Below are 115,343 nucleotides of genomic sequence, written 5' to 3' on the forward strand. Positions count from 1 at the left end.
GCTATGGTCTTTTCGGCGCGGCCGAAGCGCTCAGCGACGCCCAGATCCGCCACCAGATCGATACCAACCTCGTCGCGCCCATTTTGATCACGAAGGCGGCATTGCCGTATCTGCGGGCGCAGGGCGGCGGACGGATCATCGCGGTGTCAAGCTATGGCGGTCAGGCGACCCATCCCGGCGCATCGCTTTATCATGCCAGCAAATGGGGGCTGGAAGGCTTCTTCGACGCGCTGGCGCAGGAGGTGGCGGCGTTCGATATCGGTGTGACGATTGTCGAGCCCGGTGGCGCGCGCACTGGCTTCCGCAGTGCCGCCGGAGCGGGGCTTCCCGATGATATCGCCGACTATGCGAAATCGCCGGCCGGCATGGTCCGCAAGGTGCTTGAAAATCCCGGTCACGAACCTGCGGGCGATCCCGACGCCATGTCGGCAGCGATCATCGCTTCGGCGGATCAGAACCCCGCGCCGCTGCGTCTTGTCCTGGGCGACGATGCCCGTGGCTTTATCGAAAAGGCCCTGAAAGCCCGGCTTGCGGCGCTTGATGCCTGAGAGCGGCGATGACGGTCCGCTGTTGCGGACCGTCATCGTGTTCCTGAACGAGCCGCCTGTCATGCCCCGGCGCCGGGGATTGCGGGCCTGAGGTTCGGGTAAAGGCGCCCGGAGAACAGAAGCCACAGCGTCATCAGCGTCAGGCCGCCGACAAGGATATTGGCCATGATGAACATGGCGATGGCGATGACAGAGACGGCGCCGTTGTCGCCATGGGCCATCAGCTCCAGCGGCGCGACGGCAATCGAGGTTGCACCGAAGGTAAAGCCCCAGAAGCCCGCGACCGGACCACTTTCGCGAAACCATCCGGCAAGGCGCGCCAGGATCGCCAGCTGCAGGATGCCATAACCGATCATCGCGTGAACGAGAATGTCGGGCGCGCCACCGGAGACCGCGATATAGGCCACCGCGCCAACGGGCGCAGGTGCGAGATGGATGCCGAGTGTCGGGCGGATCGCCTTTGCCGTCGTCGGCGCGGTCAGAAGCCGGTGCAGGATAACCGATTCCATCGCCAGCCAGGCAAAGAAACCCGATCCGAAGGCAAACTGGCCCCAGTCCGGATAGCCAAGCGCGGAGGCAACGGTTGCGGTGACAAAACTGCCGGCCACAGTGGGAAGATAGAGCACGGCCGTATTCTGTGCCGGGTCGCGCTCGCCCTTCCACAATTCGCCGGTCCGCCAGACGCCGAAGATCGCGGTCATGGCAAATCCGCAAAGATAGACGACGGCTGCCGCAGCATAGGAATAGGGCAGGAGGCCGCCGGCAATCAGCATGGTCGCCACCCCGGTCAGGCCGATATAGCAGCACATGATCGGATGGGAGGCTTCCTGCCGGAAGGCCGTCAGGCTGGTCAGGATCTTGGTGCCGTAAAGCAGCATCAGGGCGGCCCACACGGCAGCGCCGAGCGCGAAGATGGCCTCGGATATGAAGCCGGGAAGCGGAAAGATCCGCTCGGCGACCCGCCAGGCATTGGCGAGCCCGCCAAGGCCCAGAACCATGCCGAAGAATGAGGCCGGCGTTGCAGCTGCCAGCCGGGCGAACCATCCGCCCGGGGCGATGGCCGGCGGCGCCGATGTCGTCGTGACGGTCGAGGGCATGTCGGTTTCCTTCCTTGAAACGGTCCCGCCCGGGCAAAAGACCACGGTCGCAAAGCGGGCAATCGGTACATCTTGCGCGATCGAATGTATTGCCGGCCGCCTTCAGCGCGGCATCTGACCGGCAGTGCCAGTTATCGCAGCGCCGGCGCACGCCATATTGGACAATATCGCCATTGCCTGGCTCATTGGGGTTTGGGTGGCGCTCTGGTGACGTTGTCCCCGCCTTGTGCTGGCGATAAAGTAGACAAAGGTTTGTCTGGCAATGAAAGGCCACCCGGCCGGTAAGTTGGTGCGGCTGAACGGGAGATCGGTAGACCCAGGTATTGCATTGCCGAGGGATGTTTCACTGGTCTGTTTCCGACCTGGCTGCGGCCAGCGACGTCCTTCAACGGCGATCCTTCCGGAGGATGAAGCTCCCTGACATAGTCTCGGGTGAGCGCCAGAAGATGATAGCTTTCCCCGCATGCGGAGCGCTCTATGACCGACTTCGACACGAGGCCGCGTACAGCTTCGTCGAAATGATCTTCTCCGAGTGTTGGTGCGGCCCGGCGCATATCCGCAAGAGAAAACGTCTCCGGCAGGCTTGAGATTGCCGACAACAACGCGTGTTCATCCGCCGTGAGCCGGGCGAAGCTGCGCTGCAGCGAGGCTCTCATGCTCTGCTGATAGGCTGGAGCGGTGCGCCGCCCGTGCCGCAGGATCGCAAGCGGCCGCTCAATCCGTTGCAACAGGTCGTCCAAGCCGAGTTCCGCAGCCCGGCCGGCCGCCAGCTCAAGCGCTAGTGGCAATCCGTCCAGGCTTCTGACGATTTCGGTCACCTGTCTGAGACAGGAGCTGCCCGGCGTAGGACGATTGGGTAGGCTACAGCCTGCGCGGTTGAGAAACAGCTGCACGGCCGGACTTGCGGCAATCTCCTCGGCATTGGCGGAACGTCCGGGCAATGGCAACGGACGAAGCCTCAGAACGATTTCGCCGGCGATGCGCAAGGGTTCGCGGCTAGTTACGAGGAGTGTGGTGGGCGGGTTTTCCGCAAGCATCGTCTCGGCAAGACGCGCGACTTGGTCGATCACCTGTTCGCAATTGTCGAGCACCAGCAGCAGGCGAGATCCCCGAGTGAGAGGGTGTTGTTCGAGAACGGCGTGAACGCGCTCTGCAACATGATGTGTATCGTCGGGCTCTGCAAGATCGATCATGACAGCGTCCGCACCAGCAGCCGAGTAACGCCGAGCGAAGGCCTGAGCAACAACCGTTTTGCCAACGCCGCCCGGGCCAACAAGACTGATCAGGCCGTGACCGGAGAGCACCTCCAAATCGGCCAGCGTGTCATCGCGTCCGTGCAGGATGGGGACAGATTTCAGATCGGCAGCATCATGCGCAAGGGGGCTGGGCTGCGTCTCCGTTTCGGCAACGAAGGCATAGCCCCGCCCGGGGATGGCCCGTACAAAAGGGCAGGTTGCAGTAGCTCCGAGTGCTTTTCTAAGCGCCACCATATGAACCCTGAGTACCCCTTCAGACACGATGGTGTCCGGCCAGACGGTGGCAATCAGGTCAGCCTTGCCGATTAACTCTCCGGGTCGCGCGGCGAGCGTCGAGAGGATGTCGAAGGCGCGTGAACCAATCTTGATGGGCTGGTCGTCGCGCGAAAGCTGCCGCGCAGGAATATTGAGCTCGAAATTGGCGAAGCGGATCTTCTCCATGTGCAGCGTCATGTTCGCCCCGTCCCAGATAGAGCCTATGAAAGATGGAAGGCGGAGGAACCTGCCGGCGATGTCGTTGGTTCCGGTCGCTCGAATAAACTTAACAAAATGATGGGGGCGGGAAAGATATATATACGTATAGGGCAGATATACGCGGGTATGCGGCAGTATTGCTATTTACACTATCCCTTAGGATAGTTTTTCCGGTGTGGAATAGCCAGTAAAGCTGAACCCCCGGATATATGCTTTGGAACAGGACACCCAAGTGGCCTGCAGCTGCAGCCAGTTTTAGAACGGAGAATTTCCATGGATCGCTTTCACGACCGCACCGCGCTGGTTACCGGTGCTTCAAAGGGCATCGGACGGGCCATAGCCATACGTCTGGCATCCGAAGGTGCGCATGTTGCTGTCAACTTCAACGAAGATGAAGACGGCGCAGGTCGGGTTGTCGAACAGATAATTGCGTGTGGCGGGAATGCATTTCCCGTTCAAGCTGATGTTGGTGCGCCGGGTGACATCGAAGCCATGTTTACGGTCATAGCAGAAAAGTTGGGGCGGCTTGATGTTCTAGTCAACAATGCCGGCATATACCGTTCTAGGCCTATCGAAGAGCTGGATGCGGCCGAATTCGATCGTCATTTCCACACTAATGTACTCGGCGGCATGATGGCGGTGCAGGCGGCGATGCCACTGCTGAATGCTGGGTCTGCCATCCTCTTCATAAGCTCTACCGCCAGTACCCAGGCGCCCGCGCTCGGTTCGGTTTACTCTGCCACAAAAGGAGCCGTAACCAGCGTAATCAAATCACTGGCAAAGGAGCTGGCGCCGTCCGGTATCCGTGTCAATGGTGTAAGCCCAGGTTTCGTTCGTACCGAGGGTGTGGCGTTAGCCGGCATGATCGGAACGGAATTCGAACAGCAGATCGTGGCAGCCACGCCGCTGGCCCGTGCAGGACGTCCGGAGGACATTGCTGCCGCTGCTGCATTCCTGACCTCCTACGAGGCAGACTTCATCACCGGTGAGGTGCTGGTGGTCTCCGGCGGACAAGCGATGTAGATGTTAATGTTAGCTGCACCATAAATAGCACATTTATGCGCGCTATATGATTGTTTTTATTGGATTCCAGTACGGCTTATTTTTTAGACATTATCCGATTCACTGAATGAAAGCATCTGATTCACCAAGTTCGGCTCTTCGCAGCTTTCTGGTAGAGCGATCACCGATTTGGCCACTCGCGTACAACGCTCTTCAGCTCCGAGATAGGAAAAGCGGTTTCATCCAGATTGACGATGGCGCGCGATAGGTCCTGTCGCTCGTAAAGCCACACCCATCCAAACAGGATCAGCAATCGGAGGAATTCCCGAATCCGCCATCAGTTTTTGACCTCGACGTGTAAGATGCCAAACAGTCTGCCGATTGTCCGTCATCGAATGATTATGGACAGAATGGGGTTTGGATTTCAGGAGGCTCTGGCTCGTCTGACTTGTTGATCTAAGCTGCGTTTGCGTGGTGTTGCAAGCGTCAGTTCTGGATTGTCTGTGGCACCGTCCTCTTTCGCTGTTTCAGGATTTGGCCACCTCTGCCGAAATAGACATCAGTTGGGGTGAGGTTGCCGAGGCCCCGTGGTATCGGCGGTTGTTGCAATGGTCGATGATTGCACTGATCTGAGCTTCCAGGTCTTCGGGGAAGAAGGAATTTTCGAGCAGGATCCGGTTTTTCAGTGTCTGGTGCCAGCGCTCGATCTTGTCCCGTCTCAACGCCTTTGAGACAGATCAGGCTCAACGGATAAGGGAGGGTTTTGGCCATCATAGCGTACGCAAAGACAAGGTGATAAAGGATATCCGCTGGGCCATCCGCAAATTCTATTCCGCTGAGGAGAAGATCAGCATCGTGCTGGAAGGCCAGCGCGGCGAAGACAGTATCGCCGTGCTCTGCCGGCAAGGACTCTTATATTCTCTATGAAACGGAAGATGGCGAATGGCATCGGGAATATGCCGAAGGCGTCGACAGGCCGGAGACGATTGTCGTGGATGACGAGAAACGGGACAAGCGATGAGCCTTAGGCCTCGCATGCACCTCAAAAGCCGCCGGAGACTGGAACCGGCGGCTTTTGCTTTCGTGGAACCATCATCGGGTTTTCGGCGGAACGAGTTCAGCAAATGTGATTGTGCCTAGGACATCTGGAACACTGAGTTTTATGCGGCGCCTTGGCGACAGCATCGGGTCGGGCAGGAAGGGCTCGAGGTCCAGGGGCTCCGGTAGCGTTGCGATCCCATCACGGACAGCAATGGCGGTTTCATCCTTGGCCATGGATTTTACTCCTCTTGAGATGGTTGCTCGCAGCCTCAGGAAAGGCGGTTCTGGGTGGCGCAGGCCCGCCGCCAGCCGGACGGCGTATAGCCGGTGTGCCGGCGGAAGATGCGCGAAAGATGCGCCTGGTCGGCAAGTCCACAATCAAGCGCAATTTCCGAAAGCGGGGCATCCGTCAGCGCGATCCGCCGCTTCGCCAGCTCCACGCGTCGGGCGATGACATAGGCATGCGGCGAAACGCCAAAGCTGACCTTGAAGGCGGCCGAGAAATAGCTCACGCTCAGCCGAAGCTGTCCGGCAAGATCAAGCAAGGCGATCGAACCGTCGATATTCTCCTCGATATAGCGCTTGATCTTGGAAACCTGCCATGGCGCAAGCCCACCCTTGGCGATGGCCCGGTTCGCGGATGCCGGAGCTGGCGGCGCGCCGCTGCCAGCCATCATCTGCTGTGCCTGGCTGAGGCAGGCGAGCGCCTTGCCACTGTCGCTGCCGATCAGCAGGAGCGCCTGCATGACGATATGCGAGACGTCGGCGGGCGCCTCTTTGCCGGAGGTCGTTACATGGTTGGCGGGCATTGGCAATGTGGCTTCGGTCATTCTCGGCTCCTTGGAAGCAATCCATCGGGATGTTCGATGCCGTCATTGTTGACTGAAGCCAGTACCGTCGGAATCACACTCTAATGTCGAAAAGCAAGACATGGGTGTGACGACGCCATACCTGCGTATAGGTATCGGGATCGCAGTGCCCCAAAACATCAAAGCCGCCGTGCCATCGGGTGTGGCAGGCGGCTGACAATGTCATGAAAAAAGGCCGGACGGACGCGGAGGTGGACACGCCCGCCCGGCAAGGGCTCCATCAGGCGTTGGTGGAGCGAAGGATCTCGAACAGGAACCAGACGCGCTTTTCTGTCTCGTCGATCCAGTTCTCCAGAAGGCTTGCGGTTGCCACGTCATTGTGCTCGTCGCACACGCCATGAAGGGCGCGCATGCGGGCCGCGAGATCGGCATTGTCGGAGCGCAGCTCCGCCAGCATTTCATGCGGATGGACGAATTCGGCGTCGTTGTCGGCAATGCGCTGTCGGGCGGCGATGGCCCCGATCGATGTCAGCGTCAGCCCGCCGAGCTTGCGGACGCGTTCTGCCAGCGGATCGGTCATCGCCAGCAGCTCGTCGGACTGGTCGTCAAGCATCAGATGCCAATCGCGAAAGCTTGCGCCGGACATGTGCCAGTGAAAATTCTTGGTCTTCATGAAGAGCGCGAAGATATCGGCAAGAAGCGCATTGGCGCCGCCGCTGATATCCCTCGTTGCGTCTGCACCGAGGCCGGATGGCGTGTGGAGCGAGGCACCGCGGCTTGCATGGGTATGGGTCATTGTCGTTTTCCTTGTTGAAGACGGTTACTCAAATCGTCCGCTCGCCGGTGGATCGCTGGCCGGAAAGCTCTCCCGCAACGTTTCGTCGAGGATGTCATCGGCTGAAGCGTTGCGTTCATCGCGTTCGACCTTGCCGGCACTCTGCTGACGTTCGCCGGTGAGATGGTCCGGCTTCGGACCTGACGGGATCATGTGAAGGCTCCGATTGAGGCTGGAATTTGGTATCCCCTCGCCCTCATGCCCCGTCAGCAGCGCCGCGACCATGAGCAGGGGTGGGAACAGAAAGCAGAAACGATGCAGGAAATGGTAGGCGAGCGCCGCCCCGACGCAGCCGATGGCAAAGCACAAGAGTGCCCGCATCAAGGGCGCAAGCTTCGGCAGAACCGCCCTGGCGGAAGCCTCGCCTCCCCAGAGCAGGTCGGAAAGGTCGATCATGATCTGGGTTGTGGTCCCGGTCAGCAGCGTCGTCGGTGGCAGATCGGTCATGTGCACACGATGAAGCGCATTCTGGATCGCCATCGCCACGACAAGCACCATGCCGAGCAGGATCTCGCCAATGCTGCCGGAATAGTGCGCCGGAAGATCAAAGGCCAGCGCCGCGGCAATAACGAACAGCACCAATTGAAGGACAAGGAAAACCGGGATCACCGGATAGCGGCTCAGCTGCAGCCACCGACCTGCCCGCCGCACGACCATGACGGTGAGGCAGAAGACCGGTAGTGCCAGAAGCTTGGCGACCACACCGCCTGTTCCGGTTGCGATCGTGGCGCCGAGGGTCACGAAGTTGCCTGTCACATGCGCGGTAAACAGGCCGCCCAGCGCGATGAACCCCATCGTATCGACATAGCCGCCGTTAAAACTCAGTATCGATGCAAGCGCTGCCCGCGACATGTCGGTACTCCGTCCGGGATAAGGCCACGGCGGGCGCCCCGCCATGGCACAAACCGTTTCAGCCCTGGATAAAGGCCAGAATATCGGGATTGATCACCTCGGCATGGGTGGTCAGCATGCCGTGCGGGAAGCCCGGATAGATCTTCAGCTGCGAGCCGGACACCAGTTTCGCCTGCAGCTCGGAAGCGTCCTTGTAGGGCACGATCTGATCGTCATCGCCCTGCAGGATCAACGTCGGCACGGTGATCGCCTTGAGATCGTCCGTCTGGTCGGTTTCCGAAAACGCCTTGATACCGTCGTAATGGGCCTTGGCGCTGCCGTTCATGCCCTGCCGCCACCAGTTGGTGATCACGCCTTGATAGACCTTCGCATCGGGACGGTTGAAACCGTAGAATGGGCCGGAGGCGACATCAAGGAAGAACTGCGCCCGGTTCGCCGCAAGCTGCGCACGGAAGTCATCGAAGACAGCAATCGGCGTGCCGCCGGGATTGCTGTCGGACTTGACCATGATCGGCGGCACTGCGGCAACCATGACGAGGCCGGCAACGCGCCCCTGAGGCTGGCCGAAACGGGCAACGTATGCAAGCGCCTCGCCGCCACCGGTGGAATGGCCGATATGGACTGCATTCTTGAGGTCAAGCGCGGCAGTGACAGCTGCGGCATCGGCGGCATAATGCGCCATGTCGTGCCCGTCGCTCACCTGCGCCGAACGGCCGTGGCCACGGCGGTCATGGGCGACAACGCGAAAGCCCTTGTTGACGAAGAACATCATCTGGGCGTCCCAGTCATCGCTGGAAAGCGGCCAGCCATGGTGGAACATGATCGGCTGGGCATCTTTCGGACCCCAGTCCTTGTAGAAAATCTCGACGCCATCCTCGGTGGTGATAAAGTTCTCGGCCATCTGGCTCGCTCCTTCAGGTTGATTTTCGGGCTCATCCGCCATCGCGATTGACGGAAGCACAGCAAAGAAAGATGCGGATGCCCCGCCAATCAGCGCTTGCCGGCGTGTGAGGGAAATCAGGTCGTTCACGTTCGTCTCCTTCAGATATCGACAAGCCCTTGCGGTTGTTCTGACGGAGACGAAACTAGCGATGAGGGAGACATGCCGATTGTCAAAACATCAGGCGGTTTGAACGATCGTGCGGTGGAGTTTGGCTGGCAGATGCGAACTTGCCCCGAGCGCCGGCGCTTCGGCTACCGCCGGATCCATTTCATGCTGGATCGGCAAAGGATCGTCATGAACCTGAAGAAACTCCGGCGGCTTTACCGGGAAGAGAAGCTGACCGTGCGCAAGCGCGGCAGCCGCGAGAGGGCATTGAGAACAAGGCGACCATTGGGCTTGCCCTCACGCCCCATCGAGCGCTGGAGCCCGGATTTCATCAGTGATGCCTTCATAGATGGCCGCCGCTTCCAGGTGTCGTAAATGGCTTCACCCGCGAATGCTTGTGTCTCGTCGCGGACACATCGCTGTCTGGCGTTCGCCTTGCCCGGGAGCTGGACACCTTCATCGACAGGCGAGGCAAGCCAAGGACTACTGTTTCCGATAACGGCACGGAGATGACCAGTATGGCGATCCTCAAATGATGCCAGGAGACCCATATTGAATGGCACTATATCGCTCCCGGCAGGTCGATGCAGAACGGCTTTATCGAAAGCTTCATGTGTAGACGGCCCCGCGGGCGCAAGTGCTTTAATTGTGATGTCCATCGGTGGTGAGTTTATGTATTCGGCCTGTTCATGCAGCCCTTGCATGACTGCGGGCCCTGATGGTGTGCGCCGATCAGCGAGACGCTGTTCTCGTCGCTCGCCAAAGCGCGCGCTGCCATCTCAATTTGGAAGGAGGATTACAACGCAAACAGGCCGCTTTCATCGCTGGGCAATATCATCACCAACGAGCTCGCAATGAAAATGGCACTGGAGAAACAGGCCGCTTGAGGCCAGATTGGAAACCCGATAATCTCCGGAAAATGGAAGAAAATCGGGCCTCAGGTCAACAATCCTCTACACATGCCACCCGTCCGGCGAAGCCGATGCTTCACATCGGAACCAAAACCCAACTTTTTGTGACTTTCATTGGGGGCGTTTACAGTTAACGCTCTGCCCAATAACTCTTAACAACACTGAACTCGTCCGATAGGTGGCTTGCGGTCACTCTTTCTGCATCCAGATGCAAAAGGAGTTTTCGATGATCGCATCTTTGTACAGCAACGACGATCACGTCGTTCCCGGTTGTGCCAGCCGATTTGCGCCCCCGACCGGACTCGCCGACTGGCAGTGCAAGAAAGTCATACGCTTCGTCGCCGGCAATTACGAGCGTTCCCTGCGGGTCTCCGATCTCGCCAGCGTTGCGCGACTGAGCGCCAGCCAATTTTCTAAATCATTCCGCGTGAGTTTCGGCATCTCGCCTTACGACTATGTTCTCAGGATACGCATCGAGGCTGCCAAGGATCTGCTTTGCTGCTCCGACGAGCCCCTCAGCCAGATCGCCTACGGCTGTGGGCTCTATGATCAGGCCCATCTTTCCCGGCTTTTCAAGAGATATGTCGGCACATCCCCGCAGCGTTGGCGGCGTTTTGTGAAGTCTGAGGAACGATGCGGCACAATCAGACGGAGCGGTGCCGCGACCCTGGTGAGGTCGCAGACAGTCAGCCGATTGAACTAGGGTGAGCAACTATAGATGGCCGACCGGCAAATGAGGAAGAACGTCATCAACAACCTCGGTCTCCGGCCGGTCTGCACCCTGGACATCTTCCGCCCGCCAGCGGCCATCCGCCGTCTGGTATAATATATGCGCGTTGCTTCCGCTGGAACGCTGACGTTCTGCCGCGTGCCGCGCGGCATCGAGGGCCAGGGCATGGCTTGGAAATGGTTCCGACCACACATCATCCAGATGATAGGCGTAACCGCCATCGTGGAACCCGACATGGTAGACAACCTTCATTGCTGATATCCTTTTTCAGGGCGAAGTAACCCACCGGCCCATCGTGACCTCGACCGCTTCAGGCCTGCTAACATGCAGATATTCAAGCGTTTTGAGACCCGCAAATATTGTATGATGTTGCGGTGCCGGATATCCGCGAAGAGGCGTCGATGCCAGGAGCTGTCGGTTCCGCGCTAGGCCGCAGAGGTGGCCTGTACTTTTCCAGCAAGCGGAATGGCGATATCGAAGATCGCCCCGCCGGTGTCGCTGTTGCGTGCAGACAGCGAACCACCGTGCGCTTCGGCGATCGTTTTGCAGATTGCCAGACCGACGCCCATGCCATCCTTCTTGGTGGTGAAGAATGGGTTGAACAGCTTGGCGAGATTATCGTCTGAAATGCCGGGGCCATTGTCCGAGATCGTGATGATGGCAAGTCGGTCAGAGGTCTCGTGCGCGCGAACGGCAATTTCCATCTGTCGTTCCGTGGCGGGGCGCTCACGCATGGCCTGGATGGCGTTCGTTATCAGGTTCGTCAGTAGCTGCTGCATCTCCAGACGGTCGGCCTGGATGAAGATCGAGGGCTCAGCAAGCCGGAATGCGACTCGCACGCGTGCGGTCAGCAACTCACGTTCCATAAGATCAAGCACTTCTGAAATCAGCGTCTTGACCTCAAGAGCTCCTACGCTTCGCTTTTCGCCACGCAGCAATTCACGCGTCTTCTGAATGATCTTGCTGGCCCTGAGGCTGTGCTGAACCGCACGCTCGGCGGCTTTCGTCGCCGACTGTATATCGGGCGGGCTTGCAGCAAGCCAGCGCATGCAGGCCTGTGCGCTCATCACGGCTGCCCCGATAGGTTGGTTCACCTCATGGGCAATGGAAGCAGATATGGCCCCGACTGTTGCAATCCGTCCGGCGCGAGCCAGCTCCCCTTGCGCCAGAAGCATCGCTTCGCGGGCATGTTCGCGCTCCGTGATGTCAACAATAGCGCAAGCAACTCGCTCGAGCGCATTCGACGGCAGCGCCAGTACGATATGGACCAGCCGCTCTCCTCCATTTCGGTCGATGAGCGCCGTCTCGGTTTCGAGTTGCGATGCACCAGCCGAAAGTGCGGCAAGCATCTTAACCGGCAATTCGCTTTCGGGCGGAAGAAATACGCTGATCGGTCCCAAAACCTCGCTCGCTCGTTCACATCCGAGCAGCTGAAGCGTTGCGCGGTTCGCATCGGCGAGAAGGATGAGATCGCCGAAGCTTTCTGGATTTTGCGGTCCGCATTTAGGTGAGGTCGCGCCGCGGTGTTGGCTCGGTTCCTTTGCCTCGTTGATCACCAAATCGGCGAGCTGTGAGAGGTCAATTTCGCACAAGGCGATGTGATTCTGTTCGAAGATGGAGCGGTACCGTGCCTCGCTCTTTGATAGGTCGGAAAGCGCACGTCGTCTGGCGCTGGCGTCGAAGGCGACGAGACTAATCCCACCCATGAGCGTTACATAGAAGCCTACGGCCACAAGCCCGCTCATATTGGCGAGCGTTTGAGAGATGATCGGCGAGAAAGCGCCACCAAGAATGCCGCCGATGTTGAAAGCAACAGACGTTCCGGTGTAGCGCACACGGGCAGGAAAGAGGCCTGGCAGCCAAGCGCCGAGTGGACCATTGACGACGCCCATGACGGTAAGAGAAAAGGCGAGCAGCATGAATATCGTCACCAGAGAGCCGCTGCCAAGCATGGGCGCAAGCACTATTCCGGTGACGATCGTGCCGTAGCAGCCGAACATCAGTACGCGTTCGGCATCCTGCCGGTCGGACCACCAGCTTGCCAGGATGATCGCCACTGCCATGAAGCCGATCGCGGCCAGCTCAATCATCAGGAAGGTTGAGCGTTCGTAGCCGAGTACGCCCGTGCCGTAGCCGAGCATGAATGCAGTGACCGTATAGTAGAGCGAAAAGCAGGCAATCACCCCAAGGGCACCGATGATGACTTCACGCCACTGGTTCTTGAACACCTCGAGAAGGGGAACCGATGCCGGACTTTCATCCGCCATGGCCTCGGAGTATTCGCGTGTTTCTACCAGATTAAAGCGAACCCAAAGCCCGAGCCAGACTAGTGGAGCGCTTGCAATGAATGGAATACGCCATCCCCAATCGGCAAAATCTTCGGGTGTCAGGCAAAGCGTTAGGATTAAGAACAGTCCATTGGCCAGCACAAACCCAACAGGCGCGCCAAGCGGCGCGAACATCGCATAGCGCGTTTTCCAGCCTGGCGGGGCGTTTTCAAAAGCGATGAGCGCCGCGCCGGTCCATTCGCCGCCGAGCGCCAGGCCCTGACCGAACCGCAACAGGCACAGCAGCAGTGGAGCGAGCCATCCAGCCACGGCATAGGTGGGGAGGAAGCCGATTGCGGCGCTACAAATGCCCATGAGCAGCAGTGAGATGACCAGTGTGGTCTTGCGGCCGACACGATCGCCGAAATGCCCGAACAGCGTGCCGCCAAGGGGGCGGGCGATGAAGGCAATGCCGAAGCTTGCGTAGGCGCCGAGAAGTTCTGCCGAGGAGACGCCTGAGGGAAAGAAGATCGGTCCGAAGATCAGGCTTGCGGCCGTTGCGTAGATGTAGAAATCGTAGAACTCGACCGAGGTCCCGATCAGGCTCGAGAGCAGGATGCGTCTGGTCATCCGGTCTTTGGTGAAGGTCTTGGCTTGGTTCAGATTGGGCAATGCATCGGCCGTGCAGCAGAGGATCCAGACACGACCTTATAGGTCGGGCGACATGAGACGACAGTTTGCCCGCCCCGATGGCCCATGTCATCTGAACTCATGGATAGGTACACGCGTGGAAGCGGTCATGCGAAGCTTTCATCGAATCGTATGACATGCCCGCGCGATCGCCGGCACCAGTGAGCAAAGAGAAACTTTCATGTCACCTCTGGCAGGCGGTAGCCCAAGCGGCAGCACACATGCGCTCTCAGGCAAGACCGACAGCAAGCCGATGGTTGTTGTTGTCGACGACGACGAGGGCTTGCGCACAAGCCTTATTGATGTATTGCGCTCCGTAGGCGTCGAAGCAGTGGGATACGGCTCAACTGCTCCCCTGCTTGACGGTTCCTTGCCGGCGCAAGCGGCCTGTATCATCCTGGATATCCGGCTGCCAGGGATAAGCGGGCTTGATTTTCAGGACAAGCTGCAGGCGAGCGGCATCCACCTCCCCATCATCTTTATGACCGGATTCGGCGATGTTCCGATGAGTGTGCGCGCGATGAAGGCAGGGGCGCTGGACTTCTTGACCAAGCCGTTCCGCGATCAGGAGATCATCGATGCCGTCTCGCTTGCGATCGAGCGAGATACCGAACGGCGTCAGCAGCTCGCCCAACGGCGTAACCTAGAGATGCTTGTCGCGACGTTGACGCCGCGAGAGAGTGAAGTGATGGGACATGTCATTGCGGGTCTTCTGAACAAGCAGATCGCGTTTGAGCTCGGATTGAGCGAAATCACCGTGAAGATTCATCGCGGCAATCTGATGAGGAAAATGAAGTGCAACTCGGTGGCCGAGCTTGTTCTCAAGACCGAGCCGCTACGCCAGATCTAGAAGCATTAGCCCACTGCATACCATCGTATGACTACCGCTCGACGTGAGCGACGCTATTTTCTTTTTGGAACCGTCTGAAGAGAGAGGAGCCTTGCTTGCTGTCGGTTGATAGGAAAACAGTCGCTATAGTGGATGATGACGACGACCTGCTGGAGGCGACGGCATTCTTCCTAGAATCGATGGGCTATGACGTGGTTTCCTTCGCATCCGGCGAGGCGTTTCTCGCTGCAGGCGGCGCCCATCGCGTCGAACTGCTGCTTAGTGACATCAACATGCCGGGCATGTCTGGGCTCGAGCTCCAGGATATCGTCAGGCACCGTTTTCCCAAGATCAAAGTCATCATGATGACAGCGCTTCGAGATGAGGCTCTCAAAGAGAAGGCTCTGGCCAACGGTGCTCGTGATCTGCTGCAGAAACCGATCCTCGCCGACGACCTGGTAAATTCAATCGAGAAGGCGTGAGCTACGCATTGGCGTCGATGCCATCCCGCCGCGCCATATAAAAGGGAGCCTCCCTCCTGAACGAGCGGAAAGGCTCCCTTTTATGCACGAGGAAGCTTTTGCTTCTTTGCGGCTTGTCCTTGTCCTCAGCGCCTAACGGCGGCGGCTGAAGCGAGGCGGTCAACGGCGTCATCCGTAGTCCAGATCGCGTTGGCGAACCATCGGAAATTGATCAGCGCGGCCAAGTAAGCGTCACCCTCTGGCAGTTTGCTGCCCGCGGTGGCGTCCCGCACCACTGCCACTTCGAAGCCCTTCTCGACGAGGTCACGCAGATGGGATTCGACGCAGAAATTGGCCGCCATGCCCGCCAGGATAACCTGATCGACCTTCTTCTTGCGAAGCTGGAATACGACATCATTGGTCTGCGGACCGGCGATTTTGTGGGGCGAGCAGACGATGGTCCTCTGGTCCTCGATCAGCGACTTGTATTCTGGCATCCAGTCGGCGCCCGATCCATCGAAGCCCTCCAGCGAAAGCGGATCCTTGCGGTCGAACATCCTGAGTTTGTGCATCAGGGATTCACCAGTGGCTGCAAAGTCCCAGCGGTGGTCGAAGGGATAGTAGTAGTGGGGCGAGATGACAACTGGAATGCCTGCGCTCTTTGCCGCTTCCATCAACCTGCCGATGTTCTGCACAGTGTTGTGCTCGCGAATGCTCTCGCCGAATGGTCCCCAGGCGGCTCCATTAGGGGAGAGGAAATCGATCTGAGGATCAGTGATCAAAAGTGCGGCGCGCGAAAGATCGAGGTCGACATCGATCTTCGGCAATGCCGGCTCGGCGGGATCGGCATATACAGCGATATTGTTGAAGGTCATCGGAGTGCTCCTTGATTGTAACACTTCAAACCTAGCTCTCTACCTCAATGCTGCCTTGTAATATCCGGCGTTTGCAATCAGCTACATGCCAAAATGAATGGGCCGATCGAACAATCTGCGTGGTCAGTCTTCTGCGATTTTGACACCCCGGGCACGCCCTCGGGAGCGTCCGCGCCCAATATCATTCGAAGAGACAAACTCATGAGACCGCAGTCCCTACCCCCCTCCCGGACATTCCACATTGGCGGTGAGCGAGAGGTTGTCCGTCTCGGCTTTGGCGCGATGCGCCTCACCGGGCGAGGTGTCTGGGGCGAGCCGGCTGATCGTTCAGCAGCGCTTGCTCTGCTGGAGAACCTGCCTAATTTGGGTATTAATTTCATCGACACCGCCGATGCCTATGGGCCGGATGTCTCCGAGCTTCTCATTCGTGAGGCGCTTCACCTCTACCGATCCGACAACGAACTTCGACCGCTAACGGTTGCTACCAAGGCGGGTCTCGTGCGAACTGGTCCTGGTCAGTGGCACCCGGTTGGTCGGCCCGAGTATCTTATCCAGTCGGCCTATCGCAGCGCAGCCAAGCTCGGTGTCGAGCAGATCGATTTATGGCAGTTGCACCGCATTGACACCATGGTGCCAAGCGATGAACAGTTCGATACGATCCGGCAGTTGATCAGCGCTGGCATCGTGCGTCACGCCGGGCTGTGTCAGGTTTCAATCCTCGACATCGAGACTGCTCGGGAATTTTTCCCCGTCGCGACGGTACAGAACCGCTACAGCCTTGCCGATCGTAGCAGCGAAGATGTTCTTTGCTACTGCGAGGAGAATGGTATTGGTTTCATTCCCTGGTTTCCGCTGGCAGGTGAACTCGCCGCCCTTGGATCGCCGCTTTCGGCGATCGCTGAGGCTCATGCTGCGACACCGGCTCAAATTGCGCTAGCCTGGCTTCTGATGCGCAGCCCCGTGATGCTCCCTGTACCCGGGACGTCAAGCATAGCCCATGCGCGGGAGAATGCAGCCGCTGCGGCGATCATCCTCACGCAGGAGGAGTTCCTTGCGCTGGACGTCCTAAACCGGGGCGGCGCAAGTCAGGATTGAGTCCAACCGCGACGTCCCAATTTGCGTTGGCGCACAAGGGAAAAGGCGCAGGTGTTTTACCTGCGCCTTCTATAGGTTGACCAGTTTCAGCCCTGCTGACTAACTAGCTAGGTGGAGTTCGTCGTCAAGCGCGCTGACGCGGGCGTTGCCGAGGTAAAGTCCGGAGAGCCTTTCCAACGCGGTAGGCGCTATTCGACCCAGCGCGTCATTACGGATCACGAGCGTCGCCTTGTCGCGTCCGCCGAGCAGGCCACGCGGCTCTTCCAGCGCGCGGATATCGTAGCGATGATGCAGATATTGTGGATGCCACAGAGGAATGATCAGCCACTCACGACGGGCATAGGCGTCCTCGAAACGATCGAAGCAATCTGCTTCTGTTCCTGTTTCGAAGTGATAGCCTGCCTGCCCGAGACCGTAGGCCTCGACAATCGCTTTTGAAAAGCGGCTGATGCCGGCGCCTGGGTTTATCCCCTGAATCAGTCTGTCCATCCGCGAAAGCGCGAGCGGTCTCAAGAGATCAGCAACGCCGGCAATCTCCCGCGGCACGTAGTCGGGCACGCCCCAAATGCAATAAGGCTCATATAGCACCGTGATTTTCGTCACATCGGCTTCGATCGGTGAGAGATAGACGTCGTGGCTGGCGGGAAGCCAGGCAGAAACCAGAATATCGATTTCCGCGCGGCCAAGCCTCTTGAACATCTCTTCGTGCGGACCCGTGTCGCTTTCGATGACGTGACCATTTTCCTTTAGGATGCGTTCAACTTCGTGGGCACTGGCGTCGTGAAAGGAAAGATCGATGTGCCCGACTTTCAGTGGTATCGGCATTTCACTCTTCCGTCTTATTCAAGATAACCGGGCCGCCGTCTATGGCGATGCGGAAGAGCTTGTAGGGTTTGACTCGAAGGTCTTCGCCATTGTTGAAGCCGGCCTGGCGGTTCAGCTGATTTGCAGTAAAGTAGAGATAGCCGTCGGCGGCGACGGAGAGCGTGTCCGGCCACTGGATTTCATCCGATTGGCTGATCGTCGACCATGACCCGTCTTCCAACACGCGGATGGAATGATTTTCGTAGTCGCCACCGTAAACCCTCCCATCATCATCAGATTCCAGCCCATCGGAAGCGCCCTTGAGACCTAGGTCTCGAACCTTACCAGACAGCGTCTCTTCGGCGACATTTTCGTCATTAAGTGCTGCGGTGGGAACCGAAAAAAGGTGCCGGCTGGTGAGTGGGCTGAAATAGAGTGTCTTGCCATCGGGAGATATAGCAATGCCATCGCTGGCGATATGGACAGGCGCCGACGGGCCATCGGGTGGCGTGTTTTCAAGCGGTATACCGTCGATCTTCGCCACGAAGCCAGGTTCCGGTGCGGTCGATGCGTCTCCATTCAATCTGCGCGTCGCTTTGCCCGTCGCCAAGTCGATCACGATTATGGCACCAGGCCCGCTGAGTGAGCTGTCAGTTACATAGGCTACGCCTTCCGCGCCCTTCGTCATGTCAAAACGCATATCGTTGACATAGGTCGTGGGCAGGATCACCTCGTCTGGGAAAACCACAGTCTTGACGATGCGGTTTGTTTCCAAGTCGACTGCCACCAGCTTTGGGGCGCCCTTCACGGGTGCGCTAAATGCCGGTGCGCCGGTATCAAGGATCCATAGGCGGCCTTCGGGGCCTACGACAACGCTTTGTACGCTGAGCAGGCTCGATGCAGGGTGATCCTCGTCGGGTCGGTTGAACGCAGCATCGGGATAGGCAACCGCCTTTCCATCGATGAGCTCGGCGACGGTGAAGGGGACATCATCTCCCCAACGCGGATAGTTCACGAAAATGCGGCTGTCGCTGGTCACAGTAACGCCGGTCGGCATTGCATCGAAAAAGGTTGCGACGAGTTCGAGCTGGCGGTTTTCCTGTTGTGCGTCTGCCGGTGTCCAGGCGGTAAGGAACGTAGTGGCGATAAGAAATGCGGAGGATGTCAGCTTCAATGTGTTTCTCCCGATTCGGATGATAGGGGCACGCCGTCGCATTTGTGCGAAGCGAGAATGAGCGCCGGAAAAGCCCTGTTGAGGTGTCGGTACGCTTTTCCTGGCGTAATCAGGAGATAGTCGGGATGTCGCTGCGCGGATTGTATCATTCGCCGAGACCGTGTCCCGCAGCGTGGAGTAGTTGACGGGTGGTCACCAGTGTTTTTCCGGTAAGGTCGGGTTGTTGAAGCTCAACCTGATGGAAAGACCACCGATGACCAATGCTGGCCGCTGGCATAACAAGGAAGACCATTTCAGATACCTGACCGCAAGCATGTCGCGAGGCAGCTATAGGAGCGGTCATTCGAATAGTTCGGCTGGGGTTTCTAAACCTTTGTTTCGGGTAAGACCTTCCCCTGCTCAATCGTCAGAGGTCGCGGCGATCTGCATCATCGGAGGCATCGAAAGATTGACCAAGGACACCTCCCATGAATGCCAATTCGACCACTTCTCTCGCTCCTTCTACCATGGATCGCGGTTTTCTGCAGGACCTTCCGAACGCAGCCTCCCAGGGTGAGGCTCGGCCCTCCTTTTTCCCCGATGCAGATGGCGCTGCGGTCTATCGCGGCGGTCTCACCACTTGGCAAAAGCGCAAGATCATCGCCTATGTCGAGGAGAACCTGAGCCACGCAATTCGCATCGAAGTAATGGCCGCGCTTGCGCGCCTCAGCAAAAGTCATTTCTCAAGGGCTTTTCGTGAAAGCTTCGGGGACTCCCCTTACAATTATGTAATTTCCCGACGTGTTGCCCGGGCCAAGGAGCTAATGGTGGCATCCGAGGCGCCTCTGAGCGAGATCGCACTCGACTGCGGAATGTTCGACCAGGCGCATTTCTGCAAAGTCTTTAAACGCGCGGTGGGGACCAGTCCCAATCGCTGGCGCCGACCGAATATGCCGGGACCCCAGATGACACTACACTAGAGCAATTGGGCTTGAACGCTGAGCAGGTAGCCGGAAGGCCGGGCCGGCCAAAGGTCCCGGTGGCATACGGCTGCACTCGGCGGGCTGATCCATAATCGCTCTGAAACGGTCCGGTATCTCTGATGCCGGACTTCAAACGTTTGTTCCTTAAGACTGGTGCCTCGGTACCTGAAATTTCCGTCACCCAAAACGTCACTCGATCCGCAAGCCGAGTTCAACCGGCGGCGGATCGAGACAGGTCACAAATGCTCGGGCATCAGCGCAGTCATGCCACGCCGATGCCGAGGGAGCAGCATTAGTTGCTGTTCTTTTGGGAGCGCTCGATGAGCTTGAGCTTGTGGTCCGGGCCGACAACGTAGGTTTCCACGTAATGCTGACCATTGCTGTAGAAGTCGTTGGTCATGGCGGAGCCAACTGGCGACTTGGCGAGCTGACCGTACTGCGAGCCGCCATAGGTGATGCTACCGGGGATAGGCTGGAGCGCGAAGGCCGGAGCGGAGATCGTGCCGAGTAGGGCGATTGTTGCGATGATCGTCTTCATTTTAGGGTCCTTTATGTTGGAAGCACCGGAGAACCATTCCCCGGTTGCAAGGAGATCATCGTCGAAACGGCCATTTATCTATTGTAGCTTGCGAGCGGTTTTGGCTGATCCACGCATGCCATTCATCCAACTGAGAAGTCATGCGCAAACCTGTGAGCGAGCAGTATCGTCAAAGATACCTTGACGAGCGCTCACCCGAGAGACTTACTAGGATGCAAGGGGAAGCCCTGGGCACCAATATCTGTTTTGATCACGGACGCTGAATTGGTAACTATTTGTCGCTGGATACTGGCGGCTTGCGCCGCCTTGCTGGCCGGCTGCGAGCTTTTCGTTTGGCACGCGCTCGGTTCGGAGACGAGAGTGACCGGCGGCGCTGTGACACTGCTGGGCGCGTGTCTCGGTCTGACCGCAATCGGAACCGTTCTCGCTGAGCGACTGTTTGCAGCGCGCGATCGTATCTCGGAGACCCCAGAAGAAATCGGACTGCTCGATCGAGTCCCGCAATTTGTCTGGCGCGCAAATGCTACGGGCCAGGTGGATTTCTTCAACAGTGAGTTCCGTGAGCTCACTGGCGAAGATCCGGGGCAGGCCGTCACCCGTAACGACTGGCGACGCCATATACATCCAGACGATCTCGCAGACTTCGAGGGGCGCTGGTCAGAGGCTGTTGCCCGAAAAAGCGACGTGCGGACCCTGTTTAGGATTTTACACACCGGCGGCGAATACAGATGGATGAGGGGGTATGGCCGACCTTCGTACGATCCGCAAACAGGAGCGGTCTTGGGCTGGTATGGCGGTCTCCACGACGTCCACGAGGAGATTCTCGCCAAGCAGAAGGCAGAAGCACTGATCGCTCACCTTGATGATGCTGTGCGCACACGGACACGCGAACTGCTGCAGAGCGAGGAGCGTTTCCGTACGCTTTTCGATGACATGAATATTGCCTACGCCGAGCAGTATATTGGTGAGGCCAAGCGAATGATCGACGGGCTGAGGGCCGCAGGGATCACGAATTTCAGGGCTTATATTGTGGCCAATCCACATTTCGTCGACAAATGCCTCGCCAGCATTCGTGTCAACCGCGTCAACGGTGCTCTCTTGAACATGATGGGCTATCGCGATCATGAAGAACTCGTGGCAAAACCCCCAACCGAGAATGCCGTCGATTCGAGAAGGGTGATGACCCAGCAGCTTGAGGCAATGTTCGACGAGCGCCATCATTTCATGACGACTGCAACGCTCTTGGGAAAGGATAACCGTCGGGTTACCGTCGCGGTCGGCGTCAACGCTTCTGCCGACTGGGCGGTCTCGCTCTCCACTCATATCGATATCACCGAGCGGCTTCAGGCCGACGAGATGGTGATGGAAGCCCGTGGAGAGCTTGCCCGCGTCAACCGTGCCCTGACGATCGGTGCCCTTTCCAGTTCGCTGGCGCATGAGTTGAATCAGCCGCTTCTTGCGCTGGGCATGTCGGCTCAGGCCGCCAAACGGTGGCTTGCACGAACGCCACCAGATATCGCGCAGGCCGAGGCGACCCTGGAGAAGGTCACCTACAATGCGGAGCGAATGGATGCCATAATCCGGAACACGCGCCTGAAACTTGTCCGTGGGGCAAGTCCGCTGGTGTCGATAGAGCTGACGGACGTCTTGGCGGAAACGGCCATGCTTCTCGAACACGACGTAGAGACAAAGCGGGTGCGGCTGATTGTGGCGCCCTCTCCCCGGACCTTCTACGTCAAGGCGGTTCGCATTGAACTGCAGCAGGTCCTGACCAATATTGTCCTCAATGCGGCAGAAGCGATGCAGCATGTCCGAGACAATCGGATTATTCGGATCAGCATCGAGCCGCAAGGAAGTACCGTTGCGATCGTGATTGCAGACAATGGCCCTGGCATCGCCAAAGAACATCTTTCCCATATCTTTGAGCCCTTCTTCACCACGAAGGCGGGCGGAATGGGAATGGGACTGCAGATATGCAGAAACATTGTCGACGGTTTCAATGGGGCACTGAAGGCGGAAAACGGGCCGCAGGGCGGAGCCATCTTCCGGATTGAACTGCCCCTCGCAGCAACCGATGAAATGCTAACCACCGATTGAGCGCCCCGTGGCGGTTTCGAGCGCCGGGATCAATGCTTCGGGGCGAAATGGCTTTCCGAGGAACAGCGTCGCCCCTTTCTGCATTGCCCTGTTAGTTATCTGTTCTTCGTTGTGAGAGCTGATGACGACGACCGGCATGGTCTCTCCGGCGCCACGGAGCCGCGCTAGGAGTTCCAGGCCGTCCATTCCGGGCAACTGAATGTCCAGGATGAGGCAATCGTACTCCGCACCGGCGCTTGCCAGATAGTCTTCGGCAGAGGAGAAGGACCAGGTGTTGCAACCGTGGGATCTGAGGAGATCCTCATAGGCAAGTCTGACCCAGTCATCGTCTTCGACGATCGCTATATTCAGCACATGTGACAATTTCGGAACCTGCCTATGGACCGTTGCGAGCTTATTGTGCGAGGTCCCGACGGTCCAGCTTTTCCATCTTTCGCACCAGATCAGCCAAGGACCGCGCCTCCATCTTGCGCATAGCGTTGCCTCTGTGAAGTTTCACCGTGACCTCGCTGATTCCAAGGTCGGCAGCGATCTGCTTGTTCATCCGGCCTGTGATCACAAGGTCGCAGACCTCTCTTTCGCGTGTCGTGAGTGTCCCATAACGTTCGTGCAGGCGGGCATTGCGCTGACGAAGATCTTGTTCGGCCGCGTCCTTTCGGAGTGCACTTGCGACAGAATCGAGCAAAGCCTGTTCTCTGAACGGCTTCGTCAGGAAATCGACTGCGCCGGCCTTCATAGCCTTAACGGTCATCGGGATGTCGCCATATCCGGTCATAATGATCACCGGGCGGGGAATATTTCGGGCCTGCAACTGCTGCTGAAAGTCGAGTCCGCTAGCACCGGCAAGCCTTACGTCTAGTATAATGCAGCCCGGCCGGCTGAGATCCTCGCACTGGAGAAGCTCGCTGGGCGAGGCAAAGGTTGTTGCCGTGAAACCAGCCGACTTCAGAAGATTGCTCAGTGAATCTCGCACCTCCGGATCGTCGTCTATGATGCGCACTATCGCCTGACCCGTCTGCATATCTTCATCGCATTCCTGGTTACGTCATCTGCCTTCACCGGTGATGACAGCGCGTGTTTCCGATATCTGCCTGATTTCCGATCCAAATCGTTCCGGCGGACGATTTGGACCAACCTTCCTAAACGGAGGTAACACCAGACTTTCTGTTCCGGCAATCCCGCTTGCGCAGTCGGCTCCCAGCTCCTGTGTTGCTGGAAGACAACGGTAGATTTTAGCGCTGCGGAGGAGGTTGCATAGCTGTTCCTAGGGATAGGTCGTGGTAAGAGGTCATGAAGATGACTGTATCGCGGATTCCCGTCTGGTGGGGTGTTGCTGCCACAGATTGGGCGCTGCTAAACCGCCCAATCATCGGCGGTAAGGTTCCGGTCGCTCTCAGCTGTCCGAAACTGTTCATGGCTGGCAGTATCGCGATGGAACTGGGCGGGCTCGCGAGTGCTGCTTCTCTTCCCATTGCGGTGGACGAGCGGGGCACTTGGCATTGCCGTTTTCGGTGGCGTCATGACAGCGCCGGTTCTGCGCGGATCTTACGTGTCACACCAAATCTAATTCACCGGCGGTCATCAATGGCGGCCTGGGGAGTGATCGCATTGATGCCCGATGCATTTGGACCGGCCACCGTATCTGCTTTTGGCGCTGCCGTAAAAGAACGTCCGAGATTGGCGTCAGTGTTATGGCTTTTGCGTTCAAACCGTCTTTAACGCTCGCTGGCACAGTCCTCGTGACGGCCGGGCAGAAGCCGGGCTGATGTCATTGGTCGCGCTTAGGCAACCTGAGCACAGGCGCGCAAGTGTGCTTTGAATGCCGGTTCTGCCACCCCATTGAGGATTGATTTAACGTCGCGCACGGAGGCAATAAAAAACGACTTCAACAATGCGCCAGGGGCGCGGGTCTTTGATCACACATTGGCGGCATCGTTCTTTGGAAGCAGTTATTGATCCATCTCTGATGATACATAGGTGCAACGCCGTCCTTCATCGCTGAACGCCCTTTGATCGTCAAATTGGTGGGTTCCGGAAGCAGAACTATGCAAGTCTTTATGCTACTTCTGCTTTTCTTTCCGTTTTGTTTTTTCACAAAAATCGAGCACTTTTGATTCATCAAGGCTCCTCGCACGCCGGGGGTAAAATTCCCTTTGAACCGGAAAGTGGATGCAAAGAAATGGCTGGACGCCCAAGAAAAGCCGAAGCGGAAAAGAGCAAACAGAGGGAAGTGTGGACGACAGATTGTCGTTGGGCGGAGATCCGTCACGAGGCAAAGGCTGCGGGAATGACGATTTCAGCCTATCTCTGCCAGAGGCGTACTGACCGCCCGATCAGCGCCAGGCAGGGATTGCTGATCATCGAGACCTTGCAAGCTATCCGGGATCGGCAGGACCATCTGGTCGATGTGATTGACAGGAACGGCGGGAATGCTCAAGTGCTTCAGGCGCTTCTCCGACTTGAGCGTGCCTATGATCGTGTCGTTGACGGCTTGGTGTTCCGATGATTCTGGGATGGTCGCCGCATAGCGGAGCGGATCTGCGGAGTAATCTGATGGCAGCGATCCGGTATCTGATCGCGCAGCGCGTAACCAAGGACATGAACGGGCAGCGCCTTGCTGTTCTCCGCGACCCTGCGCCGGAAGTCCTGATCAGTGACCCGCGGCTCGTGCTGGCTGCGATGCAGCTTCTGGAGTCCAAGCATCGCTATTCGGTCGCGACCCTGTCCTTTGATCGCAGCGATATTGATGTCGCCGCATTCAATGCCGGCCATGCCGCCTCGCGAATGAAGGTTGGCCAGACATTGGACCTCTTCTTCCATGTGGCCTATGCCGGGCTGCCGCAGAGAGCCTGCCTTCATCCGCTTGTCGGCACGCACACGCATACCGGTCGACTGGAGGTGAACATCATGCTGCCACGCACGGTTTTGAAAGCAGATGGTAGCCCGCGCGCCTATAACGCCAATCCACCCGGGCGGGGCAGCCGCAGCCTTTGGGATTCCTTTCGTGATACGGTCAATGGCCGTTTCGGGTGGGCAGACCCTCTTTCACCGCTGCGAAAGCGCGATTTTGCAATGCCCGACAGGCAGCTAAAGCAAAGACGCGAGGCCGAGCGGAATGGCAATGATCCTGGCGCCGATCTGCGTGACAGGATCATCGAGATTGCCGCAGCCCACCTTGATTACACCCGCATATTTTCGCGGGAAATGCTTCTTGATGCTATTGCGCCGGAGCTGTCTGAGCTCGGCATTCGCGTCAAACGCAAGAACCTTCGTACGACAACGTTCACAGGCCCCGGTCTGGAACGTGATATCCGGCTGTCCGGCTATGCCTTTTCAGATTTCTTTCGCGAGGAAGACCCGCGACATAGCCTGTCGATGGGCGAGCGTCTGATCGAAAGAGCGGACGAGCTCCGGCGGGCGCCATCACTTTTGGCCGAGGGAATGGAAAGGCGTGCGGCGCTCAATCGGTCCCGGTTGCGGTACCACTATCCGGATACGGTGCTGGAACGGCCCGGTGATATTCTGAGCGGACCGGGACTTTCACTGCCGGCCTGCCATCAGGACCACCTGGCGCTTTCCGGCACCTTGTTCAGGCAGAGGTTCAAAAGAGCTGCAAACCGTATCTGGACAGAACGGGACGGCGAGACAGCACCATGGTCGGAAAAGGTTCGGATATCGAGCGACCTCGATATTCATCGATCACCGTTGTCCGCAGACGCCAGATCAGCGGGAACGAATAAGATCACGCGTCGGATTGGAGAACTGTTCAGGCGTCTGCTCGGCCGCCTGATTGAACGGCAGGCGTCTCACCTTTTGGCGAAGTCGCTTTTGCGCCTTGATCAGGCACGGTGGAGATCCCTTGAAAAACGATTGGAGTCAATGAATGGAAAAGAGGAAGGAAGCGCAGGTGAACTGGGAGGAGCTCGGTCGGGACATCAAGCGCCTGACAGCGCTGATCGACCCGTTGGAAATGCTTTTGATGCAGGAGAAAAATCCGGATATCTCGGCCCGGATCGAGCGGTTCATAGACCAGATCCAGCGCGTGGCGGACCAGATGGATCGCGCGGTGACGGCGCTGGAGGCCGATCAGGAAACGCGGCGGAAAGTGAAGCATATCGAGACGCAGATCCTGGCGCAGACACAAGATATATCGGCAATGAGAAACGATCTTTCAAAGGTCTTGGCGGCGCTGGGCCAGCCGCTGGGAACGTAATAGCACCGCCGACAAGGGCAGAGCTGATCCGGAGAGTGGCGGAGGCAGCGGCACAGCGCGGTCAAACCATGCCGCGTGTCAGTTTCGTTGTCTATCAGGGCCAGGAGATGCTTCGTGGACAGACCCCCGACGGACATTTCCTTTATGACGGAAGCCGTGCATTGGACTTCAATCGCGACGGCCTTGTGCGTGAGTTGAGGGTTGGGGCAGTAGAGACGGCATCACCCTTCGAGGATGGTGACCCCGATGCAGCGCCTGACTTGCCGGAATTGTGATCCCGGTGCTCGTTGTCGATGCTGAACGCGCCGGTGCCAAATGGCGCGTCATGTGTCCGTCCTCTGACCTGATGCTCTTTATGGAGAATCCTGAGTTTTTGCCGGTCCTGTTTCGGCAGTTTTCCTTGTTGCGTTCCGTTTGGCCTGAGGCTCTCTCATGTTCTCTTCCAGGATGCCGGTATCCGGTGTGATGCTCTCGAGCATTTTCTCGAGGCGAGCACCGACCAGTTCGCGGTCCTCCATCAGTGCTTTTGCCATCGCTTCCAGCTCGAAATGATGGCGCTGGAGGATTCCGGTTGCCAGCGTCTCCGCGTTCAGGAGACGCTGCTGGACACGCTGTCTCTGGGCGGGGTCATGAAGTGCAAGTCCGTCGGCATCACCGCGCCAGACCGGACCATAGGCGCCAAGCCCCAGCTGATGGTCGATCTGCAGGGCCATGTTCGTGGCTCGGGCAAGATCCGACTGTCGGCTGCCACCCGCACCTGCCGAAATCTCGCCGAGGACGAGACGCTCCGCCGCCCGCCCGGCCATCAGGCACGCGATCTCAGCGTGGACATCACGCAGTAGGGATTGATTGCGACGGTTCTGCGTCACGGTTTCGCCGCCCAGCGGTTCCAGCATGATGCGCGTGACCGGACCGAGCGCGAGCGCGGTGGCGACGATGGCATGGCCGCACTCATGCAATGCGATGCGCCAATCGAGCGCCTGGTCGGCCTCGGAGTGGGAATAGCCGATAAGCGTGCGGAGGTCTTGGAACTCAAGCGCCCTGTTCTGGCTGCGTGCGATCGACTTTGCCTGCCTGACGGCGGCATCCACATCGGCAGCGGTCATGCCGATTGCGGCTCGCGCCAGGTCATCGATATCTGACAGTGAGAATTCCGCCGGAAGCCGGGATCTGAGAATGCCCGCAATCTCCACCTTTCCAGGCAGCGGTACCTGAACCTTGCGGTCGAAACGTCCGGGACGCAGGATGGCGGGATCAAGGCCCGCGATGTCATTGCAGGCGCCGATCAGGAGAACACCCTCCTCGCGCATCAGCAGATCGATCTGCTCAAGAACGGCGTTGATGACCTGTCGCCTGTATGAACTGTTATGATTATCCGTGTCGTAGCGGCTGCCGGCGGCGTCGACCTCATCGATGAACAGGATCGAGGGTTTCTTTGCAATCGCCCCCGCGAACGCCCGGCGCATGGCCGCCAGCATGTCCCCGAGATGCCCGGCGCTCTGCCACTCGGCAAAGGAACCCTGAACGAAAGAAATCCCGGCGCTTGCCCCCATGGCGCGGGCCAGCCAGCTTTTTCCGGTTCCCGGAGGACCGTGGAGAATCATTGACCGCGTCAGTTCCGACCATTCGCACGTGCCCTCCTTCCATGCGGCGAGGTCGGCGACCATGTGCCGCGCCGCCTGCAGGGCCGGACTGTTGCCGTCCATATCCTCCAGCCGAGGACCGTCTGGTTTTTGCCTCTTCGATGATTTCTCCGCTGCCGATGACAGCCGGTCCACGACCCCGCGCGCCGTTGGCGCACGCAGTGCAGCGGACAGGACCGAGCCAGGCAGTTCCGTGAGCGCCTTTTTATCCGGAAGCCGCTCAAGTAAGGCGGCGTGGTCTTTTCCATCGCTAAGCCCGTGACTGTAGCGCAGATGTTCGCCACAGATCGCCCGGCTCAGTGGCGCAATCGGCACTGGCGCAGGCAGGGCGCGTTTCAGATCTGGCGGGAACTCGCACCCTCTGGGAACCAGGACGAACAGACGATCAGGAAGCGATAAAGCCGTGCGGATGTCGGATCCGAAAATAGTGAGTACACGTTCAGCAACCCGGCCATTGGTGATCTCGGGAGCCAGCAGGCAAAGTGCGTTCGGCTCGCCTTTGAGCATCCTCGCCTCGGAGGCTACAATCCATCCGGGTGGCATGACGATCAGTGTCAGGAGATCCTGCGCGAGGGCCACTTCCTGCGGCTCGATATTCCCTAACACGAAGACCGAACTGGCCGCGCCAAAGCAGGCGATGAACGCATCCTCGCTGCCAAAAGTGGCTGCAAGTTTCAGTGCCAGCGAGAGCGTCGGGTGCGGAATCGGCTGCATTGGTGATGGGCTGTCCTCCTCAGACATGGAAATATCAAGCGCATCGCCGTCGAAATCAGGGTGACCGGTGAAGTCGCCTTCATCGCTTTCCTCGTCCACATAGGATGGGGCGCGCTTGTTGAGAAAATCCAGCAAACCTGGCTGCGCATGCTCTTGTGTTCTATGCGGGCCAACGCTGTTCCACTTGTTGACCGAGCGGCCAGGGTGGCGATCCAGCTGCGGGTTTAGGCGAAGTCGGCGGATGAGCTCTTCGCCATATGCGGCCCATGCGGGGCGTGGTGCGTGATCCGTCATGGCGGATCCTCCTTGTGATGGTTGCTCGTTGACCGAAGCAAGATGAAAGCTGAGGACGGCGATGCGCTCTCCGGCAGTCCATTCGGAGCGGGACTGCGGTTACCTCGGCGCTTGCCGGTTCTCATTCCGGATGTTCAGCATCGGGTCCCGCAAAGGCCTCGTTCCGAAACGCCGGGCGGCATCCGGAACGACGGCTGACGGCGACCCAACACAATGCTGTTCTGGAATAGCATTCCAGAAAATGCCCCGTATCCGGTTATCGGAACCGGAATACGGACGTTTTGAAACAATTCCTGGAAAACTGTTCCAGAATGGCATGTCTATCCGGAAGATCTCGGCTTTCCTGACCGTGGCGAAGTTTGCTGGTTTGCGGTTGCCGCTTTGAGATGCGTGAGCACATGCGGGAGTATGTCTGCCCGATAGATTTCCGTTTTGACGTTGATCCAGTCTGCGAGTTCGTTACAGGGGATGACCCAATCCGGAAAACGCTGCCGTAGTTTGCCGTGCAGGGCCTTTTCCGTTTTCTGGGCGATATGGCCGGTCGGCATGGGAAACCGATACAGGACCCGGGCCTCAACGGAACCCGGAATGCCCAACTGATAACGCAAGCGGCTTTCCGGATCGCGCGAATAGCCAAGCTTGATGAAGCTGCCCTTGTGTGGAACTTCAAACGCGAGAACATAGATCTCGCTCGGTGCTGCGGACCAGCATGTGCCGCATTGCTCGCATCCGACGCGACCAGTGATGATGTTGGCGATCGCGATCCTCTGGGTGTGACCGCAGCCATCATGTCTATATGAGCGGTAGTTCGGGTTTGCTTCCGGATCGGGGCCGAGCAGTGTCCATCCCCGAGCGGCAGCATCCGAACTCAGTCTGGCCGTATAGCAGGTCGGGCAGTGGAAGCCCGCTCTGCCGGCGGCCTTTCCCTCGCGCGCAAGTCGCTCGACCCGGCCGAATTGCAAGCGCGCGGCATGGCCGCATGGAAGTCGGTAATGTCCATATTTGTGGTGCATCTCGTCGCGCTCGAGCAGTTCGAAACCGCATTTGGCGGCATCCTGCAACCGGCGGGTCTCAAGGCAACCGCCGCAAATGGGCTGGGCTGTGCGCAGCACATAAGCTTTCTGGACCGTATCGGCGCCACATGCCTGGCATCGAAGGACAACGTGGCTACGATCACGGACGCGGCCGACAATTGAAAAACCTTTGGCTTCGGCGACTTCCTGCCATTGCGGCGGAACCGGACCGGGATAATTGCGCCGCCACTCGCTGTCCGGCACATGCCGTGATCGATGCGGGATGTGCAGGCGTCGCCGGGATTGGCTGGACGCTGAATTGCGTTTGCCAGATGACTGGCGACCTTGTCTTTTTGACATGATTGTTCCTCCTGAACGCAGGATGAAAGGGGGTGCACACCGGGCCGACCTGGTGCGATGCTGATCTCTTGATGGAATAGTCGCGGTCACCACTTCCAACCGGCAATGATGGTGGCCGGAAGGGCGCGGCAGGACAGGGCTGACACGCATGGCGAAAGCCGGAATGCGTGCCGCAAAGGAAGCGGTGTCAGGATCTGGGAAAACCGAAAGGCCTTTGCCAACTCCGAAGCGCGGCTATCCGGAAAACGTTGGTTCCGTATTCAGGGAAGGCTCGTTTCCGGCATCATGGGCTTCCCGGAACAGCTCCAGTTTCTGCAACGCCTCGATCAGGCACGTGCCTTGCTGCACGAGCCGGAATGCCCGGTGTCCCTCGGATGTCTTTGTGGGGAACTGCAGCAGATCGGGCAGGCAGGCCGCCTTGACGCGCGCAATTGCCGCTTCATTCGCGGTTTGCGCACTGATGAGCCCGGACAGGATCCCCGTGAAATGCAGCAACACGCCATCACCCTCGCAGCACTTCGGCAGAAGCTGCAGGGCGGCAACCGTATCGGTCAGCCGGTCCAGTGCGTTTTCCGCATCATGCAGCCAGGCAGCACAGGCAGGATCAAAGACTCGGGCGACGCCGTCGATCTCGTGCTCGGTTTCAATGAAAACCTCGAGACGCAACAGCATGGCCGCAAAAAGCAGTGAAATCGGAGAGCTGGTGAGTGTTGATGGAGAGTATAAGTCTTCATCCGCCGCATGCGGCGTGATAGGAGCGTGAATAGCCATGATAACCTCTTGTACAGGTTTGAGTGGTCAGAGCGCTGGTCGAGGTTGCAGCCTTGCCAGCGCTCGTTTTTTATGCCATTACGAGACTCTGATGTCAACATCAAAAGGTGAAAAAGTGATGGCTCCACCCAGAAAAGACAATATCCCCCTCACGCTTCGTGTTTCTCAGGAACTGCTGAAAGCGATTGACGATCGACGTCGCGAGGAAGAGGACATACCGACCAGGCCGGAAATGGTCCGCCGGATATTACAGGACTATTTTGACAGGGGCCGGTAACGTCCGCGACCACATTTATCGGCTCTGATATGTCGTTCGGGTTGTTCCAGCGGGTTGATGCTCACGCATCCTGCGTCAGAAACCCGAACAACGACAGGGCGGTATTCTCGTCGAGCGACGTCGCGAGCCGGACGATCCGGTTTCCGTGTCGCATGTTGATCCGGTAGTTGATCGACGCCCCATGCGCGCGCCAAGCCCGATGATCCGGGAGGTCGTGTCGGCGGCCGTGACCATCGACAGTGCGGCGGTCATGCCGGCAGGCCCGCTGCCCGCCACGACGAAGCCCGGCACAATGCCGCCCGATGCGAATGTCTGCCCCTTCATGTGCGGATTGTCGATGAAGATCTCGCCGATCTCCTGGAGTTTGCCCTCCCGCTGCAATCCGGATGGCAGCAGCCGGAATGCGAATCTCGCACTTTTCAGTCTGTTGATCCCCCACAGGACCGCCACATTGATGAGCACACCCAACGGATAGCCAGCACTCTCCGGCAGGAAGCCAAGCGGGCCGTTCACCAGATAGAAGGCGGAGGGCATTGCCAGGAACATCAGCGGGACGAACATCAAGATCATTCTCCCGATCGAAAGCCCGGCGCCCTTGCCGGTGATGAGAAGGCCATCGCCTTGCTCCTCGACCTGGAAACCGCGATCGAACGTTGCCGCGTTTGTCATGAGAGACTCCTTGCAGATGCCGGCAGCGGGCCGACCGAGTATGGAAACCGGAATGAAGTGAGAGCTCAAAGCTCGTGTCGGGCAAAGACCGGAGGCAGGCTGTCGGCATCGGCGCCATAGACATGCGGCGTGCCGTCCACCGAATGAACGATCACCACCGATCCGTCGGATGCCTGCACCGCGACGGATGTGAATTCGCTGCTGCAGACATGCGCCCGGCATCCGCCATGGACATACCAGCCGTCCTTCTCTTCGAAACCGCCTGCGCTGACTGCCGATGACCGCTGCAGCGCTTCGATATCGGCATTGCCGATGACAGCCTTGATTGCCGGGAGGAACCGGTCATCCTCAAAGATCTCGTAGGCCGTCAGACTTTCCATATCGCCGGGCAGGATGCGGTGGCCGGCAAGGTCGGCGGAAGCCGGAGCCGGGACCGTCACGTCCCGCGGCGCAAGCGTGAAGATCAGCGGCGTACGGTCCTCGGCGCCATCGACGGCGTAAAGCGTGATCTCATGGTTGATGGTGCCGCCCTGCCAGGGATCGGTCGGGCGGATATATTCCGGCGATCCTCCCATGTCATCGCCGAGGATGTAGCGCGCCGCGACTGCGTGTCCGGACGAGAAATGCTGCCCGCCCGTATCGCCCCGCAGCCATTCCGGATGATAGGCAATCTCGACATCCGAGCGCAGAAAGGCATCGACATTGTCGCCGAGCATCGCCTCGATCGCCGCGACATGATCTGCTCCGGGCAGGTCGACAACGCCTTCGGCGCGCGTCAGTTTCCATTCATCCTCGATCCTGTCGAAGATGAGAACGCCGCAGGCATCCGCGAGATGCGGTGTGCCGCAGTCAAGCCCCCTTCCTGTCGGATTGGTATCGATCTCGCCGAGAGGAAGACGCGTCCGCGCCATGAAATCCTGATTGGCGAAAGTCCCGGCGACCATATCGCCATCATTGCCGAAGCCGACCCGGAATTGCGCAGCCTCGCCCAGTTCTTCCTCTTCGATCCGGCCACCGATCATCCGGAACCGGCCATCGTCATAGGCACCGTTATCACTCACCGCGAAACCGTAGCCGGCGGACAATGCATCCCGGACAGCGCTCCAGTCCGATCCGATCGGCGGGAGGGATGCCGCGGCAATAATGTCTGCCTGTGTCCTCTGGACCAGCGCCTCGACCGCCTCGTCATCGAGCGCCTGCGTCTGCGGGGCATGGGCCATGCTGGCAATAATGCCGCCATCGCCGTCGACATAGTCGAACTGGTAGAGCGTGGCGAGCAGCCCGTTGGCATGTCCAGGATCGCGACGGAAGTCGCCCGCGCGCAGGATGGCCGAGTTCAGGGAAGATGACGCCTCCCGTTCCCTGATAGCGCGTCCTTCTTCCGGCGTTGCCGGCAGGATCGCGTAATCGCTGCCGTTGGAGAACCGCAGTCCGCCCCCGACCCGCAGATAGGTGCCCGGTGCAAACAGGCTTACCGGAAATCCGCCGCGTGCCGCGTCATAATCACCAAGCCTGACGGACGCCCGGATCACCACGTCCGTATCGGTTCCGATCCGCGAGTGCCGCGCCTCAAGCCGCGCCATCTGCTCGGCCAGAACCGCATCCCGGGCGAATTCATTCGCAGCCCTGTATTCCGACGTCCGCTTCGCCAGCGCCTCGAAATCCGGCCCGTCACCGGCCAGCGACTGCGTCAGCGCCCGCCAGAAGTCATCTTCGGGGAATTCGATGGTTTCTGCCTGCGCCGGCAAAGACAGAAACGCCAGCATGCCAGCGATAATGAGGGATGGAAGTCGCATGGAATGGGTCATGTCAGGATGCTCTGCTATATGGGATCAAATTACATAAAGATGAGTATACTCCGTGGCTATATACTCATCAACCCATCGATGATCCGGATCATGGAAATCCGGGAAATCTTCGCGCAAAATCTCAAAGCAGCCCGTAAGGCCAAAGGTATCTCCCAAGAGGAGCTTGCGCATCGGGCGGGCATCGACAGGACCTATGTCGGCGCCCTTGAACGATGCCGTTACGCCGTGAGCATTGATGTCGCGGATCGGCTTGCGGTGGTACTGGAAACTGAGGTGTGGAGACTTTTGCAGCCGAAGGACTGATCTCGGGGTTCGATCGGACAGTGGGCGTCTTAAGCGGTTCTGAACGTCGATGCACTGGCGGATGTCAGATATTGTTTCATAAATCCGGGAAGCCTCCAGTGTGGTGGCTTGACCGCACCGTAGTAAGATACATTTTTTGGATAGATCATCGATATTGCGGGCACAGTGTCGGGCAATGTCGTCTCATCCCGCGGCGGCAACGTCACCGCGCCAAACCCGGCGGACGGGACGGTTACCCTCGCCGCCGCGCCCGGCCTCAGTCTTTTCCTGAACCAGGGCACCGGCACCTTTGTCACCGGCGCGATCGCCGATGTCGACGGGATCGTCAACGCTGGGACGATGGATATCGGCGGCGAGTGGAACACGATCGAAACCACGGTCACCGGCGACCTCGTCGGTGTCGGCACAGCGGATGCGGGCAGCCCCTATGACGCGGCAGACCTCGGCCTTCCGGCCACGTTCTCGCCGTTCAGCTATTCTCACTGCAGCGAAAAGCTGGACTGGCGGACTTCGACCGCCAGTAGGGGTGGTCTCATCGCCGGCCTGGACGTCGACATGGAGCGCGTGCTCGCGGACAAGCTGTTGATCCAGGGCGACTTTGCAGGTCGCTGGGGTGTTGATGTCAACGGCAATGCGCTTTTGCCGAATACGCGCACGGAGTTCCTGAAGGTCGAAGGCGCCGACAGTTCGGATCTATCGATCCTGCCGTCGCTGGTCTTTGACTTTACCGATGTCACGACCTCGTCGGCCGGCTGGACCGGGTTCTCGGTCGCAAGTGCCCATTTCGCGGATAACGGCGTTTCGCTTGGCCGCAATGGAAGCCAGGTTTCCTCGGCGATGCAGCAAGCCTGGAATAGAATTGAGGACGGTTCGGCAACGGAGGTGAAGTTCGGCGCCGACGAGATCTCGCTCGGTCAGGTCTTTGGCGCCCTCCACCAGTCGACGCCGGAGACCTTCTTCGACATGCTTCTGGAAACGACCTCGCAAACGGTCGCCGTGCCGTTTTCGTCTTCGCCCTCCGCTGCGATCAGCGCTGCCAACAGCGTGCTGTCATGCCCGGCCTTCGAGACGTCAGGCGTGATGCTGGATGAGGGCTCCTGTGTCTGGAGCCGTGCCCTGGGCGGAGAATCGACGCAGGACAGTCAAGGCGACGCCGCCGGCTTTACCCAATCGACCGGCAGTCTACAGATCGGCGGCCAGAAGGAACTCGGCGACGGCTGGTTCCTGGGCTCCGGCTTGACCTATGAAAGCAGCTGGTTCCGCAATGACAGCGGCTCCCAAAAGCTGGATCATGATTCCTTCGTGGCCGCGGTTGCGTTGAAGAAGGAAGTCGGTCTCTGGCTGCTCGGCATCGGCATCGGCATCGGCATCGGCGGCGGTGGTGGTTACAATTGGGACTATTCCAAGCGTTATATCAACCTCGACACGCTTTCGGCGACAGCAACCGGAAGTCCGGATTCGGCAATGGTCTTCGGCCGTTTCCGGGCATCCTACGAAATCGCGCTCGGCGACGAATACTACATGCGCCCCAAGGTCGATCTCGATGTCATCAACATGCATCAGTATGGCTATACCGAAAGCGGCGCAGGCGCGCTCAATCTGATGGTCGATGGCAATTCCGACACGGCTTTCGGCGTGACGCCAGGGATCGAGTTCGGGGCCCGGATACCCTTCCTCGAAGACTGGCCGGCCAGATTTTACGGCAATCTCGGCGGACGAATGGGAGACGACGTCGCGGTTTGCCGGCCTGTCATCGATGGACAGCTTCTCGACCTTTACGCCGATCGCCGATACGGTGGGACATGTTACCCTCGGCCTCGACCTTGCCAAACGGCAGGGCATGGAGCTGAAACTGCAATGTGACGGCTCCTTCGCCGAGGACTATCGCTCCCACACCGGATCGCTCCGCCTCGGGTACAGATTCTGAGACTTTCTGCGCGCAGGGCGGGACGGCAGGGTTGTGCAGACAGGGCACCGGAACGGCATGCCAATCGGTGTGGCTCCGCTGATTGAGAGCGAACCCCTTCGCGCGGAGAGGGTTTCTGGCCAAGTTGGATGAGCCGGGAACGCGTGGAGAGCCGCTCCACTGGCAGCCGTTGACACTCTCCGCATTGTGCTACATCGGGTAGGATATGTTACCGAAAGCCATGCTTACGCTTGAGTGTTGGAATTTCCAGGGCTGCCAAGGCTCAGAGCGACAGGGTGTCGATGGTTCGAACCCTTCGAGACCCTCTGCTCACGCCCACTGATTTGTCGATCATGGTCAAGATCGTAAACGGCATTAAGTTTGGCGCCGCAGTTGAGCTTATGCCGCAGCCAAAAATTGGCGTAAGTCACAAGCTGGTCATCGTCAATGTGTCCTCAAACCTTCATTCGATGGCGGATCTTTTTCGGAAGGTGCTGGGGGGCAATCCCATGTGTTGGGAAAAGGCGCGCGTCAGATGCGTAGAATCGCTGTAGCCAAGGAGATGGGCGATCTCGGTCACCGGCATGTCAGCGTTGATTAGCAGCGCTTTGGCCCGCTCCATCCGCACTTCGGTAACAAGCTGCCGATAGGTGTTGGATTCAGCCCGTAACCTGCGTTGTAGGGTTCTTGGTCCAAGACCGAGACGATCTGCGGTGGTATCGATATGCGCCGTACCCACCAAAAGATCGATATGGATCGTTTCACGCACGAGCGACGAAAACGTTCTGGGAGGACCTTTCTTCACCATGTATTTCAGATGGTGGCGACTGATTTGAGACATTGCTCCCGTCTGGCTCCGCCGCGGCCGGTCAAGAAGGGCCGAGGAGAAGGCGAACGCCATGGCCGCATTGCCATGGTGGATCGGGACCCCGAGCCGTTTGGCCATTTCCTCGATGCGCTGATCATAGCCGACATCCAGTTCGATCCAATCCGGCCTCCAGTCATCTCCGGCGTAAACCTGAAACGTGTTCAGCAAGGCGGGGATCGTGTGTTGCAGATGCTGCAGGCGTTGGGTAGGACGCTTTCCAAAGATGCGATAGGAATAAAGCGCCCGCCCTCCGTTGGTCGCCAGCGCTAGTTCAGTGCCGGTCTGATGATATTCTATTGCCTTGGAAGCACGCGCCAGACATGCGCGCAGTGTGGGGGCCGTGCGTGAATAGTCCACCCAGGTGCCATAGTCGTCGATCATTTCCTGTCCCGCCTTCAGTCCGAACAGCGGATCGCCGGTCATGGCGGCGGCGGCCTCGTAAAGCGCGATCAGGCTATTGAGCGGCAACATCCGGTCGGCTTCCCGCGCCACATCGACCGGCAGGCCGACTTCGGAAAAAACATGATCGGCGGCATAACGGCCTTCGCGGCTGTCGATCAGCGCGGGAAGCGGGCCGATGCCCCGAACCGAGGTCATGGCGATTGAAGTTTCCAATCGAGGCATAACGGAACTCTGTCGTGAAATGGCAGGCTAATACTTTTTGATTCTAATAGACCTGAATGCGGGTGCGGCGGTCAAGGTTCCGCTTTTCGGGCGGGAAAGCCTGAAGCGGGAGGATTGTGTGTGATCTCTGGCGCGTGTTTGGCGGAGCTTTTCGACTGTACCCGCAATGTCTGCCAGTCTTGCCTTCGGAAGGGCGCCATTCTGGATTCGGGGAATTTCGATATGCCAATGCCATCCATTGCCGATCGCCATCTTGCGCTTGCGCCTTTTGCCGGGGGCGAGCGGCATGCCTTTCGGCCCAGGTGGTTGCAAGCCGTTCTTCTCGCGACTGCCGCAGTTTCGGCGCTTGGCGCGAGTCCGGCCTTTGCCGAAGGCGGGTTGCCGGGTGGCCCCAGCGTGGTCTCCGGTACGGCCAATATCGCATCGACGGGTTCGGCCATGACCGTCACGCAGGGCTCTGATCGCGCCATCGTCAACTGGCAGAGCTTCAATGTCGGCCAGGGCAACAGCGTCAATTTCGTTCAGCCGGGCATCAACGCGGCGATCCTCAACCGCGTCACCGGCAACACCCGGTCCTCGATTGCCGGCGCGATCAGCGGCAACGGTCAGGTTTTCCTCGTCAACCCCAATGGCATTGCGATCACGCCGACCGGAACGGTCAAGGCCGGCGGCGGTTTCGTTGCTTCCACACTCGATATCACCGATGACGACTTCATGTCCGGCAATATGGTGTATCGCGGCAATGGTGCATCGAGCACGGTTTCCAATAAAGGCGTGGTGACGATCGGGCGCGGCGGCTATGTCGCGCTGATGGGCGGAAAGGTGAAGAACAGCGGTTTGATCGCCGTGCCCTATGGCAAGGCGGGGCTCGGCGCGGGCGAGGAGGTTACGCTCGATCTGTCCGGTGACGGCTTCATGCAGGTGGCCGTTCCATCCTCTCTCATCGATGACGGCGAGGCGCTGGTCGAGAACTCCGGCACGGTGACGGCCGAGGGCGGCGTGATCGTGATGAAGGCGGCGACCGCGCGGGCAGCGGCGCGCAATGCCGTCAACCTTTCAGGCGTCGCCGAGGCGCGCTCGGTCTCGGGGCGCAACGGCAAGATCACGCTCGGCGGCGGGGCGGGCGGCAAGGTCAGGGTTTCCGGCACGGTCTCGACCCGCGCCAAGGCCGCCCAGCCGAAGACCACCGAGGGCGGCGCGATCGAAATCACCGGGCTCGAGATCCGGCTTGACGACGCCGTGATCGATGCCTCCGGCTATGCCGCGGGCGGCAAGGTGCGCATCGGCGGCGACTGGCAGGGCGCCGGCGATATTCCGCATGCCGATATCCTGACGGTCAGCGCTGGCACGATGATCAGCGCGGATGCGGTGAGCCAGGGCACTGGCGGCTCGGTTGTGCTGTGGTCCGACACCCGCACCGACTTTGCCGGCCAGATCAGCGCCACCGGCGCCACCGGAACCGGCGGCGATGTCGAGGTCTCCGGCAAGGCGCTGCTTTCCTATACCGGTTTTGCCGATCTGACGGGCGCTGCAGGCTTCGGCTCGCTGTTGCTCGATCCCTATAATGTGACCATCTCGAACGCCGCGGACCAGACGTCTTCCGGCTTCACCGCTTCGGGCAATGACAGTGTCATCAATGTCGCCACGCTGCAAAACGCGCTTGCCGGCGCCAATGTCACGGTTTCGACCGGCGCGGGCGGCAGCCAGGACGGCGATATTACCGTTGCCGACGCCGTCACCTGGACCTCGGGCTCCACGCTGACGCTGTCGGCCTATCGCAACATCGCCGTCAATGCCAATCTTGCAGGCGGCGCGGGGTCGAAGATCGTGCTGCGCGCCGACAGCAGCGCCACCGGCAGCGGCACGGTCAGTTTCGGTTCCGGGATCACTGCCACTGCGGACGGTGGCGTTTCGCTCTACTACAATCCGGCGTCTTACAGCGCGCCGGTCGATTATTCGACAAATGCAGGCAGCGGCACGATGCTGACGGCTTACATGCTGGTCAACACGCTCGGCAATCTCCAGGCGATCAACGCCACCACCAGCAGTCTCGCCGGCACCTATGCGCTCGGAACGGATATCGACGCCAGCGCGACCGCCGGCTGGAATGGCGGCGCAGGTTTCGAGCCGATCGGAAATGGAAGTTCGCAGTTCACAGGCACATTTGACGGGGAGGGGCATGTGATCACCGGGCTGACGATCAATCGCTCCGATACGGATTATGTCGGCCTGTTCGGATCTGCCGGTTCCGGTTCGATCCTGCGCAATGTCGGCCTTGTGGGTGGCAGCGTTTCGGGCAGCGGCTATGTTGGTGGGCTGGCCGGGTACAATTATGGCAAGATCAGCAATGCCTATGCGACCGGCAGCGTTTCGGGCGGCAGCTACTATGTAGGCGGGCTGGTCGGGTTCAATGATGATGGCACGATCAGCAATGCCTATGCGACCGGCAGCGTTTCGGGCGGCGGCGATGTCGGCGGGCTGGTCGGGTTCAATAATGATGGCACGATCACAGCATCCTATTTCGATACGGACACGACGAAACAGTCGAATGGCGTCGGCGGAGGCTCCGCTGCCGGCGTGACCGGCTTGACGACCGCCGAGGCACGCACGCAAGCCGGCTACACAGGCTTCGATTTCGACAACACCTGGTATCAGGCCGGCGATATGCGCCCGATCCTTCGCTCCGAAGCGGCAGCGCCCGTGGATGGGGTGATCACGGTGTCCAACCTGCACCAGTTGGCGCTGATGGGCGCCGATCTTTCCGCAAGCTACCGGCTTTCCGGCGATATTGATGCCAGCGCCACGGACGCCGCAGCCGACGATTACGATGCGAGCGGCATCTGGGGTGCTGGCGGCTTCGTGCCGATCGGCACGAGTTTCAGTTCGGCTTTCGCCGGCACGTTTGATGGTGACGGGCATGTGATCCGCGGGCTGGCGATCAATCGTCCCGGCACGGATTACGTCGGCCTGTTCGGGCTTGCAGATTCCAGGTCGATCCTGCGCAATGTCGGCCTTGATGGTGGCATCGTCACGGGCAACTTATATTTCGGCGGGCTGGTCGGGGTCAATGCTGGCACGATCAGCAATGCCTATGCGACCGGCAGCGTTATGGGCAGCGGCGACTTTGTCGGCGGGCTGGTCGGGTTCAATCGGGGTACGATCAGCAATGCCTATGCGACCGGCAGCGTTGCGGGCGGCTCCCATGCCGGCGGGCTGGTCGGGTACAATGAAGGGGGCACGATCAACAATGCCTATGCGACCGGCATCGTTACGGGCGGCTACGATGTCGGCGGGCTGGTCGGGTACAATGATGCTGGCACGATCAGCAATGCCTATGCGACCGGTAGAGTTACGGGCAGCGGCTACTATGCCGGCGGGCTGGTCGGGTATAATGATAGGGGCACGATCAGCAATGCCTATGCGACCGGCAGTGTTTCGTCCCCAGACCATGTCGGCGGACTGGTCGGCGGCACTCTTTCTGGCACGATCAGCTATGCCTATGCGACCGGCAGCGTCACGGGCGGCTCCTATGTCGGCGGGCTGGTCGGGTCCAATTCCGGTGCCAAGATCACAGCATCCTATTTCGATACGGACACCACGAACCAGTCGAACGGCGTCGGCTCAGGCGACGGCGAAGTGACCGGGCTGACCACCGAAGAGTTTCAGGATACGGCCGAGTTCTACGCACGGGCTTTGGCCGGCTGGAATTTCGAGACGGTCTGGGCGCCGCCGAGCGAAGGCTATTATCCGGAGCTCTACGCACTTTCCGATGTGGTCTTCGTCAAGACCGACGGCCAGACGATCACCTATGGCGATGCGCCGGGCACACTCACCTATAGCGTTTACGGTGGTCACAGCGGCGCGGGCGTTTTCGCGCCGACGCTGACAACGGATGCCACGGCGACATCCAATGTCGGCAGCTACGCCATCACCGGCCAATCGAGCCTTGTCGGCGATGACGGGATCACATACCGCACCGTCTACGGGCCCGGCGCGGTGACGATAAACAGGGCGCCGCTGAGGGTCACTGCCAATAGTGGCTCGATGATCTATGGCGACGATGTTCCTGGCGATATCGGCTACACCGCAACCGGGTGGAAGAACGGTCAGACGAGCGCACTTCTGACGGGTGTCAGCGTCGATACCAATGCGACCAAGACCTCGAATGCCGGAACCGGCTACGCCACCACAGCCTCTGGCGGCACGCTGTCGGGCGCTGCGGCCGGCAATTACGCGATCAGCTATGTCGGTAGCGGTTTCGAGGTCAACAAGGCGCCGCTGAGGGTCACTGCCGATAGTGGCTCGATGATCTATGGCGACGATGTTCCTGGCGATATCGGCTACACCGCAACCGGGTGGAAGAACGGTCAGACGAGCGCACTTCTGACGGGTGTCAGTGTCGGCACCAATGCGACCAAGACCTCGAATGTGGGAACCGGCTACGCCACCATAGCCTCTGGCGGCACGCTGTCGGGCGCTGCGGCCGGCAATTACGCGATCAGCTATGTCGGTGGCGGTTTCGCGGTCAACAAGGCAGAACTGACGGTCACTGCCAATAGTGGCACGATGAGCTATGGCTCAACGCCGCCGACCGATCTCGGCTACACGGTTTCCGGCTGGAAGAATTCCGACATCGGCAGCGTGACTGGCGCAAGCGTCGTTACCGATGCGATGTCGACCTCGAACGTTGGCAGCGGCTACGTCACCACCGCGTCCGGCGGGATGATCACAAGCACGGCCGCGGGCAATTACGTTCTTTCCTATGCGCCTGGCAGCTTCTCGGTTACCCCACGTGCCTTGAAGATCAGGGCCAAGGGCGCATCGAAGACCTACGGCGAAGTCGCCAGCCTGACCGCCTATTCGGTCAACGGCCTTGTCAACGGCGACACGGTAAGCACGGTCACGTTGACGAGCGCGGGCAGCGCCGCGTCCGCAAATGCCGCCACTTATGATATCATTGCCTCCAACGCGACCGGCTCGGGCCTTTCCAACTACGCGATCGACTATGTCGATGGCGCGCTGACGGTTGCAAAGGCCAAGCTGACGGTCACGGCTGATAACGGCTCGATGATCTACGGCGATGCCGTGCCGATGATCGGCTACGCTGTCAGTGGCTGGAAAAACGGACAGAGCGATGCGTTTCTGGTCGGGGTGATCGTCACCACGAATGCGAACCCGACCTCTAATGTCGGTACCTACTATTCAACGATGGCGGCCGGCGGGCAATTGGGCGGCGCGGCCTTCGGCAATTACACTCTCGACCATGTCGATGGTAAGTTCGCTGTGACCCCGCGGGCCCTGACAGTGACGGCATCGGATGCGGTCAAGACCTATGGCGATACAGCCAGCCTGACCGGTTTCACCACCACCGGGCTCGTTAATGGCGACAGCGTCGCCGCCGTTTCCGAAAAGAGCCTTGGCGCGGACGCAGAGGCTGACTCCGGCGTCTACGACATCATTGCCAGCGCCGCGAAGGGCACGGGTCTTTCGAACTACGACATCAATTACGAGAAAGGCACGCTGACGGTCGACAAGGCGGCGCTGACGGTCACGGCCGATAGCGGCTCGATGATCTATGGCGATGCCGTGCCCATGATCGGCTACGCGGTTTCGGGCTGGAAGAACGGCCAGAATGGACCGCTGCTTTCCGGGGTTTTCGTGACGACGGATGCGACATCGTCTTCCGATGTCGGGAGCGGCTATAGCACCGCCGCTTTTGGGGGCGCGCTTTCGGGTGCTGCGGCGGGCAATTACGACATCAGCTATGTGGCCGGGTCGATGGCGATCCAGCGCCGTGCGATCACGGTTGTAGCCGATGCTGGTGCCAAGATCTATGGCGATCTCGGCCTGTTGACCTACACGGTCGGCGGGATGGGGCTTGCCAATGGCGACAGGCTTTCAGGCAAGCTGGAGAGCGACGGCCAGGCCATGCTGGCGAATGTCGGTTCTTATGCCGTCACCCAGGGTTCGGTGACAGACGCCTTCAACCGCAATTATGCAATCAGCTATCGTGCAAATACGCTCGCCGTCATGCCGCGGCCGATCACCCTGATTGCCGACGATGCCGTCAAGCAGCTTGGCACGCAAGCAGGCGTGATGGGCTGGCAGGTCACGGCAGGCAATCTCGTCGATGGCGGCGCGTCGCTGAACGGCAGTCCCGCAAGCCGCGGCGCACCGACTTCTGCGACGGTCGGCACCTATGCTATTACCGCAGGCAGTCTAACCGACGCCGAAAATCCCAACTATGCCATCACATTTCTGCCGGGCAAGCTGCAGGTGATGCCGGTTCTGGCGCCGTCGGCTCCGGCTGGTGGCGTTCCGCTTCCCGGCCAGCAATTCGATCCGTTTACGGTTGCCGGCGGGTCGCTTCAGGAGGCGCTCCTTGCCGACAACATCAATCCGCCGGGAACGCTGACCGTCACCAGTCAATCCCCCGTTTCCAATGCCGCCTGCGATGCAGGGCCTCAAATCCTGTTCATATGCCCATAGACCTCGCGGAGCATGAATATCAACGGCCCTGATCTGCGGGCAAGCCAAGAACGCTGGAGTGACTTCCAATGCTAATTTCCAGGACCGCCGTAGCGCTGGCGGGCGCGCTTGTACTCGGCGCGCTCCAGGCGGGAGCCGTGTATGCCCAAACCGCCGGTCAGGTGGTTGAGCCGTCCTATGCGCCGCCGGTGATCCGCCAGCAAGGCGGCGCGCTCACGCTGCCGCAAGTCGTCGGCCAGGAAGCGCCGGAAGGGGCGGATCAGCTGTTGGTCATGCCCTCGGGTCTCGATATCGAAGGCGGGCTTCCGGCCCTTGCCGCTGAAACCGCGCGCATTGAGGCGGAGTTCACCGACAAGCGGGTCAGCGCCGCTGATCTGTTCAGGGCGGCCAACGATCTGGAGCTTGCCTATATCCGCGCCGGCTATCCGCTGGTGCGCGTGTCGCTGCCGCCACAGACGATCGAGGACGGGCAGGACCTGAAACTGGTGGTCAGTTCCGGCTATGTCGAGGGCGTCGACACCGCGGCTTTGCCCGAGACCGTAAGGCGCCGGGTGGATGCGGTCATGGCGCCGCTGGTCGATGCCGAGAACCCGAGCGAGGCGGAAATTGAACGCCGTCTGCTGCTCGCGGGCGATACGCCCGGCTATGACATGAAGTCGACCCTCAAGCGCGGCGATACGCCCGGCGGTACACTGCTGGAGCTTGCCGGCCGTTACGATCCGGTGACAGGCTTTATCGGCGTGGCAAACGACCTGACGGAAGAGCTCGGCGATTATTCGATCAGCGCCGGCGTCAATTTCAACAATCTCTTGGGCCTCGGTGAGGTCGGCTACCTGCAGATCGGCGGCTGGCCGGGCTTCTCGGAGGGTAATTTCTTCTCCGACGATCCGCGCAACCGCCAGATCGTGGCCGGTTTCACCGTGCCGCTCGGCACGGATGGCGTCTGGCTCAATGTCGAGGGCGTCGACAGCCGGACGCGCTCGGATACCGGTCTCGGCTATGACCTGCCCGATCATTACCAGCGGCTTTCCGCCAATCTCGGCTATGACTGGCTGAGAAGCCGCGCCGCGAATGCGTCGACCACCATAAGCTTCGATATTGTCGACGAGGAGCAGACATTCAGGTCGCCTGGGCTTACCACGCCGTTCACGCTGGACCGGTTGCGAGTGATCCGCCTGACCCAGTCCGGCGACTATTTCTTTACCTCCGGCGCAAGGGTTTCGGGTGCAGCGACCCTGTCGCTTGGTCTCGACGGGCTCGGCGCCTACGAGCCGACGGCTTCGCTGCCGATGTCGCGCGACGGCGCGGAGCCGGACTTTCAGAACCTGAAGGCCGAGGGCAGCTATCTTCAGCCGCTCGGCGAACTGTTCAATCTGTCGCTGACGGCCAAGGCCCAGACCTCGTTCGGCAAGCCGCTGGCTTCGTCGGAACAGATGGGCCTTGGCGGTCTCAACTGGGTTTCGGCCTATATGGTGAGCGAGATCGAGGCGGATACCGGCGCGGCGATGCGCGCCGAGCTTGCCTACCCGACCACGTTCCGTCCATTTGAAAGCCATACCGGCTTTGCGGTCTCGGCCGCGCCTTACGTGTTTGCCGCCGGCGGCATCGCCAAACTTGAGCAACCGACCGTGCTCGAAGACGAGATCACCCGCGCTGGCGCCTTCGGCATCGGCATCCGCTTCGCCGCCGCCGAGATCGACAGCCCCTATGGCGGCAGCCTGACGCTCGAATACGCCCATGGCGCCAGCAACGCCGATGGAGAGGCAAACCGCTTCAACCTCAGCTTCGTTAGTCGGTTCTAAGCGGCCATTGTCGTCTTGCCCTTCGACGGCTCTTCCACAAAGTCTATTGTTATCACGTTGTTCGGGTTGCAGAGCATATTTCTCGGGGAGGCGTGCGAAATCGAAATTCTCACCCAGTGTAGAGTTGGAAGTCTCGAGCGTCTTGCTAAGTGGACTTCCGCCTTGATTATACTGCCACCGTTATTGGTACCAGCTTGCGAGTGTCTTTGAGGAGAACGAGATCTCAGCCTTTATGAAGATCGGTGGTCAAGCGATTCGGATAGTGTTGCAATACCTGCACTAATAGGAATAACTATTCGATACTGTCGAAAGGACTTTACGCTTCCGGTCGGCTGCGGCACTCGGCTTTTCAACTTGTCGGAGTAAAACATGCCATCGCTTGAAAGTGGATTGCTTGAAGATGTCGAAACCGCCATATCGGCGCATTTGAGCGCGACCTCGGTTCTGGAACACCTGCCGGTCGGCGCTTATGTGTACGCTCCAGACGGTCGGATCATTCGCTACAACATGGCGGCGGCGGATTTATGGGGTCGCACGCCAATTCCAGGAGCGGACGAGCGTTTTTGTGGCTCTCATCGCCTGTTCGACCTGAGTGATCGTCACATCCCGCACGCAGATTGCCCGATGGCGGTCGCGCTGGCCACAGGACGAGACTTTCGCGACCAGCCGATCAAGATCGAACGCCCGGATGGCACCCGGATAACCGCGCTGGTGGATATCCAGCCGCTCAGGGACGACAGCGGCGCCGTCGCCGGCGCTGTCAACATATTCCGGCAGTCCGAGCCTCCAGCACAAGTTCCCGAGCCTGAACTTCCCGGCAATGTATCGCTCGTTCAGACGCTGCAGGCTCTGCCAGCGGCAATCTACTTCACCGACGCCGACGGTAAGATCACGATTTACAACCAAGCGGCGGCCGAAATGTGGGGAGTGCGCCCCGAAATTGGCCGCAGCGAATTCTGCGGTTCATGGAAGCTTTTTCGTCCGGACGGCACGCCATTGCCGCATGATCAGTGCCCCATGGCGGTCGCACTGAGAGAACAAAGGGCGATCAGCGGTGAAGAAGCTGAGGCTGAGCGACCCGACGGCACGCGCGTTCCTTTTCTGGCTTACCCTACGCCGTTGTTTGATGAATCCGACACGCTTGTCGGTGCAGTGAGCATGCTTGTCGACATCAGCGGCCGAAAGTCCGCGGAAGTGGCCAGCCAGCGCTTGGCTGCAATCGTCGAATCGTCGCACGACGCGATCCTGTCCAAGGATGTGAACGGCATCATCACGAGTTGGAACCGTGGCGCCGAACGGCTTTATGGCTACCGAGAAGACGAGGTGCTCGGACGGTCGGTCACTCTTCTCATCCCGCTCGACAGACAGGATGAGGAACCGCGGATTCTTGCTCGTATCCGAAGCGGCGAACGTATCGAGCATTACGAGACCGTGCGGCAGAAAAAGGACGGTAGCCTGGTCGATGTTTCGCTGTCCGTGTCGCCGATTTTTGATGGGGCCGGCAAGGTCATCGGGGCCTCGAAGATCGCAAGGGATATCTCCGAGCGGCGGCGCGCTGAAGAACAGAAGGACTTGTTCCTGCGCGAGATGGACCACCGTGTGAAGAATCTCTTCGCGCTCGCGAGCGGCTTGGTGAATGTCAGCGCGGGCGGTGCGGCATCCGTAGGCGACCTGGTGTCCGACCTGCAGAGCAAGTTCAGGGCACTCGCACGGGCGCATGCGCTGACGCTTTCGACGACAGGGAACGATTCCGACCGTACCGCGACGCTGCACAATCTTATCGCCGAAATAACCGAGCCCTATCGCGGGGAAGACGGCGTCTCCCGCGTCAGAGTGTATGGGGAGGATTTCCCGCTTGGACGCACAGCCGTGACAAGCATCGCACTTCTGTTGCACGAATTCGCAACCAATGCCATCAAATATGGCGCGTTGGGGAATCCGGATGGCGAGGTGCTGGTCGAGATATCCTCCGTCGGCAACGAAGTGCGTATCATATGGCGCGAGGCTGGAGTGAGCCAGCAACGCGAGGGCTCATCCGGCGATGGTTTCGGCAGCCGTCTGGCTCGCGCGACCGTCGCGGCCCTGGACAGTCGTTTTGAGCGGAACTTCAGCGACCTTGGTCTCGAGATTGTGCTCACTATTCCCCGAGCTAAAACCCAGCTATGACCTTCACGCCAGTCAGGGTGAGAAATCTGATGGAGTGCGCGTCCTTTGCACGGCGTTGAAGGTCAACCGAGGACGCGGCCCATGATCTGAAATTCAAAGCGCGTTAACGCGCGCATCTTGCTCTCGTGTCGTTGCGCATTTCCCCTAAAAAAAGCGTCTACCGGTCCGGTCGCGATTGTCGCTTCCTTCCCGGTGAAATTTGCCAAACCGCAGGCTCCCCTGCAGTCTGACGAGAAAACGCAATAATGATTCGGATTCCTGCCGGGTTCGCAACATGTTAGGCTCGGCGCAAGGTAGCGATCCGGAGGCTCACACCTGAGTCTTAGATCGGCGTGCGGATCGAAAGGCTACCACACGGGAGGATGGCATCGTGTTCCGGCGCAAGGGTTTCGCTTTTCGTTTTGTGGTCTTCTTCGCGCCCCCGGCGGCAATCGTGGTCGTGGCACTTCTCTTGGCCATCAATGCCAGCATAGCAAGCAAGATCGAAATCCTTTTCGTCCAGAACAACGAAACGGTGTCGCGCGGCGAAGTGGTCATTGACAACAATATGGAAGCGCCGGTCAGGGATATTTCCTATCTGGCCAATAATGGCGTTTTGAACCGACTGCTCGAAAATGACAATGTCTCTACGAGGCGCGAGCTGGAGCTGGATTGGATCACGTTCGCGCGCGAGGAAGGCCGGTATGACCAGATCAGGTGGATTGACGAGACCGGCATGGAGCAGGTCCGGATAGAGCATGTAAGAGGCGAGATTGCGGCTCTTGACCCTCAGCTCCTGCAGGATAAATCCGAACGGTACTACTTCCAGAATTCGGAGCAACTGACGCGTGGCGAGATTTATGTTTCGCCGCTCGATCTCAATGTCGAGATTGGAATCGTTGAGGCACCCGAAAAGCCTGTCATCCGTTTTGCCACGCCGGTTTTCGATAGCACAGGCGCTCGCCGCGGCGTGATAGTGCTTAATTACCTCGCGCGGCCTTTATTGACGGAGCTCCAAGCCTTAGGAGAGCGCAACCTTTGGCTGGTCAATCAGGACGGCTACTGGCTACAGGGACCGAACCTTGCCGTAGAATGGGGATTTATGTACGGTCTGCCCGACATGAGCCTCGGTACGCAGTACCCGGATATGTGGGCCACGATCCAGCGAGACGCGGAGGGACAGATTGAAAGAGCGGACGGGATATGGACATTCAAGTCCGTCGATCCGTTCGAACCCTCGGATGCAAGCGCGGAGCCTGGCGGCGCGGGTCGCTTGGGCCGACTGGAACTGAATGAGGGGCAGCAATGGTATCTCGTCCATTTTCTGCCAAGAGCGGATTACGCCGAAATCGCGCGTGCATCCTGGCGCCGGGGCGGAATGGCCACCGCGCTTGTTCTCGGCCTTCTGGCTATCGTCAGCTGGAGACTGGCGCGCGCTCACATTCGCGAGGAGCAAATTGCTGCGGCGCTGGCGCAGAGAAATGACAGCCTGAGCGAAAAGACCGAAGCATTGCAGCAAGAGGTGGAGCTGCGAAAGGGGGCGGAGAAGGAACTGCAGTCATCCGTGGAGCTATATCGCGCAATCCTGAGAAATTCCGTCGAGAGCTTCATCCTGCTGGATCGCCAGGGGCGGATCAAGGAGGCAAACGAGGCGTTCTGTTCGTTGATCGGCCGGCGCGCCCAGCAGATCGTCGGCCGCAACATTTCAGAGCTGGGTTTTGACGAGGTCGATGCCGACCTGCGCAGCCTCCTCGCGAAGATCAACTATCGCGGACAGAACAAGGTCGAGGCCGGCCTGAAGATTACCGGCGGCCAGGAACTGTTCGTGGAGATGAACCTTGTTTATCTCTACCAGACCGACAATGTTTTCGCGTTCATGCGTAACATAACGGACGAAAAAATCCATCTCGGCGAGTTGCAGCGTTCGGCCTATTACGACGTCCTGACAAACATACCCAACCGCATGCTGCTGAACGAGCGCCTCAATGAGGCGATCGAGAAGGCCGCAGTCAGCGGGACGATGATCGCCCTGCTGTTCATCGACCTCGACGGCTTCAAGCAGATCAACGATCAGTTTGGCCATGCGGCGGGCGATCACCTGCTGATCACGATCGCGGAACGGTTTGCCGAATGCGTCCGGCCGCAGGATACCGTGGCGCGCATCGGCGGGGACGAGTTTGCAGCCCTTTTGGTGAACATTACAAGTATCGAAGACTGCGCGTCTGCCGCTCAACGCCTCCTCAAGGCTGCAAGCAAACCGGTTGAGACCCCGCAGGGCAGTCATGGCGTTTCGGCAAGCATCGGCATAGCGCTGCTCAGACAGGACGAGTATGCGGATGGCGAAACGCTGCTCAGGCGGGCCGACCACGCCATGTACCAAGCAAAAATCCAGGGGAAGAACCGCTACCATGTCGCCGGCGAGACCGATGGTCAGGTTCCGGAAGGAGACGAGTATGACGCCGGAGCGATCTGGCATGCTCTGGAGCAGGAGCAATTCGAACTCTACTATCAGCCGAAGGTCAACGCCAATACCGGCACGGTCGAAGGCTTCGAGGCGCTGCTGCGCTGGAACCACCCGACCAACGGGCTTCTTCTGCCAGGCGTTTTTCTGCCGCAGATCGAGCAGCATCCGGTGTCCCTTGATCTGGCGAAATGGGTCATTCGGACGGCGATCGGACAACTCGATGAGTGGACTCGAAACGGCAGGACGCTTTCGATATCGATCAATGTGTCGTTGCAGGTGCTGCTCGATGAGCGTTTCGTCTCGAACCTGGAGGCGGCCCTTGCGGAAAACCCGCATGTCTCGGCCGGACAGGTCGAACTGGAACTGCTCGAGACCAGCGACTTCGTTGAAAACCCGGACGTGGTGGAGACGATTTTCCGCGCGACGAAGCTTGGGGTCGGATTCGCCATTGATGACTTTGGCACCGGCTACTCATCCCTTGCCCAGCTCAAGCGATTGTCGATCTCGACGCTGAAGATCGATCGAAGCCTGATCGCCGAGGTGACGGACGATCCCGACATCCTCTCGATCCTGATTGCTATCATGAGCCTGGCGGAGGCCATGCAGTGCAAGGTGGTCGCCGAGGGCGTCGAGACGCTGGAGCAGGGGATCGTTCTCAGGCAACTGGGCTGCGAAACCTTCCAGGGGTATTTTGTGGCGCGCCCGATGCCGGCGCATCTCGTCACCGATTGGGTGAAGAATTGGTCGTCGCCTGATGCGTGGCAGGCGCAGGGAGCGATATCGCGAGAGATGGTGCAGCTTCTGGTCGCCTGCACCTATCATCGCGTATGGATGCGCCGCCTCAAGGCCGCGGTCAGGGATCGCTCGCTTGAGCCCCCGGAGCTTGATCATACCTTGTGCCGGTTTGGCGTCTGGCTGCATTCGGATGCCGGCCAAGAGCTCTGCAAGGCGTATCCGGAAGCGCGGCAACTGGAGGAAATTCACCATGAGCTGCATGTGGTCGCGAGGCGATCCTTGTCTGAAAACAACGGTATTACTTCACCCGAACATGATGACGATATGACACGTCTCGACGAAACCGGCCAACGCATGAGAGCGGTCGTCGCATCGGTCCTGGGCGCTGAGGGCGCTGGCGCAGAGGGTTGAGCTGGCGAGTCTGGCGACCTTCGGGACAAGCCCGAAGGTCTAGAGAAAGTGGGCGGGTTTCGCCAGTATGTTGTAGTCCATTATTGTCCGTCGTTCTTGAGGGAAACCGTTTCAACCCGTGTGATTAGGCGTGGAATAAGGACCCCGTTAGAGGGGTGATCGGCTTCCAAAAGGGACCCCTTCTGGCACAGGGGTTACAACAGCCTCCGGTTTATCTCGGAGGCTTTTTATTTGGATGCTTGTTGTGGAAACAATTGCGAAGATACGCCGGCTTGCCCTGACGCAAGGCATGCCGATCAAAGCGATCTGCCGGGAATTGGGCATTTCGCGTAAAGTGGTACGGAAGGTTCTGCGCGGTGGTGAGACAGCGTTCTCCTATGAGCGCACGACGCAGCCTCGCCCGAAGCTTGGACCGTGGCAGGACCAGCTCGATGGAATACTGCTCGCCAATGATGCCAAGCCGTCGCGCGAACGGCTGACGCTCATCCGGATATATGAAGATCTGCGCGATCAAGGTTACGAAGGCGGCTACGATGCCGTCCGGCGTTATGCCCGCAAATGGTCTAAGGAGCGCGGTTCTGTTTCGACAGAAGCCTATGTGCCGCTCTATTACGCACCCGGTGAGGCCTACCAGTTCGACTGGAGCCACGAGATTGTCGTGCTGAACGGCGTGACGACAACCATCAAGGTGGCGCATGTCCGGCTCTGCCACAGCCGGATGATGTATGTAAGGGCCTATCCGCGAGAGACACAGGAGATGGTCTTCGACGCCCATGACCGGGCATTCGCCTTCTTCGGCGGGGCTTGTACGCGCGGGATCTATGACAACATGAAGACCGCGGTGGAGACGGTCTTTGTCGGCAAGGAAAGGCAATACAACCGCCGTTTGTCTCACAGATGTGCAGTCATTTCCTTGTCGAGCCAGTGGCCTGTACGCCGGCGTCCGGCTGGGAGAAGGGACAGGTCGAGAACCAGGTTAACCTGGTCAGGGAGCGCTTCTTCACACCAAGACTACGCTTCAAGTCCTATGGGGAGCTGAACGGGTGGCTGCTGGACAAATGCATCAATTACGCCCGTGCCCACAAACATGTCGATCAGCCACAGCGCACGGTCTGGGACGTCTTCGAGGAAGAGCGATCCAATCTGATCGGATACCCGGGCAAGTTCGATGGCTTCCATGCTGTTCAGGCCGCGATCGGCAAGACTTGCCTCGTCCGCTTCGACAACAACAAGTATTCCGTACTGTCGACCGCTGTGGGCCGTCCGGCCGAGATCCACGCATACGCTGAGCACATCGTCATTCGCCAGGATGGCGTCGAGATCGGTCAGCATGAGCGCTGCTTCGGCCGTGTTTGGCGACGCAAAGATGACCGCTGCGCTCCTCGACCGGCTCACGCACCACTGCGAGATCATCGAAACCGGAAACGAATCCTGGCGCTTCAGAAACCGTTCTCAAAGCTAAAGCCGAAGAAGCCAAACAACCCGCGCCCGCAAGCCTCTACGCTAAATTGATGGCTCCGGGCCTGCGCGCGCTGATCGCCGAGTGCAACCCAAGGGAGGGGTTCCTTTTGGACGCCTAAATGGGGTCCCATTACAACGCTGATTGACACCCGGCAAGCAATGTCTTGTGTTTCATTGTTTTCCTCCTCCAGGAACTTCGCAGCATAACGTCGTTCGGACCTTCGCGCTGCTGCCCGCGCGAAAAAACAGGACTGACGAAGCCCATCAACGGCACAAGCCCGGCCTCCTCGCCGGATCAAGCTTTCGCAATATTGGTAAAGTTGATAAAGTTTGTCAAACGACTTCTGATAACAATCATCTCGATGAAATTTTTATAGATATTAAATATTTGTATTTTATTGATAAAATTGTCATCCGATGAAACGTCGGCGGGTTTTGGTTCAAAACTTCAACTTGACAACTTGTTCGTTGGGCTGCTTTTTGATGCCGGAATGGAGTGGAGGAGCATGCGCATGTCGCCGGAGGATATTGCCCGAAAGATGACGGGAAAGCTGGAGGTGCGACCTGGCGGCAGGCAGGCTATTCTGCCGGCGCCGACGGTGCAGAACCATGCCGCCTTTTTGTCGCGGCTTCCCGGCGGACGCCTTGCCTGCTGCTGGTTTGGCGGCACGCTTGAGGGTAAGTCGGATATCTCCATCTATGCTTCGGTTCTCGACACCGAAGGCAAGGCATGGGGCGAGGCCGAAAAGCTGACGGATGATCCCGGACGCTCGGAGCAGAACCCGGTCATTTTCGTCACGCCGGCCGGCGATATGCTTCTGTTCAACACCGCCCAGCCCGCCGGGAATCAAGATGAGGCGCGGGTTTTTGTTCGCAAGCTTGTGCTTGAAGAAGGGCGGCTGGTGGCAGATGCCGGGCGCGATACCGGCCTTCCGGCCGGCACATTCATTCGCGCAATGCCATTCGTCCGGAATGACGGCGCATGGTGTCTGCCGCTGTTTCGCTGCAATCCGCGCCCGGGTATCCGCTGGACGGGTGCGTTTGATACCGCAGCCGTTGCCGTCAGCACTGATGAGGGTGAAAGCTGGGCTGTTGCCGATGTAGCGAATTCGCCCGGAGCGGTTCACATGACGCCCGTCGCCATGGGCGATGGAGACATGATCGCGCTTTATCGCCGCCGTCAGGCCGACTTCGTACATCGCTCCGAAAGCCACGACGGTGGACGCAGCTGGAGCGCGCCATCGCCGACGGATGTGCCGAACAACAACAGTTCCATCAATGCGGTGCGGATTGCCGGTGACGTGGTCGCCATGGTCTGCAATCCGGTTTCTGCTGCCCAGTCGGCCGCGCGCCGCGCCTCGCTTTATGACGAGCTTGAGGGTAACGACACGCGGCCGGAGGCCAGTGCGGGCTGCAGACCGGTGTGGGGGGTGGAGCGTGCGCCGCTTGCGCTGTGTCTTTCCGGCGATGGCGGGCGAACCTTCCCGGTGCGCTACACGGTCGAGGAAAGCCCCGGCACCTGCCTTACCAACAACTCGCTTGATGGCAGGAACAAGGAGCTTTCCTATCCGGTGCTTCTGCTGCGCGACGATGGTGGGCTCGATATCGCCTATACGCTTTACCGCCGTGCCATCCGGCATGTTGAGCTCAATGCCGAAACGGTTGCCGCGCTCCTCGCACAGGTGCCGGGCCGCAGATCGTGAAAGGAAAGACAATGAGCAGCATGGATCGCCCGATCACGCTCCATCAGCCGAAGCGGCTTGAAATCGGTGTCGGTACGGCGGCAAAGCTCGGTGATTGGGCGGCATCAGCTAAAAGGCCTTTCGTCATCGCCGGTGGCCCGACTGCGCAATATGTAGACCGGCTTCGCCTTGCGGGCGACGTTCGGGTCTATGCGGAAGCGCCGCCGGAGCCTGACCTTCCTGCATTCGAGACGGTTCTGGAGGCGGCCCGCACGCACAAGCCGGACCTCATCGTAGGGCTTGGCGGCGGCTCTGTTCTCGACGTTGCCAAGCTGACGGCCGCGCTCTGGGATGCAGGCCAGTCGGTGCGCGATGTCGTCGGTCCGAACAAGGTTTCCGGCCGGCGAACAGCGCTTGCGCAAGTCGCGACCACGGCCGGTACCGGCTCTGAAGCCGGCATCCGGGCGCTGCTGACCGACCCTGAAACCAAATCGAAACTTGCGGTCGAAAGCCCGTTTCTTCTGGCCGATATCGCCATTCTGGATCCCGAATTGACCTATTCGGTGCCGCCGGCGGTGACGGCTGCGACAGGCATCGATGCACTCGCCCACTGCGTTGAGGCGTTTACCAATATTCGGGCGCACGATCTGGTCGATGGTTATGCAAGGCTCGGCATCGGTCTCATCGGGCGTTATCTTGGCCGCGCGGTTGCCAACGGAAACGACGCCGAGGCCCGTGCCGGCATGATGCTTGCGTCCTATTACGGCGGCATCTGTCTCGGGCCGGTCAATACGGCCGCGGGCCATGCGCTGGCCTATCCGCTCGGCACCAGGCTCAGCCTGCCCCACGGGCTCGCCAATGCTATCATCTTTCCGCATGTGCTGGCCTTTAACCAGCCGGTGGCCGCAGAAAAGACCGGCGAGATCATGCGAGCGCTCGGCCTTGCCGCGGCTGAAAACCCGGATGCCGTGCATCAGGCAGCCCACGGCTTCTGCGCGAAACTGGGTGTCGAGATGAAGCTTCGCGCCCATGGCGCGGGCGAGGCGGAGCTGAGGCAATGGGCGGAGGAAGCGTATGCCATCCGCAGGCTCATGGACAACAATCCGCGCGACATGTCGGTCGATGACGTGTACGCGATCTACCGAAGCGCGTTCTAGGGGCGAGCACTCTGGGGGGAAGGCGGGCCGCCGGTCGGCATTCACAACGAAAGATCGAACAGGCCGCCACCGAACAGCCGCTCGCGCGAGTGCTCTATATGGACGCGCATCGCGGCTCGCGCGGCATCCGGCGCACGCTCCCTGATGGCGGTGTAGATCGCCCTGTGCTCGGCTAGAACCTCCTCAAGCGCCCAGGCGCCATCGGACATCAGCGTTTCGCCATGCAGCTTCATGCCGACATAGATGTGGGCCCGCAGCGCCTTCAGCGTTTCCTCGTAGTACTGGTTGTTGGTGGCCTGGGCGACAGACTGGTGGAAGGCGAAGTCCGCATCCTCGCGGTGAAGCTGCTGGCCGGTCGCATCTGACAGAAGGTGCAGCGCGCGCTCCATCTCGGCGAGGACGGCATCATTGCATCGCAGCGCGGCAAGGGCGGCGGCATCGGTCTCCACGGTCAGGCGGAACTCATAGCAGCGCTGGATATCGGCGATCGTTTCGACGGGGGTGTAGCCGAGCGCTGTCTCGCGTTTTATCCGCACGAAATTGCCGGCGCCCTGGCGCGAATAGATCAGCCGCTCGTCGCGCAACCGTTCAAGCGCCACGCGCAATACAGGACGCGACACGCCGAATTTGAGGGAGAGATCCTTTTCCGCCGGAAGCTTTTCATTGGCGCCGTAATCGCCACGCATGATCCGGCCGCGCAGCGCCTCATAGACCTTGTCCGAAAGAGAGGTGCGCCGGGGCGAGGTGCCGCCATCTGCTTCATTGTCCAGATTGTCGGTCATCGAATGTCCTCTTCGTCATTGGCTGACGTCCGCCATCGTCTCGGTAAGGATCTCGGCGAGAAGGGATGGCGTACCAAAGCCACCGGATTTTGTCACGAGTTGTAAATTACCCCACGGCGTGATCGCTCTGCTGACCGGCAGGCCGGGTCGCAGCTCCGCTTCCACTTGTAAACTTCTGATCGCGAGACGATCCAGTATGCCATTGCAGCTCTCCCCGCCGGAGATCAGCAGGGATTGGGGCTTGTATGTGTGAAGCAGCTTGTCAATACTTGCACAAAAGCGCGCACCAGCGACATCGCCGGCTTCACCGCCGCCGCCATCGCTGATCGTGATGGCGAAGGAGCGCTCGCGGACAAGCGGGACCGCGCCGTCGGGCGCTTCGATGAGCGGTGTCAGTGCGCCGAGGCGTTCGATCTGCGCAAGCGTGATCGGATCGCGCGACCCGTTGACGATCATCAGTGGTGGCGCAAGGCGGGAACGGTGTGTCTGCACGGTTCCAGCCTCGCCCGCCAGCGCAAAGGCAAGGCCTCGGGCACCGACCCACAGTGTGTCGTTTCCGGCCTGCGCGACGATCGCCGCCATGTCGCGGTCGTTCGCCACATCGGGGATTTCGGCGGAAACGCCAAGGCGCTCTGCCACCGCGATTGGCTGCGCAATGCCGTTGCCGCTCAGTAGGCCGCCTCGGACACAGCGGCCCATGGTGGGGATTGCAGGTGCCGCAATGACGCGGCGGCTGCCGAGCGCATTCTGGAGAATGGCCATTTCGGCAGCGATATTGCCCTTCAGTCGCGAGTCGACCTTTTTCATGATCACGGGAACGTCGTTCAGCGGCAGCGCGGCGAGGGCGGCCGTCATGCGTTTCGCGGCCGTCTCAGGGGCGCACTCCCGACTCGCGGTATTGACGGCGAGGACATTCGGTCGGCGGTCCAGAAGGTCGGGAATGGCGTCGGCATGACGCGCGACGAGCACAGATCGCTCCGGTCCCGCAAAGGCCACGCTCGAATCGAGCGCACCTGTCAGGTCATCGGCAATGATCAGAACCTCTGGAGGCAATCATTCTCTCCCATGTTGTAATTATTATTACGTATCGATTTTTTGTAAAAAAGGGAATAATTTTCAAGGGAAAACTGCATTCTTAACGAAAGTATGCAGTGGATATTGAAACCTGTTTACCTATAAGTTAATAACTTTGTAGCATGTCGCTAACGGGAGGCCTTCATGAACCAGCCAATCGTCATCACCATGGGGGATCCATCCGGGGTGGGCGCTGAAGTCAGCGTGAGGGCGCTCGCGGCGCGGGATCCTGATCTGCGCCGTCAGGTCCGTGTGGTCGGTGACCGGCCCACTATGGCCCGCGCGGCGGCGGTCTGCGGCCTCGATCTGCCAGTTCTGGCCCCCGACGATGAAGGCGATGGTATCCGCGTCGAGCACATCGCCGTCGATGGCCTGCCGGAGACTTTCGGCGTGCTGAGCCCGGCCTGCGGAGAGGCATCCTATCGCTATATCGCCCGAGCGGTGGAGCTTACCATGGCCGGCGAGGCCGCGTGCATCGTCACGGCGCCGATCAACAAGGCCGCGCTCAACGCAGCAGGTCATCATTATGACGGCCACACCGGCATGCTGGCGCATCTGACGGGGTCGAAGTCGTCATGGATGCTGCTCGCTTCCGAGCGGTTGAACGTGGTGCATGTCTCGACTCATGTTTCGCTCAAGGATGCAATCGGACGGGCGACGACGGAACGGGTTCTTGAAACCATCCGCACCGGCCATCGTCATCTCAAACGCATGGGGCTTGCATCGCCGCGCATAGCGGTGGCGGGGATTAATCCGCATTGCGGTGAAAATGGCCTGTTCGGACGGGAGGATGACGATGCGATTGCGCCGGCGGTGGCGGCGGCAAAGGCGGAGGGTATCAACGTGGAGGGGCCGATTTCGGCCGATACGGTCTATCACCGCGCCTATAATGGCGCCTTCGATCTGGTCATCGCCCAGTATCACGATCAGGGGCATATCCCGATCAAGCTTGTTGCCTTCGATACCGCCGTCAACGTCTCGCTCGGCCTGCCGATCGATCGCTGCTCGGTCGATCACGGCACGGCCTTTGACATTGCCGGAACGGGCAAGGCCAATCACGTCAATATGCTCGCGGCGCTCGATTATGCCGCGCGAATGGGAGCCGCCGCGCGCGGTTGAGGAGGAATGATGTCGGAGAAGAAGGAAGCGTTCGTCGCGCTCGTCACCTGTTTCAATGATGACGAAACGATCAATTACGCCGCCACGCGGGCGCAGGTGCGCCGCCAGGTGGCAGCGGGCAACAACATCATGTGCGCCGGGACAAACGGCGATTTTTCCGCCCTGACCTTCGACGAGAAGGTAAGGCTGTGCGGCGAGGTGGTCGATGAGGTCGGCGGCAAGGCCCGCGTCATCGTCAATGCCGGCATGCCTGCGACCTTTGAGACGGTAAAGCTCGCTCGAGCATTCGACAGGATCGGTGTCGATGGCATCGCTGTGATCACGCCGTTCTTCATCGCCTGCACGCAGGATGGTCTTGAGCGCCATTTCACCACGGTTGCAGATGCGGTGAAGACGCCGATCTATCTCTATGACATCCCGGCGCGGACCCAGAACCATATCGAGCCCGAGACCGCCCGCCGGCTCGCCGCTCACGGCAACATCGCGGGCATCAAGGATTCCGGCGGCGCGCAGGAAACGCTTGAAGCCTATATGGAGGTCGGTCGCACTGTCGAAGGATTTGACGTCTATTCCGGCCCGGACCAGCTCGTGCACTGGGCCCTGACGAACGGCGCCAAAGGCTGCATTTCCGGTCTCGGAAACGTCATGCCTGAGGTGCTTGCGAAGATTGTTTCAGGCGTTAATGCCGGCAATGAGGCGCAGGCGAAGCAGGCACAGGAAATCTTCACGGCCTTCAGGACCGATCTCTACAAGCTCGGCTATCCACCGGCACTGGTGAAGCGCGCGCTTTTCCTGCGTGATCCGTCCGTCGGTCTCTCCCGCCAGCCCGCCCTTCTGCCGGACCCTGCGCAGGACCGAGAGATTGAGAGAATACTGGAGCGCTACGGCCTGTAGCGCGACCGCCTCAGGCCCCACTGCCTGTGTTTGGCGGTGAATAGCCCCGCGTTTTGTAGACACCCTCGGTTTAGATTTTCTGCTGTCGTTCGAAGTCGACGGGCGACAGCATGCCATTGCGGGCATGTTTACGTTTAGGGTTGTAGAACATCTCGATGTAATCGAACACATCCCTTCTGGCGTCTTCGCGTGAGCGATAGACCCTTCGGCGTATCCGTTCTCGCTTGAGAAGATTGAAGAAGCTCTCGACGACCGCGTTGTCGCGGCAGTTTCCCCGGCTGCTCATTGAATGAACCAGATTGTGCTGCTTTAGAAAGGCAGCCCAGTCCATGAAGGTCAAACTGCGATCCCTGATCCGAATGGACCAGCACTGGCTGTTTTGGCTTGCGTCGCCATAAAGCGGAAAGCAGCGCCTGTAGAACGACATCTGTCGCCTGACGGCTTTGAAGTGCCCAGCCGATGACGCGGCGGGAATATAGGTCGATGACAACCGCCAGATAGGCGAAGCCCTCCAAGGTCCGGATGTAGGTGATATCAGTCACCGAGGCCTTATCCGGCACCTCCACGTCAAACTGTCTGTCGAGCGTGTTGTCGACGGCAACAGAAGGTTTTCCACCGTGGCTTCCGGGCCGTCGCTTTAAGCCAATCTGGGCCTTGATGCCGGCAAGACGGGTCAGGCGCGCAACCCGGTTCGGGCAGCACGTCTCCCCCTGATCCAGCAGGTCATCATGCAGTTTGCGGTAGCCGGAAACCTTGCCGCTGTCTTCCCACGAAGACCTCAACAGCTCTGTCTGTCGCTTGTCCTCGATGGCCCGGTTGCTCAGCGGTGCTTTGAGCCAGGCGTAAAATCCACTTGGGTGAACCCGGAGAGGCCGGCACATCGTCCGCACCGAAAACTGCAGCCGATGCACGCCAAGCTCACGCGGGAATGGCTGAAGGACTTCGGCAAGCCGTTGTCAACGACGAGTCCGAATATGAAGGCAATGTCGTTCAATGCTGGGGCAGCATCACGGCGCAGGAACTGGTGCATCGCTTCTGGATCACCGTGATGCGCGGCGGCTATGCGGGTCATGGCGAGACCTATTCCCAGCCCGATGACCTGCTCTGGTGGGCAAAGGGTGGCGAACTGCACGGTGAAAGCTACGAGCGGATCGGCTTCCTGCTCGAGATCCTGAAGGAGGATGTCAGCAATGGGCTAACGCCGTTTGGCCTCACCGGACACCCCTTTCCCTGGACGCGGGTTTCAGGCGCTGCCGACGGTGATGTACGCTATGTCTATTTCGGCGAGCACCAGCCGGTGATCTGGTCTTCCGGCTTCCCGCAGGAAGATGGCGACTATGACATCGACATCATCGACACCTGGAACATGACCGTCACGCCGCTCCGGTCCCGCATCCCATCCGCCATGGCGCGGTGGTGCGGGGCGGCAAGGCGGACGCGGCGTTTGGCGTGGAACTGCCCGGCAAGCCCTATCTGGCAGTGCGCGTGCGGCCGCGCGGCAAAAAGTCGAACTGACAGGGAGAACGGTCATGGCTTCTGTTGAGATAAAAAACGTGCGGAAATCCTATGGCGTCGTCAACGTCATACACGGCGTTTCCGTGGATATCGCCGATGGAGAATTCGTCATCCTCGTCGGGCCGTCCGGCTGCGGCAAGTCGACGCTTCTGCGGATGATCGCCGGTCTGGAGACCATCACCGGCGGTCACATCTCGATCGATGGTCGGGTCGTGAACAATCTCCAGCCCAAGGCGCGCGATATCGCGATGGTGTTCCAGAACTACGCGCTCTATCCGCAGATGACAGTGGCGCAGAACATGGGGTTCTCGCTTGAACTTCAGGGTGCCAAGAAGGACGAGGTCAAGGCCAAGGTCGCTGAAGCGGCCGCCATTCTCGGGCTTGAGCCCTTGCTCGAACGCAAGCCGGCCCAGCTTTCCGGGGGCCAGCGCCAGCGTGTCGCGATGGGGCGCGCAATCGTGCGCGACCCGAAGGTCTTTCTGTTCGACGAACCGCTTTCCAATCTCGACGCCAAGCTCAGGGTGCAGATGCGCTCGGAGATCAAGGCGCTGCATCAGCGCCTTGGCTCCACCATCGTTTACGTCACGCATGATCAGATCGAGGCGATGACGATGGCTGACAAGATCGTGGTATTGCAGGGCGGCAATATCGAACAGGTCGGCGCGCCGCTGGAGCTCTATGACAGCCCGCGCAACATGTTTGTCGCAGGTTTTCTTGGCTCGCCGGCTATGAACTTCCTGCGGGGTAAGATCGACCTTGGCGGCGGTCGCGGTTGGTGGCCCCGAAGCTGTCGGCGCAGAAGTGGAGTTGATCGAGCCGACAGGATCGGAAACCCATCTCAATGCCAGCCTCGACGGCAAGAGCGTGGTGTGCGTTTTCCGAAAGCGTGTGGACCACAATCCGGGCCAGTCAATAAGGCTGTCCTTTGCCTCGGATGCGGTGCATTTCTTTGACCCCGAGACGGAACTCCGGATCACCGAGGACCTGTCACGGGAAACGGAAAAGAGCAACGCATAGCGTTGGAGCCGCAGGGGTGCCGTGCAGGCGTGCGGGCACCGGCCGCGGAGACAAAAACGATCAAATCGACAGGCGTGTGTCAGGTAATGATGCCGCGCATTCTCGGAGCGAGATCCGCCTATTGTCGACGAACCGTCGGTCGGCATCGCCCATGGTCTAAAGGGACGGATATCTAAGGCGATATATCTCCACCCGAACACCTCAAAACCGGCGTCAAGCCGCAAAATCCATCGCTACTTCCTGCGAAAGCTGGCGGATACCCGGTCCAATCAGGTCTGGGCTATGGGCCAGCCTAAATCCGCATCGCGCGGCTCCGCCTATTTCTGCATCGGAGCGGCCTAGGAAGCACTTGCCCATTATGGCACGCCGATAACTTCACCACAGATCAGGATTCGAAATTCACCTCTGTCCTGATTTCAAACAGTCGTTGAACTCGCTTGCTGCGACCTGCAGATAACAGCGTGACATTGACAAATATGATTATTTTACTCATGTATTATCATTGCAATTTGGTTGTTTCGGGGGCTTTGCTAGTGCCATTCAAATGTCTTGCTGTCGCACTCATCTCCCTGGGGCTTTTGTCGGGGGGCGTTGCTCGCGCAGAAATCACGATCGATCACGCGATGGGGTCGGCCGCTGTGCCTGATATGCCTCGGCGTGTCGTTACGCTGACGAACGAGACCACGGAGGCAGCCCTTGCCGTCGGTGTGGTGCCGGTCGGCGCGACCCGCTCCTGGTATGGAGATCCGTGGTATCCGCATCTTGACGACAGGCTGTCCGGTGCCGAGGTTCTTGGCACAGAGCTTGCGGTAAACCTTGAACTGCTCGCAGCCCTTCAGCCCGATCTCATCATCGGCAGCCGCAAGCGGGATGAGGAAATCTATGGCCAGCTCTCGGCAATCGCGCCGACCGTTTTCGTGGAAGGGCTTGGTGCATGGCAGGAGAACCTGGCGTTTGTGGCGAAAGCGCTGAACCGCAGCGCGGAAGGGACCGCGGCGCTGGCCTCCTATGAAACCCGCGTCGAAGCGCTACGGGCTGGGCTTGGCGATCGTCTTGCCGAGCGCGTCTCCGTCGTGCGTTTCGTGCCGGGCCAGACCTATCTCTATCTGGAAGGCAGCTTTCTGGGCCATTTGCTGTCCGATGTCGGATTTTCCAGGCCCGTCCAGCAGCAGGGTGACGGTCTCTCGCTTGCGGTCGGGCGCGAGAGCATTCCGGACATGGATGGCGACCGGATTTTCTGGCTGACCTATGACAGCGGCGACGGCAAGGGAAAGCAGATGGCGGATGCGTTTCTGTCGGATCCGCTGTGGGTCCGCCTCGGCGCAGTCGAGGCCGGACGCGTCCATGCGGTGGATGACGGCATCTGGGCGACGGCGGGCGGCTGGTTTGCCGCGCAGGCCATGCTGGATGACCTTGCTGCTGTCTACGGCGTGACCCTGCCGCTGGCGCGAGGCGCCGGGCGGTAGAAGAACAGTCAGATCGTCGCGCGGGCAAAGGGCACGATGACAGGCTTGTCCTCGCCCGGCAGCGCAAGCATGCGGCAATTGATGTTGAACACGCTGCTGATCCGTTCCGCCGTCAGCACCTCGGATGTCGGTCCCTCGGCGGCAATTTTCCCATCGTCGAACAGGACCACGTGATCGGAATAGCGCAGGGCGTGGTTGAGATCGTGCAGAACGATGACGAAACTGCGTTTTTCCCGCAGGTTCAGTACGCGCAGCAGATCGAGGATTTCCAGCGCGTGGCAGATGTCGAGATGGTTGGTCGGTTCGTCGAGGAAGATGCGCGGAGATTCCTGGGCCAGCGTCATTGCGATCCAGGCGCGCTGAACCTGTCCGCCCGAAAGCTGTCCGAGGCTGCGTTCGCGAAGGGCGTGCAGCCCCGTCGTTTCCAGCGCGCGGTCTACCGCCTGTGCATCTGCGGCGGAGGGAGCGGAAAAGCGGCTGCGCCGGGCGTAACGGCCAAGCATGACGAGGTCGGCGACCGTCATGTCGGAAGGTGCGTCAGGTGACTGGCTGAGCATGGCGATCTCGCGCGCAAGCTCCCGGGCGGTCCAGTCGGCAAGCGGCCGTCCGGCAACGTCCACCGTCCCGGACTGCGGCATGTGGAGCGCCCGCAGCACTTTCAGCGCGGTGGATTTGCCGCTGCCGTTCGGCCCGCAAAAGGCGATCACCTTTTCTTCTGGGAGAACGAGATCGATCTCATCGAGCGCCCTGAAGCTCTCGTAACCTGCCGAAAGCGCGGTGAGGGTGGCGAGGGTGTCAGCCATTGCGTCGGTGCCTCCTGAGGATAAGCGAGAGGAAAAGCGGCGCGCCGATAAGCGCTGTCACCGCGCCTGCAGGCAGCTCCAGCGGGCTCGCAATCGTGCGAGCCAGCGTATCGGCGGCGAGCACCAGAATGCCGCCGATGAGAGCGGTGGCGAGCAGGTATCCGGGCCGGAACTGTCCGAGAAACAGACGTGCTGCATGCGGTGCGATCAACCCGACGAACCCGATCGCGCCGACCTGAGATATTGCAAGCGCGGTCAGCAGCACCGAAAGCACCAGAAGCCCGATCCGGCTGCGGTCGACGGCCAGTCCGGTCGTCACCGCCGTCTGCTGATCGAGCACGATCTGGCGCATCGGCAGGCGCATGAGAATGAGGACGGGGAGGCTGAGCGCGAGCCCCGCGGCCACCACGCCGACATCCATCCAGTGGGCGGCGCTGACGGATCCGGTGATCCATTGCAGCGCCTGGCTGGCGCGATAGACCGGCCCGACGATCATCATCAGGGTGACGCAGGCCTTGGCCAGCGCCGCAAGAGCGATGCCGTAAAGAATCAGGCGCAACGGGTCGCGGCGGCTCCGGTCGGCGAGCGTCAGCATTCCGACCAGAAGCGCGAAGACGCAGGCACCGAGAATGGCTGCGAGCGGCTGCCAGTGAACCGAAACCGTCAGCACATTGGCCTCGTCGGAAAAAAGCCACAGGAAGGTGACCACACCGAGCGCCGCGCCATCGGTGATGCCGAGAATCGAGGGGGCGGCCATGGGATTGCGCAGCGCGCGTTGCAGGATCGCGCCGGAAAGGCCGAGCGCCATGCCGGCAAGGGTAGCCAGCGCAACGCGGGGCAGCCTCAGCGTCCAGATGATGATGTCGTCGGTCCGGCTGCCATGGCCGAAAAGTGCGGCCGCGACCCGCGAGGGGCTGATGAAGCTCGAGCCGAGCCCGGTAGCCAGGATCAGACAGCCGGCGAGCAGCAGCAGCAAGACGGCTATGCGGAGCGCAGTATTCCTCACACACCGACCTCGCGCAGCCGCTTTGCCCGCAGAAGATGGATCAGGAAGGGCACGCCGACAAAGGCCAGCACGGCGCCGATAGGTGCTTCGCCGGGCGCCACGATCAGCCGCGCGAGAATGTCGGCGAAAACGGCAATGATTGCACCTGTCAGCATGGTCAGCACGGCCAGTGCGGCAAAACCCGGCCGCTTTGCCGTCAGTCGTCGGGCGATATGCGGGGCGATCAGGCCGATAAAGGTCACCGGTCCCGACATGGCGACTGCGCCCGCTGAAAGCACCGCCGCCAGCGTCAGCGCCACAAGGCGCGTGCGGACTACATTGACGCCGATGCCGCTGGCGCTGTGATCGTCAAGTCGCAGCGCGTCGATCGAGGGTGCAAGAAAGGCCGCGCCGGCGACTGCGATCAAGAGCGCGCCGCCGCCGATCCAAAGCAGCGGGAGCGGGCGGTCGGCAAATCCGCCGGAAAGCCAGAAAAGCAGGGTTTCAAGCGCTGTCTCGTCGAGAAGCAGGATGAGCTGGGTGAGTGCGGCAAGCATGGCCGCCACGGTCACGCCGACAAGCAGAATCCCGGTTGGTCCGGTCTCAGGACCGAGCGCGCCTGAAAGGCCGAACACCAGCGCTGCCGCCGCCAGCGCACCGGCTATGGCAAGCACGCCGATACTGGTAATCGAGAGGGCGCCAAAGAGCGCAAGGCCACCCGCGACCGCGAAAGCGGCCCCGGCATTGACGCCCAGCAGGCCGGGCTCGGCCAGCGGATTGCGGGTAACGGCCTGCATGAAGAGGCCCGAAAGCGAAAGCGCGGCTCCGGTCAGGACGGCGTTGAGCGTGCGCGGCAGCCGCAATGTGCGGATGATGATGTCATGCATGCTGTCACCGCCGCTGGCAAATGTCGACCATACCGTGGCCGGGCCATAGACGTGCACACCGAGATGCAGGCTGGCGATCACGGCAACCAACAATGTCAGAAGCAGCAGCAACAAGGAGCGTTTCACGGCGTTCCATCCTTTTGGGGACGATTTGACATTGCGGAGTGTGACGGTCAACTTTAAAACAAAATATGAGTATAATAATCAAGTTGAGAGATCTGATGTCATCCCTGATACGACTTGCCGGGCTTGCGGCACTGGCCCTGACCCTCTTTTCCACCTCTCTTTCAGCGCGCAGCATCACGAGCGCGATGGGGACGGTGGACGTGCCCGACCAGCCTCAGCGTGTGGTGGTCCTCACCAATGAGGGGACAGAAGCCGTGCTTGCTCTTGGCGTGCAGCCCGTCGGCGCAGTCAACTCCTGGCATGGTGACCCGTGGTGGGATCATATCGATGGGGCGATGGGCGACGCCGTGCCCGTTGGCACGGAGAGCGCGGTCAATCTCGAAATGGTTGCGGCTCTTGAACCGGATCTCATTCTTGCCAATCGTCAGCGTCACGAGGAAGTCTATCCGCAGCTATCTGCCATCGCACCGACAGTCATGTCGGAGGAACTGCGCGGTGATTGGAAAGTGAACTTCGAACTCTACGCCGCAGCGCTCGGACAGGACGAAAAGGGCCGGGAGGTGATCGCCGGCTATGACACGGCCGTTGCCGACCTGCGCGCGAAACTCGGTGATGCCGTCGATGAAAAGGTCTCCGTCATCCGTTTCCTGCCGGGACAGATCCGCATTTACCAGCTCGACAGTTTCTCAGGCGTGCTGTTGAAGGATATCGGCTTCGATCGGCCCGACAACCAGAATGTCGACGCCTTCGCGATCCGTACCGGCAAGGAAAGCATTCCCGATATGGATGGAGACCGTATCTTCTACTTCACCTGGGAAACCGGAAACGGCGAGGGCGAGGCAATGGAAGGGGAGGTGCTGAACGACCCGCTCTGGCAGTCGCTGTCCGCGGTCCAGGCGGGCAGGGTCCACGCCGTTTCGGACGCTGTCTGGAACACGGCCGGCGGCATCATCGCAGCTCGGCTGATGCTCGATGATATCGCCCGGATCTACGGGGTCCAGTAATCGCGGTTGACGAAAGGGCCGCTGCGTTTTCGGGGCGTCCGCTGACAAATCTTTGGCGATTGCCGGAGGTTGCCAGTAAACAAGAGGCTGCCTCCGCATCGCAGTGCGCGTTGTGCCGCGCATGGCTCAAGCGACGGATCGGACAAGCATGCCGAACAGGTCGCGTGGGTCGTCGGGATCGGCCAGCAGGTCGAGCGGTTGCGAAAACGCGGTGCCGTTGACCTTTTCCCGGACGTAGCGCAGGGCCGAAAAGTCCTCGATCGCGAAGCCGACGCTGTCGAACAGTGTGACCTGACGCTGATCGCGGCGACCGGCGGCCTCGCCGCGCATGACCTGCCAGAGCTCGGTTACGGGGTGATCCTTGTCGAGCGACTGGATTTCGCCTTCAATCCGGGTCTGCTCCGGATATTCGACGAAGATGTCGGAACGAAGCAGGATGTCGCGGTGTAGCTCCGTCTTGCCTGGGCAGTCGCCGCCGATCGCGTTGATATGCTGACCTGCGCCAACCATGTTGTCGGTGAGTATGGTCGCATATTGCTTGTCGGCTGTGCAGGTGGTGATCACATCCGCCCCTTCGACCGCCCGCTCGGCGGATGTGCAGGCGACGACCTCGAAGCCCTGCGCGGTGAGGTTTCGGCTGGCCTTTTCGGTTGCCCTGGCGTCGATATCGTAAAGCCGCAGCGTGTTGATGCCGCAAAGCGCCCGAAACGCCATAGCCTGAAATTCACATTGCGCACCGTTGCCGATCATCGCCATCGTGGCCGCATCGCGCGGTGCCAGATAGGTCGCCGCCAGTGCCGAAGTCGCGGCGGTCCGAAGGGCGGTCAAAACGGTCATTTCACTTAAGAGAACCGGGTATCCGTTCAATACCTCGGACAATACGCCAAAGGCCGTCACTGTCTGGTGACCTGTCTTGGTGTTCTTCGGATGGCCGTTTACATATTTGAAGCTGTAGAGCGTCTTGTCTGCGGTCGGCATCAATTCGATGACGCCGCCAGGCACGTGTGCAGCAACACGCGGGGTCTTGTCGAAGTCGGGCCAGCGCTTGAAATCGGCCTCGATGAAGGCGGCAAGCTCCTTCAGAAAGGTCTCGATGCCGACATGGTGGGTGAGCCGCATCATGTTCTCGACCGAGACGAAGGGCACATAGGCCAGTTCGGAAGGCGGGACGGTCATCAGTAGGCGCTCCTAGTCATTCGGTCCAGCACGCGACGCCCGAAGAGGCTGGCGGTGAGGTCGCAGAGCAGCTTGGCGGTCTTGCCGCGCTCGTCAAGAAAAGGGTTCAGTTCGACAAGGTCGAGCGAGGAAACGAGCCCGCTGTCGCACAACGTCTCCATGATCAGATGCGCCTCGCGAAAGGTTGCGCCGCCGGGTACGGTGGTGCCGACCGCCGGCGCTATCGACGGGTCAAGGAAGTCCACGTCAAAGGAGACGTGCAGCATACCTTTGTTCCGCTCGACCTTCTCCAGGAAGGCTCTGAGCGGCGCCAGAACCCCGGTCTCGTCGATGGCGCGCATGTCCTTGACCGTGATGCCAAGTTCGCGGATACGCGATTTCTCTGCTGCATCCACGGAGCGGATACCCATCATGCAGACGTTTTCGAGGGCGACCTTCTGAGGCAGCGCGGGAAAGCCGTCGAAACCGGGCTGACCGGTGAAATAGGCGACGGGTGTGCCATGAAGGTTGCCGCTTTCGGTGCTGTCGAGCGTATGCAGGTCCGGATGGGCATCGAGCCAGAGGAGAAAGAGTGGTCGTCCGGCCTCCGCCGCCCGACGCGCCATGGCCGGAACCGTGCCAGCGGCCATCGCGTGATCACCGCCCATGAAAACCGGAACGGCGCTCGCCTTGCCGGCGTCATAGGCGGCCCTGTGCAGGGCCGCAATCCAGGCCGAGGTTTCGGCAAGATGGTGCAGAGCGGGGTTTCTGTGCGCCTTGGGAGCCTGCGGGCCAACGGTCAGATCGCCGAGATCGGTCACTTGCCAGCCGAGGGTTGGCAGGTCCTCGGCAAGTCCTGCAGTCCGCAGGCTCGCCGGGCCCATCACGCAGCCGCGCTGGGAAGCACCGGTTTCGATGGGAACGCCAAGGAGGGCGCAGGTTCGGGACATATCGGCAATCCTCTCAAGGTGTGGTTGCGCGCTCCCGATTGGTGCCGCGTTCGAGTGGCGGAAAAAAGGTGCCTTCTTGCGATAGCCTATACGTTTTGCTGGGTGGCCTGAAGCAGCCATTGCAACTGCGCGTCGCTTTCAATGGAATCCGGGAACTGGGCTCTCACCCTGGCAACTGCTTCTTGCGCGGCGACACCCTGGTCGATCAGAAGCTGCGCAGCCATCATGCCGGACCGGCCCGCACCATAATGGCATGAGAGCGCCAGCGTTTCGCTTCTGGCAGACATCGCACGACGCTGACCATCGTGTTGCTGCCATGCGTCGATGAAGCCGGCATCAGGTGCCTGGTAGTCCCGGATCGGAAGATGGATCAGCTGCATGTTGCGTTTGGCGCAGGCTGCAGTGAGCAGGCCGAAGGCGTCCTCGGGCACCTCTTCTTCCTCGACGAGAACGATGAGAAGCGCGCAGTTCTCAAGCGCAGCGTGGTCGAGTGTCGCCGCCAGCCGTTCCGGGCAAATGAAAGCCTCTCCCTGCGCATCAAAGGCAAAGCCCGGAAAGCCGAGCGTGACAACCTTGCCGCCCAGCGGCAGCGCAAGACAGGTTCTGATACTCGTCTCGCTTTCCATAAGTCGGGCTTGCTGTTCCGGCGTGTATTTTTCAGTTTCCACAATGCGCACTGTTGTTGTCCTTTTTCAAGCAGTTGTGGGGTGCCAGGCGGGTACGGCCGCCCGGCATTTCATGCACTATCGGATCGGATAGGCGTACATCAGGCCGCCATCGGAAAAGGCGGCATTGGCGGTTTCCAAACGGTTGATGCCTAAGGGCGTTTCAGGGCCGAGATTGCGATCGAAGACCTCCGAATAGGCGCCAACCTGGCTGACAACCTGATAGGCCCAGTCAGAGGGCAGACCGAGTTTGGCGGCCATATCGGCGGTCGCGCCATCGTCGGCGAAAAGGCGCTGGACGGCCTGCGGCTGATCTTCAAGATTGGCGATCACCGTATCGATATTCTGGGAGCTCACGCCAAGACTGTCGGCATTCAGCATCAATTGAAACGCCCAGAAGACGGCCGCTTCCAGATTGGGATCCGGCCGCGTCGCCAGTGTCAGCGGTTCGGCCGAGATGATCTCGGGCAGGATCATGTAGTCGCTGGGATTTTCCGCCAGAAGCCGGTCGGAATTCAGCGCGGTGACGTCGGAGGCGTAGACATCGCATTTGCCGGAATAAAAGGCTTCGAGCCGTGCAGTCTTGTCGGAAATGTTCTCGACCCGATAGGAAAGCCCGCGATCGGAGAACCAGTCGGCGATGTTGAGCAGTGTCGTCGAACCGTCCTCGGCACAGACGGTGGCGCCATCGAGCTCTTTCGCATGGGCGACGCCGAGCGACTTCGGAACCATGAAGCCTTGGCCGTCATAAAAGGTCGTGGCGACAAAGCTCATACCGGGATCGGCGTCGCGCGTGCCGGTCTTGGTGATCGAGCGGGAGGCCATGTCCGCGCCGCCGGCAGCGAGCGTTTTCATCGAGTCCGAGAAACCGATACCGCGAATATCCGCCTTGTCCGCATCCCCGAGGATGGCAGCGGCCGCCATACGGCAGAATTCGGTGTTGAAACCCTGGAAGACGCCATTGCTATCGGGAGCCGAGAAACCGGGCGATTGCGGGTTCACCAGGCAGATAAGCTTGTCATTGGTCTTGATCGTATCAAACGCCTCGCCGGCCAGTGCCGTGGTTGCGGGGGCGAGGAGAAGCAGTGTCGACAGGAGAACGGGTTTCATGGACGAATCCTTTGAGTGGGAGCAGAAGACAGATAAAGTGTACGTGTATACAAGTGTATCTGTCAATTGTTTTTGCCGTCAAACTGAAGAGACCCGATCGCCATGCGCTGCCGATCACGTAACGGGGCCTCCCAAGGGATGACTCAGCCAGCCGGATCAAGGCGCTGAAGCCTTCGACCGACCATCGACAGAAAGGCGCAGGAGATGAAGAACCAAAGGCCAATGACGAAATAGGCCTCCAGCGCATAATCGCGCCAAAGCGGATCCGAAAAGGCCATCTTCGCCGTCGCTGTCAGATCGTGGATACCCAGCACCACCACAAGAGACGTGTCCTTGTAGGCGCCGATCACGCTGTTGACGATGGAGGGAAGCGCCCGCCGCAGTGCTTGCGGCAGCAGAACCAGCGCCGCCATCTTGGGGTAGGAAAGCCCCAATGCACGCGCGGCATCGCTTTGGCCTTGCGGCAGGGCGGAAAGCCCCGCCCGGACATCTTCCGCGAAATAGGCCGCATGAAACAGCACCAGGGCCACCAGCGTTGCGGTAACCGGCGAAATCCGCACACCCGCGGGCAACATCAGCGGCAGCACGAAGACGCCGACAAAAAGCACGGTGAGCATCGGCACGCCCCGCGCAATCTCGACATAGGCGGCAGCAAAGCGTCGAAGCAGGCCGTGATGGCCCTGCGTACGGGCAAGGGCAAGCAGCACGCCCAGAGGAAAGGCTGCGGCAATAGCCGCGATCGACAGGATTAGCAGGATCGGCAATCCGTTCCAGCGAACACTGTCGACCGCTGCAAGGTTGAAAATACCTCCGCCCATGAGAACGAAGCAGGCAATGAGGGCCACCGGCCAGATGACGGCCATATGAAGCGGTCGAATCCGGATGCCCCCGCCTGTTATCCACAAACCGGTTTGCACGGTGAGCGCAATGAGCAGCAGAGAGGTGGTGATCGGGCGCCAGACGAGCTCGCGCGGATAGGTGCCGAAAAGGATCAGTTCAAGCTTTTCGGTGACAAAAGGCCAGCAGGCGCCGTCGCGATCGGTGCAGGCCGCAGCGCCTGAAAGGGGCAGGGTTGCATCGGCAACAAGCCAACGGAGCGAATACCAAACGATGGGCAGCAGTATAGCGAAGGTGAGAAGCGTGAGCGTGAGGGAAAGCGGTGAGGCAAATTTGGTGGGTCGATGCTTCGCGATGGCGGAGAACGGCTTCATCGGCCCTCCCGCATGCGCAGTCGATCGCTGACCCGGTTGAGCGCGGACGTAAGCCCAAGGCAGATCAGCAGGTAGATGGCCATCGTCACCAGCATCATTTCCAGAGGTCGGAATGTCTGGTTGATGATTGTCCCAGACACCGACATCAGATCGGAGTAGCCGACGGCGATGGCGATCGAGGTGTTCTTGATCAGGTTGACATACTGGTTGTTCATCGGAGGCACGATGATGCGCAGGGTCTGGGGCAGAACGATCAGGCGCGTGACCTGCAGGCTGGAGAGGCCGAGCGCCCGTGCTGCTTCGATCTGACCTTTGGGGATTGCCTCGATGCCGCCGCGTATGACCTCTGCAATCTGGGCGCCGTGATAGAGGCCGAGTGTGAGCGCGATGACCATGAATTGCAGCGTTAGCCGCGCACCGCCCCGAAAGTCGAAGCCGGAGAGTACTGGCACGGACCAGGAAAGCGGCATCGAAAGAAGCGCCAGCACGACCGGCGGGAGAATGTAGATCGCGATCATGACCGGCAGAAGCTGCGGGGCATTCCCTGTTCTTTCGCGCAAGCGCCTGTTGCGGCGTGCCAGCAGGGCGACCAGCAGCGTGCTCATGAGAAAGCCGCCGATGTGGAGCCAGAGCGCCATATCATTGACGGGCAGGGGAATGACGACAGAACGGTTGGAGAGATGGACGGGGCCGACAGAAAAAGCCTGCCGGACCTGGGGCAGGCCACCAACTGCGGCGACATAAAGAACCAGCAATATGAGCAGCTTCGGGATATTGCGGAACAGTTCGACATAGGCTTGCGCCAGCAGGCGCAAGGCCTTGCTCGGTGCTATGCTGGCCAGGCCGACCAGAAGGCCGGCAGCCGTTGCCAGAATGAGGCTGACGGCTGCGAGAAACAGCGTATTGGTGATGCCGACGAGAATAACGCGGACATAGGTGCTGTCAGCCGAATAGCTGAACAAAGCCTCGCTGACATCAAAACCTGCGCGCTGGCCGAGGAAGGCAAAGCCGGGGGTGAGGCCGGCCCGGTGCATGTTGTCGAGCACATTGAGCGCAATGAGTGTGAAGAATACCAGCACGGTCGCCAGAAGAACAAAATCGCGCAGTGGCAGTCTTCTCTGTTGCGGCGGAGGGGGGCTTGGCGAAATCATCTGACATCTCTAAAATTGAAATACGAACATGTATACAGGAGTACTTCTGTTGCGTATAGGCGAAAAACTCGCTATTTGCCTCCTTGCAGCATGAAAGGATCAAAAAAGAATGGTGACCAAGGCTCAAACCGCGCTCGAAGAAATCAGAAAGCATATATGCGTCAACGGGTTGGATGGCGAGATCGTGCTGTATGAAACGGAGCTGGCGATTGCCTATGGAATGTCCCGGACGCCGATTCGCCAGATACTGCAGCGGCTCGCCTACGAAAGGCTGGTCTATACGAAATCGGGTGTTGGAACCGTTGTGACGCCGCTTACGGAAAAGGAGCGGGGCCGCGATCTGCGCACATTCGAGGGCCTTGTCGCCGCTGTGCTGCTGCACGACCTCCCCTCCCTCAGCGTGCTGCAAAGGTCGGATGTTCTGGCGCTCGGCGCCTTTGCCGATGCCTTCGGCTCTGTCGAGGGCGATATGCTCTATGCCTTTTTCGCAAGATTGCACCCAATGCTGACCGCGCTGATCGAAGACCCCATCCTCAGCGACGCTTTCTCGGCCAGTTTCTGGCGCTCGGTGCGCTGGGCGCTTCGCGACCATGGCCTGGCCCCGACGCAGACTGCGGCTCGGTTTGCGGGCTTCGTCGATAGCCTGGTCAAGGATCAGGTGAAGGACGCGAGCGACCTCTTCAACCGTTGCAGGAGCCTGTTCCCGGCCTGAGTTCTCGCCGAGAAAGGCGCGGCCTCCAAAGCTAAACCTACTCCGGCAAGATCAGCAACATCTGCGCGGCCTTCAGCGAGGCTGGCCCTTTTTGGTGTCGACCCACGCCGACCCAAAAAGGGGAGACTCAAGATGCTTCGACACCGTTTCGTTTTTTGCCCTGCCATAAACAGACTGCGGCGGTTCCACGTAATCCAGCAGTGCCCAAATCCTGCCCCCCCAACCAGTTCTGCTTTATCAGTGATAGCAAAAGCCCCCCATGGACACCGCCGCGGGGGCTTTTGCTTTTGGCTGTTTGCGGGCCCCTGTGACCAGGTGTGCAGCCTTGGCTGTGTATCGATGCGAGCTACAGCTTGATCGCGATATTCTTGCTCTTGCAGTAGGACAGCATGCCCTCGAGACCTTTTTCGCGACCGAAGCCGGACATCTTGTTGCCGCCGAAGGGGACTTCGACGCCGCCGGCGAAGTATTCGTTGACGAAGATCTGACCGGCATCGATGTCACGGGCGAGCGTCAGGGCCCTGGAGATATCCTGCGTATAAATGCCGCCGACGAGGCCGTACTGGCAGTCATTGGCGAGCGCGAGGGCGTGTTCGGCGTTGTCGGCGATCTGAACGGTCAGAACCGGGCCGAAGATTTCTTCCTGCACGAGGTCATCATCGGACGGGGTGTCGGCAATGATTGTCGGCTTGTAGAACCAGCCCTTGCCGGTTTCGGGATCGGTGGCCGTCTCGCCGCCGGTGAGGATTTCCGCGCCGCGTGCCTTCGCAGCCTCGATGATGCCGGCGACCTTTGCCAGATGGGCGGCGGAATTGAGCGGGCCGAAATCCGGATCGCGCAGACCATGGCCCAAACGATATTTTTCGGCTCTCTTCACAAGTTCGGCCACGAACTCATCATGGATCGAGCGCTCGATGACGAGCCGGGAGCCTGCCGAGCAGATCTGGCCGGCATTTTCGAAGATCGCGCCGAGAACGCCGTCGATGGCCGCTTCGCGATTGCAATCGCCAAGGACGACGACCGGCGATTTTCCACCAAGCTCCAGCACCAGCCGGGTGACATGCTCGGCGGCTGTGCGCATGACACGCTGGCCGGTGACCACGGAACCCGTGAACGTGATCTGGTCGATGTCCTTGTGCGCTGTCAGCGGCGCACCGACGGCGGCGCCCGTTCCGGTGATGACATTGCAGACGCCATCGGGCAGGCCCGCGCGTGACAGAAGGTCGGCGAGCATGAGGGCTGTGAAAGGGGTCTGCTCCGCCGGTTTGGCGACAACGCAGCATCCGGCGGCAAGCGCCGGGGCCATGCCGCGCGCAGCGGTCGAAATCGGGTAATTCCAAGGGATGATCTGGGCGGAGACGCCCATCGGCTCATTCAGGCTGAAGCCGAGATAGCCCTTGGCCAGCGGAAAGCTCGTGCCCTGCAGCTTGTCGGTGGCACCAGCGTAATATTCGAAGGCGCGGGCAGCGCCCAGCACGTCGCCGCGCGCTTCGGAGAGTGTCTTGCCGCAGTCGAGCGTTTCGACAATGGCAAAGCGTTCGGCCTCTTCGCTCAGCAGGCTTGCCGCGCGGTTCAGAATGCGGCCGCGCTCGGCAGGCGCCATGTCGCGCCATACGGACACGAAGGCCTTGCGGGCGCTGGCAACGGCTTCATCGACATCAGCTGCCGTGCCGTTCACAAAGCTGGCGAAAGCCTCGCCGCGCCCGGCGTCGAAGCTTTCCATCATCTCGGCGTCAGATGCGCGGCGGAATTGACCATCAATGAAATGGCCATCGGGCAGACCTTCCGGCCTTTTCCCGGCGAGAATGTCTTCGATGTTCATGATTTTTACCTTCAGTCTGAGAGTTCGCTGACCTGATAGCGCGATTTGGCCAGCCATTCCGGATTGATGTCGATCCCCCATCCCGGCGCATCGGTGACGGTCACCTTGCCGCCTTCAACGCGGAAGGGATCGTTGAGGAAGAGGCCTTCCTGCCACGGATAATAGTCGCGGCCCTCGATCGAGAATTCAAGATATTTGCCGGGCGTCTTGATGGCACGCAGGTAGTGCATGGTGAAGAGCGTCACCAGCGACAGGTTGGCGGCGTGCGGCGTCACCGGCATGCCGGCGGCTTCGGCCATGCGGGCTACTCTGAGGCTGCGCGAAATGCCGCCGAGATAAAGGATATCGGGCTGCAGAACGTCGACGACCTGATCCTTGATCATCAGCCGCCAGTTCTCGATCATGCAGTCCTGCTCGCCGCCGGTAATATCGATATCGAGGGCTTCCTTGACCTTTCTTGTCTGATCGAATTCCCAGTAGGGGCAGGGCTCTTCATAGTGGGATATGCCGCTGTCCTGCAGCATGTGACCGACCTCGATCGCCTTGGCGGGCGAGTAACAGGAATTGGCGTCAACCAGCAATGCGGCTTCATCGCCAAGCGCGTTCGCAATCATCGGCACGATCTTTTCCGTGCGGCCCGGCCATTCATCCTGATTGTGACCAACCTCGGCGCCAATGCGGAACTTGAAGGCGTCAAAGCCATATTCGCCGCGAAGCCGCAGGAAACGCTCCCTCTCATCTTCAGGCGTGATGTCGCGCTTCATTGAGGAGCCGTAGGCCCTGAGTTTTCCGGGTGTGCCGCCGATCAGGGCGCAAACCGGCTTCTCAGCGCGTTTGCCCGCCATATCCCATAATGCGGTGTCGATGCCGCCCATGGCGCGGCGCAGATAGGCGCCGGGAAACTTGTGTTCCCTGTCGCGGGCGTGATCGACCATCGCATCAATATCGTCGCAATCAAAGCCGAGCACATGCGGGGCGATCTGCCGGTGAAGCACCTCGGCGGTGATATCGGCGAAATAGGGTGCGACCTGTCCCCAGCCGGTGGCCCCGTCCTCCGCGGTGGCGCGGACAAAGCAGATGAATTCGTTGGTGAATGTTTCGATTTTGGTCAGTTTCATAAGACTTCGATTGCTCTGATCAACTTGTGCTTCACCTCATTTGCGGCATAATTGGCGTATCAGACATATCCATTTCGGAACTTGTTCCAGACCAATTTCTAGAATGACGCGAGGGTGACGGCATATGAAACACTCGGCCGGAGCGATCCTGTCCTCCATCAAGCTTGACCGTTCTTCCCGCAAGGGCGTCGGCGTGCAGCTCTATATGGCGCTGCGCGACATCATCCTGTCGGGCGGGCTTCGCGCTGGCGACCGGCTGCCCGCAACGCGCATTCTGGCGCGCGAGCTTGGCGTGTCTCGCACGACCGTCATTGATGCCATCGAACGGCTTGTCGTGGAGGGCATGCTGGTGTCGCGGGTTGGCGCAGGAACCTTCGTCAGCGATGCGCTCGATGCCCAGCGCCCGGCGCCGGGCGCGCCTCAGCCTGCCAAAACCGGGAAAAAGCCGCGGCTCTCCTATGCCATCACCCATGCCGAGCCGTCTTATGCACGGCGCAACTGGCTGCCGCATGAGGCCCGGGCCTTCATTACCGCGCTGCCGGCGCTTGACGCCTTTCCAATGACCAACTGGGCGCGCATTTCCGCCCGGCAATTGCGCGGTTCGCGCAGCGCCGTCATGGGCTATGGCGAGCCGAAGGGCATGCGGGCCTTAAGGCGCGCGATAGCCACGCATCTCAGTGCGCTGAAGGGCATCCGTTGCCACGAGGAACAGATCTTTATCACCTGCGGCGCTCAGCATGGTTTTGCGCTGATCGGGCATATGCTGCTCAACCCGGGAGACCGGGTGTGGATGGAAAATCCCGGTGCGTCGGGCGCCCGCAACGCCTTTTTGTCGCAGGGCGCGGAGCTGGTGCCGGTCGATGTCGATGACGAGGGCATGGTGGTAGCCGACGGGCTGAAGAAGTCGCCGCATTTCCGGCTCGCCTTCGTCACGCCGACGCATCAGCAGCCGCTCGGCCATGTCATGTCGCTGGCGCGGCGGTTCGAGCTTTTGCGCGCGGCGGAAGAGGCGCAGGGCCTGGTCATCGAGGATGATTATGATGGCGAGTTCTATTTCGACAACGCGCCGCAGCCGGCGCTCTACAGCACGGACACCGCCGGGCGGGTGCTCTATGTCGGCACGTTTTCGAAGTCGCTTTTCCCGGCGCTGCGGCTCGGCTTCATTCTGGTGCCGGAGCGGATGATCGATGCCTTCGACCAGACCTTTTCCGCCTGGGCGAGCGGTCCGGCAACGGCAACGCAGGCGATCGTCGCGGATTTCATGGATGAGGGGCATTTTGCCACCCATATCCGGCTGATGCGCAGGCTCTACAAGGCCCGCTACGAGGCGTTGAGGGAAGCTGCAGCGTCACTTCCCGAGATCGTGCGGTTGCAGGAAACCAGAAGCGGATTTCACGCAACGGCCGATCTCGCGCCGCATATCGATGCAAAGCTTGTGGTCGAGCAGGCGCGCGAACGCGGCGTTATTCTGGCGCCGCTGTCGCGCTATTGCCTTCAGCCGATTGAAAAGAACGGGCTGGTTCTCGGCTTTGGCAGCGCGCCGCCGGAGGAGTTGCGCAAGGGGATCGATATCGTTCGCGACCTGCCCGCCTTGAAATCGAATTGGTCTGGATGATTTGTCAAATTGGATATCACGACCAAGCCATTCTTTACCTAATTTTCATGCCAGACCCGCGCCCGGCCTTTGCAAGCCAACACCGCTGCGCGCGAAATTGAATGCTTTGAAAGGATCGAACAATGCAAGTGCTTGACCGCGTCGAGCTCTATCTGGTGAGAACACCGCTGCCTGCGCCGCATGCGCCCTCGTGGATCCCCGGCACGATCAGAACCCATGTCTCGATGTGCATCGTCCGGTTCATCACCGATGACGGCGTTGAAGGCTGGAGCGGCTTTCCGGCCTCAGGGCGTGAGCGCGCCGGCCTTGGCGACCTTCTTGCCGGCCTGTTTCTCGGGCAGGACGCGAGCGACATCGAAAATCTTGCCGAACGCATTCAGATCCTGGCGGCCGGCGGCAATTTCAACTGGTGGCTGGAGCCGGCCTTCTGGGACATCAAGGCTAAAACGGCCGGTTTGCCGCTTTACAAATACCTTGGCGGAACAGACGACCGGATCAAGCTCTACGCCTCCGCCGGTGAACTGAAGGCGCCGCCGGCGCGCCGCGAGGAAGCCGAAGCCCGCTTTGCCGAAGGCTTCGACACGATGAAGATCCGTGTGCACGATTTCGACGAGGCGGTCGACATCGAGCATATCTCCGACATTGCGACCTACATGCAGGGCCGGATGAAGATCTCGGTCGACTGCAATCAGGCCTTCCGGCTGACGCAGAACGGCAAGGCGCCGCTCTGGTCGCTGGAGCGCGCCAAGCGCTTTGTCGATGCGGCCGCCGATGTCGGTCTTGCCTGGGTGGAAGAGCCGCTTTTTGGCGAATGGCACGAGGAAATTGCCCAGCTGACAACCCATTCGCGCGTTCCCGTTGCCGGTGGCGAACTGCATGTCATGGGCTATCGCGAGCTGGCGCGGATGCTGAAGATGGGCTGCTACAACATCTATCAGCCCGATGCGATGTGGGCCGGCGGCATCAATCAGAGCCTTCAGGTTGCGGCGCTTTGCCGGGAGAAGGGGCTGAAGTTCACCCCGCATTGCTGGTCGAACGGGTTCGGCTTCATCGTCAATGCGCATGTCTTTGCGGCAAGCGGTTTTGCCGGCGAGGCGCTGTTCGAATACCCGGTCGCGCCGCCCGGATGGATCCCGGAAGCGCGCGACATGATCTTCACCGAGCCCTTCCTGCACGACAAGGGCGGGTTCAACATGCCGCAGGCTCCGGGCCTCGGCTTTGAGATCGATCAGAACAACCTGTCAAAGTACGGACACTGCTTCTTCACGGCCAGCCGCAAGGAAACCCACTGGATGCCTGAGGCACTGTCGGATTTCTGATCCCGCCCGGAAACCCGCCATCAGACCATTTTCAATGAAATTGGTCTGATGAAATCATCAAATTGGATATCACGAGCCATCCATTTCTCTCATACGGTTTTGGTAACGAAGGCCCGGTCACCGGGCAGGTCGCTGAACACAGGAACGTCGCATGCGCGCTGCGCAACCAAGTACAACGCCCTATTGGCATATGGATCTGCCGCCGGCGCCCGAAACGCTGGCGGAGCCCGGACGCAAGGCGGACCTGGTCGTTGTCGGTTCCGGCTATACCGGGCTGAATGCGGCGCTGGTTGCCGCGCGCGGCGGCCGTTCCGTTCTGGTGCTCGATGCCGAGGCTCCGGGGTTTGGTTGCTCGACGCGCAATGGCGGTCAGATCAGCACCAGCGTGAAGCCGTCGCTTGCGACGCTGACCGCGAAGTTCGGGGAAGAAAAAGCGCGCGCCCTTCGCGGGACCGGAGCCGATGCTCTCGACTGGTTCGGCCAGTTCATCGCGGATGAAGGGTTCGACTGCGATTTCGAGCGCAACGGCCGCTTTCACGCCGCCCATACGCCCGAGCATTACGAGGTGCTGGTGCGCGAGGCGGAAAAGCTGAGGCGCGACGAGGGGATTGAAACATTTGCCGTGCCGCGCGCGGAGCAGCACAAGGAGCTGGGCACCGACACCTATCATGGCGGCGTGATCTATCCGAAGCATTGCGCCATCCAGCCGGCGAAATACCACCGCGCCCTGATGCTGCGGGCGCTAGAAGCCGGTGTCGAAATTGCCGGGAATTGCCGGGTTTCCGGTATCGGGCGCAAGGATAGCGGCTTCGAGGTGATAACGGAAAAGGGGCCGGTTTCGGCACGCAACGTCCTGGTGGCGACCAATGGTTACACGACCGGGGCGACGCCATGGCTGCAGCGGCGCGTTATTCCGATCGGCAGCTATATGATTGCCACAGAGGAGCTGCCGGAAGGTGTGGTGGACCGGCTGTTTCCGACCGGACGGATCGCCAGCGATACCTGCAAGGTGCTCTATTACTATCGTGCCAGCCCCGACCGGAAACGCATTCTCTTTGGCGGTCGCGTGTCGGCCTCCGAGATGGATCCGGCCGTCAGCGGGCCGAGGCTCCGTGAAGCCATGATCCGCATCTTTCCGGAGCTTGCGAATGCTGCGATCACCCATTCCTGGTGCGGATATGTCGCCTATTCGTTCGATGAGCTTGCCCATACGGGCTGCCATGACGGCGTTCACTATGCGCTCGGCTATTGCGGCTCCGGCGTGTCGATGGCGAGCTATCTCGGCATGAAGGCCGGGCTGAAAATTCTGGGGTCGCCGGAGGGGCAGACCGCCTTCGATGACCTGAAACATCCGACCCGGCCATTCTATTTCGGCAAGCCCTGGTTCTTGCCGGCAGCGGTGAGCTGGTACCGCTTCGTCGACAAGCACCCCTGGGCAGGCGGCAGACCGCATGTCTAGCGGTATTCGGAGAAGGCGGACCTGAGCATACGAAATCTTTGAAAACTCTAAAAAGAGAAAGAGGGAAAAATGAACAGCAGATTGACTTTGACACTGGCAGCAACGCTACTCGCTTCGACGGCGATGGCGCAGGAGAATGAACTGACGGTCGCCTCTTGGGGCGGCTCGTTTCAGGAGGCCGAAAGCAAGGCGCTTTTTGAACCTGCTGCCGAGGCAATGGGCATTGACCTGACGCAGGAAACCTATAGCGGCATGTCGGATGTCCGCCTTCAGGTTCAAACGGGGCAGGTGACCTTCGATCTGGTCGCCAGCGGAACGGGGTCCGCGGCGCGTGCCGGCGCGGAAGGCCTGCTCGAACCCATCGACTATGATGTCGTCGACGTCTCTCACTTCCTCGAAGGCACCTATTCCGACTACTGCGTCGGCAGCGATGTGTTTTCCACGACCTATGCCTGGAACACCGACACTTACGGCGAAGACGGCCCCGATAGCTGGGCGGATTTCTGGGATGTAGAAAAGTTTCCGGGCAGCCGGGCCTATCGCGGCAACAGCGTTGCCGGCGCGCTGGAACCGGCCCTGATGGCCGATGGCGTTGCGCCTGAGGATGTCTATAGCGTTCTTGATTCCGAAGAAGGCATCGAACGCGCCATCGACAAGATCCGCGAACTGAAGCCGCATATCGAGGTGTTCTGGTCTTCGGGTGCGCAGCAGGCGCAGCTGATGAAAGATGGCGAAGTCGACATGACTACCGGCTGGAACGGTCGTTTCGACACCGCTGCCCGTGACGGCGGCAAGGTCGCATACAGCTTCAATCAGGGCCTGGCCGACGTTGACTGCTTTGCCATCCCGAAGGGCGCGCCTCACAAGGACCTGGCAATGAAGTTCCTGGCGGAAATTTCCAAGCCGGAATACCAGGACGACCTGCCGAAATACATCACCTACGGCCCCACCAACACGCTGGCCTATGAGACGGGCGAGATCTCGCCGGAGGTGGCCGCCATGCTTCCGTCCTCTCCGGAGAACGCTGCGAAGCAGCTTCCGATCTCGCTTGAGTGGTATATCAAGTGGGAAACGACGGCGAATGAGATGTATCAGGAAATGCTGACCGAATAGGTGCCTGCCTGTTCTTGAACTCTGGGATGGCGCGTGGCCCGTCGGGGCTGCGCGCCGCCCCCGGGCATTCCTTGATTCCCAATCATTCAAGCTCCCTAGGGAGGACCGGCCTTGACGGCTCGAAATACCGAAGCGCTGCCGATTAGCGTCAGCCACGTTACCAAGACCTACGGAAAAGTTCACGCGCTCGACGATGTCTCGCTGGAGGTCAGGAGCGGTGAATTCCTGACCCTTCTCGGCCCTTCCGGCTCCGGCAAGACCACGCTGCTGATGGTTCTGGCGGGCTTTACCCGGCCTGATAGCGGCAGCCTGAAATTCGGCGATCGCGAAGTGATCCGCCTGGCGCCGCACTTGCGCGATGTCGGCATGACGTTTCAGAACTATGCACTGTTTCCGCATATGACCGTGGCGGGCAATGTTTCCTATCCGCTAAAGCTCAGAAAAGTGCCCAAGGCCGAGATTGCCGAGCGTGTCGAAAATGCGCTGGAAACCGTGCAGCTCGGCGGCTATGGCGATCGTCGCATCACCCAACTTTCCGGCGGTCAGCGCCAGCGCGTGGCCCTTGCCCGCTCGATCGTCTTCGAACCGCGCATCCTTCTGATGGACGAGCCGCTTTCCGCGCTCGACAAGAAGCTGCGCGATCAGATGCAGATCGAACTGCGCCATCTGCACGAAAAGCTCGGCATGACCACGGTTTACGTGACCCATGACCAGCGCGAGGCGTTGACCATGTCGGACCGCATCGCCGTCGTGAACCACGGCCGGATCATGCAGCTGGCCGCCCCGCGCGATCTTTACGAGCAGCCCGCCAATCGTTTCGTTGCCGACTTCATCGGCGATTCAACCTTCCTGTCGGTTCGCCGTCATGGCGATGGCGTTGCCTTCGGCGACATGCCGCTGAAGATTGCCGGTTCGGTGCCGGATGCCAAGGATCTGCAGCTGATGATCCGCCCGGAGCGCATCACGCTTGCGCGCGACAATAACGGCGAAAGCAGCAACCGTTTTTCCGCGGTGGCGCGTGAAGTGGTCTATCAGGGCGACAGCTACCTGCTGCAATCGGAACTTTCGGATGGCACTTTGATCACCATGCGCGGCGCCGTTCGCGGGGCCAATCTGTCCGTCATGCCTTCGGTTGGCGACAAGGTGATGCTGAACCTCGAGCCTGATGATGCGGTCGTCATCGACGGAAGCGAGGAGTGACATGGCTGCATCTTTTGCCAACGGCGCCAATGCTGCCGGATTGAAGCACGATGAGCGTGTTGAAAAGCTGAAGCTCTTCGGCCTCAGCGCGCCCGCCTTGCTGATCGTTTTCGTGGTCCTCGTGATCCCGGTCGGCTGGCTGTTTTATCTCTCCTTCATCGGCGCGGACGGCACGTTCTCGCTTGAAAACTATGCGCGGATGATTGACCGCAGTTCCTACCGCCGCATTTTCCTGATGACCTTCGAGGTCAGCGTTCTGACAACCGCGCTGACGATCCTGATCGGCTATCCGATGGCCTATTTCCTGGCGCAGCTGCCCAACCGGCTCGCCAGTATCTTCATGATCGCCGTGCTGCTGCCGTTCTGGACCTCGCTGCTGGTGCGCACTTATGCCTGGCTGGTGTTGCTGCAGAAGCAGGGGCTGATCAATCAATGGGCGATCGCGCTCGGGCTCTGGGATGAGCCGATCAAGATGGTGCATGACCTGAACGGCACGCTGATCGGCATGGTTCACATCATGCTGCCCTTCCTCATTCTGCCGACCTATGGCGCGATGAAATCGATCGACCGCGATCTGATGAAGGCCGCGTCCAATCTCGGGGCATCGCCGAAACACGCATTCTGGACGGTGTTCTTCCCGCTCACCATTCCCGGCCTTTTCGCCGGCGCGCTGATGGTCTTCATCCTCTGCCTCGGCTTCTACGTGACGCCTGCGGTTCTGGGCGGCGGCAAGGTCATCATGGTGTCGATGAAGATCGTTTCCAATATCGAGATGTTCGTGAACTGGGGGGCGGCGAGCGCGCTTGGCGTGGTGCTGCTGATCATGACCATGATCATTCTCTGGGTCGCCTCCAAATTCCTCAACCTCGACCGGATCGCAGGAGGCGGGCACTGATGCTGAACTGGCTTAAATCCCCCGCAACCGAAACGCAGATCACCCATGGCGGCAGGCTCTGGCTCTATGCGCTGGCAACATTGATCATCCTGTTCCTCGTCGTGCCGACACTGATCGTGATCCCGATGTCGTTTTCCGACAGTCAGTATCTGGAGTTTCCGCCGCAGCACTGGTCGCTCAGGTGGTACGAGCACTATTTCGGGTCTGACGAATGGATGCGGGCGACCTGGACCTCGATCAAGGTCGCGATCCTGACCATGGTTGTCGCAACGCCGGTTGGCGTGCTCGCGGCCTATGCCTTGCACACCGCGAAAATGCCGGTGGTCCGACTTGCCTTCGTGTTGCTGATCACGCCGATGATGGTGCCGCTGGTTCTGGTGGCGGTCGGCGCCTTCTATGTCTATGTCAAGCTGAACATCCTCTACACCGTCACGGGCCTGGTGCTTGCCCATACGGTGCTTGCCATGCCGCTAGTGGTGATCGTCATCGGATCGGCGTTCAAGACCTTCGATATGGCCCAGGAGAATGCGGCCCGCTCGCTTGGCGCGCCGCGATGGAAGGCCTTTCTGACGGTGACCCTGCCGCAAATCCGCTTTGCCGTGGTCACGGCGGCGCTGTTGTCCTTCCTGACGTCGTTCGACGAGGTGGTCGTGGCGATGTTCATCTCCGGCGGCGACAACCCGACGCTGACGCGCAACATGTTCAATGCGCTCAGAGACCAGATCGATCCGACCATCGCCTCCATCTCGACGATCATGATCCTGGTCACGACCTCGATGATGGTGCTGGCGCAGGTCTTTGGCGGCAACAGGTCTTCGGAGTGAGCGTGAGGTACATGAAATGACAAGTCTCGAAGCCTTTGCCGCACTTGGCGACGTCAAGCTCGGCCCGTTCAAGCCGAAGCCGACAACCCTGACCGACGGCCAGGAAGAAGCCTCCGCGATGCTGTGGTCGTCGCCCGATGGCGCCACCAGGATCGGCGTCTGGGAATGCACGCCGGGCCGCTTCACCGCTGACCGTACCAGCGCGGGCGAATATTGCCACATCATCTCCGGCAGCGCCTCTGTCAAGAACGCCGATGGCAGCGGCGAACGCAGGCTAGCCGCCGGTGCCCTTCTGGTTTTGCCGCAGGGCTGGGCGGGCGAGTGGGAAATCCACGAGCATGTCCGCAAGCTCTTCATCATCGAGGCGCGCTGACACCATGGCGGAATTCGACTTCATCGTCGTCGGCGCCGGTTCCGCCGGCTCCGTGCTCGCCAACCGGCTTTCGGAAAACGGTCGTTTCTCGGTCCTGCTTCTGGAGGCGGGCGGCTCGGACCGGTCCTTCTGGCTGATGATGCCGATCGGCTACGGAAAGGCGTTTTACGACAAGCGCTATAACTGGATGTACATGACCGAGCCCGACGAAGGGCTCGGCGGACGGCCTTCCTACTGGCCGCGCGGCAAGGCGCTTGGCGGCTCCAGCGCCATCAACGCGATGATCTTCGTGCGCGGCCATCGTTCGGATTTCGATGGCTGGGCGGCGATGGGCAATCCCGGCTGGGGCTTTGACGATGTTCTGCCCTATTTCAAGAAGCTCGAGAGCAATGATCGCGGCGCAAGCGCGATGCGCGGCGGCGATGGCCCGCTGACGATCGAGAGCAAGGAAAAGGACAGCCACCCGACATGCAGCAATTTCATCAGGGCCAGCGCGGAAGCAGGCTTTGCCGAAAACGACGATTTCAACGGGTCGTCGCTTGAGGGTGTCGGCATCTACCAGATCACCACCAAGGGCGGGATGCGCATGTCGGCGGCGCGGGCCTATCTGCGCCCGGCGATGACGCGTAAAAATCTGAAGGTCGAGACCCATGCGCTGACCGAGAAGATCCTGTTCGATGGGACAAGGGCGGTTGGTGCCCGCTATCGCCGTAACGGTGTCGCGCATGAGGCGAGGGCGCGTCGCGAGGTGATTGTTTCCGCTGGCGCGATCAACTCGCCGCTCTTGCTGCAGCTTTCCGGCATCGGCCCCGGCGCGCTGCTGCAGCGCCACGGCATCCCGGTCGTGAGCGCGCGCGAAGGCGTCGGCCGGCATCTGCAGGACCACCTCTGCATCGACTACATGTTCACCTCGAAGGTGCCGACGCTGAACGACCAGCTCTCGCCCCTGATGGGACGCTTGCGCTTTGGTCTGCAATATCTTCTGACCCGCACCGGCCCCCTGTCGCTCGGCATCAACCATGCGGGCGGTTTCGTGCGCTCGCGACCGGATCTCGATCAGCCGAACATGCAGCTTTTTTATTCGCCGATGAGCTATTCCAAGGCTCCCCCCGGCGAACGGCCATTGATGAAGCCCGATCCGTTTTCCGGCTTCCTGCTTGGCGCTCAGCCGACGCGACCGACAAGCCGGGGCTATCTGGAAATCAGAAGCGCCGATCCGGCGGCAGCGCCAGTCATCCATCCGAACTATCTGTCGACCGAATTTGACCGCCAGGAAATGATTGCCGCCTCGCGCCTTGTGCGCAGGCTCGCGGAGGCGCCGTCTCTGGCCGCCATCATTGAGGCGGAAGTCGAGCCGGGACCGGATGTGCACTCGGATGAGGCGTTGCTTGAGGATGCGCGCAAACGGGCGGGCACTGTCTTTCACCCGGTCAGCACTTGCCGCATGGGGCCGGACGCTCAGACCGATGTCGTCGATGCTTCGCTGAAGGTTTATGGCGCCGAGGCGCTCAGGGTCGTCGATGCCTCGATTTTCCCGACGCTGACCTCCGGTAATACCAATGCACCGACCATCATGGTGGCGGAGAAGGCCGCAGACCTCATCCTTCACGCACATCGGTGATTTGTGACTGACTGCTCTCTCGTCTCCGCAGGCTGGAGGGAACGAAGAAAGCCCCGAAAAAAGAGAATAGCCGATGACATATCGCATCAATGCCGGAGGCACGCTTTGGTGTTTTGAGGATCTGAAGACCTTGATGGCGAAGGCGACGCCGGCGCGCTCGGGCGACCGACTGGCCGGTGTCGCGGCGCAAAGCGCGGAAGAAAGCGTTGCCGCGCGGATGGCGCTCGCCGAAGTTCCACTGCGGACCTTCCTTTCCGACGTGCTGATCCCCTACGAGGATGACGAGGTTACGCGCCTGATCATCGACAGCCACGACGCGGTGGCCTTCCGCGAGATTGCCCATCTGACCGTCGGCGACTTCCGCAATTTCGTGCTCTCGGAGAAGGTCGACACCGCCACGCTTTCCCGTATTGCCCCCGGCATCACGCCGGAAATGGCGGCCGCCGTCTCCAAACTGATGCGCAATCAGGACCTGATCCTGGCGGCGAAAAAATGCCGGGTGGTGACGAAATTCCGAAATACGATCGGCCTTGAAGGCCGCATGTCGGTGCGGCTGCAGCCGAACCACCCGTCCGATGACCGCTTGGGTATTGCCGCCTCGATCGTCGATGGTCTGCTCTATGGCTGCGGCGATGCGGTGATCGGCATCAATCCGGCTTCCGACAATGTCGCGGTGCTTTCCGATCTTGTCGAGATGCTGGCCGGGATCATCGATCGTTACGAAATCCCGACGCAGTCCTGCATTCTGACCCATGTCACGACGTCGATCGAAATGGTCAATCGCGGACTGCCGGTCGATCTCGTCTTCCAGTCGATCGCCGGGACGCAAAAGGCCAATACCTCCTTCGGCATTTCGCTTGATATGCTGCGGGAAGGTTATGAAGCGGGCCTCTCCCTCAAGCGCGGCACGGTCGGCGAGAATGTCATGTACTTCGAAACCGGCCAGGGCTCCGCCTTGTCGGCGGACGCCCATTTCGGCTGCGACCAGCAGACGCTCGAAGCGCGCGCATATGGCGTGGCTCGTGCGTTCTCGCCGTTGCTCGTCAACACCGTAGTCGGCTTCATCGGGCCGGAATATCTCTATGACGGCAAAGAGATTATCCGCGCGGGATTGGAGGACCATTTCTGCGGCAAGCTGCTCGGCGTGCCGATGGGCTGCGACATCTGCTATACCAACCACGCGGAGGCTGACCAGGATGACATGGACACGCTGATGACCGTTCTGGGCGCGGCCGGGGTAAGTTTCATCATGGGCATTCCCGGCTCCGACGACGTGATGCTGAACTACCAGTCGACCTCCTTCCACGACCAGCTCTATCTTCGCGACGTGCTCGGGCTGAAGCGAGCGCCGGAATTCGAGGCGTGGCTGGAAAAGGTGCGGGTCGCCGATCGGGATGGCCGCCTCTTGCCGCAGGATGACGCACAGAGCCTGTTGAGGATTGCCTCATGAGCGGCGAAGGCACGACCAGACGAATGCAGGACCCCTGGGCGGGTCTCAGGCGGTTCACCGATGCCCGCATCGCCATCGGCCGGTCAGGCGCATCATTGCCGACGGAGGAGGTGCTGGCCTTCGCGCTTGCCCATGCACGCGCCCGTGATGCTGTCCACACGACCTTCGAGCGGGAGCCGATCGAGCAAGGGCTTCAGGCCCTCGGTCTTGCAACTATCCGCGCGTCAAGCCGTGTGCCTGACCGCGCCACCTATCTGGCTCGGCCTGATCTCGGGCGTCGGCTGTCACAGGCTTCGGCGGATGCGATTGCCGCGCTCGATCCCGCGCCGTCCGATATCGCGATCGTCATTGCCGACGGCCTGTCGACCACGGCGGTGGCCGAGAACGCAATCACCTTCGTCAGTCATCTTCTGCCGATGTTACGCAAGATCAACCTCACGCTTGCGCCGGTCGCCATCGTTGAAAATGGTCGCGTGGCGCTTGGCGACGAGATTGGCGCACTTCTGAAAGCCCGGATGGTGATCATGGCCATCGGCGAACGGCCGGGCCTGTCCTCCGTTGACAGTCTCGGCGCCTATCTCACCTTCGGACCGAAGCTTGGCCGCTCCGATGCGGAGCGCAACTGCATCTCCAATATCCGCCCCGCCGGGCTGAAGCCGCCGGTTGCCGCCGACAAGGCCTTCTGGCTGACCCGCGAGGCCCTGCGCCGCGGATTGACAGGCGTGAACCTGAAAGAGGAAACAGAAGCGCTCATTGCTGAGCGCTGACATGCCGCGCCCCTCGGGAACTCAAGGTGCCTCCCTGGCGGCTTTCATTCGGGATGAAAAGCCGGTCTGTCGTGGCGGCTGGATTGGCATCTGGCCTTTCGTTCAGCTCTATGTGCGGTCACCGGAAGATCGCCGCTGCGTATTGTCGTCGGTCGAAGAGCCCTTCTCGCGTTCCGCAGAATGCGCTCATTTCTTTGATCCCAGGCGGTTGCCTGATGCTCGGGCGGTGTTCTGCTCGCGCCAGCGGGTTGGCGGCAAGCCGGTTGACTGGCTGAACTGGTTCGAGAAGTGGAAGGTCGAACTAAAGCCGAGATGGGCGGCGATCTCCTTGATCGACCGGTCGGAGCTGCGCAGAAGTTCGCAGGCACGACGGATTCTCACCTCGCTTTGATATTGCTTCAGCGACATGCCTGTCTTTTCACGGAAAACACGCCTGAGCGTCGAGTAGCTGACCCCGAGTTCGGCCGCGAGATCGCGAATGCCGCCGTCGTGCCGCTGGCTTTCGATGAGGATGCGCTGCGCCCGATCGACGAGCCGGCGGTGGCCCATCTCTTCCGGCTGGCGTGACTGGCCGAACGCCGCCAGAAGCTGCAGGCCAAGCCCCGAGATCAGCGGCTGGTTGGCAAGCTTGTCCTGGCGCACCAGCGCGTGGATCTGCTCGAACAGGCGCAAGGCGGTATCGCCGCCGCGCCAGATCGGCTTTTCAAGCGCAAACAGGCCTTCTGCCATCACCCGGTCGAAGGCGGCGCCGCGACACTCGATCCAGTGCTCGGTCCAGCCGATAGCGGGATCGGGCAGGAAACGGTGCCAGATTCCGGGAAAGAGCAGCATCACGTCGCCGGCCTCGACCGAATGGACGGTACCAGGGTCGGGCATCGCTTCCAGCTTTCCCCGCCCGCTGCTGATCAGGGCAAACTGGTGGGCCTGCAGCGTTCGGCCCTTCTCCCAGACGAAATGATGGTCGTCGGGATGGCGCACCGGCGGATAGAGCGAGCCGGGCGCAATCTCGGTGTATCCGGCGGAAAGCGCGGTGCAGCCAATGGCCTCGCAGAGGCTGTTTTCCGGCATATAGGCGAAGTAGTCCCCAGATTCTGGTCTGATCATTTTTTGTATTCAATAGATCATTATTCGAAACAGATAGCGCGATGGAGGCGATCATACGGTGTTACAGTGAGTTGATAAAGGTCAGTTTTCGCATGGCGGGGCAAGCCGCCGGCGACGGGCAGGGAGAGCCCGGACCGAGGGAGGAAAACATGGAATATGGCAGCATGGCTGCGCAGAAGGCTCGTCCCTTGCGCGTCGGCCTCTTCGGCATCGGCCTTTCGGCTTACTGGCCCCAGTTCGAGGGGCTTGAGGCGCGGCTCGTCTCCTATCTCGCCATCGTCGAGAAGAAGCTGGCGCGAGACGGCGTCGAGATCGTCAATCTCGGCCTTGTCGATAACCCGGACAAGGCCGTCGAGGCGGGTCATGATCTGCGCAGCGCCGATGTCGATCTGGTCTTTCTGCATGTCACGACCTATGCGCTGTCATCGACGGTTCTGCCTGCCGTCAGGCGCCCCGGCGTTCCGGTGATCATCCTCAACCTCCAGCCCGCCCGCGCCATCGATTACAAGAGCTTCAACGCCCTTGGCGACCGCCGAAAGATGACCGGCGAGTGGCTCGCCCACTGTGCAGCCTGCCCGGTGCCCGAGATTGCCAATGTCTTCCGTCGCTCGGGCATCGAGACACATCAGGTGACCGGTGTGCTCGAAGACGACGCCCATGTCGATGCGGAGATCGAAAGCTGGATCGAGGCCGCCCGCGTCTCCCACGTCATGGCGCATAACCGGCTCGGGCTGATGGGCCACTATTACAGTGGCATGCTCGACATCTATTCCGATCTCACAGCGCAGTGCGCCGCCTTCGGCACGATCGTCGACTTTCTGGAACTCGATGAACTCGCAGCCTTGCGCCAGGCCGCAAGCGATGCGGAGGTCGCCGCCGCGCATGCGCGCATCGAGGCCGAATTCGATATCGAGGAAGGGTGCGATCCCGCGGAGATCGACCGCGCGGCCCGGACGGCTGCCGCACTCTTCAAGCTGGTCGAAAAGCGCCGGCTCGGTTCCATGGCCTATTTCTATGTCTCCGAGCCAGGCCATTTGCATGAGGATATCATCGGCTCGATCATTCCGGGCTGCTCGATGCTGACGGCGGTGGGCGTTCCCGTTGCCGGCGAATACGAGGTCAAGAACGCCCAGGCGATGAAGATCATGGACGCTTTCGGCGCTGGCGGCTCGTTCACCGAACCCTATGCGCTCGACTATGATGATGACGTCGTGCTGATGGGCCATGACGGTCCCGGCCACACCGCGATCGCCGAGGGCAAGACCAAGCTTCGGCCGCTGAAGGTCTATCACGGCAAGGTCGGCAAGGGCGTTTCGGTGGAAATGTCGGTGCGCCACGGCCCGGTCACGCTGTTGTCGGTGATCGAGCGCGAGGGGCGGGTCAGCCTGCTCTGTGCGGAGGGGGAGTCGGTCTCGGGGCCCATTCTCGAAATCTGCAACACCAACAGTCGCTATCGCTTTGCCAACGGCGCGCGCGCCTTCACCGAGGCATGGAATGCCGAGGGGCCGGCCCACCACTGCGCCGTCGGCGTCGGCCACATCGCCGACAGGCTTGAGAAACTTGCGAAACTCAACGGGTTGGGCTTTTCGCGGGTCGCATGACTTGGTCTCAAACACTCAGGGAGGACATGGAGATGAGTGAGACATTACTAAGGAGAGTAGCCGGCGGGGCGATCGGCCTCGTTCTGGTCTTCATGGCAGCGGTTTCGCCGGCGCTTTCGCAGGAAAAACCGACGCCGCCGGATGCCGTCGCCGAATTCAAGCCCATCGAGCCGGGTATCGGCGAGGGGTTGACCATCGGTTTCACCCAGCTTGCGCTCGGCGTGCCGTTTCCGGAAGCGTTGCAGCGCGGCATGGAGGATGCTGCCAAGACCGCCGGTTTCAAGCTGATCACCTGCGACAGCAAGCTCAATGCGGCTGATGCGCTCAATTGCGCCCGTCAGTTCCGCACCCAGAATGTCGACGGTCTGGTGACCTTCCAGGCGGACGTCGCGGCTGCCGCCAATATCTGCGCGGAAGGTCCGCAGGTACCGGTCATCGCCATCGATATCGAGCAGCAGCCCTGCCAGACAGCCTTTGTCGGTGCCGCCAACGAATATGCGGGCGTTATTGTCGGCAACGAACTCGGCCGCTATTTCAAGGAGAATTTCGACTGCCAGCATGATGCCTGGGTGTCGCTGGAATCGCTCGCCGTCGGCGTCGTCAACGATCTCAGGATGGACGGCATGCGCAAGGGCTTCGAGGCTGTCTGCGGCCCGGTCAACAACGAGCGCGTCATCGATACCGGCGCCGGCGGCCAGGCCGATACGGCCCAGCGGCAGATGATGGATACGCTGACGGCGCTTCCGGGTGCCAAGAAAGTCATTGTCGTCGGCATCAACGAGGACGTCATCACGGGTGCGCTGGCGGCTGCCCGCAGCCAGGGGCGTTCGGACGACCTCTATCTCGGCGTCCAGAATTTCGACCCCGGCAATTGCCAGATCTGGACCGCGCCGCATTTCATCGCGACGGCGGCCTATTTTCCGGAGAAATATGCCGAGCTGATCGTGCCGAACCTGATTGCGGCGATCCATGGCGAGGCCATTCCGAAGGAAATCCTGGTGCCACATGAAGTGCTTACCCCGGAAAACATCCAGGACTTCTATCCGGAAACGAGCTGCAAATGAGCATGATGCCGCAAATGCCGGAAAAGCGCGCTGAGACGCCGTTTCTCTCGGTTCGCGGCATCACCAAGTCCTTCGGCCCGATCGAGGTCCTCCATAGCGTCGACCTCGATCTGGCCGCAGGCACGGTGACCGCGCTGCTCGGTGAAAACGGCGCCGGGAAATCGACCTTCGTGCGCATCGTTGCCGGCGACCACACGCATGACGGCGGCCGAATCGAGATCGACGGACGCGAGATGGCGATCCGTTCCGTGACACAGGCGCGTGATGCGGGCATCCGGCTCATTGCCCAGGAGCTCGCCGATGCGCCGACGCTGACGGTGGCGGAAAACATTTCGCTCGGCGAACTGCCGGCGCGTTTCGGCCTGGTGCGGCGCGCGGAAATGCGCCGACGTGCCGAACGGGCGCTCGCCGATCTCGGTGCCGATATTCCGCTCGACGCCAGGGTCTCCAGCCTTCGCCTCGGCGAGCGTCAGATCATCGAGATCGCGCGTGCCTCTGTCGGTGCCGCGCGCTGCATGATCTTCGATGAGCCGACGGCTGCCCTCTCGGATGCCGAAACGCGGCGCCTGTTCGAGCTCATCGCCCGCATGAAGGCCAGGGGCACCGCTATTCTTTACATTACCCATAGGCTGGACGAGGTTTTCGAGATCGCGGACCGGGTCTGCGTGCTGCGCGACGGCCGGGTTTCGCTCAATGCCGATCCGGCGAGCGTCAGCCAGCCGGATGTCGTTACCGCCATGGTCGGCCATGCGGTGGAAAGCAATCGCGATGCCTACAGTTTCGCCGGAACGGCGGCAAAGCCGATGCTCGTCGCCAAAGGGGTGTCGGGCCATGGCTTCAGCAATGTCGATCTCGCGGTCGCCGCTGGCGAGATCGTCGGGCTTTACGGCAAGATCGGCTCCGGCGTACCGGAATTTGCGGCGACCCTTTTTGGTGCCGAGCAGCGTGATGGCGGCAGCGTGGAGGTGGCCGGCAAGCCGGTGGACTTCCGTCATCCTGCCGATGCGATTGCGGCGGGTCTCGGCTTTCTGCCGGCCGAGCGCAAGAGCGAGGGGTTGCTCGGGCCTCGCAGCGCCGCGGAAAACCTCGCCGCGCCGAGCTGGAGCCGGCTTTCGCGGATCGGCTCCATTTTCCGCAGCGACGAGACCGCCGCCTTTTCCCGATGGCATGCGCCGCTGAAGATCCGCTCGAGCGGTGATGGCGGCGAGACGATTACCAAGCTCTCCGGCGGTAACCAGCAGAAGGTGCTGCTCGGGCGCTGGCTGGAAAGCGGCGCGAAACTGCTGCTGCTCGTCGAGCCGACGCGTGGCGTCGATGTCGGCGCGCGCGAGGAAATCTATCACTTGCTGCGCGAACTGGCGCGTTCGGGGCACGGCATCCTGATCGCGAGTTCGGACTATGAGGACATTACCCAGGTCGCTACCCGCGCGCTTGTCATGGTGCGCGGCCGGATCGTTCGCGCATTGCCACAGGAGGAGATCGACGTGGCCAGACTGACGGAAGTCGCCGGAGGAGGAAGCAATGACCGATAAGACCGTGGCGGCTGCGGCCGATACCCGAAGAAGAGCCACGCCGCGCGTGCCGGAATCGGCGGCGCTGCTGCTCTTCCTGCTGCTGGAGATCGTGTTTTTCACCTTCAACTCACCCTATTTCCTGACCTGGCCGAACTGGGTGAACATTTTCACCGCGATGTCGATCACCGGGATCCTGGCGGCGGGCGGCACGATCCTGCTGATCGGCGGGCAGTTCGATCTTTCCGTCGGCTCCGGCATGGCCTTCGTGGCATTGATGTTTGCTCTGGCAGCGCAGGCCTTCGGCATCGTTCCGGCGGTCTTCGTGGCATTTCTGACAGGTCTCGGCATCGGCTGCCTCAATGGCTTCCTCGTCACCGTCGTCGGCGTCAACGCGCTGATCACCACGCTCGGAACGCTGGCGATCTTCCGCGGGCTGACGCTGTCGATCGGCGGCGCGTCCTCGGTGCGGGTCAATGGTTTCGATTGGGCGATCATGCGGCCGCTGTTCGACATTCCGCTGTCGGCCCTGCTGTTTGTGATCATCGCCATTGTCGTCGGCTGCCTGCTGGCCTTCAGCGTGTTCGGCCGCACCATCTATGCGATCGGCGCGAATGACACCGCCGCCCGGCTCGTTGGCATCCGCACCCGGATAACCCTGTTCGTCGCCTTTCTCGGCTCCGGTCTCTGCATGGCCCTGACCGGTCTGGTCAGCGCCTCGCAGCTCGGTTCGACCTCCGGCACCACGGGCATGGGGCTCGAGCTTGCGGTGGTCACCGCGATCATCCTCGGCGGCACCACGCTGAAAGGCGGTGTCGGCTCGATGTTCGGCACGGTGATCGGACTTCTGATCGTCGGCGTGCTCAACAACGGCATGACGCTGATGAACATCAACTCGACCTGGCAGCAGGTGGCCGCCGGCGCGCTTCTGATCCTGGCGGTGTCCTTCGATCAGCTGCGCCAGCGTTTCCTTGGCCGGTAAGGGCAGGGCGATGAAGCAGTTTACGATCCGTGACGGCGTTCCGGTGGTCATGCGCGATGGCGTCACCCTTTTTGGCGATCTCTGGCTGCCGGAAGGTGAGGGGCCGTTTCCGGTCCTTCTGCAGCGAACGCCCTATCGGCGGGAGGATATTCACGGCGCGCAATACATCTCCGCGCTGGAATTCCAGTCCGCACTTCGCCGCGGCATGGCGGTGATGGTCCAGGACACGCGGGGGCGGTTCGCCTCGGAAGGCGAATTCGTGCCCTTCGCCTTCGAGGGGCGCGACGGCGTCGACACGATCGCCTGGCTTCGCCGCCAGGATTTCTGCAACGGTCAGGTGGGCATGTTCGGCGCCTCCTATGTCGGTGCGACGCAGGTGCTGGCGGCGGCGGAAAACCCGCCGGGCCTCGAGGCGATCGCGCCGCAGCTCACGACGGCACGGCATGGCGAAAGCTGGACCTGGCGCGGCGGCGCCACCGAGCTCGGCTTTCTGATGCTGTGGATCATCGAGGCGTTGGCGCCTCCCGATCTCGAACGTCGTCTGGCCAGCCTTCCGGCGGAGCAGGCGGGAAGGTTGACCGCCCTTATGCATGCGCTTCAGCGCGACCCGCAGGCAGGCTTTGCCCGCCTGCCGCTCCTCGATGCAGATCTTGCGGCGCTTGCGCCCTATGCCACGCAGTGGTTCGATGAAAGACGGGCGCAAGCGGCGTCCGGCGACCGCGAGCACCTCGATGCCATTGCAAAATGCCGGCCAGCCATGCTGGTCACCGCCGGCTGGAACGATCTCTTTCTGGAAGGCTCACTGGAGCTCTTCCGCACCGCGCGCGGGCGACATGATGATCCGGCGGCGGTAAGAGACAGGCTGCTCATCGGCCCCTGGTCGCACGGCAATCCGAAGGACTGGCAGGGTGCCTTCTGGCACGGGCCGGAGGCTTCGACGGCAGGCCTGTCCGACGTCCAGCTCGATTTCTTCGAGGCGGTGTTTTCCGGCGGGGTGCCTTCCGGCCCGATGGTGCGCTATTTCCGCACCGGTTCAAACAGCTGGCATGACGCTTCCGACTGGCCCGTGCCGGCAACGGGGGAACGCTGCCTATATCTCGATGGCGACAGCCTGTCGGAGGCGGTACCGGCGTTGGATTTCGAGCGGCGGTGGATATCGGATCCGTCAAACCCGGTCCCGACATCCGGTGGCGCCACGTTCCTGCCGGGGCTGTTGCTCGGCCGCAATTCCGGCCCGATGCCGCAGGATGCCGTCGAGGCGCGATCTGATGTCGTGACCTTCACCTCCGCGCCGCTCGATACGGATCTCGATGTCACCGGCAGTGTCGAGGCACGGCTGTTCGTCACCTCCGATGCCGCAACCGCGGACTGGACGGCCCGACTTTGCGAAGTGACGCCGGACGGGCGAAGCTCCGGTATTGTCGACGGCATCTTGCGGTGGAAAAAGCCTCATGGCGAGGACGGTCCGTTCGAGGTGACCGTCACCCTCGGTCATATCAGCCATCTCTTCGCCAAAAGTTCTCGCCTGCGCCTTCAGGTGGCCTCGTCGAACTTTCCGCGTTTCGATCGCAACCCGCAGTCAGGCACTGCGCCGGAAAGGGCGACCGCAGCGGATTTTCGAAGCGCCCGTCACACGGTCCTCGGCGGACCGGTAATGCCGAGTTGCCTGAGACTGCCCGTGACCACCGGTTTCGGTCTTGGATGACAGCCAACTTTTTGTGCGCTGCCAGTTCGCTTCCGTCTCCTCAAGTCTCCATCGAATATGATGGAGGGGACTCAGCCTGCAGATGCGAGCGTATTCGGAGCCGGGCCTGATGAACCCCGTTCGATGATCTGGCAGGGGACGTGGAGGCGCATCGGGCATGAGGGGAAATCGGGGTTACTGATGCGCTGATCGAGCATCCAGGCGGCCATTCGGCCGATATTGATCCCCGGAACCCGGACTGTCGTCATCGCTGGCGATATCTGCTGTGCCGCGGAGAAGTCGCCGAACCCGATGACGGAGCAATCGTCCGGTATCTTGTGGCCGCGCCTCAACAGCTCCGAAATAACCGTCAGGGCCAGGCCGTCATGGGCGCAAAAGTAGGCTGTTACGCCTGCATTCTGTTTCTCCAGCCTGTCGATAGCCTCGGGAAGTTCGCTGCCATTGTCGAGGACAAGGTCATGCAGGGTCACATCGCCGCGCGGCTCGCAAACTTCCCGCAATCCATAGAGGCGTTCCATTCGGCCGCGAAAGCGCGGATCCCCATGAACATAGACAATGTTGCGGTGGCCCTTTGCGAGCAGAAAATGCGCCACCGCCGAGCCGGCTTCATGGTCGGTGCCGCCGACCTGGTCAACCTGTTCCAGCGGCTGAAGCCAACCGCTCCTCACCACCGGCTTGCCCAGGGCATAGGCGCGCCGCATGCCCTCCTCGCTTTGCGCCCCCACGATCAACAGCCCGTCGCATTCTTCTGCGAGCGCCTCGATCTCGCGCGCCTGCCGTGTCGCGCGCATGCGAAGTCCGAAGCCGAGCCTCTGGGCATCGCTCTGTATGCCGTTCTGGATCTGCATGTGCAGTTCGCTGTTGGCGTAGTCGCTGTCATCGAAAACAACACCCAGAAGCCGCGCCGCCTGCCGCGGCTTGCGGTAGCCGAGCCGTTCGGCGGTGTCATTGACCCTTTTGCGGGTCGCTTCGCTCACCCCGCTCTTGCCGGATAGGGCGCGAGAAACCGCATACTTCGAAAGCCCGACTTCATCGGCGATGTTCTGAACTGTTATGCGCGCCAAGCTCGTCTCCGATGCGATCTGTTAGTGGCCAGAAGTTCTTATCTGCTGCGCGAAATCGCAGAATCATACGCAATGCGCAATATGACTTTCGTAAAATTTAACATAACGCTTTACATAACAAAATAATTTTATCAACCTTACTGTTATTCGAATTGGATAACAAAATTCAGTCGAATGAGGAGGAGGAAAACATGTTTCTAAGTCGCAGACATTTTCTGGCGGCAGGGACGGCGCTTGCCGGCTCTCTGGCGCTTCCCGCCTGGGCCCAGGATGAGGCGGCGTCCGGCAGCGGCGAACTGCCGCCGCTTTCCGAGCGGCTGCCTGAAAACCCGCTCGTTCTGACACCGCGTGACAAGCCCGGAAAACAGGGCGGAATATGGAACCACGCGCTCGTGGGAGGCGGGTCGCTTTCCATGCTTTTCCGCTACCAGAGTTACGAACCGACGGTCCGTTTCACGCCGGACTGGTCCGGGGTAACGCCGAATGTTGCTGAATCTTACGAGGTCAACGAAACTTCGACGGTCTACACCTTCACGCTGCGCAAGGGCATGAAATGGTCCGATGGCCATCCCTATACCACTGCGGACGTACAGTTTTGGTATGAGGACATCTTTCGCTCGACGGACCTGACCACGACCGGGCAAACCTTCTGGTTTGCCGGCAACAAGCCGGCCGAACTCGAAGTCGTTGATGAGCAGGTGTTCAAGGTCAAATTCGCCGAACCGAACGGCTTCTTCGCCCAGCAGCTTGCCTGGGCCAACCAGGACCAGATCACGCGTGCGCCAAAGCACTATCTGAGCCAGTTCCACATCAAATACAATCCGGATGCCAACGAGTTGGCCAAGGAACGCGGGTTCGAAGGCTGGGTCGCCCTGTTCCAGCGCGAATGCGGACTCCAGGAAGACAATGTGTTCTTCCAGAATTCGAAGCGTCCGACCCTCAATGCCTGGAAGTTCACCATCGCGCCCGGCGAAGACACACAGCGTGCCGTGGCGGAGCGCAACCCCTACTACTGGAAGGTTGATACCGAGGGCACGCAGCTTCCCTATTTCGATGGTATCAACTACCAGATGGTCGCCGATCCCGAAGTGCTTCTCCTGAAGACGCTGCAGGGCGAAGTCGACATGATGGACCAGTATATCTGCACGCCTGCGAACAAACCGGTTCTCTACGATGCGCAGGAAAGCGGCAATTTCCACTTCTACACGCTGAAGGAAACCGCCGCGAACGTGATGGTTTTCCAGCTGAACCTGAACCACACCGACCCGGTCAAGAACGCGCTCTACAATACCCGTGACTTCCGCGTGGGCCTGTCGCATGCCATCGACCGCCAGGCGATGATCGATGCGGTGTTCGTGGGGCAGGGCGTGCCGGCGCAGCCTTCGATCGTCGAGGGTGATCCGCTCTATGTCGAAAGGCTGGCCAAGCAGTACACCGAATACGATCCCGAGAAGGCAAATGCGATCCTCGACGGTGTCGTTCCGGACAAGGACAGCGAGGGCTATCGCCTCGATTCATCGGGTCGGCGCGTCACCATCATCTTCGAGATCGACCAGGTCCGCACCACCTTCCTCGACATGTTCCAGCTCGCCATCCCGAACTTCAAGGATGTCGGCATCGATGCGCAGATCCGCACCATGGACCGCTCGTTGTGGGAAACACGGGTGCGCAACGGCCGCGAATTCGATGCGACCGCGCACCAGTTCGGCGCCAATAGCGGCGTCGCGGCGATGCTCGATCCGCGCTATTTCGTGCCGTTCAACTCGAACTCGCTCTATGCGCAAGGGTGGGCCCTGCATTTCACTGCACCAGACAACGACGCGGCCATCGAGCCGCCGGCGGATGTCAAGGCACAGCAGGACCTCTACAAGCAGTTGCTGGCCACCGGTGATCAGGCAAAGCAGCAGGAAATCATGCTGAAGATCCTGAACCATGCCGCCGACCAGTTTCTGGTCTTCGGCGTCAGCCTGCCGCCGGATGGCTACGGCGTCGTTAAGAACGACATGGTCAACACCATGCCGGTAATGCCGAATTCCTTCGGCTGGCCAACGCCCGGCCCATCGGCCCCGGAGCAGTTCTTCAAGAGCTGACGCCGGCAAAAGACGATCGCTCCCGACTGACCGCAGCCGGCCCGCATCACGCGGGCCGGTAACGGCCCCGCTTTACACGAACGGAACCTGAAGACATGAATTTCATTGACCCGAAAGCCGCCGCGCATCTCAGAACGCCGGAATGGTACAAGACGGCGACACGCTGGACCCAGTTGACCCTTGTCGAGAACGATCCTGTCAAGTTCGACCCCGACTTCTGGATCGACGTGTTCAAGCGCACGCGATCGAATGCCGTCTGCCTTTCCGCGGGCGGCTATATCGGCTTTTACCCGTCCAAGGTTCCGCTCCACTACGTCAGCAAATTCATGGGCGACAGCGATCCGTTCGGACGCCTCGTCGAGGGCGCGCGGGAACTGGGCATGCATGTCATGGCCCGCGTCGACCCGCACGCCATTCACCAGGATGCCGCCGACGCCCATCCGGAATGGATTGCCGTCGACAAGGACGGCAATCCGCGTCGGCACTGGGCGATGCCGGAGCTCTGGGTGACCTGTGCCTATGGCGACTACAACAATGTCTTCATGCCGGAAATCGTCAAGGAGATCACCCGCGACTACGACATCGACGCCATCTTCGCCAACCGCTGGCAGGGGCATGGCGTCTGCTATTGCGAAAGCTGCAGGACCCGGTTCAAGTCCGCAACCGGGTTCGATTTGCCGATGACCAACGACGTTGCCGACCCGGCCTGGCGGGCATGGTCCGGCTGGCGCCGCGACGTGCTGACCCGCATGGTCATCAATTGGGACAACGACGTGAAGGCGATCCGCCCGCATGCGAGTTTCATTCCCAATATGGGCGGTGAATCGCTGATGGAATTCGACATCGGTCTGATCGAGAAACATTGCCCTTTCCTCGTCGTCGATCATCAGGGGCGGCGCGGGCTGGAGCCGGTCTGGATGGCAGGGCGCAACGCCAAGCGCATGCGTGCCACCTTCCGCGAGCGTCCCGTTGTCCTGATCACCTCGATCGGCCCGGAGGAGGAGCATCGCTGGAAGGATTCCGTCACCACCGGCGCCGAGATCGAAAGCTGGATCGCCAACGGCATCACCCACGGCATGCTGCCCTGGTTCACCAAGTTCAATGGCGTTGTGCCGGATGAGCGCTGGGTTGCGCCGGTGGCCGACGGCTTCGAGAACCACGTGAAGCTCGATGCCATGTTCGAAGAGACGGTGCCCACGGCCGAGATCGCCATCATTGATCCGACCACGACGCTGAAGAACTGGGCGCGCGACGAGCGCCGCTCCGCCGAGGGTGATGATCTTGGTTTCTACCACGCGCTGATCGAGGAGAAGCTTGCCTTCGAATTTCTTTCCGACGAGGCGATGACAGCCGAAAGCCTCGACCGGTTCAAGGTTATCATTCTCGCCAACGCCTCCAATCTTTCCGATGCCCAGTGCGCGCTCCTGAGAGAATACGCCGCGCGCGGCGGCAGTCTGATCGCCGCCCACGAGACGGGAATGCGCGATGAAACTGGCAAGGCGCGCCGTGCATTCGCCCTTGGCGACATCTTCGGGGTCAACCGCACCGAGCTATCGCGCGGACCTGTGAAGAACAGCTATATCGCGCTTTCCGGCGAGCATCCGGTCAATGCCGGGTATGAGGGCGCCAAGCGTATTATCGGCGGCACGAAGCTTGCTGCGGTCGAAACGCTTCCCGGAACCCAAACCCCGTTTCTCTCCATTCCGGACTTTCCGGACCTGCCGATGGAGGAGGTCTATCCGCGCGCCGAACCGACGGGCGCGGCCGTTGCCACCCGAGAGACGGAGGCGGGCGGACGCACCGTCTATATCCCTTGGAACATCGGCGGTATCTTCTGGGATGTGCTGACCGCCGATCACCAGCGCCTGATTGCCAACGCCGTACGCTTTGCACTCGGCGCCCGGCCTCGGGTCGATATTGCCGGGCATTCCGTGCTCGATGTCGCCGTTCGCGAAAGCGAAGACACGCTCGCGGTGCTGCTCTTCAACCTCACCAATCCGATGATGTTCAAGGGGCCGACGCGTTCGGTCTACCCGGTCGGCCGCCACACGGTATCGGTCGTTGTTCCCGAGGGCCGGTCCGTTCTTGGCGCAAGCCTGCTGATTTCCGGCGAGAAGGCAGAGTTCCAGGTCGTCGACGGACGGGTGGAAATCGAGGTTCCGTCGATCGGGATTCTGGAAACAATCGAGTTGCGCTGGGCATAATTGACGCCCAGCCTTAGACAGCCGGCCCCGAAAGCCGGAAGACATAATGCTGGCGCGGTGGGAGGACGCTGATGCTACGATATATCGTCATGCGGATTATCTATATGGTTCCGACCCTGTTCGGGATCTCGGTGATCGCATTTGTCATCATTCAGTTGCCGCCGGGTGACTATATCACCTCGCTTCTCGCCTCGATGAGCGACAGCGGCCAGGCTGTCGATCCTTCCGAGATCGCCCGCCTGCGTGCAGCCTACGGCCTCGATGACCCGGCCTATATCCAGTACATCAAATGGATTTCAGGCATCCTGCTGCATGGTGACTTCGGCTATTCCTTCGAATGGGGGCGGCCGGTGAGCGAGCTCATCTGGGAGCGGCTGGGCTCGACGCTTGCCGTTTCCGTGGCGTCGCTACTGTTCGTCTGGGCCGTATCGCTGCCGATCGGCATCTATTCGGCGGTGAAGCGTCATTCGCTCGGCGATCACGTTTTCACCTTCCTCGGTTTCCTCGGCCTCGCCATCCCGAACTTCATCCTGGCGCTGACGCTGATGTATTTCTCCTACAAGGTCATGGGCCAGAGCGTCGGCGGGCTGTTTTCGCCGGAATATGCCCATGCCGAATGGTCGTGGGGCAAGTTCACCGATCTTCTGGCGCATCTGTGGATCCCGGTGATCGTCATCGGCACTGCGGGCACCGCCTCGCTCATCAGGATATTGCGCGCCAACCTGACGGACGAGCTCAACAAGCCCTATTACATTACCGCTCGTGCCAAGGGGCTGCATCCGACGAAGGCGCTGATCAAGTATCCGGTACGCATCGCGCTCAATCCGTTCGTCTCGGCGATCGGCTGGGTGCTGCCGAACCTGATCTCGGGCGTCACCATCACTGCCATCGTCCTCAACCTTCCGACGGCCGGCCCGCTTCTCCTGCGCGCGCTGATCTCGCAGGACATGTACCTCGCCGGCTCCTTCATTCTTCTCATGGGCGTTCTCACCCTGATCGGCATGCTGATCTCCGATCTGCTGCTTGCGATGCTCGATCCCCGGATAAGGTTTGACCAATGAGCGACAATATCTTCCAGGAAACGGCGCTTCATGAGCCAAGGGAGCATGAAACACTGGATCGTCCCGCGATCACGCCACTGAAAAAAGGTGCGGCGAGAGATGGCGATGCTGCTGCGGGCCAGTGGACCCTGATCTGGTACAAATTTGCCAAGGACAGGCTGGCGATCTTTGCTGGCATTGTCATCCTTTGCCTTTATCTGATCGGCATATTCGCGGAGTTTCTCGCTCCCAATCTGGCGCAGACGGCCCGTCCGCAATATTCCTACGCTCCGCCGCAAACGATCTCCTTCTTCGCCAAAGGCGAGGACGGCAAACGCAAGTTCCTGCCGCATGTGAAGGGCTACAGCGTCACCATCGACCAGGCATCGCTGCGCCGTTCCTTCGTTGTCGACGACACAAAAGTCGTGCCGATCGGCTTCTTCGTGCGGGGACCCGAATATAGGATGTGGGGGCTTATCCCCTCCAATCTGCACCTTGTCGGACCGCTGAAAGCGAACGATCCGTTCTATCTTCTCGGCGCCGACAAGCTCGGCCGCGACCTATTCAGCCGGGTCATCTATGGCACCCGCGTATCGATGTCGATCGGTCTCATCGGTGTCTCGATCAGCCTGATGCTCGGTGTCGTGATGGGGGCGCTCTCGGGTTATTACGGCGGCTGGGTGGACATGCTGATCCAGCGCATCATCGAGGTCATCTCGGCGATGCCGACCATCCCGCTCTGGCTAGGGCTCGCGGCTGCCATTCCGGTCTCGCTCGCACCGCTCAAGGTCTATTTCCTGATCACGCTGATCGTGTCGCTGCTCGGCTGGACCGCGCTTGCCCGTGAGGTACGCGGACGCTTCTTCGCGCTGAGGGGCGACGACTTCGTCACCGCTGCCAGGCTCGACGGCTCCAACGAGCGGCGGATCATCTTCCGCCACATCCTGCCGTCGCTGACGAGCCACATTCTTGCGGTCGTCACGCTGGCCCTGCCGACCATGATCGTCGCGGAGACAGCACTCTCCTTCCTCGGCGTCGGGCTGAAGCCGCCGGTCGTTTCATGGGGCGTGCTGCTGCAGGATGCGCAAAACATTCGCACCATTTCGACGGCGCCGTGGCTCCTGATCTGGCCTGCAGGCGCGGTCGTGCTCGCTGTGCTCTCCTTCAACTTCCTCGGCGACGGCCTGCGCGATGCCGCCGATCCCTATGACAGCTGACGGGAGATGATGATGACACCCCAGACCATCGTTCACGATCATGAAGGCTTCGGTGATGCCGTGCTGCAGGTGAAGAACCTGTCCATCGATTTTCATCTTCGCCAGCACATTCTCCACGCCGTTCGCGACGTGACCTTCGATCTCCATCGCGGCAAGACGCTGGCGCTGGTCGGCGAAAGCGGCTCCGGCAAGTCGGTGACGGCGCGCTCGCTGCTGAAGATCGTCGACAAGGCGGCAAGGATCACCAGCGGCACGATCGTGCTGGATACCGATGGCAAGCCGGTCGATATCCACGCGCTGCCGGACGAGGGCAAGGAAATCCGCGCCATTCGCGGCGGCCGCATCTCGCTGATCTTCCAGGAGCCGATGAGCTCGCTCTCGCCGGTGCACACGATCGGCGACCAGATCATCGAGGCGCTGAGGCTTCACCGCAACATGAGCAAGGCGGAAGCGCGGGCGGAGACGATCAACCTCCTCTCTCAGGTGGAAATTCCGAACCCGGAGGCGATGATCGATCGCTATACCTTCGAGTTTTCGGGCGGCATGCGCCAAAGGGCGATGATCGCCATGTCACTCGCCTGCGATCCCGACATTCTGATTGCCGACGAGCCGACCACCGCGCTTGATGTGACGACGCAGGCGGAAATTCTCGACCTGATCAAGCGGCTGCAGGTCGAACGCGGCATGGCGATGCTGCTGATCACGCACGATCTCGGTGTGGTCGCGGAGGTTGCCGACGAGGTGGCGGTGATGCGCTTCGGCGTGATCGTCGAGCGCGGGCCGGTGGACGAAATCTTCTATCATGCCCGCCATCCCTATACGCGCCAGCTCCTGTCTTCGACGGTGCGGCTCGAGAAGCCGCGCGTTGCGGATGAGGGCCGGACGGCAGTGAGGGACGATATCGTTCTGTCGGTACGCAATCTCACCAAGCTGTTTGGCGCCGGTGCCGGCAAGAAGGGGTTCATCCTGAGGGCCGTGGACGACGTTTCTTTCGATCTCAGGCGTGGCGAAAACCTTGGCATCGTCGGCGAGAGCGGTTCGGGCAAGACCACGATGGGCCGGCTGATCCTGCGCGTCCTCGACCCGACGTCCGGCTCGGTCGTCTATCGCCCCGGCGATGGCACCGAGACCGAGGTGACGACGCTCGACAAGCAGGCCTTGCGCGGCTTCCACCGGCAGGTGCGGCTCGTGTTTCAGGACCCGTTCGCCTCGCTGAACCCGCGCATGACCGTCAAGCAGGTCGTCGGTGATCCGCTGGTGGTCGAGGGCAAGCTGTCAGGCCGGCAAATCGAGCAGAAGGTCGGCGACCTGCTCGAACTCGTCGGCCTCGACCGCTCCGCCATGGAGCGTTATCCTCATGCATTCTCGGGCGGCCAGCGGCAGAGGATCGGCATTGCCCGTGCACTTGCGCTCGATCCGAAGGTGATCATTGCCGACGAGGCCACCTCGGCGCTCGACGTCTCGATCAGGGCACAGATCCTCGATCTGCTGCTCGACCTGCAAAAGCGCCTCGACCTCTCATACATCTTCATCGCCCACGATATCTCGGTGGTTCGCTATTTCTGCGACCGGGTGGCGGTGATGCACCGGGGCCGGCTGGTGGAACTCGGCAGTGCCGAACAGATCTGCACCGCGCCGCAAGAGGATTACACCAGAAGCCTGATTTCCGCCGTGCCCAATCCGGACCCGCGCAACAAGCGCATGCTGCACAGAACCAGATACGTTGCCTGAGGAGTTTTCGATGCCGAAATTTGCCGCCAATCTTTCGTTTCTCTACGCCGACCGGCCGTTTCTCGACCGCATTGCAGCGGCCGCAAAGGATGGCTTTCCGGCGGTCGAATATGTGGGGCCTTACGATTTCCCGGAAGAGAAAGTCGCTGCCGCGCTGAAGGCCGCGAATGTGAAGCAGGCGCTGTTCAACCTGCCGGCCGGCGACTGGGCTGGCGGCGAGCGCGGCATCGGTTGCCTGCCGGACCGGGTGGAGGAATTCAAGGCGGGCGTGGACAAGGCGATTTCCTACGCCAAGGCGCTCGGCTGCCCGAAGGTCAACTGCCTTGCCGGCATCGCGCCGAGGGGCGTTGCGTCGGAAATGCTTGAGGAAACGCTGGTCGAAAACCTGAAATACGCTGCGCCGCGCCTTGCTGAGGTTGGCGTCAAGCTGCTGCTCGAGCCGATCAACCTGCGCGACATTCCGGGCTTCTTCGTTTCGACCACGGACCATGCCGAGCGCATTCTGGATGCCGTCGGCTCCGACAACCTATTTATCCAGTACGATATCTATCACACGCAGGTGATGCAGGGCGACCTTGCCGAGACGTATCGGCGTCTGAAGGCAAAGATCGCCCATGTGCAGCTCGCCGACAATCCGGGGCGTCACGAACCGGGCACGGGTGAGATCAATTATCCCTATCTTTTCAACATGCTGAATGCAGAGGGCTATGACGGCTTCATCGGCTGCGAATACAAGCCCGCCGCCGGCACAAGCGAAGGCCTCGGCTGGATGAAGCCCTGGCGCTAAGGAGTGAGCACATGAACATCGGATTTATCGGCCTCGGCCTCATGGGGCGCCCGATGGCGGCGCATCTGATCGACGCCGGCCATGAACTGTTCGTCAACCGGGTCAAGCCGGTGTCTGAATTCCTCGTCGAGAATGGAGCGGTTGCCTGCGACACGCCGAGGGCCGTCGCCGAGGCCGCCGACATCATCATTACCATCGTGCCGGATACGCCGGACGTCGAAGCCGTCCTCTTCGGCGAGAACGGCGTGGCGGAGGGTCTTTCCGAAGGCAAGATGGTCATCGACATGAGCTCGATCTCGCCCGTCGAAACCAAGACCTTCGCCGAAAGGATCGGGGTAAAGGGCTGCGGCTATCTCGATGCGCCGGTCTCCGGCGGCGAGGTCGGGGCGAAGAACGCGGCGCTGACGATCATGGTTGGTGGCTCGGAGGCCGATTTCGAACGCGGCAAGCTGCTATTCGAGGCCATGGGCAAGACCATCACCCATGTCGGCCCGGTCGGTGACGGCCAGACCGCCAAGGTCGCCAACCAGATCATCGTCGGGCTGACCATCGAGGCAGTCGCGGAAGGCCTACTGTTTGCGAAGAAGGCGGGCGCCGATCCTGCCAAGGTGCGCGAGGCGCTGATGGGCGGTTTCGCCGGCTCGACGATCATGAAGGTTCACGGCGAACGCATGATCGAACGCACCTTCGAGCCCGGCTTCCGCATTCGCCTCCACCGCAAGGACATGGCGCTTGCTGTCAATGCCGCGCGCGACATCGGTCTCGCCCTGCCCAATTCGGCAGCGACCGAGCAACTGATGAACGCCGCGATCGCCAGGGGCGACGGCGATGATGACCATTCAGCACTGATCAAGACGCTGGAGGCGTTGGCGGGGTTGTGAGCCGGCGATCTTCGCCCCTCGACGCAGGATAACCGCATGCTGCCTTGCGGCTTGCTCCCAATACTCTCTCCCGCTGGCGGGAGAGATGCCCCGAAAGGGGCAGTGAGGGTGAAGCAGCGTTTCGGTCCGCGAAGGCGAGCGCGAGGATGGTCTCCCCCCTCACTGTCGCTTTCGCGACATCTCTCCCCTCTGGGGCGAGAAGGTTTTGGGGGCTCTGCGGTGAAGCCCGCCGGAGTTCGGCGTCACATCTGTATGGCGCAAGTCGAGGAGAGGCGCGGGATAAAACCGCCGACCCTTTCGAGATAATATGATGAGGACACCATGACGAAAATGCCGATGCAGACGCCGTTCGGAGCGGTCTATTTCCGCAAGTCGAACCCGCCGCGCGAGGACTGGGAGCGTGACTATGGCGTGGCGGCAGAGGACGGGCTGAATGTCTTCCGTCACTGGTTCATGTGGAGCGCGATCGAGCGCCGCCCCGGCTTTTACGACTGGGAGGAATATGACCGGCAGATGGATCTTGCCGCCGAGCACGGTATCAAGACCATCATCGCCGAGCTGACCCACACCGTTCCCGATTGGGCCTATCGCAAATATGCCCATGCCCGCCAGATGCGCGCCGATGGCACCGAACTGCCGGCGACTATGGGCGTTTCGGCGGCAACCGGTGGCTTCGCGCCGAATGGCGGCGGTGCCGGTTCGCTGACGATGAATTGCCCGGAGGTGAAGGCGGCCGCCGGCGCCTTCCTGACGGCGCTCGCGGAGCGCTACAAGGGCCATCCGGGGCTTCTCGGCTATGATGTCTGGAACGAGTGCAATTATTCGCCGGCAGTCGACTACAACCCTTACACCAAAGCCGCCTTCCGCGTCTGGCTTCGGGAAAAATACGGCGATCTCGATACGCTGGCAAAGGCCTGGTATCGCTACTCCTATGCCGATTGGGACGATATCGAGCCGCCGTGCCAGATCGCGCCCTATCCGGAATGCCTCGACTGGCTGGCCTTCAAGCGCGAGAATTACTATGGCCAGATGCAGTTCCGCATCGACACCATCCGTGCCGTCGACAGCGATTGCCTGATCGCTGCCCATGGCGTCGCCGGTGCCATTCCCGACATGGCCTCGCGCGGTTCCGACGACTGGCTCGCCGCCTCCAAGGTCGAGGTCTATGGCTACACTTTCATTCACGCGCGCAAGGGCAACCAGTCCTGGCGCAGCTTCTATGCCGCCGATCTCAACCGCGCGGCCGCCCGCGGCAAGCCTTTCTGGCATGCCGAACGGCAGGGCGGGCCGCTGTGGATGCAGCCGCAGGTCGTCGGCCGCGACAAGGAGGATGCCCGTGTCGCCGAGCCGGAGGATATCCGCCTGTGGTCGCTGACCTCGTTTGCCGGCGGCGCGCGCGGCATGATGAACCTGCGCTACCGGCCGCTGCTCGACGGCCCGCTGTTCGGCGCCTTCGGCTCCTACGGCATGGACGGTTCGCGTACGCCACGCTCCGACATGGCTTCCGAGATCGCCAAATGGACCAACGCGCCGGAACAGAAGCCGCTTATGGTGGCAAAGCCGGTCAGGGGGGAGATCGGCATCTTGGTCGCGCCGGAAACGCAGGCCTGGGATTATCTTCTCAGCCAGGAGGGCAATTACGACACCTACCAGGCCGCCATGTGGGGCGCCTATCGCGGCTTCTTCGACAACGGTATCCAGGCCGACTGGGTTCATATCGACGATATCGATGCCTATGACGCGCTCTACTTCCCCTATCCGATCATGCTGACCAGCGAAAATGCGAAAAAACTCGCCGGCTGGGTGAAAGCCGGCGGCACGCTGGTGTCGGAAGCCTGCCCCGGCTATTTCGGCGATCGCGGCAAGGTCGGCACGGTGCAGCCGAATAACGGGCTTGATACCGTCTTCGGCGTGCGCGAGGACGAGGTCGAGTTCATGCCGGATATCGGCGACCGCATCCGCTTCTCGCTCGACGGGGTTTCGACCACGGGCGGCGGCTTTCTGCAATCCTATGTCGTGACCGACGGCCGGGAACTGGCGCGCTTTGCTGATGCCCGGATCGCGATGGTCGAAAACACATTCGGAGCGGGCCGCGCGCTTCTGGTCGGCACCCATCCCTCGGTCGGCTACTACCGCGATCAGTCCGATGCGGGAAAACGGTACTTCGCCCGCTGCTTCGCCTTCACCGGAAAGCGGCCGCACACCGTCAGTTCCAACCCGGCAGTGCAGGTTCGCCTGCACGAGGGCATGGACGGCCGCTATCTCTGGATCGTCAACCCAACGCGCGACACTCAGTCGGGAATGATTCGTGACGGTCACGGCGAGGCCTTGCATGCCGGCGTGCGTCACTGGGCTTCACGCGACGCCGACCTCGATCAAGGCCATTTCTCCGTCCCCGCGCGCGACGCCCTGATCGTCCGCCTCGCTTGATCATCGCGGGCTATTGTGGGACGGGGCGGGAGCCGGGGTATCTGGCGGCGGCGATATGGAGGCCGAGCCTTGTCAGGAGGTCATGGTCCTTCCAGGCGGCTGGGTTGCCGGTGGTCAGCAGTTGATCGCCGATAAATATGGAATTGGCTCCGGCAAGGAAGCAGAGTGCCTGCAATTCGTCGCTCATGCCCGTGCGGCCTGCAGACAGACGAACCACGGAAGCCGGCATCAGGATGCGGGCGAGGGCCACCAGGCGGACGAGGGCAAACGGGTCCACCGGCTTTGCCCTGTCCTGCACCGGCACGCCTTCGATTTCGTTCCAGAGGTTGATCGGAACGCTGTCGGGATGAGCCGGCAGCGTCGCCAGCGTGACCAGCATGGCGATGCGGTCCTCCTCCCGCTCCCCCATGCCGACAATGCCGCCGCAGCAGACCCTGATCCCGCCATTCCGGACATGGCCGACCGTTTCCAGCCGGTCACGCATCGTCCGGGTCGAAGAAATCTGCTCATAGTAGTCAGGCGAGGTATCGATATTGTGGTTATAGTAATCAAGCCCGGCAGCCTTCAGGCGGGTGACCTGGCCAGGGCTGAGCATGCCGAGGGTCATGCAGGTCTCCAGCCCCAGTTCCGACACATCCCGCACCATGTCGCACAGCTTGTCCATGTCTCGATCCTTGGGGCTGCGCCAGGCCGCGCCCATGCAGAAGCGCTGCGCGCCGGCGGCCTTCGCGCGGCGGGCGGCAGCCAGAACGTCGTCGCCATCCATCAGCTTCGTGGCCTTCACACCCGTCTCGTGATGGGCTGATTGCGAGCAGTATCCGCAATCTTCCGGGCAGCCGCCGGTCTTGATGCTGAGCAGGCTTGCCGTCTCGATCGCCGAGGGATCGAAGTGGGTCCTGTGCAGGGTCTGAGCGCGGTGAATGAGGTCGGGAAAGGGCAGTGCGTGAACGGCTTCTGCCTCTTTCATGGTCCAGTCGGTCCTGATTTCGGAATTCGTCATCCCTTGCGCTCCTTCAGGCTCACCAGGGCTGTGATCAGGCCCGAGGCCAGTGCGATCTTGAGCAGGTCGCCGACAATGAACGGTGCAAGGCCTGCAGCGATCAGGCTGGATGCCGGCACAAAGTGGGCGAGCCACATCAGCCCGAAAGCATAGACCACGGCAAGACCGGCCAGCATGGCCAGGGTCCGCCCCATCAGGCCGCGTCCCGCGCCCAGCCGGCCGATCACCAGTGTCGAAAGCAGATAGCCGAGCAGGTAGCCTCCGGTCGGTCCCGCCATGTAGGCGAGGCCGAGCCCGCGTTCTGGTGAACCGGAGAAGACCGGCAGGCCGATCGCACCGGCGCCCAGATAGGTGGCCATGGCCGCAAAGCCGAGCCGGGGGCCGAAAGCGGCCGCCAGAAAGAACACCGCAAATGTATGCAGCGTCATCGGCACAGGCCAGAATGGAATCTGCACCTTGGCGCCGATCGTGATGATGGCCGCGCCGCAAAGGGCTGCTGCCAGGCTGCGCCAGAGCGCTGCCGAGCGCGTCAAAGGGGGATTGAGCAATGTCATGAGGCGGTCCTTCGGAGATTGTTTGTTCTGACAATCTATAATTTCGAAGGTGGCTCGGACTAATCAACAAAGATTATAGATAATTATCCAGGAATCTCGTAAGTGTCTCTCAAATCAGCATTTTTAGAGGCCGGTTTTCGTTTGCCGATCCATCCGACATGTCGGGCCAGCGTCGAACAGGCGAATTCGGTCTGCCCCTCCCGAAGGGCGGTGAGGATGGCGCGATGGTCATGATCCGTCCGCGCTTCCCAATCGCTGCGCCAGGCGGCAAACAGGAAGCGTGCGCTGGCGGCTTGCAGGTCGTCTATTGTTCGCAGCAGGCGCGGCATGCCGCACGGCGCGAGGATGAGGCTGTGGAACCTGCGGTTGGCGGCTTCCCAGTCTCGGACATTGCCGGCCCGTTCCCCGCTCCGGCTAACTGCTTCTGCTTGTTGGAGAATCGACCGTGTCAGATTGGGTGCCGCGTGGCGCAACGCGAGTGATTCGAGGCTTGCGCGCATCTCGGCCACCTCGCGAAGCTCGGCGATGTCGAATTCCGTAACGCGAAACCCGCGCCAGGGCTCATTCTCCGCCAGGCCCTGCGTCTGCAAGGCGCGGAAGGCCTCACGCACCGGCACATGGCTTGCGCCGAACTCGGCCGCGACGTGGTCCTGCCGCAGGCGCGCGCCCGGACCGATGACGCCCGAAATGATCCGGTCGGCCAGAACACGGGCGATACGCTCCGAGAGCGTTTCTTCATTGGTTTTCGATTGTGTCATGATTTATAGATAATTTATACGTTCCGGTTTGTCGATCCGATGTCGTCTCACGCGATTTACCCCCTCGCAATCCGCTGCTATCGTTGCATTCTGACCCGGCGCGATGGTGGCAATTCAACGCAGCGGCTGCCGGCAGATCAGGAGGGGAACTTGAACGAAAACACAGGGCCAGGCGCGCTATCGCGGCTTTCCATCAATGTCGAGCGCTTTCCCGCGACGACACGTATCCTGCACTGGCTGATTGCGGCGCTGGTGCTGGTGACCTGGCCTCTCGGCATGGTCATCAAGTTCGTGAAGAACGAGGTCTCGCTCGACTTCTACATGATCCATGAGAGCCTTGGTTTCCTGGTTCTCTGGCTGATGCTCCTGAGGGTCGGCAACCGGCTTCTGACGCGCGCGCCGGCGGAAGACGGTCCACGGCTCGAGCGCATTGCGGCGGCCTCGGTCCACGGCCTGTTCTATCTCTTTCTGATCATCATGCCGCTGAGCGGCTTTCTTGCGACCAATGCCCATGGCTTTCCGTTCAGCTGGTTCGGCGTGCTGCCGATCTGGAGCCCGATCGGCAAGTCGCCTGATATCGCCTGGACGCTTTCGGGCATTCATCTGGCAAGCGCATGGATCCTTGCCGTTCTCTTCGTGCTGCATATGGGGGCGGTGCTGATGCACCATGTGATCCGCCGCGATTTTACACTCTACCGGATCCTCTAGCGCATGCGGTCAGTCGAACTGAGCGAGACAGCCTGGCGGCAACTGCTGGCGATGCGCGATGGCGAACCAGCCTCGCCGGATGGGCCGGCGGCATCGCTTTACGGAAAAATCGCGGGAGCACGCGGACGGTTCGTCGTCGCCCAGGTCGGCCAGTCGCTCGACGGCCGGATTGCCACGCCTTCCGGCGATGCCATGAATGTTTCCGGTCCGGACGGCCTCGCCCATCTGCACCGCTGCCGCGCGCTCGTCGATGCCGTCATCGTCGGCGTCACCACGGTGAAGGCAGACAATCCGCGGCTTTCCGTGCGCCTCGTTGAGGGCCCGTCGCCGGTTCGCGTGGTGATCGACTGTCACGGCGCGCTCGATGGCAGCGAGGGGCTTTTCCATGACGGCGGGGCGTCGGTGATCGTGATCGCAAGCACGCACACCACCGAGCAGGCACTGCCGGGCGCCGAGGTCATCCGCCTTTCGCCTTCTGCCGATGGCATTGCGACCAGCGATATCGT

Annotated in this window: 89 protein-coding genes and 9 pseudogenes (2 of these 98 cut by a window edge); 57 read left to right on the forward strand and 41 right to left on the reverse strand. The window is 60.6% G+C overall.

Annotated features, from left to right (window positions below; genetic code table 11):
- A protein-coding gene (locus TM49_RS09355; protein ID WP_045680789.1) for an SDR family oxidoreductase crosses the window boundary here: on the forward strand, positions 1 to 548 show its 3' portion. Its footprint begins 253 nt before the window's first position; only the last 548 of its 801 coding nucleotides appear in the window; the start codon falls outside the window, past its left edge; it ends in the stop codon at positions 546 to 548.
- Between the two features lie 59 nt (positions 549 to 607).
- Here TM49_RS09355 and tehA read toward each other — a convergent pair whose 3' ends face one another.
- Positions 608 to 1,645 carry a dicarboxylate transporter/tellurite-resistance protein TehA gene (tehA, locus tag TM49_RS09360; protein WP_082074681.1) on the reverse strand — a complete coding sequence of 346 codons (1,038 nt, stop codon included), beginning with the start codon at positions 1,643 to 1,645 and terminating at the stop codon, positions 608 to 610.
- Between the two features lie 182 nt (positions 1,646 to 1,827).
- The gene (locus TM49_RS09365; RefSeq protein WP_045680791.1) at positions 1,828 to 3,354 is read right to left on the reverse strand and encodes an ATP-binding protein; all 1,527 of its coding nucleotides are present in this window, start codon (positions 3,352 to 3,354) and stop codon (positions 1,828 to 1,830) included.
- 294 nt (positions 3,355 to 3,648) lie between these two features.
- Between TM49_RS09365 and TM49_RS09370 the strand changes: the two genes are divergently transcribed.
- Entirely contained in the window at positions 3,649 to 4,398 is a 750-nt protein-coding gene (locus tag TM49_RS09370) for an SDR family NAD(P)-dependent oxidoreductase (protein ID WP_045680792.1), read from the forward strand.
- 465 nt (positions 4,399 to 4,863) lie between these two features.
- Here the strand turns inward: TM49_RS09370 and TM49_RS23880 are convergent.
- Positions 4,864 to 5,087: pseudogene (locus TM49_RS23880) on the reverse strand (integrase core domain-containing protein); the annotation flags it as partial.
- A gap of 40 nt (positions 5,088 to 5,127) precedes the next feature.
- Between TM49_RS23880 and TM49_RS24060 the strand changes: the two are divergent.
- Positions 5,128 to 5,283 (forward strand): annotated as a pseudogene (locus TM49_RS24060) (IS3 family transposase); the annotation flags it as partial.
- A 186-nt stretch (positions 5,284 to 5,469) separates the two neighbouring features.
- Here the strand turns inward: TM49_RS24060 and TM49_RS09380 are convergent.
- The 5 genes from TM49_RS09380 to TM49_RS09400 form a co-directional block, all read right to left on the reverse strand.
- Positions 5,470 to 5,652: a hypothetical protein gene (locus tag TM49_RS09380; RefSeq protein ID WP_045680794.1), complete on the reverse strand. Its 183-nt coding sequence runs from the start codon at positions 5,650 to 5,652 to the stop codon at positions 5,470 to 5,472.
- Between the two features lie 35 nt (positions 5,653 to 5,687).
- Positions 5,688 to 6,248: a helix-turn-helix domain-containing protein gene (locus TM49_RS09385; RefSeq protein WP_045680796.1), complete on the reverse strand. Its 561-nt coding sequence runs from the start codon at positions 6,246 to 6,248 to the stop codon at positions 5,688 to 5,690.
- A 259-nt stretch (positions 6,249 to 6,507) separates the two neighbouring features.
- Positions 6,508 to 7,023: a Dps family protein gene (locus TM49_RS09390; RefSeq protein ID WP_045680798.1), complete on the reverse strand. Its 516-nt coding sequence runs from the start codon at positions 7,021 to 7,023 to the stop codon at positions 6,508 to 6,510.
- 24 nt (positions 7,024 to 7,047) lie between these two features.
- On the reverse strand, positions 7,048 to 7,914 hold the full coding sequence (locus tag TM49_RS09395; RefSeq protein WP_082074683.1) for a DUF1275 family protein: 867 nt from the start codon (positions 7,912 to 7,914) through the stop codon (positions 7,048 to 7,050).
- A gap of 58 nt (positions 7,915 to 7,972) precedes the next feature.
- Complete coding sequence (locus TM49_RS09400; protein WP_144409523.1) at positions 7,973 to 8,815, reverse strand: alpha/beta fold hydrolase; 843 nt, start codon at positions 8,813 to 8,815, stop codon at positions 7,973 to 7,975.
- Between the two features lie 276 nt (positions 8,816 to 9,091).
- On the opposite strand from TM49_RS09400, the pseudogene TM49_RS23885 reads away from it, so the two are divergent.
- From TM49_RS23885 to TM49_RS09410, 3 genes and pseudogenes are all read left to right on the forward strand, one after another.
- Positions 9,092 to 9,573: pseudogene (locus tag TM49_RS23885) on the forward strand (DDE-type integrase/transposase/recombinase); the annotation flags it as partial.
- A pseudogene (locus tag TM49_RS24065) lies at positions 9,547 to 9,849 on the forward strand (integrase core domain-containing protein). The pseudogenes TM49_RS23885 and TM49_RS24065, both read left to right, overlap by 27 nt.
- Before the next feature lie 250 nt (positions 9,850 to 10,099).
- Positions 10,100 to 10,576 (forward strand): helix-turn-helix domain-containing protein, encoded by a 477-nt coding sequence (locus tag TM49_RS09410; protein ID WP_082074896.1) that lies wholly within the window; start codon positions 10,100 to 10,102, stop codon positions 10,574 to 10,576.
- 9 nt (positions 10,577 to 10,585) lie between these two features.
- On the opposite strand, the gene TM49_RS09415 is transcribed toward TM49_RS09410, so the two are convergent.
- Positions 10,586 to 10,855 carry a hypothetical protein gene (locus TM49_RS09415; RefSeq protein WP_045680802.1) on the reverse strand — a complete coding sequence of 90 codons (270 nt, stop codon included), beginning with the start codon at positions 10,853 to 10,855 and terminating at the stop codon, positions 10,586 to 10,588.
- Positions 10,856 to 11,028: 173 nt separating this feature from the next.
- On the reverse strand, positions 11,029 to 13,542 hold the full coding sequence (locus tag TM49_RS09420) for an MFS transporter (protein ID WP_244464828.1): 2,514 nt from the start codon (positions 13,540 to 13,542) through the stop codon (positions 11,029 to 11,031).
- Positions 13,543 to 13,741: 199 nt separating this feature from the next.
- Between TM49_RS09420 and TM49_RS09425 the strand changes: the two genes are divergently transcribed.
- Positions 13,742 to 14,410 (forward strand): response regulator transcription factor, encoded by a 669-nt coding sequence (locus TM49_RS09425; RefSeq protein ID WP_082074685.1) that lies wholly within the window; start codon positions 13,742 to 13,744, stop codon positions 14,408 to 14,410.
- A gap of 128 nt (positions 14,411 to 14,538) precedes the next feature.
- Positions 14,539 to 14,871 carry a response regulator transcription factor gene (locus TM49_RS09430; RefSeq protein ID WP_244464829.1) on the forward strand — a complete coding sequence of 111 codons (333 nt, stop codon included), beginning with the start codon at positions 14,539 to 14,541 and terminating at the stop codon, positions 14,869 to 14,871.
- Between the two features lie 125 nt (positions 14,872 to 14,996).
- Here TM49_RS09430 and TM49_RS09435 read toward each other — a convergent pair whose 3' ends face one another.
- Positions 14,997 to 15,725, reverse strand: coding sequence for a cysteine hydrolase family protein (locus tag TM49_RS09435; protein WP_045680806.1), 729 nt, complete (start codon positions 15,723 to 15,725; stop codon positions 14,997 to 14,999).
- 201 nt (positions 15,726 to 15,926) lie between these two features.
- On the opposite strand from TM49_RS09435, the gene TM49_RS09440 reads away from it, so the two are divergent.
- Positions 15,927 to 16,820, forward strand: a complete 894-nt coding sequence (locus tag TM49_RS09440) for an aldo/keto reductase (RefSeq protein WP_045685049.1) — start codon at positions 15,927 to 15,929, stop codon at positions 16,818 to 16,820.
- A 99-nt stretch (positions 16,821 to 16,919) separates the two neighbouring features.
- Here TM49_RS09440 and TM49_RS09445 read toward each other — a convergent pair whose 3' ends face one another.
- A complete protein-coding gene (locus tag TM49_RS09445; protein ID WP_045680808.1) occupies positions 16,920 to 17,645 on the reverse strand; it encodes a glycine betaine ABC transporter substrate-binding protein in 726 nt (241 codons plus the stop codon).
- Between the two features lies 1 nt (position 17,646).
- Positions 17,647 to 18,798, reverse strand: a complete 1,152-nt coding sequence (locus TM49_RS09450) for a major royal jelly family protein (RefSeq protein ID WP_244464830.1) — start codon at positions 18,796 to 18,798, stop codon at positions 17,647 to 17,649.
- Between the two features lie 467 nt (positions 18,799 to 19,265).
- Here TM49_RS09450 and TM49_RS09455 point away from each other — a divergent pair, with 467 nt between their 5' ends.
- Positions 19,266 to 19,757 (forward strand): helix-turn-helix domain-containing protein, encoded by a 492-nt coding sequence (locus TM49_RS09455; RefSeq protein WP_052699786.1) that lies wholly within the window; start codon positions 19,266 to 19,268, stop codon positions 19,755 to 19,757.
- A gap of 295 nt (positions 19,758 to 20,052) precedes the next feature.
- Here TM49_RS09455 and TM49_RS09460 read toward each other — a convergent pair whose 3' ends face one another.
- On the reverse strand, positions 20,053 to 20,298 hold the full coding sequence (locus TM49_RS09460; protein ID WP_045680813.1) for a hypothetical protein: 246 nt from the start codon (positions 20,296 to 20,298) through the stop codon (positions 20,053 to 20,055).
- 360 nt (positions 20,299 to 20,658) lie between these two features.
- On the opposite strand from TM49_RS09460, the gene TM49_RS22615 reads away from it, so the two are divergent.
- The gene (locus TM49_RS22615) at positions 20,659 to 22,395 is read left to right on the forward strand and encodes a PAS domain-containing sensor histidine kinase (protein ID WP_144409525.1); all 1,737 of its coding nucleotides are present in this window, start codon (positions 20,659 to 20,661) and stop codon (positions 22,393 to 22,395) included.
- On the opposite strand, the gene TM49_RS09475 is transcribed toward TM49_RS22615, so the two are convergent.
- Positions 22,381 to 22,749 carry a response regulator transcription factor gene (locus tag TM49_RS09475; RefSeq protein WP_052699788.1) on the reverse strand — a complete coding sequence of 123 codons (369 nt, stop codon included), beginning with the start codon at positions 22,747 to 22,749 and terminating at the stop codon, positions 22,381 to 22,383. The genes TM49_RS22615 and TM49_RS09475 overlap by 15 nt on opposite strands.
- Before the next feature lie 40 nt (positions 22,750 to 22,789).
- Positions 22,790 to 23,416 (reverse strand): response regulator transcription factor, encoded by a 627-nt coding sequence (locus TM49_RS09480; protein ID WP_045680818.1) that lies wholly within the window; start codon positions 23,414 to 23,416, stop codon positions 22,790 to 22,792.
- Positions 23,417 to 23,685: 269 nt separating this feature from the next.
- Between TM49_RS09480 and TM49_RS23410 the strand changes: the two genes are divergently transcribed.
- The 3 genes from TM49_RS23410 to TM49_RS23415 all read left to right on the forward strand — a co-directional run bounded on the left by TM49_RS23410 (position 23,686) and on the right by TM49_RS23415 (position 26,883).
- Positions 23,686 to 24,114: a hypothetical protein gene (locus tag TM49_RS23410; protein ID WP_144409526.1), complete on the forward strand. Its 429-nt coding sequence runs from the start codon at positions 23,686 to 23,688 to the stop codon at positions 24,112 to 24,114.
- Positions 24,115 to 24,574: 460 nt separating this feature from the next.
- Positions 24,575 to 24,901: a plasmid mobilization protein gene (locus TM49_RS09485; RefSeq protein ID WP_045680820.1), complete on the forward strand. Its 327-nt coding sequence runs from the start codon at positions 24,575 to 24,577 to the stop codon at positions 24,899 to 24,901.
- 47 nt (positions 24,902 to 24,948) lie between these two features.
- Positions 24,949 to 26,883, forward strand: coding sequence for a hypothetical protein (locus TM49_RS23415; protein ID WP_144409527.1), 1,935 nt, complete (start codon positions 24,949 to 24,951; stop codon positions 26,881 to 26,883).
- Between the two features lie 78 nt (positions 26,884 to 26,961).
- Here TM49_RS23415 and TM49_RS09495 read toward each other — a convergent pair whose 3' ends face one another.
- From TM49_RS09495 to TM49_RS09515, 5 genes are all read right to left on the reverse strand, one after another.
- The gene (locus TM49_RS09495) at positions 26,962 to 29,259 is read right to left on the reverse strand and encodes an AAA family ATPase (RefSeq protein ID WP_082074688.1); all 2,298 of its coding nucleotides are present in this window, start codon (positions 29,257 to 29,259) and stop codon (positions 26,962 to 26,964) included.
- 320 nt (positions 29,260 to 29,579) lie between these two features.
- Entirely contained in the window at positions 29,580 to 30,632 is a 1,053-nt protein-coding gene (locus TM49_RS23420) for a GIY-YIG nuclease family protein (protein WP_144409528.1), read from the reverse strand.
- A gap of 234 nt (positions 30,633 to 30,866) precedes the next feature.
- Positions 30,867 to 31,403 (reverse strand): hypothetical protein, encoded by a 537-nt coding sequence (locus TM49_RS09505; RefSeq protein ID WP_144409529.1) that lies wholly within the window; start codon positions 31,401 to 31,403, stop codon positions 30,867 to 30,869.
- Positions 31,404 to 31,755: 352 nt separating this feature from the next.
- Positions 31,756 to 32,349: a hypothetical protein gene (locus TM49_RS09510; RefSeq protein WP_045680826.1), complete on the reverse strand. Its 594-nt coding sequence runs from the start codon at positions 32,347 to 32,349 to the stop codon at positions 31,756 to 31,758.
- A 65-nt stretch (positions 32,350 to 32,414) separates the two neighbouring features.
- The gene (locus TM49_RS09515) at positions 32,415 to 34,145 is read right to left on the reverse strand and encodes a hypothetical protein (RefSeq protein ID WP_144409530.1); all 1,731 of its coding nucleotides are present in this window, start codon (positions 34,143 to 34,145) and stop codon (positions 32,415 to 32,417) included.
- Positions 34,146 to 34,247: 102 nt separating this feature from the next.
- Between TM49_RS09515 and TM49_RS09520 the strand changes: the two genes are divergently transcribed.
- Positions 34,248 to 34,460, forward strand: a complete 213-nt coding sequence (locus tag TM49_RS09520) for a helix-turn-helix transcriptional regulator (protein ID WP_045685057.1) — start codon at positions 34,248 to 34,250, stop codon at positions 34,458 to 34,460.
- A gap of 165 nt (positions 34,461 to 34,625) precedes the next feature.
- Positions 34,626 to 36,323, forward strand: coding sequence for an autotransporter family protein (locus TM49_RS09525; protein ID WP_045680827.1), 1,698 nt, complete (start codon positions 34,626 to 34,628; stop codon positions 36,321 to 36,323).
- 506 nt (positions 36,324 to 36,829) lie between these two features.
- On the opposite strand, the gene TM49_RS09530 is transcribed toward TM49_RS09525, so the two are convergent.
- Positions 36,830 to 37,858 (reverse strand): AraC family transcriptional regulator, encoded by a 1,029-nt coding sequence (locus TM49_RS09530; protein WP_082074689.1) that lies wholly within the window; start codon positions 37,856 to 37,858, stop codon positions 36,830 to 36,832.
- A gap of 222 nt (positions 37,859 to 38,080) precedes the next feature.
- Here TM49_RS09530 and TM49_RS09535 point away from each other — a divergent pair, with 222 nt between their 5' ends.
- The 8 genes and pseudogenes from TM49_RS09535 to TM49_RS09565 all read left to right on the forward strand — a co-directional run bounded on the left by TM49_RS09535 (position 38,081) and on the right by TM49_RS09565 (position 56,204).
- Positions 38,081 to 44,347, forward strand: a complete 6,267-nt coding sequence (locus tag TM49_RS09535) for an MBG domain-containing protein (RefSeq protein WP_082074690.1) — start codon at positions 38,081 to 38,083, stop codon at positions 44,345 to 44,347.
- Between the two features lie 68 nt (positions 44,348 to 44,415).
- Positions 44,416 to 46,149: a ShlB/FhaC/HecB family hemolysin secretion/activation protein gene (locus TM49_RS09540; protein ID WP_052699793.1), complete on the forward strand. Its 1,734-nt coding sequence runs from the start codon at positions 44,416 to 44,418 to the stop codon at positions 46,147 to 46,149.
- Between the two features lie 369 nt (positions 46,150 to 46,518).
- Positions 46,519 to 48,315: a sensor histidine kinase gene (locus TM49_RS09545; RefSeq protein ID WP_082074691.1), complete on the forward strand. Its 1,797-nt coding sequence runs from the start codon at positions 46,519 to 46,521 to the stop codon at positions 48,313 to 48,315.
- 370 nt (positions 48,316 to 48,685) lie between these two features.
- Positions 48,686 to 51,904 (forward strand): EAL domain-containing protein, encoded by a 3,219-nt coding sequence (locus TM49_RS22625; protein WP_052699794.1) that lies wholly within the window; start codon positions 48,686 to 48,688, stop codon positions 51,902 to 51,904.
- Between the two features lie 235 nt (positions 51,905 to 52,139).
- Positions 52,140 to 53,254: pseudogene (gene istA, locus TM49_RS09555) on the forward strand (IS21 family transposase); the annotation flags it as partial.
- Positions 53,247 to 53,366 (forward strand): annotated as a pseudogene (locus TM49_RS23025) (ATP-binding protein); the annotation flags it as partial. The pseudogenes istA and TM49_RS23025, both read left to right, overlap by 8 nt.
- Positions 53,367 to 53,877: 511 nt before the next feature.
- Positions 53,878 to 55,068 (forward strand): sialidase family protein, encoded by a 1,191-nt coding sequence (locus tag TM49_RS09560; RefSeq protein WP_045685063.1) that lies wholly within the window; start codon positions 53,878 to 53,880, stop codon positions 55,066 to 55,068.
- 11 nt (positions 55,069 to 55,079) lie between these two features.
- Positions 55,080 to 56,204 carry an iron-containing alcohol dehydrogenase gene (locus TM49_RS09565; RefSeq protein WP_045680832.1) on the forward strand — a complete coding sequence of 375 codons (1,125 nt, stop codon included), beginning with the start codon at positions 55,080 to 55,082 and terminating at the stop codon, positions 56,202 to 56,204.
- A gap of 41 nt (positions 56,205 to 56,245) precedes the next feature.
- Here TM49_RS09565 and TM49_RS09570 read toward each other — a convergent pair whose 3' ends face one another.
- Positions 56,246 to 56,986, reverse strand: a complete 741-nt coding sequence (locus TM49_RS09570) for a FadR/GntR family transcriptional regulator (protein WP_045680834.1) — start codon at positions 56,984 to 56,986, stop codon at positions 56,246 to 56,248.
- 15 nt (positions 56,987 to 57,001) lie between these two features.
- Positions 57,002 to 58,039 (reverse strand): four-carbon acid sugar kinase family protein, encoded by a 1,038-nt coding sequence (locus TM49_RS09575; RefSeq protein ID WP_045680836.1) that lies wholly within the window; start codon positions 58,037 to 58,039, stop codon positions 57,002 to 57,004.
- A gap of 165 nt (positions 58,040 to 58,204) precedes the next feature.
- On the opposite strand from TM49_RS09575, the gene pdxA reads away from it, so the two are divergent.
- Together pdxA and TM49_RS09585 are read left to right on the forward strand one after the other, a co-directional pair.
- Positions 58,205 to 59,179 carry a 4-hydroxythreonine-4-phosphate dehydrogenase PdxA gene (gene pdxA / locus TM49_RS09580; RefSeq protein ID WP_045680838.1) on the forward strand — a complete coding sequence of 325 codons (975 nt, stop codon included), beginning with the start codon at positions 58,205 to 58,207 and terminating at the stop codon, positions 59,177 to 59,179.
- Positions 59,180 to 59,188: 9 nt separating this feature from the next.
- On the forward strand, positions 59,189 to 60,073 hold the full coding sequence (locus tag TM49_RS09585; RefSeq protein WP_045685064.1) for a dihydrodipicolinate synthase family protein: 885 nt from the start codon (positions 59,189 to 59,191) through the stop codon (positions 60,071 to 60,073).
- Positions 60,074 to 60,143: 70 nt separating this feature from the next.
- Here the strand turns inward: TM49_RS09585 and TM49_RS09590 are convergent.
- Positions 60,144 to 60,981 (reverse strand): annotated as a pseudogene (locus TM49_RS09590) (IS3 family transposase); the annotation flags it as partial.
- Between TM49_RS09590 and TM49_RS09595 the strand changes: the two are divergent.
- From TM49_RS09595 to TM49_RS09605, 3 genes and pseudogenes are all read left to right on the forward strand, one after another.
- Positions 60,961 to 61,588 (forward strand): annotated as a pseudogene (locus tag TM49_RS09595) (DUF5605 domain-containing protein); the annotation flags it as partial. The pseudogenes TM49_RS09590 and TM49_RS09595 overlap by 21 nt on opposite strands.
- A gap of 14 nt (positions 61,589 to 61,602) precedes the next feature.
- Positions 61,603 to 62,605: pseudogene (locus TM49_RS09600) on the forward strand (ABC transporter ATP-binding protein).
- A 647-nt stretch (positions 62,606 to 63,252) separates the two neighbouring features.
- Complete coding sequence (locus TM49_RS09605; RefSeq protein ID WP_244464861.1) at positions 63,253 to 64,071, forward strand: iron-siderophore ABC transporter substrate-binding protein; 819 nt, start codon at positions 63,253 to 63,255, stop codon at positions 64,069 to 64,071.
- 8 nt (positions 64,072 to 64,079) lie between these two features.
- Here TM49_RS09605 and TM49_RS09610 read toward each other — a convergent pair whose 3' ends face one another.
- The 3 genes from TM49_RS09610 to TM49_RS09620 are packed head-to-tail and all read right to left on the reverse strand — an operon-like array spanning position 64,080 to position 66,872.
- On the reverse strand, positions 64,080 to 64,874 hold the full coding sequence (locus TM49_RS09610) for an ABC transporter ATP-binding protein (protein WP_045680842.1): 795 nt from the start codon (positions 64,872 to 64,874) through the stop codon (positions 64,080 to 64,082).
- Positions 64,867 to 65,850, reverse strand: coding sequence for a FecCD family ABC transporter permease (locus TM49_RS09615; RefSeq protein ID WP_244464831.1), 984 nt, complete (start codon positions 65,848 to 65,850; stop codon positions 64,867 to 64,869). The genes TM49_RS09610 and TM49_RS09615 overlap by 8 nt, the downstream gene beginning before the upstream one ends.
- A gap of 26 nt (positions 65,851 to 65,876) precedes the next feature.
- Positions 65,877 to 66,872: a FecCD family ABC transporter permease gene (locus TM49_RS09620; protein WP_045680844.1), complete on the reverse strand. Its 996-nt coding sequence runs from the start codon at positions 66,870 to 66,872 to the stop codon at positions 65,877 to 65,879.
- 95 nt (positions 66,873 to 66,967) lie between these two features.
- Here TM49_RS09620 and TM49_RS09625 point away from each other — a divergent pair, with 95 nt between their 5' ends.
- Positions 66,968 to 67,876, forward strand: a complete 909-nt coding sequence (locus TM49_RS09625) for an ABC transporter substrate-binding protein (RefSeq protein ID WP_045680846.1) — start codon at positions 66,968 to 66,970, stop codon at positions 67,874 to 67,876.
- A 126-nt stretch (positions 67,877 to 68,002) separates the two neighbouring features.
- Here the strand turns inward: TM49_RS09625 and TM49_RS09630 are convergent, their stop codons facing one another.
- The 6 genes from TM49_RS09630 to TM49_RS09655 all read right to left on the reverse strand — a co-directional run bounded on the left by TM49_RS09630 (position 68,003) and on the right by TM49_RS09655 (position 74,118).
- The gene (locus TM49_RS09630) at positions 68,003 to 69,052 is read right to left on the reverse strand and encodes an ornithine cyclodeaminase (RefSeq protein WP_045680848.1); all 1,050 of its coding nucleotides are present in this window, start codon (positions 69,050 to 69,052) and stop codon (positions 68,003 to 68,005) included.
- Positions 69,052 to 69,981 (reverse strand): arginase, encoded by a 930-nt coding sequence (gene rocF / locus TM49_RS09635; RefSeq protein WP_045680850.1) that lies wholly within the window; start codon positions 69,979 to 69,981, stop codon positions 69,052 to 69,054. Before rocF ends, TM49_RS09630 begins: the two co-directional genes overlap by 1 nt.
- An 86-nt stretch (positions 69,982 to 70,067) precedes the next feature.
- Entirely contained in the window at positions 70,068 to 70,658 is a 591-nt protein-coding gene (locus tag TM49_RS09640) for a protein-tyrosine phosphatase family protein (RefSeq protein WP_144409531.1), read from the reverse strand.
- A gap of 66 nt (positions 70,659 to 70,724) precedes the next feature.
- Positions 70,725 to 71,756 carry a transporter substrate-binding domain-containing protein gene (locus TM49_RS09645; protein WP_045680853.1) on the reverse strand — a complete coding sequence of 344 codons (1,032 nt, stop codon included), beginning with the start codon at positions 71,754 to 71,756 and terminating at the stop codon, positions 70,725 to 70,727.
- 143 nt (positions 71,757 to 71,899) lie between these two features.
- Positions 71,900 to 72,967 (reverse strand): amino acid ABC transporter permease, encoded by a 1,068-nt coding sequence (locus tag TM49_RS09650; RefSeq protein WP_045680855.1) that lies wholly within the window; start codon positions 72,965 to 72,967, stop codon positions 71,900 to 71,902.
- Positions 72,964 to 74,118 (reverse strand): amino acid ABC transporter permease, encoded by a 1,155-nt coding sequence (locus TM49_RS09655; RefSeq protein ID WP_045680857.1) that lies wholly within the window; start codon positions 74,116 to 74,118, stop codon positions 72,964 to 72,966. Before TM49_RS09655 ends, TM49_RS09650 begins: the two co-directional genes overlap by 4 nt.
- Before the next feature lie 109 nt (positions 74,119 to 74,227).
- On the opposite strand from TM49_RS09655, the gene TM49_RS22630 reads away from it, so the two are divergent.
- On the forward strand, positions 74,228 to 74,830 hold the full coding sequence (locus TM49_RS22630; protein WP_052699796.1) for a GntR family transcriptional regulator: 603 nt from the start codon (positions 74,228 to 74,230) through the stop codon (positions 74,828 to 74,830).
- A gap of 346 nt (positions 74,831 to 75,176) precedes the next feature.
- On the opposite strand, the gene TM49_RS09665 is transcribed toward TM49_RS22630, so the two are convergent.
- Together TM49_RS09665 and TM49_RS09670 are read right to left on the reverse strand one after the other, a co-directional pair.
- Positions 75,177 to 76,652, reverse strand: coding sequence for an aldehyde dehydrogenase family protein (locus TM49_RS09665; protein ID WP_045680859.1), 1,476 nt, complete (start codon positions 76,650 to 76,652; stop codon positions 75,177 to 75,179).
- Between the two features lie 11 nt (positions 76,653 to 76,663).
- Complete coding sequence (locus tag TM49_RS09670; RefSeq protein WP_045680861.1) at positions 76,664 to 77,770, reverse strand: mandelate racemase/muconate lactonizing enzyme family protein; 1,107 nt, start codon at positions 77,768 to 77,770, stop codon at positions 76,664 to 76,666.
- A 124-nt stretch (positions 77,771 to 77,894) separates the two neighbouring features.
- On the opposite strand from TM49_RS09670, the gene pdxR reads away from it, so the two are divergent.
- From pdxR to eutC, 11 genes are all read left to right on the forward strand, one after another.
- Complete coding sequence (gene pdxR / locus TM49_RS09675; protein ID WP_045680863.1) at positions 77,895 to 79,385, forward strand: MocR-like pyridoxine biosynthesis transcription factor PdxR; 1,491 nt, start codon at positions 77,895 to 77,897, stop codon at positions 79,383 to 79,385.
- 122 nt (positions 79,386 to 79,507) lie between these two features.
- A complete protein-coding gene (locus tag TM49_RS09680) occupies positions 79,508 to 80,704 on the forward strand; it encodes a mandelate racemase/muconate lactonizing enzyme family protein (RefSeq protein WP_045680865.1) in 1,197 nt (398 codons plus the stop codon).
- 151 nt (positions 80,705 to 80,855) lie between these two features.
- Positions 80,856 to 82,163 carry an NAD(P)/FAD-dependent oxidoreductase gene (locus tag TM49_RS09685; protein ID WP_045680866.1) on the forward strand — a complete coding sequence of 436 codons (1,308 nt, stop codon included), beginning with the start codon at positions 80,856 to 80,858 and terminating at the stop codon, positions 82,161 to 82,163.
- A gap of 69 nt (positions 82,164 to 82,232) precedes the next feature.
- Entirely contained in the window at positions 82,233 to 83,276 is a 1,044-nt protein-coding gene (locus TM49_RS09690) for an ABC transporter substrate-binding protein (RefSeq protein WP_045680868.1), read from the forward strand.
- Positions 83,277 to 83,387: 111 nt separating this feature from the next.
- Positions 83,388 to 84,476 carry an ABC transporter ATP-binding protein gene (locus TM49_RS09695; protein ID WP_045680870.1) on the forward strand — a complete coding sequence of 363 codons (1,089 nt, stop codon included), beginning with the start codon at positions 83,388 to 83,390 and terminating at the stop codon, positions 84,474 to 84,476.
- 1 nt (position 84,477) lies between these two features.
- Positions 84,478 to 85,371, forward strand: coding sequence for an ABC transporter permease (locus TM49_RS09700; RefSeq protein ID WP_045680872.1), 894 nt, complete (start codon positions 84,478 to 84,480; stop codon positions 85,369 to 85,371).
- A complete protein-coding gene (locus tag TM49_RS09705; protein ID WP_045680874.1) occupies positions 85,371 to 86,195 on the forward strand; it encodes an ABC transporter permease in 825 nt (274 codons plus the stop codon). The genes TM49_RS09700 and TM49_RS09705 overlap by 1 nt, the downstream gene beginning before the upstream one ends.
- 16 nt (positions 86,196 to 86,211) lie before the next feature.
- A complete protein-coding gene (locus TM49_RS09710; protein ID WP_045680876.1) occupies positions 86,212 to 86,568 on the forward strand; it encodes a cupin domain-containing protein in 357 nt (118 codons plus the stop codon).
- Between the two features lie 4 nt (positions 86,569 to 86,572).
- Complete coding sequence (locus tag TM49_RS09715; RefSeq protein ID WP_045680878.1) at positions 86,573 to 88,189, forward strand: GMC family oxidoreductase; 1,617 nt, start codon at positions 86,573 to 86,575, stop codon at positions 88,187 to 88,189.
- 73 nt (positions 88,190 to 88,262) lie between these two features.
- Positions 88,263 to 89,639 carry an ethanolamine ammonia-lyase subunit EutB gene (locus TM49_RS09720; RefSeq protein ID WP_045680880.1) on the forward strand — a complete coding sequence of 459 codons (1,377 nt, stop codon included), beginning with the start codon at positions 88,263 to 88,265 and terminating at the stop codon, positions 89,637 to 89,639.
- On the forward strand, positions 89,636 to 90,406 hold the full coding sequence (eutC, locus tag TM49_RS09725) for an ethanolamine ammonia-lyase subunit EutC (RefSeq protein ID WP_045680882.1): 771 nt from the start codon (positions 89,636 to 89,638) through the stop codon (positions 90,404 to 90,406). The genes TM49_RS09720 and eutC overlap by 4 nt, the downstream gene beginning before the upstream one ends.
- Before the next feature lie 186 nt (positions 90,407 to 90,592).
- Here eutC and TM49_RS09730 read toward each other — a convergent pair whose 3' ends face one another.
- Positions 90,593 to 91,510 (reverse strand): helix-turn-helix domain-containing protein, encoded by a 918-nt coding sequence (locus TM49_RS09730; RefSeq protein ID WP_045680883.1) that lies wholly within the window; start codon positions 91,508 to 91,510, stop codon positions 90,593 to 90,595.
- 149 nt (positions 91,511 to 91,659) lie between these two features.
- Here TM49_RS09730 and TM49_RS09735 point away from each other — a divergent pair, with 149 nt between their 5' ends.
- Genes TM49_RS09735 through TM49_RS09755 form a run of 5 tightly spaced genes read left to right on the forward strand, consistent with a single transcriptional unit; the run spans position 91,660 to position 98,373 of the window.
- Positions 91,660 to 93,111: an arabinose isomerase gene (locus tag TM49_RS09735; protein WP_082074897.1), complete on the forward strand. Its 1,452-nt coding sequence runs from the start codon at positions 91,660 to 91,662 to the stop codon at positions 93,109 to 93,111.
- A 32-nt stretch (positions 93,112 to 93,143) separates the two neighbouring features.
- The gene (locus tag TM49_RS09740; RefSeq protein WP_244464832.1) at positions 93,144 to 94,175 is read left to right on the forward strand and encodes a sugar ABC transporter substrate-binding protein; all 1,032 of its coding nucleotides are present in this window, start codon (positions 93,144 to 93,146) and stop codon (positions 94,173 to 94,175) included.
- On the forward strand, positions 94,172 to 95,707 hold the full coding sequence (locus TM49_RS09745; RefSeq protein ID WP_244464833.1) for a sugar ABC transporter ATP-binding protein: 1,536 nt from the start codon (positions 94,172 to 94,174) through the stop codon (positions 95,705 to 95,707). Before TM49_RS09740 ends, TM49_RS09745 begins: the two co-directional genes overlap by 4 nt.
- Positions 95,697 to 96,668 (forward strand): ABC transporter permease, encoded by a 972-nt coding sequence (locus TM49_RS09750; RefSeq protein WP_045680885.1) that lies wholly within the window; start codon positions 95,697 to 95,699, stop codon positions 96,666 to 96,668. The genes TM49_RS09745 and TM49_RS09750 overlap by 11 nt, the downstream gene beginning before the upstream one ends.
- 10 nt (positions 96,669 to 96,678) lie before the next feature.
- Positions 96,679 to 98,373: a CocE/NonD family hydrolase gene (locus TM49_RS09755; protein WP_045680887.1), complete on the forward strand. Its 1,695-nt coding sequence runs from the start codon at positions 96,679 to 96,681 to the stop codon at positions 98,371 to 98,373.
- A 71-nt stretch (positions 98,374 to 98,444) separates the two neighbouring features.
- On the opposite strand, the gene TM49_RS09760 is transcribed toward TM49_RS09755, so the two are convergent.
- Positions 98,445 to 99,437, reverse strand: coding sequence for a LacI family DNA-binding transcriptional regulator (locus tag TM49_RS09760; protein WP_045680889.1), 993 nt, complete (start codon positions 99,435 to 99,437; stop codon positions 98,445 to 98,447).
- A gap of 191 nt (positions 99,438 to 99,628) precedes the next feature.
- Here TM49_RS09760 and TM49_RS09765 point away from each other — a divergent pair, with 191 nt between their 5' ends.
- The 8 genes from TM49_RS09765 (at position 99,629) to TM49_RS09800 (ending at position 111,817) form a co-directional block, all read left to right on the forward strand.
- Positions 99,629 to 101,527, forward strand: a complete 1,899-nt coding sequence (locus TM49_RS09765) for an ABC transporter substrate-binding protein (RefSeq protein WP_045685072.1) — start codon at positions 99,629 to 99,631, stop codon at positions 101,525 to 101,527.
- Positions 101,528 to 101,622: 95 nt separating this feature from the next.
- Positions 101,623 to 103,731, forward strand: a complete 2,109-nt coding sequence (locus TM49_RS09770) for a family 10 glycosylhydrolase (RefSeq protein WP_045680891.1) — start codon at positions 101,623 to 101,625, stop codon at positions 103,729 to 103,731.
- Positions 103,732 to 103,802: 71 nt separating this feature from the next.
- Complete coding sequence (locus TM49_RS09775; RefSeq protein ID WP_045680893.1) at positions 103,803 to 104,792, forward strand: ABC transporter permease; 990 nt, start codon at positions 103,803 to 103,805, stop codon at positions 104,790 to 104,792.
- On the forward strand, positions 104,789 to 105,988 hold the full coding sequence (locus TM49_RS09780) for an ABC transporter permease (RefSeq protein ID WP_045680895.1): 1,200 nt from the start codon (positions 104,789 to 104,791) through the stop codon (positions 105,986 to 105,988). Before TM49_RS09775 ends, TM49_RS09780 begins: the two co-directional genes overlap by 4 nt.
- A 12-nt stretch (positions 105,989 to 106,000) precedes the next feature.
- On the forward strand, positions 106,001 to 107,719 hold the full coding sequence (locus TM49_RS09785; RefSeq protein ID WP_045685074.1) for an ABC transporter ATP-binding protein: 1,719 nt from the start codon (positions 106,001 to 106,003) through the stop codon (positions 107,717 to 107,719).
- Between the two features lie 10 nt (positions 107,720 to 107,729).
- Positions 107,730 to 108,506: a hydroxypyruvate isomerase gene (gene hyi, locus TM49_RS09790; protein ID WP_045680897.1), complete on the forward strand. Its 777-nt coding sequence runs from the start codon at positions 107,730 to 107,732 to the stop codon at positions 108,504 to 108,506.
- A gap of 11 nt (positions 108,507 to 108,517) precedes the next feature.
- Positions 108,518 to 109,387: a 2-hydroxy-3-oxopropionate reductase gene (locus tag TM49_RS09795; RefSeq protein WP_045680899.1), complete on the forward strand. Its 870-nt coding sequence runs from the start codon at positions 108,518 to 108,520 to the stop codon at positions 109,385 to 109,387.
- Positions 109,388 to 109,708: 321 nt separating this feature from the next.
- On the forward strand, positions 109,709 to 111,817 hold the full coding sequence (locus TM49_RS09800; protein WP_045680902.1) for a beta-galactosidase: 2,109 nt from the start codon (positions 109,709 to 109,711) through the stop codon (positions 111,815 to 111,817).
- Positions 111,818 to 111,827: 10 nt separating this feature from the next.
- On the opposite strand, the gene bioB is transcribed toward TM49_RS09800, so the two are convergent.
- The 3 genes from bioB to TM49_RS09815 form a co-directional block, all read right to left on the reverse strand.
- Positions 111,828 to 112,817 (reverse strand): biotin synthase BioB, encoded by a 990-nt coding sequence (gene bioB, locus TM49_RS09805; protein WP_045680905.1) that lies wholly within the window; start codon positions 112,815 to 112,817, stop codon positions 111,828 to 111,830.
- Positions 112,814 to 113,371, reverse strand: a complete 558-nt coding sequence (locus TM49_RS09810) for a biotin transporter BioY (protein ID WP_045680907.1) — start codon at positions 113,369 to 113,371, stop codon at positions 112,814 to 112,816. Before TM49_RS09810 ends, bioB begins: the two co-directional genes overlap by 4 nt.
- Positions 113,372 to 113,454: 83 nt before the next feature.
- The gene (locus TM49_RS09815) at positions 113,455 to 114,129 is read right to left on the reverse strand and encodes a GntR family transcriptional regulator (RefSeq protein WP_045680910.1); all 675 of its coding nucleotides are present in this window, start codon (positions 114,127 to 114,129) and stop codon (positions 113,455 to 113,457) included.
- Positions 114,130 to 114,279: 150 nt separating this feature from the next.
- On the opposite strand from TM49_RS09815, the gene TM49_RS09820 reads away from it, so the two are divergent.
- Together TM49_RS09820 and TM49_RS09825 are read left to right on the forward strand one after the other, a co-directional pair.
- On the forward strand, positions 114,280 to 114,837 hold the full coding sequence (locus TM49_RS09820) for a cytochrome b (protein ID WP_244464834.1): 558 nt from the start codon (positions 114,280 to 114,282) through the stop codon (positions 114,835 to 114,837).
- A 3-nt stretch (positions 114,838 to 114,840) separates the two neighbouring features.
- On the forward strand, positions 114,841 to 115,343 hold the 5' portion of the coding sequence (locus tag TM49_RS09825) for a RibD family protein (RefSeq protein ID WP_045680912.1). 259 nt of this gene lie beyond the right edge of the window; only the first 503 of its 762 coding nucleotides appear in the window; the start codon lies at positions 114,841 to 114,843; its stop codon lies beyond the right edge, outside the window.

This window comes from Martelella endophytica (assembly GCF_000960975.1).
In the GTDB taxonomy this organism is placed as follows: domain Bacteria; phylum Pseudomonadota; class Alphaproteobacteria; order Rhizobiales; family Rhizobiaceae; genus Martelella; species Martelella endophytica.

What these genes read in the sequence shown, in the direction of transcription:
- tehA (WP_082074681.1), bottom strand. Translation starts at nt 1,645, where the DNA reads ATGCCCTCGACCGTCACGACGACATCGGCGCCGCCGGCCATCGCCCCG.
- TM49_RS09365 (WP_045680791.1), bottom strand. Translation starts at nt 3,354, where the DNA reads ATGACGCTGCACATGGAGAAGATCCGCTTCGCCAATTTCGAGCTCAAT.
- TM49_RS09370 (WP_045680792.1), top strand. Translation starts at nt 3,649, where the DNA reads ATGGATCGCTTTCACGACCGCACCGCGCTGGTTACCGGTGCTTCAAAG.
- TM49_RS09380 (WP_045680794.1), bottom strand. Translation starts at nt 5,652, where the DNA reads ATGGCCAAGGATGAAACCGCCATTGCTGTCCGTGATGGGATCGCAACG.
- TM49_RS09385 (WP_045680796.1), bottom strand. Translation starts at nt 6,248, where the DNA reads ATGACCGAAGCCACATTGCCAATGCCCGCCAACCATGTAACGACCTCC.
- TM49_RS09390 (WP_045680798.1), bottom strand. Translation starts at nt 7,023, where the DNA reads ATGACCCATACCCATGCAAGCCGCGGTGCCTCGCTCCACACGCCATCC.
- TM49_RS09395 (WP_082074683.1), bottom strand. Translation starts at nt 7,914, where the DNA reads ATGTCGCGGGCAGCGCTTGCATCGATACTGAGTTTTAACGGCGGCTAT.
- TM49_RS09400 (WP_144409523.1), bottom strand. Translation starts at nt 8,815, where the DNA reads ATGGCCGAGAACTTTATCACCACCGAGGATGGCGTCGAGATTTTCTAC.
- TM49_RS09410 (WP_082074896.1), top strand. Translation starts at nt 10,100, where the DNA reads ATGATCGCATCTTTGTACAGCAACGACGATCACGTCGTTCCCGGTTGT.
- TM49_RS09415 (WP_045680802.1), bottom strand. Translation starts at nt 10,855, where the DNA reads ATGAAGGTTGTCTACCATGTCGGGTTCCACGATGGCGGTTACGCCTAT.
- TM49_RS09425 (WP_082074685.1), top strand. Translation starts at nt 13,742, where the DNA reads ATGTCACCTCTGGCAGGCGGTAGCCCAAGCGGCAGCACACATGCGCTC.
- TM49_RS09435 (WP_045680806.1), bottom strand. Translation starts at nt 15,725, where the DNA reads ATGACCTTCAACAATATCGCTGTATATGCCGATCCCGCCGAGCCGGCA.
- TM49_RS09440 (WP_045685049.1), top strand. Translation starts at nt 15,927, where the DNA reads ATGAGACCGCAGTCCCTACCCCCCTCCCGGACATTCCACATTGGCGGT.
- TM49_RS09445 (WP_045680808.1), bottom strand. Translation starts at nt 17,645, where the DNA reads ATGCCGATACCACTGAAAGTCGGGCACATCGATCTTTCCTTTCACGAC.
- TM49_RS09455 (WP_052699786.1), top strand. Translation starts at nt 19,266, where the DNA reads ATGAATGCCAATTCGACCACTTCTCTCGCTCCTTCTACCATGGATCGC.
- TM49_RS09460 (WP_045680813.1), bottom strand. Translation starts at nt 20,298, where the DNA reads ATGAAGACGATCATCGCAACAATCGCCCTACTCGGCACGATCTCCGCT.
- TM49_RS09480 (WP_045680818.1), bottom strand. Translation starts at nt 23,416, where the DNA reads ATGCAGACGGGTCAGGCGATAGTGCGCATCATAGACGACGATCCGGAG.
- TM49_RS23410 (WP_144409526.1), top strand. Translation starts at nt 23,686, where the DNA reads ATGAAGATGACTGTATCGCGGATTCCCGTCTGGTGGGGTGTTGCTGCC.
- TM49_RS09485 (WP_045680820.1), top strand. Translation starts at nt 24,575, where the DNA reads ATGGCTGGACGCCCAAGAAAAGCCGAAGCGGAAAAGAGCAAACAGAGG.
- TM49_RS23415 (WP_144409527.1), top strand. Translation starts at nt 24,949, where the DNA reads ATGGCAGCGATCCGGTATCTGATCGCGCAGCGCGTAACCAAGGACATG.
- TM49_RS09495 (WP_082074688.1), bottom strand. Translation starts at nt 29,259, where the DNA reads ATGACGGATCACGCACCACGCCCCGCATGGGCCGCATATGGCGAAGAG.
- TM49_RS23420 (WP_144409528.1), bottom strand. Translation starts at nt 30,632, where the DNA reads ATGTCAAAAAGACAAGGTCGCCAGTCATCTGGCAAACGCAATTCAGCG.
- TM49_RS09505 (WP_144409529.1), bottom strand. Translation starts at nt 31,403, where the DNA reads ATGGCTATTCACGCTCCTATCACGCCGCATGCGGCGGATGAAGACTTA.
- TM49_RS09510 (WP_045680826.1), bottom strand. Translation starts at nt 32,349, where the DNA reads ATGACAAACGCGGCAACGTTCGATCGCGGTTTCCAGGTCGAGGAGCAA.
- TM49_RS09515 (WP_144409530.1), bottom strand. Translation starts at nt 34,145, where the DNA reads ATGCGACTTCCATCCCTCATTATCGCTGGCATGCTGGCGTTTCTGTCT.
- TM49_RS09520 (WP_045685057.1), top strand. Translation starts at nt 34,248, where the DNA reads ATGGAAATCCGGGAAATCTTCGCGCAAAATCTCAAAGCAGCCCGTAAG.
- TM49_RS09530 (WP_082074689.1), bottom strand. Translation starts at nt 37,858, where the DNA reads ATGCCTCGATTGGAAACTTCAATCGCCATGACCTCGGTTCGGGGCATC.
- TM49_RS09535 (WP_082074690.1), top strand. Translation starts at nt 38,081, where the DNA reads ATGCCAATGCCATCCATTGCCGATCGCCATCTTGCGCTTGCGCCTTTT.
- TM49_RS09540 (WP_052699793.1), top strand. Translation starts at nt 44,416, where the DNA reads ATGCTAATTTCCAGGACCGCCGTAGCGCTGGCGGGCGCGCTTGTACTC.
- TM49_RS09545 (WP_082074691.1), top strand. Translation starts at nt 46,519, where the DNA reads ATGCCATCGCTTGAAAGTGGATTGCTTGAAGATGTCGAAACCGCCATA.
- TM49_RS09560 (WP_045685063.1), top strand. Translation starts at nt 53,878, where the DNA reads ATGTCGCCGGAGGATATTGCCCGAAAGATGACGGGAAAGCTGGAGGTG.
- TM49_RS09565 (WP_045680832.1), top strand. Translation starts at nt 55,080, where the DNA reads ATGAGCAGCATGGATCGCCCGATCACGCTCCATCAGCCGAAGCGGCTT.
- TM49_RS09570 (WP_045680834.1), bottom strand. Translation starts at nt 56,986, where the DNA reads ATGACCGACAATCTGGACAATGAAGCAGATGGCGGCACCTCGCCCCGG.
- pdxA (WP_045680838.1), top strand. Translation starts at nt 58,205, where the DNA reads ATGAACCAGCCAATCGTCATCACCATGGGGGATCCATCCGGGGTGGGC.
- TM49_RS09585 (WP_045685064.1), top strand. Translation starts at nt 59,189, where the DNA reads ATGTCGGAGAAGAAGGAAGCGTTCGTCGCGCTCGTCACCTGTTTCAAT.
- TM49_RS09605 (WP_244464861.1), top strand. Translation starts at nt 63,253, where the DNA reads ATGCCTCGGCGTGTCGTTACGCTGACGAACGAGACCACGGAGGCAGCC.
- TM49_RS09610 (WP_045680842.1), bottom strand. Translation starts at nt 64,874, where the DNA reads ATGGCTGACACCCTCGCCACCCTCACCGCGCTTTCGGCAGGTTACGAG.
- TM49_RS09625 (WP_045680846.1), top strand. Translation starts at nt 66,968, where the DNA reads ATGTCATCCCTGATACGACTTGCCGGGCTTGCGGCACTGGCCCTGACC.
- TM49_RS09630 (WP_045680848.1), bottom strand. Translation starts at nt 69,052, where the DNA reads ATGACCGTCCCGCCTTCCGAACTGGCCTATGTGCCCTTCGTCTCGGTC.
- rocF (WP_045680850.1), bottom strand. Translation starts at nt 69,981, where the DNA reads ATGTCCCGAACCTGCGCCCTCCTTGGCGTTCCCATCGAAACCGGTGCT.
- TM49_RS09645 (WP_045680853.1), bottom strand. Translation starts at nt 71,756, where the DNA reads ATGAAACCCGTTCTCCTGTCGACACTGCTTCTCCTCGCCCCCGCAACC.
- TM49_RS09650 (WP_045680855.1), bottom strand. Translation starts at nt 72,967, where the DNA reads ATGAAGCCGTTCTCCGCCATCGCGAAGCATCGACCCACCAAATTTGCC.
- TM49_RS09655 (WP_045680857.1), bottom strand. Translation starts at nt 74,118, where the DNA reads ATGATTTCGCCAAGCCCCCCTCCGCCGCAACAGAGAAGACTGCCACTG.
- TM49_RS22630 (WP_052699796.1), top strand. Translation starts at nt 74,228, where the DNA reads ATGGTGACCAAGGCTCAAACCGCGCTCGAAGAAATCAGAAAGCATATA.
- TM49_RS09665 (WP_045680859.1), bottom strand. Translation starts at nt 76,652, where the DNA reads ATGAACATCGAAGACATTCTCGCCGGGAAAAGGCCGGAAGGTCTGCCC.
- TM49_RS09670 (WP_045680861.1), bottom strand. Translation starts at nt 77,770, where the DNA reads ATGAAACTGACCAAAATCGAAACATTCACCAACGAATTCATCTGCTTT.
- pdxR (WP_045680863.1), top strand. Translation starts at nt 77,895, where the DNA reads ATGAAACACTCGGCCGGAGCGATCCTGTCCTCCATCAAGCTTGACCGT.
- TM49_RS09680 (WP_045680865.1), top strand. Translation starts at nt 79,508, where the DNA reads ATGCAAGTGCTTGACCGCGTCGAGCTCTATCTGGTGAGAACACCGCTG.
- TM49_RS09685 (WP_045680866.1), top strand. Translation starts at nt 80,856, where the DNA reads ATGCGCGCTGCGCAACCAAGTACAACGCCCTATTGGCATATGGATCTG.
- TM49_RS09690 (WP_045680868.1), top strand. Translation starts at nt 82,233, where the DNA reads ATGAACAGCAGATTGACTTTGACACTGGCAGCAACGCTACTCGCTTCG.
- TM49_RS09700 (WP_045680872.1), top strand. Translation starts at nt 84,478, where the DNA reads ATGGCTGCATCTTTTGCCAACGGCGCCAATGCTGCCGGATTGAAGCAC.
- TM49_RS09705 (WP_045680874.1), top strand. Translation starts at nt 85,371, where the DNA reads ATGCTGAACTGGCTTAAATCCCCCGCAACCGAAACGCAGATCACCCAT.
- TM49_RS09710 (WP_045680876.1), top strand. Translation starts at nt 86,212, where the DNA reads ATGACAAGTCTCGAAGCCTTTGCCGCACTTGGCGACGTCAAGCTCGGC.
- TM49_RS09715 (WP_045680878.1), top strand. Translation starts at nt 86,573, where the DNA reads ATGGCGGAATTCGACTTCATCGTCGTCGGCGCCGGTTCCGCCGGCTCC.
- TM49_RS09720 (WP_045680880.1), top strand. Translation starts at nt 88,263, where the DNA reads ATGACATATCGCATCAATGCCGGAGGCACGCTTTGGTGTTTTGAGGAT.
- eutC (WP_045680882.1), top strand. Translation starts at nt 89,636, where the DNA reads ATGAGCGGCGAAGGCACGACCAGACGAATGCAGGACCCCTGGGCGGGT.
- TM49_RS09730 (WP_045680883.1), bottom strand. Translation starts at nt 91,510, where the DNA reads ATGATCAGACCAGAATCTGGGGACTACTTCGCCTATATGCCGGAAAAC.
- TM49_RS09735 (WP_082074897.1), top strand. Translation starts at nt 91,660, where the DNA reads ATGGAATATGGCAGCATGGCTGCGCAGAAGGCTCGTCCCTTGCGCGTC.
- TM49_RS09740 (WP_244464832.1), top strand. Translation starts at nt 93,144, where the DNA reads ATGAGTGAGACATTACTAAGGAGAGTAGCCGGCGGGGCGATCGGCCTC.
- TM49_RS09745 (WP_244464833.1), top strand. Translation starts at nt 94,172, where the DNA reads ATGAGCATGATGCCGCAAATGCCGGAAAAGCGCGCTGAGACGCCGTTT.
- TM49_RS09750 (WP_045680885.1), top strand. Translation starts at nt 95,697, where the DNA reads ATGACCGATAAGACCGTGGCGGCTGCGGCCGATACCCGAAGAAGAGCC.
- TM49_RS09755 (WP_045680887.1), top strand. Translation starts at nt 96,679, where the DNA reads ATGAAGCAGTTTACGATCCGTGACGGCGTTCCGGTGGTCATGCGCGAT.
- TM49_RS09765 (WP_045685072.1), top strand. Translation starts at nt 99,629, where the DNA reads ATGTTTCTAAGTCGCAGACATTTTCTGGCGGCAGGGACGGCGCTTGCC.
- TM49_RS09770 (WP_045680891.1), top strand. Translation starts at nt 101,623, where the DNA reads ATGAATTTCATTGACCCGAAAGCCGCCGCGCATCTCAGAACGCCGGAA.
- TM49_RS09775 (WP_045680893.1), top strand. Translation starts at nt 103,803, where the DNA reads ATGCTACGATATATCGTCATGCGGATTATCTATATGGTTCCGACCCTG.
- TM49_RS09780 (WP_045680895.1), top strand. Translation starts at nt 104,789, where the DNA reads ATGAGCGACAATATCTTCCAGGAAACGGCGCTTCATGAGCCAAGGGAG.
- TM49_RS09785 (WP_045685074.1), top strand. Translation starts at nt 106,001, where the DNA reads ATGACACCCCAGACCATCGTTCACGATCATGAAGGCTTCGGTGATGCC.
- hyi (WP_045680897.1), top strand. Translation starts at nt 107,730, where the DNA reads ATGCCGAAATTTGCCGCCAATCTTTCGTTTCTCTACGCCGACCGGCCG.
- TM49_RS09795 (WP_045680899.1), top strand. Translation starts at nt 108,518, where the DNA reads ATGAACATCGGATTTATCGGCCTCGGCCTCATGGGGCGCCCGATGGCG.
- TM49_RS09800 (WP_045680902.1), top strand. Translation starts at nt 109,709, where the DNA reads ATGACGAAAATGCCGATGCAGACGCCGTTCGGAGCGGTCTATTTCCGC.
- bioB (WP_045680905.1), bottom strand. Translation starts at nt 112,817, where the DNA reads ATGACGAATTCCGAAATCAGGACCGACTGGACCATGAAAGAGGCAGAA.
- TM49_RS09810 (WP_045680907.1), bottom strand. Translation starts at nt 113,371, where the DNA reads ATGACATTGCTCAATCCCCCTTTGACGCGCTCGGCAGCGCTCTGGCGC.
- TM49_RS09815 (WP_045680910.1), bottom strand. Translation starts at nt 114,129, where the DNA reads ATGACACAATCGAAAACCAATGAAGAAACGCTCTCGGAGCGTATCGCC.